The 115,343-nt window shown below is 64.8% G+C and carries 101 protein-coding genes, 1 tRNA gene and 2 pseudogenes (1 of these 104 only partly in view); 55 read left to right on the forward strand and 49 right to left on the reverse strand.

What is annotated here, in order from left to right; genetic code table 11:
• From AAFG13_RS25085 to AAFG13_RS25105, 5 genes are all read left to right on the forward strand, one after another.
• Nucleotides 1-836: the final stretch of an adenylate/guanylate cyclase domain-containing protein gene (locus AAFG13_RS25085; protein ID WP_342708546.1), read on the forward strand. The gene continues 1,663 nt to the left of window position 1, outside the view; only the last 836 of its 2,499 coding nucleotides appear in the window; the start codon falls outside the window, past its left edge; its stop codon occupies nt 834-836.
• Between the two features lie 214 nt (nt 837-1,050).
• Nucleotides 1,051-1,260 carry a cold-shock protein gene (locus AAFG13_RS25090; RefSeq protein WP_029084280.1) on the forward strand — a complete coding sequence of 70 codons (210 nt, stop codon included), beginning with the start codon at nt 1,051-1,053 and terminating at the stop codon, nt 1,258-1,260.
• Nucleotides 1,261-1,492: 232 nt separating this feature from the next.
• Nucleotides 1,493-1,738: a hypothetical protein gene (locus AAFG13_RS25095; protein WP_212316551.1), complete on the forward strand. Its 246-nt coding sequence runs from the start codon at nt 1,493-1,495 to the stop codon at nt 1,736-1,738.
• Nucleotides 1,739-2,435: 697 nt separating this feature from the next.
• Nucleotides 2,436-3,344 (forward strand): alpha/beta fold hydrolase, encoded by a 909-nt coding sequence (locus AAFG13_RS25100; protein ID WP_342708547.1) that lies wholly within the window; start codon nt 2,436-2,438, stop codon nt 3,342-3,344.
• Between the two features lie 7 nt (nt 3,345-3,351).
• Entirely contained in the window at nt 3,352-4,293 is a 942-nt protein-coding gene (locus AAFG13_RS25105; protein WP_342708548.1) for an efflux RND transporter periplasmic adaptor subunit, read from the forward strand.
• Nucleotides 4,294-4,461: 168 nt separating this feature from the next.
• Here the strand turns inward: AAFG13_RS25105 and AAFG13_RS25110 are convergent, their stop codons facing one another.
• Complete coding sequence (locus AAFG13_RS25110) at nt 4,462-5,316, reverse strand: caspase family protein (protein ID WP_342708549.1); 855 nt, start codon at nt 5,314-5,316, stop codon at nt 4,462-4,464.
• Nucleotides 5,317-5,676: 360 nt separating this feature from the next.
• On the opposite strand from AAFG13_RS25110, the gene AAFG13_RS25115 reads away from it, so the two are divergent.
• The 9 genes and pseudogenes from AAFG13_RS25115 (at nt 5,677) to AAFG13_RS25155 (ending at nt 17,946) form a co-directional block, all read left to right on the forward strand.
• On the forward strand, nt 5,677-7,404 hold the full coding sequence (locus AAFG13_RS25115; RefSeq protein WP_342708550.1) for a hypothetical protein: 1,728 nt from the start codon (nt 5,677-5,679) through the stop codon (nt 7,402-7,404).
• Between the two features lie 335 nt (nt 7,405-7,739).
• Nucleotides 7,740-8,465: a thermonuclease family protein gene (locus AAFG13_RS25120; protein WP_212316539.1), complete on the forward strand. Its 726-nt coding sequence runs from the start codon at nt 7,740-7,742 to the stop codon at nt 8,463-8,465.
• 133 nt (nt 8,466-8,598) lie between these two features.
• A complete protein-coding gene (locus tag AAFG13_RS25125) occupies nt 8,599-9,429 on the forward strand; it encodes an LssY C-terminal domain-containing protein (RefSeq protein WP_342708551.1) in 831 nt (276 codons plus the stop codon).
• A 132-nt stretch (nt 9,430-9,561) separates the two neighbouring features.
• Nucleotides 9,562-10,746: an aminotransferase class V-fold PLP-dependent enzyme gene (locus AAFG13_RS25130; RefSeq protein WP_342708552.1), complete on the forward strand. Its 1,185-nt coding sequence runs from the start codon at nt 9,562-9,564 to the stop codon at nt 10,744-10,746.
• 258 nt (nt 10,747-11,004) lie between these two features.
• A pseudogene (locus AAFG13_RS25135) lies at nt 11,005-11,339 on the forward strand (GIY-YIG nuclease family protein).
• Nucleotides 11,340-11,617: 278 nt separating this feature from the next.
• Nucleotides 11,618-12,670, forward strand: a complete 1,053-nt coding sequence (locus AAFG13_RS25140) for an ABC transporter ATP-binding protein (protein ID WP_342713392.1) — start codon at nt 11,618-11,620, stop codon at nt 12,668-12,670.
• 23 nt (nt 12,671-12,693) lie between these two features.
• Nucleotides 12,694-13,758, forward strand: a complete 1,065-nt coding sequence (locus AAFG13_RS25145) for an extracellular solute-binding protein (protein WP_342708553.1) — start codon at nt 12,694-12,696, stop codon at nt 13,756-13,758.
• A 168-nt stretch (nt 13,759-13,926) separates the two neighbouring features.
• Nucleotides 13,927-15,645, forward strand: a complete 1,719-nt coding sequence (locus AAFG13_RS25150; protein ID WP_342708554.1) for an iron ABC transporter permease — start codon at nt 13,927-13,929, stop codon at nt 15,643-15,645.
• Between the two features lie 192 nt (nt 15,646-15,837).
• Nucleotides 15,838-17,946 carry a S9 family peptidase gene (locus AAFG13_RS25155; RefSeq protein WP_342708555.1) on the forward strand — a complete coding sequence of 703 codons (2,109 nt, stop codon included), beginning with the start codon at nt 15,838-15,840 and terminating at the stop codon, nt 17,944-17,946.
• Nucleotides 17,947-18,250: 304 nt separating this feature from the next.
• On the opposite strand, the gene AAFG13_RS25160 is transcribed toward AAFG13_RS25155, so the two are convergent.
• From AAFG13_RS25160 to AAFG13_RS25170, 3 genes are all read right to left on the reverse strand, one after another.
• Complete coding sequence (locus tag AAFG13_RS25160) at nt 18,251-18,970, reverse strand: ribonuclease activity regulator RraA (RefSeq protein ID WP_342708556.1); 720 nt, start codon at nt 18,968-18,970, stop codon at nt 18,251-18,253.
• 116 nt (nt 18,971-19,086) lie between these two features.
• A complete protein-coding gene (gene araD, locus AAFG13_RS25165; RefSeq protein ID WP_342713393.1) occupies nt 19,087-20,826 on the reverse strand; it encodes an L-arabinonate dehydratase in 1,740 nt (579 codons plus the stop codon).
• 233 nt (nt 20,827-21,059) lie between these two features.
• A complete protein-coding gene (locus AAFG13_RS25170; protein ID WP_092121810.1) occupies nt 21,060-21,692 on the reverse strand; it encodes a response regulator in 633 nt (210 codons plus the stop codon).
• Between the two features lie 153 nt (nt 21,693-21,845).
• Here AAFG13_RS25170 and AAFG13_RS25175 point away from each other — a divergent pair, with 153 nt between their 5' ends.
• Nucleotides 21,846-22,154 (forward strand): hypothetical protein, encoded by a 309-nt coding sequence (locus AAFG13_RS25175; protein WP_342708557.1) that lies wholly within the window; start codon nt 21,846-21,848, stop codon nt 22,152-22,154.
• 157 nt (nt 22,155-22,311) lie between these two features.
• Here AAFG13_RS25175 and AAFG13_RS25180 read toward each other — a convergent pair whose 3' ends face one another.
• The 6 genes from AAFG13_RS25180 to AAFG13_RS25205 form a co-directional block, all read right to left on the reverse strand.
• The gene (locus AAFG13_RS25180) at nt 22,312-22,629 is read right to left on the reverse strand and encodes a hypothetical protein (protein WP_050404430.1); all 318 of its coding nucleotides are present in this window, start codon (nt 22,627-22,629) and stop codon (nt 22,312-22,314) included.
• Between the two features lie 3 nt (nt 22,630-22,632).
• Nucleotides 22,633-23,490 (reverse strand): protein-glutamate O-methyltransferase CheR, encoded by an 858-nt coding sequence (locus AAFG13_RS25185; RefSeq protein WP_342708558.1) that lies wholly within the window; start codon nt 23,488-23,490, stop codon nt 22,633-22,635.
• A gap of 39 nt (nt 23,491-23,529) precedes the next feature.
• Nucleotides 23,530-23,919 carry a response regulator gene (locus AAFG13_RS25190; RefSeq protein WP_212316523.1) on the reverse strand — a complete coding sequence of 130 codons (390 nt, stop codon included), beginning with the start codon at nt 23,917-23,919 and terminating at the stop codon, nt 23,530-23,532.
• Nucleotides 23,920-23,962: 43 nt separating this feature from the next.
• A complete protein-coding gene (locus tag AAFG13_RS25195; RefSeq protein ID WP_176534295.1) occupies nt 23,963-24,436 on the reverse strand; it encodes a chemotaxis protein CheW in 474 nt (157 codons plus the stop codon).
• Nucleotides 24,437-24,509: 73 nt separating this feature from the next.
• The gene (locus AAFG13_RS25200; protein ID WP_342708559.1) at nt 24,510-27,242 is read right to left on the reverse strand and encodes a hybrid sensor histidine kinase/response regulator; all 2,733 of its coding nucleotides are present in this window, start codon (nt 27,240-27,242) and stop codon (nt 24,510-24,512) included.
• Between the two features lie 399 nt (nt 27,243-27,641).
• Nucleotides 27,642-29,240, reverse strand: coding sequence for a flagellin (locus AAFG13_RS25205; protein WP_212319029.1), 1,599 nt, complete (start codon nt 29,238-29,240; stop codon nt 27,642-27,644).
• Nucleotides 29,241-29,795: 555 nt separating this feature from the next.
• Between AAFG13_RS25205 and AAFG13_RS25210 the strand changes: the two genes are divergently transcribed.
• The 3 genes from AAFG13_RS25210 (at nt 29,796) to AAFG13_RS25220 (ending at nt 31,811) form a co-directional block, all read left to right on the forward strand.
• Nucleotides 29,796-30,506 carry a Crp/Fnr family transcriptional regulator gene (locus AAFG13_RS25210; RefSeq protein ID WP_249132617.1) on the forward strand — a complete coding sequence of 237 codons (711 nt, stop codon included), beginning with the start codon at nt 29,796-29,798 and terminating at the stop codon, nt 30,504-30,506.
• Between the two features lie 181 nt (nt 30,507-30,687).
• The gene (locus AAFG13_RS25215) at nt 30,688-31,407 is read left to right on the forward strand and encodes a Crp/Fnr family transcriptional regulator (RefSeq protein WP_342708560.1); all 720 of its coding nucleotides are present in this window, start codon (nt 30,688-30,690) and stop codon (nt 31,405-31,407) included.
• 155 nt (nt 31,408-31,562) lie between these two features.
• Nucleotides 31,563-31,811, forward strand: a complete 249-nt coding sequence (locus tag AAFG13_RS25220; protein ID WP_092121780.1) for a hypothetical protein — start codon at nt 31,563-31,565, stop codon at nt 31,809-31,811.
• A gap of 152 nt (nt 31,812-31,963) precedes the next feature.
• Here AAFG13_RS25220 and AAFG13_RS25225 read toward each other — a convergent pair whose 3' ends face one another.
• The gene (locus tag AAFG13_RS25225; protein ID WP_342708562.1) at nt 31,964-32,572 is read right to left on the reverse strand and encodes a helix-turn-helix transcriptional regulator; all 609 of its coding nucleotides are present in this window, start codon (nt 32,570-32,572) and stop codon (nt 31,964-31,966) included.
• Nucleotides 32,573-33,304: 732 nt separating this feature from the next.
• On the opposite strand from AAFG13_RS25225, the gene AAFG13_RS25230 reads away from it, so the two are divergent.
• Nucleotides 33,305-33,700 (forward strand): hypothetical protein, encoded by a 396-nt coding sequence (locus tag AAFG13_RS25230; protein WP_342708563.1) that lies wholly within the window; start codon nt 33,305-33,307, stop codon nt 33,698-33,700.
• A gap of 369 nt (nt 33,701-34,069) precedes the next feature.
• Here AAFG13_RS25230 and AAFG13_RS25235 read toward each other — a convergent pair whose 3' ends face one another.
• Complete coding sequence (locus AAFG13_RS25235; protein WP_342708564.1) at nt 34,070-35,071, reverse strand: glycoside hydrolase family 3 N-terminal domain-containing protein; 1,002 nt, start codon at nt 35,069-35,071, stop codon at nt 34,070-34,072.
• Nucleotides 35,072-35,258: 187 nt separating this feature from the next.
• On the opposite strand from AAFG13_RS25235, the gene AAFG13_RS25240 reads away from it, so the two are divergent.
• Nucleotides 35,259-37,304 carry an acetoacetate--CoA ligase gene (locus tag AAFG13_RS25240; protein WP_342708565.1) on the forward strand — a complete coding sequence of 682 codons (2,046 nt, stop codon included), beginning with the start codon at nt 35,259-35,261 and terminating at the stop codon, nt 37,302-37,304.
• Nucleotides 37,305-37,320: 16 nt separating this feature from the next.
• On the opposite strand, the gene AAFG13_RS25245 is transcribed toward AAFG13_RS25240, so the two are convergent.
• A complete protein-coding gene (locus AAFG13_RS25245) occupies nt 37,321-38,244 on the reverse strand; it encodes a LysR substrate-binding domain-containing protein (RefSeq protein WP_342708566.1) in 924 nt (307 codons plus the stop codon).
• A gap of 89 nt (nt 38,245-38,333) precedes the next feature.
• On the opposite strand from AAFG13_RS25245, the gene AAFG13_RS25250 reads away from it, so the two are divergent.
• Genes AAFG13_RS25250 through AAFG13_RS25260 form a run of 3 tightly spaced genes read left to right on the forward strand, consistent with a single transcriptional unit; the run spans nt 38,334 to nt 41,294 of the window.
• On the forward strand, nt 38,334-39,476 hold the full coding sequence (locus AAFG13_RS25250; RefSeq protein WP_342708567.1) for a DSD1 family PLP-dependent enzyme: 1,143 nt from the start codon (nt 38,334-38,336) through the stop codon (nt 39,474-39,476).
• A gap of 17 nt (nt 39,477-39,493) precedes the next feature.
• Entirely contained in the window at nt 39,494-40,150 is a 657-nt protein-coding gene (locus tag AAFG13_RS25255) for an HAD-IA family hydrolase (protein WP_342708568.1), read from the forward strand.
• A 13-nt stretch (nt 40,151-40,163) separates the two neighbouring features.
• Nucleotides 40,164-41,294 carry a pyridoxal-phosphate dependent enzyme gene (locus AAFG13_RS25260; RefSeq protein WP_342708569.1) on the forward strand — a complete coding sequence of 377 codons (1,131 nt, stop codon included), beginning with the start codon at nt 40,164-40,166 and terminating at the stop codon, nt 41,292-41,294.
• A gap of 22 nt (nt 41,295-41,316) precedes the next feature.
• Here the strand turns inward: AAFG13_RS25260 and AAFG13_RS25265 are convergent, their stop codons facing one another.
• From AAFG13_RS25265 to AAFG13_RS25280, 4 genes are all read right to left on the reverse strand, one after another.
• Nucleotides 41,317-42,348: a glycosyltransferase family 1 protein gene (locus tag AAFG13_RS25265; protein WP_342708570.1), complete on the reverse strand. Its 1,032-nt coding sequence runs from the start codon at nt 42,346-42,348 to the stop codon at nt 41,317-41,319.
• Nucleotides 42,348-43,148, reverse strand: coding sequence for a UDP-2,3-diacylglucosamine diphosphatase (locus AAFG13_RS25270; protein WP_342713394.1), 801 nt, complete (start codon nt 43,146-43,148; stop codon nt 42,348-42,350). Before AAFG13_RS25270 ends, AAFG13_RS25265 begins: the two co-directional genes overlap by 1 nt.
• Before the next feature lie 299 nt (nt 43,149-43,447).
• A complete protein-coding gene (locus AAFG13_RS25275; protein WP_342708571.1) occupies nt 43,448-44,107 on the reverse strand; it encodes a DedA family protein in 660 nt (219 codons plus the stop codon).
• A gap of 10 nt (nt 44,108-44,117) precedes the next feature.
• The gene (locus tag AAFG13_RS25280; protein ID WP_212319005.1) at nt 44,118-44,696 is read right to left on the reverse strand and encodes a methyltransferase domain-containing protein; all 579 of its coding nucleotides are present in this window, start codon (nt 44,694-44,696) and stop codon (nt 44,118-44,120) included.
• Between the two features lie 323 nt (nt 44,697-45,019).
• Between AAFG13_RS25280 and AAFG13_RS25285 the strand changes: the two genes are divergently transcribed.
• Together AAFG13_RS25285 and AAFG13_RS25290 are read left to right on the forward strand one after the other, a co-directional pair.
• On the forward strand, nt 45,020-45,694 hold the full coding sequence (locus AAFG13_RS25285; RefSeq protein ID WP_212319003.1) for a response regulator transcription factor: 675 nt from the start codon (nt 45,020-45,022) through the stop codon (nt 45,692-45,694).
• Nucleotides 45,695-45,699: 5 nt separating this feature from the next.
• Nucleotides 45,700-47,067: a HAMP domain-containing sensor histidine kinase gene (locus tag AAFG13_RS25290; protein ID WP_342713395.1), complete on the forward strand. Its 1,368-nt coding sequence runs from the start codon at nt 45,700-45,702 to the stop codon at nt 47,065-47,067.
• Nucleotides 47,068-47,194: 127 nt separating this feature from the next.
• Here the strand turns inward: AAFG13_RS25290 and AAFG13_RS25295 are convergent, their stop codons facing one another.
• A complete protein-coding gene (locus AAFG13_RS25295) occupies nt 47,195-48,388 on the reverse strand; it encodes a serine hydrolase domain-containing protein (RefSeq protein WP_212319001.1) in 1,194 nt (397 codons plus the stop codon).
• Nucleotides 48,389-48,479: 91 nt separating this feature from the next.
• Nucleotides 48,480-50,120, reverse strand: a complete 1,641-nt coding sequence (locus AAFG13_RS25300) for an NAD(P)/FAD-dependent oxidoreductase (RefSeq protein WP_212318999.1) — start codon at nt 50,118-50,120, stop codon at nt 48,480-48,482.
• A 299-nt stretch (nt 50,121-50,419) separates the two neighbouring features.
• Between AAFG13_RS25300 and AAFG13_RS25305 the strand changes: the two genes are divergently transcribed.
• Nucleotides 50,420-51,322, forward strand: coding sequence for a helix-turn-helix transcriptional regulator (locus AAFG13_RS25305; protein WP_342708572.1), 903 nt, complete (start codon nt 50,420-50,422; stop codon nt 51,320-51,322).
• A 30-nt stretch (nt 51,323-51,352) separates the two neighbouring features.
• Here the strand turns inward: AAFG13_RS25305 and AAFG13_RS25310 are convergent, their stop codons facing one another.
• Entirely contained in the window at nt 51,353-52,387 is a 1,035-nt protein-coding gene (locus AAFG13_RS25310) for an aldo/keto reductase (RefSeq protein ID WP_342708573.1), read from the reverse strand.
• Nucleotides 52,388-52,409: 22 nt separating this feature from the next.
• Nucleotides 52,410-53,591 carry an MFS transporter gene (locus AAFG13_RS25315; RefSeq protein WP_342708574.1) on the reverse strand — a complete coding sequence of 394 codons (1,182 nt, stop codon included), beginning with the start codon at nt 53,589-53,591 and terminating at the stop codon, nt 52,410-52,412.
• A gap of 100 nt (nt 53,592-53,691) precedes the next feature.
• Here AAFG13_RS25315 and AAFG13_RS25320 point away from each other — a divergent pair, with 100 nt between their 5' ends.
• Together AAFG13_RS25320 and AAFG13_RS25325 are read left to right on the forward strand one after the other, a co-directional pair.
• Nucleotides 53,692-54,648 (forward strand): LysR family transcriptional regulator, encoded by a 957-nt coding sequence (locus AAFG13_RS25320; protein WP_212318993.1) that lies wholly within the window; start codon nt 53,692-53,694, stop codon nt 54,646-54,648.
• Between the two features lie 7 nt (nt 54,649-54,655).
• Entirely contained in the window at nt 54,656-55,144 is a 489-nt protein-coding gene (locus AAFG13_RS25325; RefSeq protein WP_342708575.1) for an SRPBCC domain-containing protein, read from the forward strand.
• A gap of 6 nt (nt 55,145-55,150) precedes the next feature.
• On the opposite strand, the gene AAFG13_RS25330 is transcribed toward AAFG13_RS25325, so the two are convergent.
• Entirely contained in the window at nt 55,151-55,900 is a 750-nt protein-coding gene (locus AAFG13_RS25330; RefSeq protein WP_342708576.1) for a class I SAM-dependent methyltransferase, read from the reverse strand.
• A 348-nt stretch (nt 55,901-56,248) separates the two neighbouring features.
• Between AAFG13_RS25330 and AAFG13_RS25335 the strand changes: the two genes are divergently transcribed.
• From AAFG13_RS25335 to AAFG13_RS25360, 6 genes are all read left to right on the forward strand, one after another.
• Nucleotides 56,249-58,624, forward strand: a complete 2,376-nt coding sequence (locus AAFG13_RS25335) for a glucose/quinate/shikimate family membrane-bound PQQ-dependent dehydrogenase (protein ID WP_342708577.1) — start codon at nt 56,249-56,251, stop codon at nt 58,622-58,624.
• Nucleotides 58,625-58,657: 33 nt separating this feature from the next.
• The gene (locus tag AAFG13_RS25340; protein ID WP_342708578.1) at nt 58,658-60,034 is read left to right on the forward strand and encodes a carbohydrate porin; all 1,377 of its coding nucleotides are present in this window, start codon (nt 58,658-58,660) and stop codon (nt 60,032-60,034) included.
• Nucleotides 60,035-60,155: 121 nt separating this feature from the next.
• Entirely contained in the window at nt 60,156-61,475 is a 1,320-nt protein-coding gene (locus AAFG13_RS25345) for an Hsp70 family protein (RefSeq protein ID WP_092121710.1), read from the forward strand.
• 136 nt (nt 61,476-61,611) lie between these two features.
• Nucleotides 61,612-63,201, forward strand: coding sequence for an ABC-F family ATP-binding cassette domain-containing protein (locus AAFG13_RS25350; RefSeq protein WP_342708579.1), 1,590 nt, complete (start codon nt 61,612-61,614; stop codon nt 63,199-63,201).
• A 753-nt stretch (nt 63,202-63,954) separates the two neighbouring features.
• Nucleotides 63,955-64,593 carry a flavodoxin family protein gene (locus tag AAFG13_RS25355; RefSeq protein ID WP_212318981.1) on the forward strand — a complete coding sequence of 213 codons (639 nt, stop codon included), beginning with the start codon at nt 63,955-63,957 and terminating at the stop codon, nt 64,591-64,593.
• The gene (locus AAFG13_RS25360; RefSeq protein ID WP_212318979.1) at nt 64,590-65,474 is read left to right on the forward strand and encodes a sigma-70 family RNA polymerase sigma factor; all 885 of its coding nucleotides are present in this window, start codon (nt 64,590-64,592) and stop codon (nt 65,472-65,474) included. Before AAFG13_RS25355 ends, AAFG13_RS25360 begins: the two co-directional genes overlap by 4 nt.
• A 21-nt stretch (nt 65,475-65,495) precedes the next feature.
• Here the strand turns inward: AAFG13_RS25360 and AAFG13_RS25365 are convergent, their stop codons facing one another.
• The 6 genes and pseudogenes from AAFG13_RS25365 to AAFG13_RS25390 all read right to left on the reverse strand — a co-directional run bounded on the left by AAFG13_RS25365 (nt 65,496) and on the right by AAFG13_RS25390 (nt 69,984).
• Entirely contained in the window at nt 65,496-66,002 is a 507-nt protein-coding gene (locus AAFG13_RS25365) for a GNAT family N-acetyltransferase (RefSeq protein WP_212318977.1), read from the reverse strand.
• Nucleotides 66,003-66,350: 348 nt separating this feature from the next.
• Nucleotides 66,351-67,097, reverse strand: coding sequence for a glucose 1-dehydrogenase (locus AAFG13_RS25370; RefSeq protein ID WP_212318975.1), 747 nt, complete (start codon nt 67,095-67,097; stop codon nt 66,351-66,353).
• Between the two features lie 23 nt (nt 67,098-67,120).
• Nucleotides 67,121-67,500 (reverse strand): annotated as a pseudogene (locus AAFG13_RS25375) (DUF427 domain-containing protein).
• A 29-nt stretch (nt 67,501-67,529) separates the two neighbouring features.
• Nucleotides 67,530-68,276, reverse strand: coding sequence for an SDR family oxidoreductase (locus tag AAFG13_RS25380; RefSeq protein ID WP_342708580.1), 747 nt, complete (start codon nt 68,274-68,276; stop codon nt 67,530-67,532).
• Between the two features lie 82 nt (nt 68,277-68,358).
• Nucleotides 68,359-69,195 carry an alpha/beta hydrolase gene (locus AAFG13_RS25385; RefSeq protein ID WP_212318969.1) on the reverse strand — a complete coding sequence of 279 codons (837 nt, stop codon included), beginning with the start codon at nt 69,193-69,195 and terminating at the stop codon, nt 68,359-68,361.
• A gap of 42 nt (nt 69,196-69,237) precedes the next feature.
• A complete protein-coding gene (locus tag AAFG13_RS25390; RefSeq protein ID WP_212318967.1) occupies nt 69,238-69,984 on the reverse strand; it encodes a glucose 1-dehydrogenase in 747 nt (248 codons plus the stop codon).
• Nucleotides 69,985-70,140: 156 nt separating this feature from the next.
• Here AAFG13_RS25390 and AAFG13_RS25395 point away from each other — a divergent pair, with 156 nt between their 5' ends.
• Nucleotides 70,141-71,022, forward strand: coding sequence for a LysR family transcriptional regulator (locus tag AAFG13_RS25395; protein ID WP_212318965.1), 882 nt, complete (start codon nt 70,141-70,143; stop codon nt 71,020-71,022).
• Between the two features lie 208 nt (nt 71,023-71,230).
• Here the strand turns inward: AAFG13_RS25395 and AAFG13_RS25400 are convergent.
• A tRNA-Ser gene (locus tag AAFG13_RS25400) sits at nt 71,231-71,320 on the reverse strand.
• Between the two features lie 212 nt (nt 71,321-71,532).
• Here AAFG13_RS25400 and AAFG13_RS25405 point away from each other — a divergent pair.
• Nucleotides 71,533-72,396 (forward strand): alpha/beta hydrolase, encoded by an 864-nt coding sequence (locus tag AAFG13_RS25405; RefSeq protein ID WP_212318963.1) that lies wholly within the window; start codon nt 71,533-71,535, stop codon nt 72,394-72,396.
• 198 nt (nt 72,397-72,594) lie between these two features.
• On the opposite strand, the gene AAFG13_RS25410 is transcribed toward AAFG13_RS25405, so the two are convergent.
• On the reverse strand, nt 72,595-73,752 hold the full coding sequence (locus AAFG13_RS25410) for an ROK family protein (protein ID WP_212318961.1): 1,158 nt from the start codon (nt 73,750-73,752) through the stop codon (nt 72,595-72,597).
• Nucleotides 73,753-73,858: 106 nt separating this feature from the next.
• Complete coding sequence (locus AAFG13_RS25415) at nt 73,859-74,662, reverse strand: SDR family oxidoreductase (RefSeq protein ID WP_212318958.1); 804 nt, start codon at nt 74,660-74,662, stop codon at nt 73,859-73,861.
• Between the two features lie 124 nt (nt 74,663-74,786).
• Here AAFG13_RS25415 and AAFG13_RS25420 point away from each other — a divergent pair, with 124 nt between their 5' ends.
• The 4 genes from AAFG13_RS25420 to AAFG13_RS25435 all read left to right on the forward strand — a co-directional run bounded on the left by AAFG13_RS25420 (nt 74,787) and on the right by AAFG13_RS25435 (nt 77,589).
• Nucleotides 74,787-75,737, forward strand: a complete 951-nt coding sequence (locus AAFG13_RS25420; RefSeq protein ID WP_342708581.1) for a GlxA family transcriptional regulator — start codon at nt 74,787-74,789, stop codon at nt 75,735-75,737.
• Nucleotides 75,738-75,992: 255 nt separating this feature from the next.
• Complete coding sequence (rplU, locus tag AAFG13_RS25425) at nt 75,993-76,451, forward strand: 50S ribosomal protein L21 (protein WP_212318955.1); 459 nt, start codon at nt 75,993-75,995, stop codon at nt 76,449-76,451.
• A 102-nt stretch (nt 76,452-76,553) separates the two neighbouring features.
• A complete protein-coding gene (gene rpmA / locus AAFG13_RS25430) occupies nt 76,554-76,823 on the forward strand; it encodes a 50S ribosomal protein L27 (protein ID WP_024583287.1) in 270 nt (89 codons plus the stop codon).
• Between the two features lie 169 nt (nt 76,824-76,992).
• On the forward strand, nt 76,993-77,589 hold the full coding sequence (locus AAFG13_RS25435; RefSeq protein ID WP_342708582.1) for a GNAT family N-acetyltransferase: 597 nt from the start codon (nt 76,993-76,995) through the stop codon (nt 77,587-77,589).
• A gap of 198 nt (nt 77,590-77,787) precedes the next feature.
• Here the strand turns inward: AAFG13_RS25435 and AAFG13_RS25440 are convergent, their stop codons facing one another.
• Nucleotides 77,788-78,702, reverse strand: coding sequence for a DMT family transporter (locus AAFG13_RS25440; protein WP_342708583.1), 915 nt, complete (start codon nt 78,700-78,702; stop codon nt 77,788-77,790).
• A 268-nt stretch (nt 78,703-78,970) separates the two neighbouring features.
• Here AAFG13_RS25440 and AAFG13_RS25445 point away from each other — a divergent pair, with 268 nt between their 5' ends.
• The 12 genes from AAFG13_RS25445 to AAFG13_RS25500 all read left to right on the forward strand — a co-directional run bounded on the left by AAFG13_RS25445 (nt 78,971) and on the right by AAFG13_RS25500 (nt 90,385).
• A complete protein-coding gene (locus AAFG13_RS25445; RefSeq protein ID WP_212318949.1) occupies nt 78,971-79,453 on the forward strand; it encodes a MaoC family dehydratase in 483 nt (160 codons plus the stop codon).
• A gap of 177 nt (nt 79,454-79,630) precedes the next feature.
• On the forward strand, nt 79,631-80,680 hold the full coding sequence (obgE, locus tag AAFG13_RS25450; RefSeq protein ID WP_212318947.1) for a GTPase ObgE: 1,050 nt from the start codon (nt 79,631-79,633) through the stop codon (nt 80,678-80,680).
• Between the two features lie 68 nt (nt 80,681-80,748).
• Nucleotides 80,749-81,891, forward strand: a complete 1,143-nt coding sequence (gene proB / locus AAFG13_RS25455; RefSeq protein ID WP_212318945.1) for a glutamate 5-kinase — start codon at nt 80,749-80,751, stop codon at nt 81,889-81,891.
• A gap of 122 nt (nt 81,892-82,013) precedes the next feature.
• On the forward strand, nt 82,014-83,306 hold the full coding sequence (locus AAFG13_RS25460) for a glutamate-5-semialdehyde dehydrogenase (RefSeq protein WP_342708584.1): 1,293 nt from the start codon (nt 82,014-82,016) through the stop codon (nt 83,304-83,306).
• 45 nt (nt 83,307-83,351) lie between these two features.
• A complete protein-coding gene (locus AAFG13_RS25465) occupies nt 83,352-83,975 on the forward strand; it encodes a nicotinate-nucleotide adenylyltransferase (protein WP_342713396.1) in 624 nt (207 codons plus the stop codon).
• A 200-nt stretch (nt 83,976-84,175) separates the two neighbouring features.
• A complete protein-coding gene (gene rsfS, locus AAFG13_RS25470) occupies nt 84,176-84,544 on the forward strand; it encodes a ribosome silencing factor (RefSeq protein ID WP_173640701.1) in 369 nt (122 codons plus the stop codon).
• Nucleotides 84,545-84,594: 50 nt separating this feature from the next.
• Complete coding sequence (rlmH, locus tag AAFG13_RS25475) at nt 84,595-85,077, forward strand: 23S rRNA (pseudouridine(1915)-N(3))-methyltransferase RlmH (protein WP_342708585.1); 483 nt, start codon at nt 84,595-84,597, stop codon at nt 85,075-85,077.
• A 40-nt stretch (nt 85,078-85,117) separates the two neighbouring features.
• Nucleotides 85,118-86,518: a peptidoglycan DD-metalloendopeptidase family protein gene (locus tag AAFG13_RS25480; RefSeq protein WP_342708586.1), complete on the forward strand. Its 1,401-nt coding sequence runs from the start codon at nt 85,118-85,120 to the stop codon at nt 86,516-86,518.
• Nucleotides 86,515-87,882 carry a S41 family peptidase gene (locus tag AAFG13_RS25485; RefSeq protein ID WP_207833969.1) on the forward strand — a complete coding sequence of 456 codons (1,368 nt, stop codon included), beginning with the start codon at nt 86,515-86,517 and terminating at the stop codon, nt 87,880-87,882. Before AAFG13_RS25480 ends, AAFG13_RS25485 begins: the two co-directional genes overlap by 4 nt.
• Before the next feature lie 151 nt (nt 87,883-88,033).
• Nucleotides 88,034-89,248 carry a divergent polysaccharide deacetylase family protein gene (locus AAFG13_RS25490; RefSeq protein WP_212318937.1) on the forward strand — a complete coding sequence of 405 codons (1,215 nt, stop codon included), beginning with the start codon at nt 88,034-88,036 and terminating at the stop codon, nt 89,246-89,248.
• Between the two features lie 81 nt (nt 89,249-89,329).
• Nucleotides 89,330-89,833, forward strand: a complete 504-nt coding sequence (locus AAFG13_RS25495) for an RNA pyrophosphohydrolase (RefSeq protein ID WP_092121642.1) — start codon at nt 89,330-89,332, stop codon at nt 89,831-89,833.
• 45 nt (nt 89,834-89,878) lie between these two features.
• Entirely contained in the window at nt 89,879-90,385 is a 507-nt protein-coding gene (locus tag AAFG13_RS25500) for an RNA pyrophosphohydrolase (RefSeq protein ID WP_342708587.1), read from the forward strand.
• Between the two features lie 25 nt (nt 90,386-90,410).
• Here AAFG13_RS25500 and AAFG13_RS25505 read toward each other — a convergent pair whose 3' ends face one another.
• From AAFG13_RS25505 to AAFG13_RS25535, 7 genes are all read right to left on the reverse strand, one after another.
• On the reverse strand, nt 90,411-91,433 hold the full coding sequence (locus tag AAFG13_RS25505) for an AraC family transcriptional regulator (RefSeq protein ID WP_342708588.1): 1,023 nt from the start codon (nt 91,431-91,433) through the stop codon (nt 90,411-90,413).
• Between the two features lie 125 nt (nt 91,434-91,558).
• Complete coding sequence (locus AAFG13_RS25510) at nt 91,559-93,226, reverse strand: adenylate/guanylate cyclase domain-containing protein (RefSeq protein ID WP_342708589.1); 1,668 nt, start codon at nt 93,224-93,226, stop codon at nt 91,559-91,561.
• A 204-nt stretch (nt 93,227-93,430) separates the two neighbouring features.
• Nucleotides 93,431-93,838, reverse strand: coding sequence for a F0F1 ATP synthase subunit epsilon (locus tag AAFG13_RS25515; RefSeq protein ID WP_092126454.1), 408 nt, complete (start codon nt 93,836-93,838; stop codon nt 93,431-93,433).
• A gap of 116 nt (nt 93,839-93,954) precedes the next feature.
• Entirely contained in the window at nt 93,955-95,397 is a 1,443-nt protein-coding gene (gene atpD, locus AAFG13_RS25520; RefSeq protein ID WP_092121637.1) for a F0F1 ATP synthase subunit beta, read from the reverse strand.
• 25 nt (nt 95,398-95,422) lie between these two features.
• Nucleotides 95,423-96,301 (reverse strand): F0F1 ATP synthase subunit gamma, encoded by an 879-nt coding sequence (locus AAFG13_RS25525; RefSeq protein ID WP_212318930.1) that lies wholly within the window; start codon nt 96,299-96,301, stop codon nt 95,423-95,425.
• A 119-nt stretch (nt 96,302-96,420) separates the two neighbouring features.
• On the reverse strand, nt 96,421-97,950 hold the full coding sequence (gene atpA, locus AAFG13_RS25530) for a F0F1 ATP synthase subunit alpha (protein ID WP_092121635.1): 1,530 nt from the start codon (nt 97,948-97,950) through the stop codon (nt 96,421-96,423).
• Nucleotides 97,950-98,510 carry a F0F1 ATP synthase subunit delta gene (locus AAFG13_RS25535; protein ID WP_092121634.1) on the reverse strand — a complete coding sequence of 187 codons (561 nt, stop codon included), beginning with the start codon at nt 98,508-98,510 and terminating at the stop codon, nt 97,950-97,952. Before AAFG13_RS25535 ends, atpA begins: the two co-directional genes overlap by 1 nt.
• A 630-nt stretch (nt 98,511-99,140) precedes the next feature.
• Between AAFG13_RS25535 and AAFG13_RS25540 the strand changes: the two genes are divergently transcribed.
• Entirely contained in the window at nt 99,141-99,632 is a 492-nt protein-coding gene (locus AAFG13_RS25540; RefSeq protein ID WP_212318928.1) for a septal ring lytic transglycosylase RlpA family protein, read from the forward strand.
• Nucleotides 99,633-99,734: 102 nt separating this feature from the next.
• Here the strand turns inward: AAFG13_RS25540 and AAFG13_RS25545 are convergent, their stop codons facing one another.
• On the reverse strand, nt 99,735-101,945 hold the full coding sequence (locus AAFG13_RS25545; RefSeq protein WP_342708590.1) for a primosomal protein N': 2,211 nt from the start codon (nt 101,943-101,945) through the stop codon (nt 99,735-99,737).
• A 140-nt stretch (nt 101,946-102,085) separates the two neighbouring features.
• On the opposite strand from AAFG13_RS25545, the gene AAFG13_RS25550 reads away from it, so the two are divergent.
• Nucleotides 102,086-103,057, forward strand: a complete 972-nt coding sequence (locus AAFG13_RS25550; RefSeq protein WP_212319039.1) for a tyrosine recombinase XerC — start codon at nt 102,086-102,088, stop codon at nt 103,055-103,057.
• A gap of 151 nt (nt 103,058-103,208) precedes the next feature.
• Complete coding sequence (locus AAFG13_RS25555; RefSeq protein WP_212318924.1) at nt 103,209-103,799, forward strand: DUF4337 domain-containing protein; 591 nt, start codon at nt 103,209-103,211, stop codon at nt 103,797-103,799.
• 177 nt (nt 103,800-103,976) lie between these two features.
• Here the strand turns inward: AAFG13_RS25555 and AAFG13_RS25560 are convergent, their stop codons facing one another.
• The 9 genes from AAFG13_RS25560 to mdh all read right to left on the reverse strand — a co-directional run bounded on the left by AAFG13_RS25560 (nt 103,977) and on the right by mdh (nt 115,236).
• Nucleotides 103,977-104,516 carry a hypothetical protein gene (locus AAFG13_RS25560; protein ID WP_176534347.1) on the reverse strand — a complete coding sequence of 180 codons (540 nt, stop codon included), beginning with the start codon at nt 104,514-104,516 and terminating at the stop codon, nt 103,977-103,979.
• Nucleotides 104,517-104,555: 39 nt separating this feature from the next.
• Nucleotides 104,556-105,956 carry a dihydrolipoyl dehydrogenase gene (lpdA, locus tag AAFG13_RS25565; protein WP_212318922.1) on the reverse strand — a complete coding sequence of 467 codons (1,401 nt, stop codon included), beginning with the start codon at nt 105,954-105,956 and terminating at the stop codon, nt 104,556-104,558.
• Nucleotides 105,957-106,037: 81 nt separating this feature from the next.
• Nucleotides 106,038-106,787, reverse strand: coding sequence for an SDR family oxidoreductase (locus AAFG13_RS25570; RefSeq protein WP_212318921.1), 750 nt, complete (start codon nt 106,785-106,787; stop codon nt 106,038-106,040).
• 72 nt (nt 106,788-106,859) lie between these two features.
• The gene (gene odhB / locus AAFG13_RS25575) at nt 106,860-108,107 is read right to left on the reverse strand and encodes a 2-oxoglutarate dehydrogenase complex dihydrolipoyllysine-residue succinyltransferase (protein WP_212318919.1); all 1,248 of its coding nucleotides are present in this window, start codon (nt 108,105-108,107) and stop codon (nt 106,860-106,862) included.
• 187 nt (nt 108,108-108,294) lie between these two features.
• Nucleotides 108,295-111,255: a 2-oxoglutarate dehydrogenase E1 component gene (locus tag AAFG13_RS25580; protein WP_212318917.1), complete on the reverse strand. Its 2,961-nt coding sequence runs from the start codon at nt 111,253-111,255 to the stop codon at nt 108,295-108,297.
• 257 nt (nt 111,256-111,512) lie between these two features.
• The gene (sucD, locus tag AAFG13_RS25585) at nt 111,513-112,394 is read right to left on the reverse strand and encodes a succinate--CoA ligase subunit alpha (RefSeq protein ID WP_212318915.1); all 882 of its coding nucleotides are present in this window, start codon (nt 112,392-112,394) and stop codon (nt 111,513-111,515) included.
• 37 nt (nt 112,395-112,431) lie between these two features.
• A complete protein-coding gene (locus AAFG13_RS25590; protein WP_212318913.1) occupies nt 112,432-112,908 on the reverse strand; it encodes a DUF1579 family protein in 477 nt (158 codons plus the stop codon).
• A gap of 2 nt (nt 112,909-112,910) precedes the next feature.
• Nucleotides 112,911-114,107: an ADP-forming succinate--CoA ligase subunit beta gene (gene sucC / locus AAFG13_RS25595; RefSeq protein WP_342708591.1), complete on the reverse strand. Its 1,197-nt coding sequence runs from the start codon at nt 114,105-114,107 to the stop codon at nt 112,911-112,913.
• Nucleotides 114,108-114,267: 160 nt separating this feature from the next.
• Nucleotides 114,268-115,236, reverse strand: coding sequence for a malate dehydrogenase (mdh, locus tag AAFG13_RS25600; RefSeq protein WP_092121604.1), 969 nt, complete (start codon nt 115,234-115,236; stop codon nt 114,268-114,270).
• Nucleotides 115,237-115,343: the final 107 nt, after the last annotated feature.

Consider the following 115,343-nt stretch of genomic DNA (forward strand, 5'->3'; position numbering starts at 1 on the left):
CGCGGCTGTTCACCGAGGTCGACCAGAAGAGCCACGCGCTGGAGCTGGCCAACACCACCGTGCGCGAGCAGGCGGACAAGCTCAGGCAGCAGACCGAAGAGCTCACCGACTGGAACAAGTCGTTGGAGCAGCGGGTCGAGACCCAGCTCGGCGAGATCGAGCGCATCCGCAGGCTCGAGCGCTTCCTGGCGCCGCAGGTGGCGCAGCTGATCGCCTCCTCCGACAATCCCGAGGGCCTGCTCGACAGCCATCGGCGCGAAGTCACCGTCGTGTTCTGCGACCTGCGCGGCTTCACCGCCTTCACCGAGGCGACCGAGCCGGAAGAAGCGATGAACGTGCTGCGCGAATATCACGCGGCGCTCGGCAAGCTGATCTTCAAGTACGAGGGCACGCTCGACAAATATGCCGGCGACGGCGTGATGATCCTGTTCAACGCGCCGATCCAGCTCGCCGACCACACTGCGCGCGCGGTGCGGATGGCGGTGGAGATGCGCGACACGGTCGGCCCCTTGACCGAGAAGTGGCGCAACCGCGGGCATACCCTGGGCTTCGGCATCGGCATCGCGCTCGGCTATGCCACGCTCGGCCAGGTCGGCTTCGAGCAGCGGCTGGAATATGCCGCGATCGGCAGCGTCACCAACCTCGCCTCCCGCCTGTGCGGCGAGGCCAAGGCCGGCCAGATCGTGGTGAGCCGCCGCGTCTTCGGCATGGTCGAGCCCCATGTCGAAGGCCGCGCCATCGACGACCTCGTGCTGAAGGGCTTTAATCACCCGATCCTCGCCGCGGAGATCCTGAGCTGGAAGGGCGAGCCGTCAGCGGAAGCGGCGGCGGAGTGATCCGCGCTCCCTCCATTCCGTCAATCCGAGCGGGAACCCGCTACCGCCCGAACCTTGCATTCGCGCGGAAAGTGTGTATATTGGGGCCATTCGATTAGCCGTTGCGCCTTGTTGAATGGTCAGAACGGCCCTCCTCCAAAGACATCGTCAGTTGAATGGATGGCGCGCGATTCTGCGCAACACATGCGCAGACGCGCATTTTGGAGAAGAGAAGATGGCGACAGGTACTGTGAAGTGGTTCAACGGCCAGAAGGGCTTTGGTTTCATCGAGCCGAGCGACGGCAGCAAGGATGTGTTCGTTCACATCAGCGCAGTCGAGCGTGCCGGTCTGACCGGCCTCGCTGAAGGCCAGAAGGTCTCGTTCGAGCTGAAGACCGACAAGATGCGCGGCAAGACCAGCGCCGAGAATCTTCAGATCGTCTGAGTTTCTTACTTGGGCATGATATCAGCGCAAACGCGTTCCGCGTTTGTCGCGATCATGCCAGTTCGTCATTCCACGGATGTACTGGGATGACGTTGCGGCCCGCTCGATCCACCCGGATTGGGCGGGTTTTAGCATGTCTTGCTGCGCGTGATCCCAAAGCACGCCGCATCGCGCCGTTCCGTGCAACAGCCGCGAAGCGTTCGCAGGGGATCATGCCTTGGAGAGATTGCCGATGACCGCCAGAAAGCCCACGCCATCGCCCGCAAGCCTCGCCAGGGCCGACCGCCAGCGGCTGGCGGCCGAGGAAGGCGCGCGCGCCATCGCCGAAGTCGAACGCGACGGAGCCGCGATCCGCAAGAACATGGAGCGCCTGCGCGCGCTGCGCGAAGCGCGCGAGGCCAAAGCTGCCGCAGAGGCCGAGCTGGCGCCAGCACCCATCGCCAAGAAGAAAGCGCGCGTGAAGCGCATCGTGCGCTGACGTCGCGCTGTGGCGGCGCTGTTTTGATTGCGGCGACAGCCGACGAGCCGCCTTCCATCCCCCGTCGTTGCGAGCGAAGCGACGCAATCCATACTTCAGCTTGCGCGGAGCCATAGATCGCCGCGTCGCTATCGCTCCTCGCAATGACAGCCTCAATCCCGTCATCCTGAGGTGCGCGCTTCTTGCGCGCCTCGAAGGATGCACGGCCACCAGCCGGGCCGTTGCCCCTTCGAGACGCGCGCAAATGCGCGCTCCTCCAGCGACAACGGCAAAGCCGTTGCGCGGGGGTGACGGGGCTGCACCCAATCTAGTCCCGATCAACATTGTCAAACAGCAGATGGGATACGCGCTCGCGATCTCGCGGCGCGTTGCGCCCGAGGGATGCGATCAACTCACCTTCAATAATCGTGAGAGGGCGCAGGGAAGACCGGGCGCCGAGTTGGGGACGTCAAGGCAACTTCTGATATCCAGAACAATGTAAGCGGCTAGAAAGCAGCAACTGTGCGATGTTGCTTTCATTTCCGCGAACTCCCACGAGCCTCAAATCACCATCCAGTGAATCTGTTTGCCTCCGCAATCACGTTCACGACCCCACCCGCCCTTCCCAGGAATAACCCATCCCCCTCCTCGCTCGCGTCATGACGGGCACGCGGGAACCGCGTGCTCTGAGAACAAGAACACGCGAGGAATGGGTTTGATGACAGGATTGGACGGGACGCACGCTGCGGCGTCGGTGGTGGCGCTGCACTGCTCGCTGGGGTCGGGACGGCAATGGACGAAGCTTGCGGGCGCGCTCAGTGGCACGCCGTTCATGGCGCCGGATATTTCCGGCTATGGCGTCGCCGCCTGCGGGCGCGACTGGCCGCGGACGCTGGATGGCGAGATCGCGCGGCTCGAGCCCTGGCTCGCCAAGGCCAAGGGGCCGATCCATCTGGTCGGGCATTCCTATGGCGGGGCGATCGCGTTTCGGCTGGCGACCACGTCGCCTTATGCGCCGCGCATCCGCAGCCTGACGCTGATCGAGCCGGTGTTGCCGACGTTGCTGCGCGACGGGTCCGCCGACGTGCGGCTGTACGATCGCTTCGCGCGGATCGCGCAGGTGGTGTCGCAGGATATTTTCGACGGCGCGGCGCTGGAGGCGGTCGAGGCGTTCACCGCGTTCTGGGCCGGCTCCGGCCCGCGCGAGCAGTTCTCGCCGAGCGGGCGGCTGCGGATGATCGAGCAGGCCGACAAGCTGCCTTACGATTTCAACGCCGCGCTCGATCTCGACGGCGTGGCGGCCGCCGCGCGCGCCCTGCGGGTGCCGACGCTGCTGGTGTCGGGCGGGCTGTCGCCCTATGTGACGCAGCGCATTGTCGCAAAACTCGCCGCGATCATTGATGGCGCCGAGATGCGGCATCTGCCGGCGGCCGGCCACATGCTGCCGGTGACGCATGCCGAGCGGGTCAATCCGGAGATCCTGCGGCACATCTGGCGCGCCGAGGAGCTGGCGAAGCTGGAGCTCGCCGCGTGTGCCGGGCCAGCCGAGGCGGCTGCCGCCCCGGCGCAGCCGGCTGGCTCGGCCCGGCCGCATCTGGTATTCAGGAGGCCCTCATTTTGGGAATAGTTTGCCGATGAGATTTCGTCTCAAGCAACCGACGGGTTTCGCTTCCGCCTTCGCTCTTCGAGCTACGGCGGACAAGCCGCTCTACCCATCCTACGGACCGTCGATTGTCGTCGCGCTGCTTCTGCTCGCGGCCTCTCCCGCGCGTGCCGCGGGCGAGGCCGACGCAGTGCCGAAGGGCGCGGCGGTGACGGTGCTGAAGGCCTCGAAATTCTGCTTCGGCAACATCGTCGAGGTCTCCGGCATCGTGCTGCCACGCGACGAGCAGCAGATCCGGCCCGATCGGTTCGGGCTGAAGGTGGCGGAGGTGAAGGCCGATCCCGGCGACACCGTCACCGCGGGCCAGGTGCTGGCGCGGCTGACCGACGGCACCAACGCGATCAACCTCACCGCGCCGGTGGCGGGCACGATCTCGGCGTCCTCGGCGATCGTCGGTGCGCCGGCCTCGGGCAAGGATGCGCTGTTCTCGATCATCGCCAGAAACGAATACGATCTGGTCGGCATGGTGCCGACCCGCGACATCGCCAAGCTGAAGACCGAGCAGACCGCGCGGCTGAAGATCATCGGCGCCGGCGAGATGGACGGCAAAGTGCGGACGATCGCGCCGACCATCGAGCCGAACAGCCAGCTCGGCCAGGTGTTCGTCGGCATCACCTCCAACAAGCGGTTGCTGGTGAATTCGTCCGGCCGCGCCCAGATCAAGACCGGGCAGAGCTGCGGCGTCGCGGTGCCGCTGACCGCGATCCTCTATTCCACCGCCGGCACCGTGGTGCAGGTGGTGCGCGGCGGCCGCGTCGAGACGCGGCGGGTCGAGATCGGATTGATGTCGGCCGGTCAGGTCGAGATCCGCGACGGCATCCAGGAAGGCGACATCGTCGTCGCCCGCGCCGGCGCGCTGCTGCGCGAGGGCGATCCGGTGCGGCCGGTGGGCGCGAGCGCGGACGCGAAGTAGGCGGCGCTGTATCCACACCGTCGTCCCGGGCAAGCGAAGCGCGACCCGGGACGCATAACCACGAGTGCGCGAATAGGATTGCGCTGGGGCCACAGCGCGGAGCCACAATAACCGGTCGTGGTTATGGGTCCCTGCTTTCGCAGGGACGACGTGGGGAAAGAGTCGGGCTCAGCCGCCGAGTTTGATGTCTTCCAGCAGCGAGGACGACACGCTCGGCACCTGCTCGCCTTCGCTGGCGCGGGAGATCGCGACGCGGGTCTTGTTGAAGGCGGTCTCTGCCCCGGCCTGGGCGTTGAGGTTGTTGATGAGCTCGGAGACCAGGACGCTGTTGGGCGCTGAAGAATCGTCGGCGACCTTGCCCGGCGTCGTCGAGGTCAGCACGATCGTGTTCTCCGGCGGGCTGATCGGGGCGAGGCCGTGCGAGAAGGCACGGAAGCGGCGCTCATAGGGATTGCGGCGCGAGGCATCGAGCACCACGAGCTTTGCTTTCGCACCACGCTCCTTCATCGCATCGAGCACGGACTCGACGCTGACGCCGGTGCGCTTGACGTCGGCTTCCTTCCAGATCGTGGCATCGACCGGGATCATGTAGCTCTCACGGCCGACCTGCACGCCGTAGCCGCCGAAGAACAGCATCACGACGGTGTCGGGGCGGATCTTGGCCTTCATGCGCTCGACCGCGCGGAACATGTCGTCCTTGGTCGCGTCCTCGACCACGTCGACGTCAAAGCCCTCGCGGCGCAGCGCCGACGACAAAGTGCGGGCATCGTTGATCGGCTGGGCCAAAGGCGCCGCAGCGTCCGGATAATGGCCGTTGCCGATGATCAGCGCGAGGCGGGAGGAGCCGCCCGCAATGCTGCCGGTCTGCCCGGTGGTGACGGCGCCGGCGATCGTCTCCTTGGCAACATCCGGTGTCCGCTTGTTGAGCGCGGCGTGGGCGCCGATCGCCAGCGACACCGTGCCGGCCACCGCCACGCAGACGGCGATGGTGCGACGGGAAATATGAAGCTGCCTAAGGTTCATAACGTTCTAGTCCCAATCTCTATCCCGATGGCGTTCGAACGAAATCGCGCCAGTTAGTCGCGTCAGTGACGATCAGGTTTAATGGGGTTGAGGTGTGTGTGCCGTTGAATTCAGCTCAATTTGCGGCGCCGCAACAAACACTCCCTTAACCCGGCTGGACCGCCGGAGCAACCCGGTTTGCAGCATGCTGCCGCCCGGCACAGGCCATTGACGCCGTTAAGATCCCGTTACGTGACTTCGGTCACATTTGTATTTTGTAAGGATTCATGTAGCTTTCCAAAGGCTTGCGAGTTTGGGGGAGGACCGGAGGAAACACCGCCGGGGGCGGCGGCGTTAACCGGTTCCTTGAGAAAGGGATTCATGAGCCTTCACGAGATCGCGGGCGCGGTGTGCCGGGCGCTGACCGCCAAGAAAGACGGCCCGTCGCTTTACGACGTCTGCGACCCCGTGCTGCAGACCTATCGTGGCGGCGATGCCCATCTCGGGAAGTTCTATCGGACCGCGCTCGGCAATCCGCCGCTGCGCGCGCTGCTCCGCCGCACCGGCCTGCCGGCGCTGAACGACCCCGACCGCCTCGCGGGCCTGCGCGCCGCGCTGGTCCAGGCGCGCGACGCCGCGACGCCGGACTGGGCCGCGATCGGCGCCCCGGTCGCCGACCTGATGGACGGCATCGGCGTGCGCCACCCCGCCCCGCCGGCCGCGACCGCACCTCACCACCCGCCCGCGATGGCCGAGATCGACCACGTGATCCGCTTGACCGGCGCGCATCTGCTGCGCTCGTTCGGCAGATGCGGCTTCATCCCGACCTATGCCGCCTTCAACCTGATCGGCGACCCCGATATCGGCGGACGCGAGATGCTGATGGCGCTGACCGGGCTGAACGCCCGCGGCTATAAGAACTCGACCTTGCTGTTCAGCCTGGCGCGGGTCTTCATCGCGCATTCGCCGGCGCGCGCGCTGATCAACCCGCCATGGCGCGGCATTGCCGAGCCGATGTGGGAGCCAGTGCAGATCCGCCACCGCTCGGCCTATTACGACGCGTTCTTCACTGAGGCGCTGCTCGGCTATGTCGAGACCGGGCTCGCATCACCGGATGAGGCGGGCGCGGCGCGGCGCGCGGTGGCCGAGATGGTGGACTTCTGCCTGAAGACCAGCGCCGAGGAGGTGCCCTCGCATGACGGCTCGGTCGTGAAGGTGATCACCGCGCTGGCGCCGGGGCGGCATCCGCGTTTCTCGCGCTTCTTCGCCCAGATCAAGCAGGACCTCGGCTTCGGCGTCTATGTGCCCGACTGCGACACCACCGCGTGCGCGTTCTCGGCCGCGACGCAAGCCGGCTCCGACGATCCGATCCTGCAGCAGCCGCTGCTGGATTTCTATCGCGGCTACCAGGTGCGCGCGGGCGCCAACGAGCCGCGCGTCACCGTGCCGCTCAACGACAACATCGACTATGAGGGCGGCGTCGTCACCTGGATCGACAATCTCGCCGGCGAGCGGCCCTATGGCAACGACCTCGATCCGACGCTGAACCTCGACATCCTCGAGGTCTCGTTCCGCAACCTCGCCCGCTGGCGCATCATCGAGACGCCGCAGCGGCTCGAGACGGTGCATCGCATCATCGCCTTCCAGAAGAATCTGGTCGAAAGCGGCGCGTTCAGGAATCCGCGCTCGCATATCTATTATCTTCCGGAGCTCTATTCGGCCTATTTCGGCCGCTGCTACGCCGCCTTCATCGCGCTGCCGCTGGCGGCGCAGCGCGTGATCGATCCCGGCAATGTGTTCGCGCTGATCCGCGCCCGCGTGCTCGGCTATGTTCAGGGCGAGCTGATTACGCATGAGATGAACCCGTTCGACGCCGCGCTCGCGCTGATGGCGCTGGCGCATCTTGGCGCCGAGGCCTCGACGTTCACGCCGGCGTTGCACTGCATCGTGCAGGGCCTTGGCGAGGGCGGCCGCAAGGGACCCTACAGGGCCTATGAATGGAATAAGATGAAGACGCCGACGCGGATCCTGGTCGGCGGCCCCGAGGTGACGTCGGCCTTCGTGCTGATGGCCCTGGCGCTAGCCAGGAAGCGAATGGTTGCGGTTTAGGATGGATAGAGCGAAGTCGCCCGGTTCACCCTCCCCTGGAGGGGGAGGGTCGCATCGCATCGCGCGAAGCAAGATGCGATACGGGGTGGGGTGATCCCTCCACACGGGCACCGCTTCTGCGGAGAGGCTGTCACCCCACCTCGGTTCGCATTGCGCTACGCTTCATGCGAACCGATCCTCCCCCTCCAGGGGAGGATGACATCGCGGAGCGGGATGACGCGAAGTTGAAACTGGCGGAAACACAACACCACTGGCAGGGTTGCCCAATTGCCCGCACAATCCTCGCCGATCCTTTGGGCCCTGAACGCTGAACGAAAGACTGGCCGGAAACGCCGATGCTCAAGACGCTGCTCACTGCTGGCCTGCTGCTGTCGCTGCCGACGCTGGCTGTCGCCGCCGACATCACCGGCGTGCCGAAGATCCGCGACGGTGACCAGCTCATGATCGGCAGCGTCAAGATCCGGCTCGGCGGGATCGACGCGCCGTCGACCGACCAGCTCTGCCTCAACACCAAGGGTGAGCGCTGGACCTGCGGCGTCGCCGCGCGCGACGAGCTGATCAAGCATGCCGGCAACAAGAGCTGGACCTGCCACGCCCGTTCGGTCGATCGCCGCGGCCGCACCATTGCGCGCTGCGAGGTCGACGGCGAGGACATCCAGAAGTGGATGGTCAGCAATGGCTGGGCGCTGGCCTACACCCGCATCTCGCATGACTACGAACCCGACGAGAAAGCGGCGCGCGAGGCCAAGGCCGGGATGTGGCAGGGCGCATTCATCGCGCCGTGGGACTGGCGCGTGCGCAACAAGAAGACCACCGTGCTCGGCACCGTGAAGCCGCCGGAAGGCGCCCACGCGATCCTGCTCGCCTCCGCCTCCGGCCCGGTGGCGCCCTCGCCCGACTGCACCATCAAGGGCAACGTCAACCGCTCCGGCGAATGCATCTTTCACCAGCCGACCAGCCGCTGGTACGCCAAGATCGAGATGAAGATCAGCAAGGGCACGCGCTGGTTCTGCTCGGTCGAGGAAGCCGAAGCCGCCGGCTGCCGCGAAACGCGGCGCTAGAGCATGATCCGGAAAAGTGCGAAGCGGTTTTCCGATAAGATCATGCTCAAACAAAGAGCTAAGGCGCGATGACGATTCAACCCAATCTCATCGCGCTTTAGGGCGCCACGCACTGATCCGGAAAGCGTGTGCCGTGACTGACGTCGAAATCAACCCGCCTGCGGCGCGCCGTCGCAAACGCGTGCGCTATCTGCAGCTGCTGCTGTTCGTCCTGGTCACCTATCTGATCGCGGCCTATCTGGTGCTGCCGGCGCTGTGGACGCATTACGAGCACCAGAAGGGCCTCGCCAATCTGCCGATGGTGACCCGCACCGCGCAGGGCATTCCCGGCGACCCGATGAATGTCGGGCTGATCGGCGACACCAAGGACGTGGTCTGCGCGATGCACGAGGCCGGCTGGTTCCCGGCCGATCCGGTCACGCTGAAATCCTCGATCGAAATCGTAGGCAGCGTGCTGCTCGACCGTCCCTACAAGGATGCGCCGGTGAGCAACCTGTTCTATCTCGGCCGCCGCGAGGACCTCGCCTTCGAACGGCCGGTCGGATCGAGCGCGGATCGCCGCAACCATGTCCGTTTCTGGCGGGTGCTCGATCAGGGTCAGGAGAAGCGCCCGGTGTGGCTCGGCGCTGCGACGCTCGACCGCAGTGTCGGCATCAGTAGCTACACCGGCGCAGTGACGCATCACATCGCGGCCGACCTCGACGCCGAACGCGCGCTGCTCGCGACCGACCTCGAATCCGCCGGCATGGTCACCGCGAAATACCAGGTCACCGGTATCGGCCCGACCTTCGACGGGCATAATGGCGGCGGCGACCTCTATTACACCGACGGCGAAATCTGGGTGATGCGGCTGGTCGAGGCCTGCCGCAAGAACGACGGCACCGTCGAGCAGATTCCAAGCCCCGCCGCGACCCAGTTCAAGGACCAGATCTGGCGTGCGGTGGTCGAGACCATCGACAAATAAGGCTGTGTCCCGCGCTTTTGGAAACGCTGGATTGCTCGGACCTGCTCGCAATCGCGGCCGCGATGGCATATCCTCCATCCTTGACCCCTCAGACGCATGATTTGCGTAGCTTTACCCAAAAGGAACAGGACGATGACCGTTCGCGCGGGCCGGGAATTTCTGGCCATCCCCGGGCCCACCACGATGCCTGATCAGGTGCTGCAGGCGATGCATCGCCCGGCGCTCGATATCTACTCCGCCGAGATGTTCGAACTGACCGACAGCCTGCTGCGCGATCTCTCGAAGCTGTTCGCCACCATGGGCAAATCCTACATCTACATCGCCAACGGCCACGGCGCCTGGGAGGCGACGCTGTCCAACGTGCTGTCGCGCGGCGACAAGGTGCTGGTGCTGGAGAGCGGGCGCTTTGCGATCGGCTGGGGCCAGGCCGCGGCCGCGATGGGCGCCGATGTCGAGGTGCTGAAGGGCGACTGGCGCCGCGCGATCCGCCCGGCGGAGGTCGAGGAGCGGCTGCGCCGCGACAAGGAACACAAGATCAAGGCGATCCTCGCGGTGCAGGTCGACACCGCGTCGGGCGCCTATAACGACATCGAGGCGATCGGCAAGGCGATCAAGGCCGCAGGCCATCCCGCATTGTTCATGGTCGACACCGTCGCCTCGCTCGGCTGCATGCCGTTCGAGATGGACAAATGGTATGTCGACGTTGCGATGTCCGGCTCGCAGAAGGGCCTGATGACGCCGCCCGGCCTCGGCTTCGTTGCCGCCAATGACCGCGCCTGGGACGCGCACAAGAAGGCCGACCTGCGCACGCCGTATTGGGACTGGACCGAGCGCGAAGGCTCTGAGCACTACCGCAAATATGCCGGCACCGCGCCGGTGCATCTGCTGTTCGCGCTGCGCGAGGCGATCAACATGCTGCACGCCGAGGGTCTGGAGAATGCGTTCGAACGGCATCGGCTGCTGGGTGAAGCCGTGCGCCGCGCCGTCGCCGTCTGGGGCGAGGGCCAGGTGCTCGGCTTCAACATCGCCGAACCCGCCGAGCGCTCCAACACGGTGACGACCGTGACCGTGAAGGGCGCCGATCCCGCTGCGATCCAGCGCTATGCCAAGGAGAAATGCGGCGTCGTGCTCGGCACCGGCATCGGCGACCTGCAGGGCCAGGCCTTCCGCATCGCGCATATGGGCCACGTCAACGCGCCAATGATCCTCGGCACGCTCGGCGTCGTCGAGGTCGCGCTGACCGCGCTGAACATCCCGCACGGCAAGGCCGGCGCCGACGCCGCCATCCAGTGGCTCGGCGAGAACGTGAAGGCGTAGGAGCAGAAGGCCGCGGCTTGAGACCCGTCATCCTGAGGCGCTCGCGCAGCGAGCCTCGAAGGATGCACGGCCCTGCTGCGGCCGAAGGCTCTCGCCGCGGAAATAGCCGGGCCGTCGATCCTTCGAGGCTCACTTCGCTCGCACCTCAGGATGACGGAACGCGCGGTTCTCAGGTTGACGAAGCATCTGCGAGTATTCGCGCATTGACCGCGGCACAATTTGCCCCATCCTTGGTCCGCCGCTTCACGGACCATCGCCATGGGCATCTACGTCTACATGCTTCGCTGCGCCGACAACTCGTTCTACGTCGGCAGCGCCACAGGTGACGATCTCGCGCCGCGCATTGAACAACCAATGCGGGTGCTTTTCCCGGATACACCTATAATCGGCGGCCGGTCGTTCTCGTCTGGTCGGAATACTTCGAGCGCATCACCGACGGCGTCGCGGCAGAACGGCAGATCAAGGGCTGGGGCCGGGCGAAGAAGGAAGCGCTCATCAAATCCGATTGGGAGACCGTCAGCCGCTTCGCGCGTCGTCGCGGCGGCGCGCCACGAGCCAAATCCGGAGCCGCCGATCCCTCCCCGTCATCCTGAGGTGCGAGCTCTTGCGAGCCTCGAAGGATCGACGGCCTCACTGTGGCCACAACGACTCTAGACGCGGAAATAGCCGGGCCGTCGATCCTTCGAGGCTCGCTCCGCTCGCGCCTCAGGATGACGGGACAGCGGCCATGCGATAACAGAAGGAAGGAGGTGCCACGACTTATTGAGAAGGCCCGCGCACTTTTCGTCGTCATCGTTTTCCGCTTTACTGCCGGCAACAGCCGGGCACGGATCCCTGCAACATAACAAGATGGAGGGATCGCTTGGCATCGGTGGAACTGCGTGGCCTGGTCAAGCGGTTTGGATCGTTTGTCGCGGTTGATGACGTCTCGCTCACGATCGATCACGGCCAGCTGGTCTGTCTGCTCGGGCCGTCCGGCTGCGGCAAGACCACGACGCTGCGGCTGATCGCCGGGTTCCTCGAACCGTCCGGCGGCGAGATCCGCGTCGGCGACCGCGTGGTGTCATCGAAAGCGCGCACGCTGCCGCCCGAGCAGCGCAACATGTCGATGATCTTCCAGAGCTACGCGCTGTGGCCGCATATGACGGTGGCCGAGAACATCGTCTATGGGCTGCGCTTGCGCAAAATGGATCGCGACACCATCGCGAAAAAACTCGCCGCGATCCTGGCGACGACCAAGCTGGAGCCGCTGGCGCAGCGCTATCCGGGCGAGCTCTCCGGCGGCCAGCAGCAGCGCGTCGCGCTGGCACGCGCGCTGATCGTCGGTCCCGAGACGCTGCTGCTCGACGAGCCGCTGTCCAACCTCGACGCCAATCTGCGCGAGGAGATGCGGTTCGAAATCCGTCGCCTGCACGACGAATATCGCTACACCACGGTCTACGTCACCCACGATCAATCCGAGGCAATGACCACGGCCGACCTGATCGCGGTGATGAATGCCGGCAAGATCGATCAGCTCGGCAGCCCTGAGGACATCTATGCCCGGCCGGAATCCGAATTCGTCGCGCGCTTCATCGGCGCGGCCAACGTGATCAAGGGCACCGCACGCGATGCGACCCATATCGAGTTCGCCGGCGCTGTTCTCGCGGTGGTCGGCGCCAGACTCACGGCCGGCCAGAGCGCGCCGGTCGCGATCCGCCAGCATGAGATCCAGCTCTCGACGCAAGCCCCCGCAGGCGCGCAGAACACGCTGAAGGCCATCGTGACGCGGCAGGTCTATCTCGGCATGAACCGCGACTACATGGTGGAAACGCCTGACGGCACCTCGCTGCGGGTGACCACGCCGACCGAGACCGCGGTCGAGAAGGGCAGCGAGGTCTGGCTGACACTGCCGCCCGAACGCTGCCGCGCCCTCAACCGATAACAAACAGAAAGCCGAGGGACGCGATGCGGAAACAAATCTCCAGACGCCACGTCCTGAAAGGCTCTGCGGCGCTCGCGCTCGGCAAGATATTCGCGTCGCCGGCGCGCGCCGCGGCTCCCGAGCCGGCCGCGATCACGCCCGACCTCGTCGCGGCCGCGACCAAAGAAGGCAAGCTCGTGTTCTATTCGTCGATGGACCTGCCGGTCGGCGAAAAGCTCGGCAAGGCGTTCGAGGCCGCCTATCCCGGCATCGCCGTGCAGATCGAGCGCTCCGGCTCGGAGCGGCTGTTCCAGCGCGTGGCGCAGGAATTCGATTCCAACATCCACGCCGCCGACGTCGTCAACAGCGCCGATGCCTCGCACTTTATCCCATGGAAGAAGAGCGGCTGGCTGATGCCGTTCGTGCCCGAGGACGTCGCCAGGCATTTTCCCGATGGATATCGCGATCCGGACGGCATGGCCGTGACCACGCGGCTGTGGCTGTCGTCGATCGCTTACAACACCAATCTGGTGAAGGCGGAGGATGCGCCGAAAAGCTTTGCCGACCTGCTCGATCCAAAGTGGATCGGCAAGATGGTGAAGGGCCATCCGGCCTATAGCGGCACCATCATGACCACCACGTTCCAGATCGTGCGCGAGCTCGGCTGGCCGTACCTGGAGAAGCTTTCGAAGCAGCGCGTGATGCAGGTGCAATCCTCGACCGATCCGCCGAAGAAGCTCTCGCTCGGCGAGCGCGCTGTCATGGCCGACGGCAATGAATACGGCATCGTGCTCCTGAAGGAAGCCGGACAGCCGGTCGAGCCGGTCTATCCGACCGAGGGCACGCCGACGATCTCGGGACCGACCGGCATCTTCGCCGGCGCGCCGCATCCGAACGCGGCAAAGCTGTTCCAGGCCTGGCTGCACACCCGGCAGACCCAGCAATTCTTCGTCGACTTCACCGGCCAGTACTCGGTGCACGCGCAGGTGCAGCCGAAGGCCGGCCGGCGCAAGCTCGCCGACATCAAGCTGATGAAGGAGGACCCGGCGGGAGTGGAGGCGATGACCGAAGAGATCAAGACGCGCTATGCGCGGCTGTTTCGGGTTTGAGCGATGCCGAGCCGCAAACGTTTTCGTCATTCCGGGGGCGCCGCAAAGCGGCGAGCCCGGAATCCATCAGGCCGCATGTGCTGGCGGTGCAATGGATTCCGGGCTCGCGCTGCGCGCGCCCTCAGGTGCGCAATTGCGCACCGCGAATGACGAGGGGAGATATCTCGCGTGACTCTCACAACAACCTCCTCTGCCGCAAAACCCCGCATCGACTGGACACGCCCCGTGCTGTGGCTGTTCGCCGCGGTGCTCATCCTGTTGATCCTGCTGCCGCTGTCGTGGCTCGCGGTCTACGCCTTCACCGACAAGAATCGCCATCCGACGCTGCAGAACTTCGTCACGCTGTTCAGCAATCCCGATTTCCTCGATCCGCTGCTGACGACCGCGATCATCGCGACAACGTCGGCGCTGATCTGCTGCATCGTCGCGGCGCCGCTCAGCTGGCTGGTGTCGCGCACCGACATGCCGGGCCGGCAGACCATCCGCGCGCTGGTGACGGCCTCGTTCGTGACGCCGCCGTTCCTCGGCGCGGTCGCCTGGGAGTTGCTGGCGGCGCCGAATTCGGGGCTGCTCAACCAGCTCTACCGGCTGTTCGCCGGCGAGGATGCGGACGCGCTGTTCAACATCTATTCGATGACCGGGATCATCTTCGTAATCTCCTGCTACACGTTCCCGTTCGTGTTCGTGATGGTGGCCAATGCGCTCGACACCATGCCGGGCGAGCTGGAGGACGCCTCCGCGATCCTCGGCGGCAATGCCTGGACCACGGCGCGGCGGGTCACCATCCCGCTCGCGCTGCCCGCTTTGGTCGCAGGCGCGCTGATTGCCTTCCTGCAGGCGATGACGCTGTTCGGCTCCCCGGCGATCCTGGCGCTGCCGGCCGGCTTCCACACCATGACGACCAAGATCTGGAGCCTGTTCCAGTATCCGCCAAAACTCGAGCTGGCCGCGGCCGCCGCGGTGCCGCTGCTGGTGCTGACCATCCTGCTGCTGCAGGGGCAGAAGGCGCTGCTCGGCCGCCGTAGCTATTCGGTGATCGGCGGCAAATATGGCGCGCCGCGCCGGGTCGAGTTGCGCGGCTGGCGCTGGGCCGCGCTCGGCTTTTGCCTTTTGGTGCTGCTGAATCCCGTGTTCCTGCCGTACCTCGCGCTGCTCAACGCCGCGTTCTCGCCCAACGCCACCACGCTGGTGACGCCGTCGACACTGACCTTGCACAACATCGTCTTCGTGTTCACCGAGCTGTCGTCGACCCAGCTCGCGCTGAAGAACACCGTGATCCTGGGCACCGCGACCGCGACGATCGGCACCATCCTCGCGCTCGTGATCGCTTATGTCACGACGCGGAAGGTGATCGCAGGCCACCGCATCCTCGGGTTCCTCGCCACGGCGCCGGTCGCCGTTCCCGGCATCGTGCTCGGCGTCGGTCTGTTCCTGAGCTACACGCGGCCGCCCTTCGTGCTCTACGGCACGCTGTGGATCCTGCTGCTGGCGTTCCTCACCATCAATTTGCCGTCGGCCTATCAGCAATTGCAGGCGGCATTCACAACCATTCATCCCGAGCTCGAGGAGGCGAGCCGCATCCTCGGCGCGACGAGGCTGCAGGCGCTGCGCCAGATCACCGCGCCGCTGCTGCGCACCGGCGTGATCGCGACCTGGTGCTTCATCTTCATCGGCGTGATGCGGGAACTGTCGGCCGCGATCGTGCTGTTCACCTCGCAGACCAAGGTGCTGTCGGTCCTGATCTACGATCTCAACGAAGGCGGCGACCTCGCTGCGATCGCCGTGCTCGGCATCGCGATGCTGGTGATCACATTCGCCGTGGTGCTGGCGGTGAACCAGATCCCGATGACGGGCGGCAACGCGGGCGCGAAGCTGAGGAACGGGTAACGCTTTATCCGGACCGTCATTGCGAGCGCAGCGAAGCAATCCATCGCTCCGCGCGGCGATAGAATGGATTGCTTCGTCGCTTCGCTCCTCGCAATGACGGGGATAGAGTAGAAGCCAATCGACGACCCATCCCATCTGGCAATCGCCACATTCATCCCGATATAAGGCGGAACCCCGCACCATGAGGATCGTGTGACCAAATCCGCCACCACAACACCGCCCCCTGTCGCGCCGCGCCGGCCGCATTCCTTCACCACCCACGGCATCACGGTGACGGACGACTATGCCTGGATCAAGGATCCGAAATGGCAGGAGGTGCTGCGCGATCCCTCGATCCTCGATCCTGACATCCGCAGCTATCTCGAAGCCGAGAACGGCTACACTGACAGCCTGCTCGGCCATACCGACGGCTTGCAGAAGCGGCTGGTCAAGGAGATGCGCGGGCGGATCAAGGAGGATGATTCCAGCGTGCCGTCGCCGGACGGCCCGTTCGCCTATTTCCGCAAGTTCCGCGAGGGCGGCCAGCATGAGCTTTACTGCCGCACGCCGCGCGACGGTGGTGACACGCATGTCGTGCTCGACGGCGACGCGCTGGCGAAGGACCACGAATATTTCAAGTTCGGTGGCAGCCGACATTCCAATGACCACCGCCTGCACGCCTGGAGCGCCGACACCAAGGGCTCCGAATATTTCTCGATCCGCGTGCGCGACTGGGCAACCGGCGGCGATCTCGACGACCTCGTCGAGGAGACCGACGGCGGCGTGGTCTGGGCCGCGGATTCCGAGAGCTTCTTCTACGTCAAGCTCGACGACAATCACCGCCCGATGCAGGTGTGGCGGCACAGGCTCGGCACCAGGCAGGCCGACGACACCCTGATCTATGAGGAGCAGGATTCCGGCTGGTTCACCCATCTGCACGAGAGCGCGAGCGGCCGCTTCTGCGTGATCGCCGGCGGCGACCACGAGACCTCGGAGCAGCGGCTGATCGATCTTTCCAATCCCGACGCCCCGCCGCGGCTGGTCGCGGCGCGCGAGGAAGGTGTGCAGTATTCGATCGCCGACCGCGGCGACGAGCTGTTCATCCTGACCAATGCCGACGACGCGATCGACTTCAAGGTCGTCACCGCGCCGCTCGCCACGCCCGAGCGCCCCAACTGGCGCGACCTGATCCCGTATCGCGAGGGCGTCTATGTGCTCGACGTCGAGCTCTATGCCGGCCACATGGTGCGGCTGGAGCGCGCCAACGCCCTGCCGGCGATCATCATCCGCGACCTCAGGAGCGGCGAGGAGCACGCCATCGCGTTCGACGAGGCGGCCTATTCGCTCGACACCATGGGCGGCTACGAATTCGACACCACCAATCTGCGCTTTGCCTATTCGTCGATGACGACGCCGTCGGAGGTCTATGACTACGACATGGCGACGCGGACGCGGGTGCTGCGCAAGCGGCAGGAGATTCCGTCCGGCCACAACCCGGCCGATTACGTCACCACGCGGATCATGGCGACCTCGCATGACGGCGCGCAGGTACCGGTCTCGATCCTGCACCGTAAGGATTTTGCCCGCGACGGCAACGCGCCGCTGCTGCTCTATGGCTACGGCTCCTATGGCATGGCGATGCCGGCGTCGTTTGCCGCGAACCGGCTGTCGCTGGTCGACCGCGGCTTCGTCTACGCGATCGCGCATGTCCGCGGCGGCGCCGACAAGGGCTGGGGCTGGTATCTCGACGGCAAGCGCGAGAAGAAGACCAACACGTTCGACGATTTCGCCGCCGCAGGCCGCGCGCTGGTCGAGGCTAAATACACGGGTGAAAAACGCATCGTCGGGCATGGCGGCTCGGCCGGCGGCATGCTGATGGGCGCGGTCGCGAACCGCGCCGGCGAGCTGTTTGCCGGCATCGTCGCCGAGGTGCCGTTCGTCGACGTGCTCAACACCATGCTCGACGACACCCTGCCGCTGACGCCGCCGGAATGGCCGGAATGGGGCAATCCGATCGAGAGCGAGAAGGATTTCCGCACCATCCTGTCCTATTCGCCGTACGACAATGTCGCGGCGAAGGACTATCCGGCGATCCTCGCGATGGGCGGGCTCACCGATCCTCGCGTGACTTACTGGGAGCCGGCGAAATGGATCGCACGGCTACGCGCCACCATGCGCGGCGGCGGCCCGGTGCTGCTGCGCACCAACATGGGCGCCGGCCACGGCGGCGCCTCCGGCCGCTTCAACCGCCTCGACGAGGTCGCGATCGTCTACGCGTTCGCGCTGTGGGCGGTCGGGATGGCGGACAAGGCGGAGGTGTAGGGAGTTCCCGTAGCCCGGATGAAGCGCAGCGAAATCCGGGGCGGTCACGCCGCATGCGAGAGTCCCGGATTGCGCTTCGCTCCATCCGGGCTACGGACGCCACCGAGGCGACTGGAACCGGTTAGCTTGCCCGGTCCCATCCCCATCGTCGTCCTGGCGAAAGCCAGGATCCATACCGCGTGATCTATCGATGAAGCGCGGTGGTCGTACCACGGCGATGGATCACTGCCGGTCTTCGCCAAACTCCTCCCTGTGGTTATGGGTCCTGGCTTTCGCTAGGACGACAGCGGAAGGCGTGGAGCCGCTACCGCCCCTTCGCCTTCCGCCAGGCCGCAAAATCCTTCAGCGTCTGCTCGTCGGTCGCGGGATAGAGGCCGAAGATGCCGCGGCCGTTCTGCACCTGCTCGGTGACGAAATCCTCGAACGCGGTCATCTCGAAAGTCTCGTTCGCGATCTCGTCGGCGAGATGCGCCGGGATCACGATGACGCCGTCGCTGTCGCCAAGGATCACGTCGCCGGGGAACACCGGCGCGTCGCCGCAGCCGATCGGGACATTGATCTCGATCGCCTGATGCAGCGTCAGATTGGTCGGCGCACTCGGGCGATGATGAAAAGCCGGGAAGTCCAGCCGCGCGATCTCGGCCGAATCCCTGAAGCCGCCGTCGGTGACGACGCCGGCGCAGCCGCGCTTCATCAGCCGCGTCACCAGGATCGCGCCGGCCGACGCCGCGCGCGCATCCTTGCGGCTGTCCATCACCAGCACGCTGCCCGGCGGGCAATCCTCGATCGCCTTGCGCTGCGGATGCGCGCGGTCGCGGAACACCTCGATCGTGTTGAGATCCTCGCGCGCCGGCATGTAGCGCAGCGTGAAGGCCTCGCCGACCATGATCGGCTGATCCGGGCTCAGGGGATGAACATCCTGGATCATCTGGATGCGCAATCCGCGCTTGAACAGCGCGGTCGCAACGGTGGCGGTGGAAACGGATTTCAGCTTGTTGCGGGTGGTGTCGCTGAGTTTTGACATCGGTGCTCCCTTCGTCATTCCGGGGCGCGCAGAGCGCGAACCCGGAATCCATCAGGCCGCATGCGCTTCGGAGAAATGGGTTCCGGGTTCACGCTGCGCGTGCCCCGGAACGACGGTCAGTAGATCGACGGCTCGCCCACCGGTTTACCAAAACCGGTTTCCAGGAAATCGAAGTCGCAGCCTTCATTGGCCTGCTTGATGTGTTTTGAGAACATCCAGCCATAGCCGCGCTCGAAGCGCTGCTCGGGCTGCTTCCATTCGGCGCGGCGTTTGGCCAGCTCCGCCTCCGGCACATCGAGATTGATGGTGCGCGCGGCGACGTCGAGCGTGATGCGGTCGCCGTTCCGCACCAGCGCCAGCGGGCCTCCGATGAAGGACTCCGGCGAGACGTGCAGGATGCAGGCGCCGTAGCTGGTGCCGCTCATCCGCGCATCCGACAGCCGCACCATGTCGCGCACGCCCTGCTTCACGAGCTTGGTCGGGATCGGCAGCATGCCCCACTCCGGCATCCCCGGGCCGCCCTGCGGGCCCGCGTTGCGCAGGATCAGCACGTGATCGGCCGTGACGTCGAGATCGGGGTCGTCGACTGCCTTCTTCATCGAGGGATAGTCGTCGAACACCAGCGCAGGTCCAGTGTGCTTGAGGAAGCGCGGATCGCAGGCGGACGGCTTGATGACGCAGCCGTCGGGCGCGAGATTGCCCTTCAACACCGCCAGCGCGCCCTCCTTGTAGATCGGGTTGTCGACGGTGCGGATGACATCATCATTATGAACCTCCGCGCCTTCGATGTTCTCGCCGAGCGTCTTGCCCGACACCGTCATGCAGTCGAGATGCAGATGCGGCTTGATGCGGTTCATCAGGCCGGGCAACCCGCCGGCATAGAAGAAATCCTCCATCAGATAGAGGTCGCCGCTCGGCCGCACATTGGCGATGACAGGCACCTTGCGGCTCGCGACTTCAAAATCGTCGAGCGAGATGTCCTGGCCGGCGCGGCGCGCCTGCGCAATCAGGTGAATGATGGCGTTGGTCGAACAGCCCATCGCCATCGCGACGGTGATCGCATTCTCGAACGCTTTTCGCGTCTGGATCTTCTGCGGCGTCAGATCCTCCCACACCATCTCGACGATGCGGCGGCCGGCTTCCGAGCTCATCCGGATATGGTTGGCGTCGGCCGCGGGGATCGACGAGGCGCCGGGCAGCGTCATGCCGATGGCTTCTGCGATCGCGGTCATGGTCGAGGCCGTGCCCATGGTCATGCAGGTGCCATAGCTGCGGGCGATGCCGGCCTCCATGTCGACCCAGTCCTTGTCGGAGATCTTGCCGGCGCGGCGCTCGTCCCAGTATTTCCAGGCATCCGAGCCGGAGCCGAGCGTCTTGCCCTTCCAGTTGCCGCGCAGCATCGGCCCGGCCGGCAGATAGATCGCCGGCAGGTTCATGCTGGTGGCCCCTAGCAGCAGGCCGGGCGTGGTCTTGTCGCAGCCGCCCATCAGCACCACGCCGTCGACCGGATGGCCGCGCAGCAGCTCCTCGGCGTCCATCGCGAGCATGTTGCGGTAGAGCATGGTGGTCGGCTTCAGCAGCGATTCCGACAGCGACAGCGCCGGCAGCTCGAGCGGAAAGCCGCCGGCCATCAGCACGCCGCGCTTGACGTCATCGACCCGGCTCTTGAAGTGCATGTGGCAGGGCTGCGCGTCCGACCAGGTGTTGATGATCGCGATCACCGGCCGGTCGCGCCATTCCTCCGGCGCGTAGCCCATCTGCATCGCGCGCGAGCGATGGCCGAAGGCGCGCAAATCGTCGGGCGCAAACCAGCGCGCGCTGCGCAATTGATCCGGGGTCTTGTTCTTGTTGGTCATCTTGGATGCGCCATATGCTTCGATATTGCGTGTTTCGATATCGCGTGTCTCGCCATTGCTCGCGCGCGCGGTCTCGGCACGCATGCCCTGCGCCACGCATATACAGGATTTCCGGACGTCTCGTCCCGCGCGCGGCGCAGACGTGCCGTTCGCCGCCCGTGTGCCGGGCGTGCGCCGCACAAACCCCGCGATGTACGAAATCGGAGCGTAGACCGCCTTGGCCCGACCTTGGCTTACTTTTGCTGCGCCGTCATCACGATGCGGACGAGGTCGGCGGCGTTGCGCGCGCCGAGCTTCTTCATGATGTTGGCGCGGTGATCCTCGATCGTGCGCGGGCTGATCCCGAGGTGACGCCCGGCCTCCTTGTTGGAGGCGCCCGCGGTGAACTGCTCGAGCACCTCGCGTTCGCGGCGGGTCAGCGGCTCGCGGCCGGGAAAGTGCAGCGCGGCGATGCGCGATGCCGAGGTCTCGGCCTGGCGCCTGGTATAGGCGTCAATCGCCTCATTGAGGCGGCTGACGATCTCGTTGCCGCGGAACGGCTTCTCGATGAAGTCGAGCGCGCCGTTCTTGATGGCGCTGACCGCCATCGTGATGTCGCCCTGGCCGGAGATCATGAAGATCGGCGCCGGATAATCCTCGCCGTGCAGCTCCTTCAGGATATCGAGGCCGGATTTGCCGGGGATATGCACGTCGAGCAGGATGCAGGCCGGCGTCCGGCTGCGCGCCACCGCGAGCAGCGCAGCGCCGTCTGCAAAGCAAATCACCTTGTAGCCGGCGGTCGACAGGACCACGGACAGCGTCTCGCGAACGGCGGGGTCGTCGTCGACTACAAAGATTTCCCCGCGAGGAGCGCCATTCTCAACCATATGTCTCGTCCATCAGTGGTGAAGCGTGCTGCCCAGACTGCACAAGAAGTAACTCGACCATCTCGATTAATGGACCCGTATTTGTACGGGACGTCCGCTTAACGCACAAGTAGCACCGCGGTCCCTAAAAGTGGGGGCAGTGGAGAAACATGCATGGAAAATGCAGCGGCGGACGGCGTTGCGGTGTGCCTGGACGAGGGCAGCGATCCCTACAGCCTGATCGTGACCGACCTGGTCGCGCTGATCGGCCATGTCCAGGCGAGCCTGCGGCTGATCGAGGCGGCGATTGCGCGCGAGGCATTTCTGGCCGAGCAGGACGCCGCCGCCGACATCTTCGTGCTTGACGACGTCACCCCGCGCTATGCCGTGGCGTCCACGGCCCTGAGGGCCTGCGACGCCGGCCTCGGCACGGCGCTCGATCGGCTGCGCGATTCAGAGGCGCCGGCGCGCCTCCTGAACTGACCAGCCGGACAGGCCGCCACCGAATTCGGCGCCATCACGCAGATTGTGCCGACGACGCCCCAACCCTCGAGGCGGCGATCCGTTCCACATTCGGATTGGCGGCAGGCATCGACCATCCAGCCGGGTCAGGCCTTCTTGAGGTCAGGCCCTCGTTACGTCAGGCTCTGGCCCGCTCTTCGTCGGAGCCCGACCGCCGCTTGCTCGGCTTGCCCTTGAGGAAGCTGATATCCATTTCGGTACCGTTGACGCGGACCAGCTCGCAGCGGCGATAGGCGAGCCCGGTCGACGACAGCAGGAGGAAGAACTCCTTCAGGTTGAGCCCCTGAATGGAACCCTCGACGGTCAACGCCGCGTCATTGTCGGAGATGGCATTGAGCTGGCAGTCGCGCCGCCAGGTGCCGTCGATGGCCATGATGCAGACATCGACGCCCCGGCTGAACGTGACACGCTCAATTGATTTGCCGTCCTCCGTCATCGCTCAATATCCGACCGCCATGGCAGTCCGCGGCATCGCAAGCGCAGGCCGCACCCCGCTCGGCCGGTACAGGCCACGCCGCTCGGGAATCGGCTTGAACGTATCGGTCAGGCCGACCACGGTTTCGGCGGCGCCGAGCACCAGGAAGCCGTCGGCCTCCATCAACCGGGCGAGCCGGTTGAAGATGTTGATCTTGGTGTCCTGATCGAAATAGATCAGCACATTGCGGCAGAAGATCACATCGAACGTGCCGAGCTGGGAGAAATCGTGCAGCAGATTGAGCTGACGGTGCTGCACCATCGCGCGCAACTCGGGATTGATCTGCCAGAGTTCTCCCGACTGCTTGAAATACTTCACCAGCATCTGGATAGGCAGCCCGCGCTGCACCTCGAACTGGCTGTAGATGCCGGCTTTCGACTTCTCCAGCACCTCCTGCGACAGGTCGGTCGCCGTGATCTCGACCCGCCATCCCGCCAGCGCTGCGCCCATCTCCTTGAGGCACATCGCCAGCGAATAGGGCTCCTGGCCGGTCGAGCCGGCGGCGCACCAGATCCGGACGCTGCGGCGCGCGGCGCGCGCCTTCAGGACCTCGGGTATGATGGTGTCGCGGAAATGATCGAACGGCACCTTGTCGCGGAAGAAGAACGTCTCGTTGGTGGTCATCGCCTCGACCACCTGGACGGTGTGCGTCGATGAGCCGGCCCTGATCTTGGCGATCAGGTCGGGGATGCCGGACAGGCCGCATTTGCGGGCCAGCGGCAGCAGGCGGCTCTCGATCAGATATTGCTTGTCCGCGGACAGATCGAGACCGGAATGGTCCTTCAGGAGCTTACGCAGATACTCGTAGTCGGGGGGCGTCACGGGAGCCTCGCAAAGGCAAAGGGTGAAACTGGGTGGGTATTAGGCTTCGGCCGACGCATCGAGCGCCAGCAAACCCACTTCCTGGAATTTCGCGATCACGATGTCCTTGTCGAACGGCTTCATGATGTACTCGTTGGCGCCGGCATGCAGCGCCCGCGAGATGTGGTCGATGCCGTTCTCGGTGGTGCAGAACACCACCTTCGGCACATCGCCGCCGGGCATGCGGCGCAGTTGCACGAGGAATTCGAAGCCGTCCATGACCGGCATGTTCCAGTCGAGCAGCACCGCGTCCGGCAGCGCCTGCTTGCAGGCTTCGAGCGCGACCGCGCCGTCCTCGGCTTCGATGACGGTGAATTCCATTCCTTCGAGGATGCGGCGTGCGATTTTTCGCACCACACCGGAATCGTCGACGACAAGACATGTCTTCATATGTTGGCCTCCTTGTAGAGTCCGCCGTCTCCGCGGCGGAGCGTTACGCTGCAGCAAGTGTCTTGGGCACCAGTTCGAGCACGCGATCGACATCGAGGACGACCATGAGCTGTCCGTCGAGGCGGTGAACGCCGCCGGCGAGCCTGGCCATGCGGGGATCGAGGTTGACCGGGTTGTCCTGGCGGCTGTCATCGGGCAGCCGCAACACCTCGCCGATCTGGTCGATCAGCAGGCCGTAGGATTCGCCGCGCTGGTCGACGCCGACCGCCATCGGTGGCTTGCCGTCGTCGGCCTTGGGCAGGCCGAGCCGGGCGCGCATGTCGACCACGGTGACGATGCGGCCGCGCAGATTGAGCACGCCGGCGATCTCGCTGGAGGCCAACGGCACCCGCGTCAGCCGCTCCGGCATGAACACGTCCTGCACCCGCGAGATCGGCAGGCCGAACAGCTGCCCGCCGATCACGGCGGTGACGTATTCGGCCATCGCGCCTTCACTGGTCTCGGTCTTGCTGGTCATCACTCAACCTTTTGTTTGAGCATGATCGGATCGGACAACCGGTTCCCACCTTTCCGGATCATGCTCGCTTCCCTTAAGCCGCGCGGCGCAGTTCGGCGGTCTGCTCTTTCAGCGCCGCGATCAGCCCGGGACGGTCGAACTTGGCGACATAGTCGTGGAATCCGGCCTGCCGGCCGCGCTCGATTGCCGCCGGCGACACCATTGCCGACAGCGCGATGATCGGCAGCCCGGTGAGGTTTTGGTCAGAGCGGATGTTCTCGGCGAACTCAAAACCGTTCATCTCGGGCATCTCGATGTCGGTCAGCACGACGTCGAAGGCCTGCCCCGAGCGCAGCGCGGCGAGCCCTTCCTGCGCATTCGGCGCGGTCCGCACCTTGTAGCCGGCGGCCTTCAAGACCGGCGCCAGCATGTTGCGGAAGAACGCGCTATCGTCGACCAGCAGCACCGACTGCGCCGAGGCCGACGGGCGCATCTCCTTGCGCGAGAACCAGTCGGCAAACGCCATCGGCAGGAAGTGGCCGACGTCGATCACCTCGGTGGCCTGGCCCTTGATCACGGCCGAGCCCAGAATGCCGTCCTGGCTGCCCGCGACCTCGATGTTGAGCCGCTCCTCGACGATGTCGATGATCTCGTCGACCACGAGCCCCATCGAGCGGCCGTCGTCGGCGAACACCAGGATCGGCTGCGCGCCCTGGGTCTGCACCTCGACCCCTGCCATCTGCACCAGCGGCATCAGCTGCTCGCGGTACTGCACCATGTAGCGGCCGTTCGAGAGCTCGATCTTGTCGGTTGCGATCTCCTCCAGCCGGGTGACGAGGCCGAGCGGCACCGCCTTCGGCTGGCTGGAACCGGCGCGGAACACCAACAGCGAGGTCAGCTGCTCGCCGCTCGAGGCATGCGCTGCCGCATTGTCGTCGGCCATGTCATGGGCCGAGGAGCCGGACGCGCCCAAGGCCTTGGCAATGCCGTTGGGGTCGATGATCATGATCACAGCACCATCGCCCAAAATGGTGTTGCCGGAGAACATGTCGATGTGCCGCAGTTTCGTGGACATCGGCTTGACCACGATCTCCTCGGTGTGGAACACGCCGTCGACCACGATGCCAAAGGTCTGGCTGCCGACTTGCGTCACCACGATGAAGCTGTTCTCGGCATCCGAGGTGGCGCCATCGTCGATCTTGAGGAGCTTCTTCAGATGGATCAGCGGCAGCAGCTTGTTGCGCAGCCGCAAGACCGCGGTGTCCTTGATCCGCTCGATGCGGTGCTCGGAGTTGGCGCGGGCCCGCACCAGCTCGACCACAGACAATTGGGGAATCGCAAAGCGGTCGCCGCCGGCTTCCACGATCAGCGCGGAGACGATCGCAAGCGTCAGCGGGATCTTGATGGTGACCGAGGCGCCCTCACCGGCCACGCTCTTGATGTCGATGGTGCCGCCGATCTGGTCGATATTGGTGCGCACCACGTCCATGCCGACGCCGCGGCCGGACACCGAGGTGACTTGCGCCGCGGTCGAGAAGCCCGGCGCGAAGATGAACTTGTGGATCTGGGCTTCGGTCATCTTCTCCAGCTCAGCCTCGGTGACGAGACCGTTCTGGAGCGCCTTGGCCTTGATCCGCTCGGTGTTGAGCCCGCGGCCATTGTCGGCGATGCAGATGATGATATGGCCGCCTTCGTGATAGGCGCTGAGGCGGATGGTGCCCTGCTCGGGCTTGCCGCTAGCGACCCGCTCGGCGGTGGTCTCCAGGCCGTGATCGGCGGAGTTGCGCACCATGTGCGTCAACGGGTCCTTGATCAGGTCGAGCACCTGGCGGTCGAGCTCGGTGTCGGCGCCGTGCATCTCCAGCTCGATCTGCTTGCCGAGCTCGCCGGAGAGATCGCGGACGATGCGCGGCAGCTTCTGCCAGGCATTGCCGATCGGCTGCATGCGCGTCTTCATGACGCCTTCCTGCAGCTCGGCGGTGACGTTGGAGAGCCGCTGCAGCGGCACCTTGAACTCGGTGTCCTCGTTGCGGCGTGAGATCTCCAGCAGCTGGTTGCGGGTCAGCACCAGCTCGGAGACCATGGTCATGAGGTGTTCGAGGGTGTCGACGTTGACCCGGATCGACTGGTTGGCGATCTTGTCGCCTTCCTGGACATCCTCGGTGGCGGCCTTGCGCACCGGCTTCTTTGCGGCTTCAGCCGGTTCGGCTGCGGGCTTCGCGACCGGCACAGGTGCGGGTGCTGCGACTTCAATCTCGGTCTCGCGGAAGGCGCGCTCGAGTTCGTCCAGCGAGACCTCGCCAGGGCGCAGCGGACGCTCCAGCGTCTGCACCACCAGCGTGCCTTCAGTCATCGCTGCCTGCACGGATGGAGATTCAACGACAGGCATGTCTTCAGGAGCAGCCTCACCGGCAGTCGGCATCGACTGCGTCGAGCCTGACATCGCCGCCATGCCGTGCTCGACCATCGCCTCCAGCTGATCGATCAGGTCGCGGTCGTTGCCCTCAGGCTCGGCCTCGGTCGCCTCGAGCCCGCCAAGGATCTCCTTGATGCGGTCGATCGAGGACAGGATCAGCGTCACGGCTTCCGCCTTCACCGGCATGCCGTCGCGGAATTTGCCCATCAGGGTCTCGCCGGCATGCGCCAGCGCTTCCAGCCGCGGCAGCCCGAGGAAGCCGCAGGTCCCCTTGATCGTGTGCACAAGCCGGAAAATGTTATCCAGGATCTTCGCGTTGTTCGGATCCTGCTCGAACTGCACCAGCTGGTTGTCGACCGTGTCCAGGCTCTCGCTGCTCTCCGTCAGGAACTCGCGCAACAGATCGTCCATGAATCGGTCCCCTCAAGGTGCTACGGAAACGCACGCCTCGCATCGATAACTTGGCCGGCTTGACGGCGACGTTAATTTCGTCGTCCGTGCAAATACGGACGATGAAGCCGTTCAAGGACGACGCATCACGACATCGCGGCCAGTTTCACAGCAACAAGCCCTTACCACCCGGACGGGAAAGAGCCCGTTCCACCTGTCGTCGCAATTTGAACGAAATGCGATCGAGGGACGGTTAAATCCCGCGAAATGCTGGCGGCCATGACATCCGCCTGCATCAGAGCGCGATCGCCCATGGGTTGAACAAGGGTTGAAACCGGCGGGATGGTTAAGCGAACCCAAAAGCAAAGGCGGCGGAGTTTCCTCCGCCGCCTCGATAGTCGTTGTCTGTCGCGGCTACGCTTAGCGGAGCAGCTGCAGAACGCTCTGCTGCGACTGGTTGGCCAGCGCCAGCGCGGACACCGCGATCGACTGGCGGGTCGACAGCGCCTGGCTGTTGGCCGCTTCCTCGTTGGTGTCGGCCAGCGTCAGGTTGGACGAGCCGGTCTGCAACACGTTGATCAGGTTCTTCGAGAAGTCCTGGCGGATCTGCACGATCGACAGGTTCGAACCGAGGGTCGAAGCCTGGGTGCGCAGCAGGCCGCTCGCGCTGTTGAGCGTCTTCAGCGTGGCGTTGGCCGAAGCGTTGTCGATGAAGTCCGTGCCGGCGGTCAGCTTGGTGAGGTTGAGGCCGGAGGCATCGAAGGTGACGCCCTGGATCTTCAGCGTCGAGGAGCCCGTCTCGTTGAAGGTCAGCTTGAGCTGATCGCCATTGAGCAGGTTGATGCCGTTGTACGACGCGTCCTGGGCGGTCGTGGTGATCTGGTCCAGGATGTTGTTGTACTGGTTGACCAGGTTGGCGCGGTTCGCCAGCCCATTCGGATCCTGCACCGGGGCGCTGCCCACAAGGGCGTTGAACAGCTTGCCGGCGCCGGCTGCCGTGCCACCGATCGTGCCGATGGTCGCGGACGCAGCATCGTTGGTGGTGCTGATGGTGAGCGCTCCGCCCGCGCTGAGCGACGCCTGCAGGTTGTTCGCGGACAGTGCGTTGTTCAGGTCGTTGAGGGACTTCACCTGGCCCGCGCCGCTACCAAACGTAATGTTGGTGGCCTTGCCGTTGCCGGTCGCGCCGATCGTCAGCGTCAAGCCATCCAGCGGCGAAGGCGTTGCCACGGTGCGTGCCTTGGTTCCGGCGGTAAGGCCGAAAGCGGCGAGGCCCGAGCCGGAGATGTTGAGATCCTGGTTGGTGCCGGTGCTGATCTGGAGCGCACCAGCCGCCACGGTGGAAGCGGTGGCCGTGCCGGTGATGCCGTCGATCGCGGTGAGCAGGTCGCCGACCGTCAGCGTGCTGCCCGCGCCCGTGCCGAGGGTCACGTTGCCGGACGAATCGGTCGTCGACGTGGTCTGCGTGTTCGAGAACGTGATCGACTTGCCGTTGACGCTGATCGTACCGGTCGGGGTCGCCGCCAGGCTGTCGGAGTTGGCCGCAGTGACGAGCTTGGTGGCGGCCGTGATCGGCGCCGGCACCGTGAGATTGTTGTTGACGACCGTACCAGCGAGGGTCGCGTTGCTGTAGGTGGCGGTACCGCGGATATCGTCGGTGGTCGCGCCGGTGACCACGGCGGTCGTCACCTGTGACTTCTGGGAGTAGCCGACCGCGGCCTGCAGGGCCTGGTTGGCGACCGACTTGGCGCTGTCGACGAGCTTCTGCAGCGAAGTGATGCCGGTGTTGGCGGCCTGCAGCACCTGCACGCCGTTGCCGATACCATCCAACAGATTGTTGATGTCGCTGGCGCGGTTGTCGAGCGACTGCGCCGTGAAGAAGTTGGTCGGATTGTCGAGCGCGGTGTTGACCTTCTTGCCGGTGGACAAGCGGTTCTGCGTGGTGGCGAGCAGGTCGGCCGTCGACTGCAGCGAAAGCAGGTTCTGACGGACCGATGACGAAAGGACGATGCCGGACATACTGGTACCCTTCTGGATGAACACGAATGACGCGACGCCGTAAATTTCGCACGGCGACCGGTGCCACACTGGTCCGTCCGCGCTACCCGTTCGTTAAAGGGCTGCTCCGTACAAATACCCAGGATGGCTTTGCCGGTAATTCCACGGCCGCCGTGCAGACGCTCAGCTAAGCGACGCATGTTCGCCGCCGGATCAATCTCGTGACAGCGAATTTGTCCTCGCATTTGCGGGACTTGCCGCATGCTCGCGCTGCCGACGGGGGCCTTCGACATCCGTAATGGCCATCGCGACGGCACACGCTTGGGTAAACATCAGAGTTAATGGAAATCAATAAATGCGAGACAACGTCGCAACCGTCTCGTCCGGGATACGCGGCATTCGAATCGCCTCGAACGCCGCGCAGGCCGATGCGATTGCCGACCGTCTGCCCCCTAGAGGGTATAGAGTTCGCACCACAACCCTTGTGCTATTGGACAGGCAAGCTATGTTCGCTTTCCACACGCCAAGAGTAGGTGATGCGAGACCGTAGTGCTCCCGCCCTCGGCAGGAGCTCCAATGTCCGCGGTATCGCGTCCGCCCAATCGTCTGTTGCAAGCACTTCCCTCCACGGAATACGCGCAACTTCATCCCGTTCTGGAAACCGTCGACCTGACCAAGGAAACGGTGCTCGCCGATGCCGGCGCGCCGGTGCAGCGGGTCTATTTCCCGCACGGCGGTGTGGTCTCGATGATGGTCAATCTGTCCGACGGGCAATCCGTCGAGATTGCAACCATCGGTCGTGACGGCATCGTCGGCGCATCCGCCGCCCTGCATGAGCGGCCGCTGCTCGCCGACGCGATCGTCGTGGTGCCGGGCACGGCATCGATGGTGCGGGCGGAAGATTTCCGCGAGACCGCCAATCGCAGCGCGGAGTTCCGGACCCTGGTTGCTCTCTATGAGCAGGCGCTGATGGCGCAGACCCAGCAATCCGTCGCCTGCAACGTGTCGCATCCGGTGGAGGCACGGCTGTCGCGCTGGCTGCTGCGCGCGCGCGACCTGTGCGGCAGCGAAGCCTTGCCGTTGACCCAGGAGATGCTGGCGCAGATGATCGGTGTGCGGCGCAATGCGGTTTCGATCGTCGCGCATGGGTTTCAGCAGGCCGGTATCCTGCGCTACAGCCGCGGCCATATCGAAATCACCGATATCGACGGTCTGCGGAAGGCAGCGTGTGAATGCTATGCGACCGTCAAGGCGCACGCCGAACAATTGATCGGGCCCGAAGATTGATCGCGGCGACCCGCTGCAGCCGCGGATAACGTGACGCTCCGGCGATCGGCGTATTCCTAATGGAACCAAGATATGTTTCCATTGGAACCAAGACGTGCCAGAATAAGTTGCATAACGACCCAACTGCACGCATCAGCTTTGATGACCAGAGACAAGCTTTGCCGGAAGGCAGGAGGTTGCTTTGGATACGGTTCCGCGATCGCCCAACGGATTTCTGTCTTCGCTCTCGGAGAGCGATTTTGGGCTGATCCGGCCCTATTTGCGGACGATCGACCTCGCCGCCGATTCGGTCCTGATCGAGACCGACGAGATGCTCGAGCGGACATACATGCCGCACAAGGGGGTGATCTCGCTGGTGGTCAGGCTGGCAAGAGGCGTGTGCGTGCAGATCGCGATGGTCGGCCGCGGCAGCATCTACGGTGCGTTCGCGGGGCTTGGTGAAGCTCCCACGCTGAACAGCGCCGTGGTGCTGGTCCCGGGCGTCGCTTCGACGATCGAGGTCGAAGCCTTGCGGACGGCCGCCGGCCAGAGCCCGACTCTGCGAGCGATGCTGATCCGGCACGGTCTCGCCGTCTATGCCCAGATCCAGCAGACGGCCGGCTGCAACGCCGCGCACACCGTGGAGTCGCGGCTGGCGCGATGCCTGCTGCACACGCGCGATCTCTCCGGCAGCAACAAGATCGCCCTGACGCAGGAGGCGATGGCCCAGATGATCGGCGCACGCCGCAACAGCGTGTCGCTGGTCGCGCATACCTTGCAACAGGCGAATTTCATCCACTACAGCCGCGGCCACATCGAGATCACCAATGCGGATGGACTGATCAGGACCGCGTGCGAATGCTACGCCACGGTCAAGGCGCAGTATGCGGGGTTGCTGAGTTGCCAGGAAACCGGCGGCTAGAACTGCTATTCCTGACGCGTCTTGTTCACGCGAATCGCTACCCGCTTCGCGCGAAAGCGCTCCCGCCGGCCCACAAGCCGTACTTCTACGGCGTACGATTTTCACCGTCGGATAACGCTGCATCCGCAAAGTCGCGTCGACGCACGGGGGAGCCGATGTTCACGTACGAGACGACCGACCGGAAGGAAGCCCGGCGCTTCCGCATGGCCCAGTTCAACGGCCGGCCCGCCACCATCAGATCCGCCGGCGCGACAGTGACGGGACGTGTGCGCGCGATCGTCGAAAGCAAGTCCGGCGCGACGGCGGCATGGGTGGTCACGATCGTTCCGGACGAGCCGAAGTCAGCCGCCTCCGCCGCGCGGCTCGCGCCGCGCCTGTGCTTCGCCGCGGAAGACGATTTCTGAGAACCGGGTTCTAGCGAACCGAATTCGCCGACTCAGAGCCCCGTTCCGTTGGAATCGGAACCGAACTCTGGACTTTGGTTTTGACGCGTTTCTTTGCGCGAACCGGTACCCACCCCGCATCAAGTGCGGGGCAGGCTTCGCTTGAAAACGCTCTAGGCGGAATGCAACAAGGCCTTGCGGACGAGATCTGCGGTGTTGCGCGCACCCAGTTTGCGCATGGCTTCGGCGCGATGGCTCTCGAACGTGCGCGGGCTGATGTTCATCCGCAACGCGCCCTGCTTGTTGGAATAGCCGTCGCTGATCAGGCTGAGCACCTCACGCTCGCGCTTGGTCAGCGGCTTGCGGCCTGCCTCCGGCGTGAACATGACATCGGGTGACCGGGCGCCTGCCGGCTTGTCGTCGAGCGGCGGCCTGAGATCGGTGGCCGGTATCGCATTCGGATAGAGATCGGAGATCTGCTTCAGCATCGCGGATACCCGCTCGGTCTGCTCGAGCGCGTTCTCGATCACCTGCCGCAGATAGACGCCGTTTCCGGGCGCATGCGCGAACTGCTGACTGTGCTGTTTGAGCTCGTTCATGTAGAGCAGCAGCGCTGTCACCGGCCCGTTGAACTGCCGGACGATCGCCGCCCCGGCGTCCGCGGCCACCTGCGTTCGCGGCACGGCGGCACCCTGAATCTCGGGCGGCTGCGCCTCGAGCGTCGCGGTTCCGCCCATCCATGGCGGAAGGCGCGCCTCGGCTCGATTGTCATGTTGCGTCATAAGTATGGTTTACCGAAGGTGAACTTGTGGCCGCGTTAACACGGGACTCCGTAAAACTACGGGTGACGCAACTGTGACCTCGGGCCCCGACCTGCCAAGCAGGCGCAGATTACCGCTGATTTGGCAACGAATCTCGCTTGTTTGAGCCGAAGGACAGTAGTCTTACGGGGCATCAAGGCCACTTCATCCCGATGATGCCCGCAGGTTGGATTTTACCTTCCCGATGCGCTCCGGGGCGCATCGGCGCCCACATCCGCCGCCTGGCTTCAGGTTGAAATGGGCGGGGTGCGCGCCGCCCTCAGACATCAAGGGCGCCGCCGCCGGAGGAATTTCTGCAGGAAGCGTCCCGAAAGGACGAACCTGAACCACCAATACGCCATTCGCCGGGTCGTCATCGATCAACCCTCCGGGCATCGGGATCGCATCGGCTTACCGCACGCCGGCCGACGCGCGTATGAGACGGATCACATCGGCCCAGAGCGTTTTCGAGCGAAGCCTGCCCCGCACTTGATGCGGGGTGGACACCGGTTCGCGTGAAGAAAACGCGGCAAAACAACAAACTGGAGCTTCAATTCTATCAGAACCGAAGCTCCAGGGCCGCGCGGGTGGTCGTCGGGTCAGGCGAATGTCAATTTACAGCCCCGGCATGCGCCGCGATGATCGCCGCCTCTCGATCAACAACAAAAGGGCGCGACAATGAAGCGAGGGCGGAACGGGCGGAATGGATCCTGGATGACGATTGCGGCGCTCGCCGCGGCACTGCTGTCTGGTACCGGCGCGCAGGCCCAGACCACGCCGACCAGCAATGCCGCGCCGACGTCAGACAACGCGATCATGGTCACCATCTTCTTCAAGCATGATCAGTCACGCCCGCTCAGCGAGTTGAATGCGCAACTCGAGCGGCAGGGCTTTTACAAGGCATTTCCGCCCGAAGGTGTCGAGGTCGTGAGCTGGTACGTGATGATGGGGGTCGGCCAGGTGGTGACCCTGCGGCTGCCGGCCTCGCGGCTGCGCGAGGTCAATCGCGTCATCGAGAACAGTGCCTGGGGCGCCTACCACACCGAGTTCTATCCGACCTACGACTACAAGGCAGTCGGGATCGGCAATCACGAGAAGGCGAAGCAATAGGTCGATCGCATGAGGACCGAACGGCATCGCGGCCGCGCGCCGCATTGCCGGCCCTGCGCGAACCGGCTCACGATTGGACGGCTCCGCTGCCTATGCGTGAGCCCGCGAACGCTGGCTCAGCCGCTTTGCCAGTATCCGCAAATCCTCGCGGCGCCCGCTGCAGAGCAGGCGGATGAATTCGTCGGGATCGATGCAGGCAGGCGGCAAATCGGCGGAGTTGCGTGGGACGCGGCGTAGCCAGGTCAATCGGAAGAGACGCTTGAGCATCTTCATGGTTCGTTGCCCCGATGAGCGTCTGTGTTAACTCGCGGCAATGAAGTTTGGTTCCGTTCCTTATGGTCGCCCGGCAGAAAATTTGGTTCAATGCCGTCAGGCGAGCAGTGCCTTGCGCCTTTGCACCCGCGCAATGGAGCGCCGCACCGCGGCCTGATCCAGCGATCCGTCCTGCAGCGCACCCGCGACCGCCGCGGCGATGCCGGCGATCGCCTGCTCCTGGTCGAGCAGATTGTTGCCGATGCAGATCATGTCCACGCCGGCGGCGATCGCCTGCAGGCTGGCCGCGCTGGTGCCGAGCGCCTTTTGCAGCCCCTGCATCTGCATGTCGTCGGTGATCAGCAGCGTCTCGGGCAGCCGGTGGCGAAGCCGGGCGATTCCAGCCGATGACAGGGTCATCGGATGCTGCGCGTCCCACTGGCGGACAATGGCGTGGCTGACCAGCACCGCATCGCCGAAGGTATCCGGGGCCAATGCGTAGAATAGCTCCTCCTGCTCCGGCCGCAGCGCATCGGAAATGTCCATGAACTCCAGATGTGAATCGACATGCGCGCCGCCGATGCCCGGATAATGCTTCAGGCAAAGGCCCACCCCGGCCTGCCGCGCAGTAGCGTCGACCAGGCGGGCGTTGGCCTCGACCTCGCCGATATCGGACGAATAGGACCGCTTGATCTTGCCGATATTGGGATTGTCGGCATTGTAGTCCACGTCGATGACGGGCGCGAAATTGTAGCGGATGCCGAGCCGCCGCAGCTCGCCATAGCTCGCAGCCAGGATCGCCTGCTTGTCCGCATGCGTGAGCCGATTGAAATCCTTCGCGCTCGGCAGCGGCTGAAAACCCAGGCTATCCTTGAGCCGGCGCACCAGACCGCCCTCCTGGTCGATGAAGACCAGCGGCTGCGACGGCAGGGTAGCGATCTCGGCGCAGAGCGACTGCAGCTGCGCGGGCGAGATGATGTTGTTGTCGTATTGTCTGGTCTGGCACGAGTAATCGAACAGGATCACCCCGCCGAGCCCGAACTGCGCAGCAAATTCCCTCAGCCAGGACGGGACGACCTTGCCGTAGAAGCCGAGGATGAAAAGTTCGCCGACGGACATGGCCGCTCGCTATCGGATGGGCATGGAATCAGCCCCGCACCCAACGCAATAGCACGCTACGGCGGCGGTAAGAATATGACGCAAGCCACGACCTCGACTGCGTTCCCCGTGCTCGCATCACTATGTTAAGACACGAAGGCTTGCCTCGATCGCGCATGCCACACCACAAGACATTTCGGAAACGCCCATGACAGCACCTTACGTCCCGCAAATGGCCCTTTACCGGCAATGGCTGAAGGACACGCGCGGCCTCGCATTTGCGGATTTCGAGGCGATGCGGCGCTGGTCGGTCACCGATATCGACGCCTTCTGGCAGAGCGTCTGGGATTATTTTGACCTGCGCTCGCCGACGCCGCATTCGGCGGTGCTGGCCGAACGCAAGATGCCGGGCGCGGTGTGGTTTCCCGGCGCTTCGGTGAACTATGCGCGCCAGGTTTTCCGGCACGTCGCGCCGGCGCACGCCGCCGGCCTGCCGGCGCTGATCTCGAGCGGCGAGGAGGGCAAGCTTTCGGAGACGAGCTGGCCGGAGCTGCAGCGCAAATCGGCGGCGCTTGCGCTGCACCTGAAGGCCAACGGCGTCCGTGCCGGCGACCGCGTCGCGGCGTACTTGCCGAACATCCCCGAGACGATCATCGCGTTTCTGGCGACCGCGAGCCTGGGTGCGATCTGGAGTGTCTGCGCGCCCGACATGGCCGCACCCGCGGTGATCGACCGCTTCAAGCAGATCGAGCCGAAAGTGCTGATCGCCTGCGACGCCGTGACCTATGCCGGCAAGCGCCATGACCGGAAGCCGGTGATCGAGGAATTGCGGCGCGCGCTGCCGACGGTGCAGCATGTCATCCTGCACAGCGATGCCGCGCCGTCCGAAACACTGCTGTCGTCCATCCTTGCCGGCCAGAGCGCGGAGATCGACGCCTTCGAGCCGGAATGGCTGCCGTTCGACCACCCGCTCTGGATCGTCTATTCCTCGGGCACCACCGGATTGCCGAAGCCGATCCTGCACAGCCATGGCGGCATCATCGTCGTGGCGCTGCCGCTCTCGACCCTGCACAACGACATCGGCTGCAGCTACCACCCGAATTCGCTCGGCGAGCGTTTCCACTGGTACTCGTCGACCGGCTGGATCATGTGGAATTGCCAGGCCAACGGCCTGCTCAACGGCACGACCTGCTGCATTTTCGACGGCAGCCCCGGCGGCACCAAGGACAAGCCGGACTGGACCACGCTGTGGCGCTTCGTCGCCGACGCCAAGGCGACCTTCTTCGGCGCGGGCGCGGCGTTCTTCGCCAATTGCACCAAGGCCGAGATCGATCTCGCAAAGGTCGGCGACCTCTCTAGCCTGCGCGCACTCGGCTCGACCGGCTCGCCGCTCAGCGCCGACACCCAAGCCTGGTTCAACGAACGCTTCGCAGCGCTTTCGAAGCGCAACGGCAATGCCGCCCAGGCCGACATGTGGTGGGCCAATATCTCCGGCGGCACCGATTTCGCCGGCGCCTTCATCGGCGGCAATCGCGAATTGCCGCAGACCCCGGGCATCATGCAGTGCCGCCTGCTCGGCTGCGCGGTGGAAGCTTTCGACGAGCAGGGCCGCGCCGTGATCGACGAGGTCGGTGAGCTCGTCTGCACTGAGCCGCTGCCCTCGATGCCGCTGCGCTTCTGGAACGATCCCGGCAATGCGCGCTATCTGTCGAGCTATTTCGAGACCTATCCCGACAATTTCGACGGAAGTGGCCGCGGCCCGGTGTGGCGGCACGGCGACTGGCTCAAGATCAACCCCGACGGTTCCTGCGTGATCTACGGCCGCAGCGACGCCACGATCAACCGCCACGGCTTGCGGATGGGCACCAGCGAGCTCTATTCGGCGATCGAGGCGCTGCCGGAGGTGCTGGATTCGATGGTCGTCGACCTCGAATATCTCGGCCGCGACAGCTACATGCCGCTGTTCGTGGTGCTGCGCGAGGGCATTGTCCTCGATGCCGCGATGAAGGCGAAGATCAACAAGGCCGTGGAAGCCGGGCTGTCGCGCCGCTTCCTGCCCAACGACATCTTCGTCGTGGCGGAAATTCCGCGCACGCTGTCCGGCAAGAAGCAGGAGCTGCCGGTCAAGAAGCTGTTGCTCGGCCATTCCGTCGAGAAGGTCATCAACCGCGATGCGATGGCCAATCCCGGCTGCCTCGACTGGTATCTCGACTTTGCCAGGAGCCATCTGAGCAAGCAGGCCGGCGCGGCGTAAGCGATCGCGCCGTTTGTCAGCGCGGCCTGCTGCGCCAAGGCGGCGGTGAGAGGGCATCGCGCAGATGCTCGACAAAAGCCTGCGTGCGCCTGGCTCGGCCACTGCGGCCCGGATTGAGCAGCGCGACGATGTCGGCCGGCGGCAGGCGGAAGCTCGGCAGCACCCGCACCAGCCGGCCACCGGCGAGATCCTCGGCGACATCCCACTCCGACCTGACGATCAGGCCATGATCCGCCAGCGCCCAGGCCTTCACCACCTCGCCGTCATTGCTCGACAGCATCGGCTCGATCCTGATGACATCAGGCTCCGCCGGCGCGCGCCTACGCGAGAAGCGCCAGAGCGTCACGTCCTCCTCGTTCTCGCGCAATGCGATGCAATCATGCCCGCGCAGCTCCTGCGGGCTCGCCGGCGTTCCACGGCGCTTCAGATAGGCCGGGGAGGCGCAGAGAAAGCGTTCATTGGGCGCAAGGCGCTGCAAACGAAGCGTGGAATCCTTCAACGCGCCGATGTGGATCATGACGTCCCACGCGCCGGCAGCGGCACGTCCCGGCCGATCGGACAGTTCGAGCTCGACTGACACGTCGGGATGGCGGGATCGGAAGGCGGCAACGATCGGGGCGATGTAGCGGCGTCCGAAGCCGAGCGGTGCAAGAATTTTCAGGTGACCGGCGATGGTTCCGCGACGCGCCTGCAGCGCTTCCGTCAACTCCGTCGCCTCGTCGAGCAGCGCGCTGCCGCGCAGCACCAGCAGCTCGCCCTCGTCGGTCAAGGTCAACCGCCGGGCCGAACGGCTGACCAGTTGAACGCCGAGACGCTGTTCGAGGCTCTGCAGCCGCTGCGAGACCGCCGATGGCGTGACGTCGAGCGCCCGCGCCGCGGCCGCGAGCGATCGGGCCGCGGCGATGGCCAGGAAGAAGCGGATGTCGTCGGTCGAGACCATTAAGCTCAGTCTTAATATAACAATGACATTCGGTAAATTGTACTTAGCATGGAAACGATTAGTCTCGCCGGATGTCATCAGCCCCTTTCTTGAACGCACCGCATCCGCTTGCCGATATCGAGACGCCCGGCCTCGTGCTCGACGAAGACCGGATGCTGCACAACATCGCCCGCCTGAAGACGCGGCTGTCGCGGCTTGGCGTGCCGCTGCGCCCGCATCTGAAGACCGCGAAATCCATTCCGGCGGCGCGCGCTGTGATGGACGGCCCGGGTGGCCCGGCGGCGGTCTCGACCCTGCAGGAGGCCGAAATGTTTGCCGCGGCAGGCGTGAAAGACATCCTCTATGCCGTCGGCATCGCGCCGCAAAAGCTCGATCGCGTCGCGGCGCTGCGGCGACAGGGTGTGGACCTGTCGGTGGTGCTCGACAGTATGGAGCAGGCGGCGGCCGTCTCCACGATGGCGCGCATGACGAACGACCGCATTCCCGTGCTGATCGAGATCGATTGCGACGGCCATCGCGCCGGTGTCGGTGCGCGTGATCCGCTGCTGGTCGAGATCGGCCGCGCGTTGCATCAAGGCGGCGCCGAGTTGCGCGGCGTCATGGCGCATGCCGGCGAATCCTATTCCTGCCGCAGCGTCGCGGCGCTCGAGCAGGCGGCCGAGCAGGAGCGCGCCGCCGCGGTCGCCTGCGCCGAGGCGCTGCGCGCGGCCGGACTGCCATGCCCCGTGGTCAGCGTCGGCTCGACGCCGACGGCGCATTTTGCGCTCCGGCTCGATGGTGTCACCGAGGTGCGCGCCGGCGTGTTCGTGATGTTCGACCTTGTCATGGCCGGGATCGGGGTCTGCGCGGTCGACGACATTGCGCTGTCGGTGCTCGCGACGGTGATCGGCCATCGCGCCGACCGCGGCTGGACCTTCATCGACGCCGGCTGGATGGCGCTGTCGCGCGATCGCGGCACCGCGAAGCAGCCGATCGACCAGGGCTATGGCATCGTGTGCGACATCGATGGACGGCCCTATCGCGACCTGATCGTGACCGAAACCAATCAGGAGCACGGCATCATCGCGCTCCGTCCCGGCAGCACCGCGCCGCAGGTGGCGCCGCCGGTCGGCGCGAAGGTGCGGATCCTGCCGAATCATGCCTGCGCGACCGGAGCCCAGCACGACCGCTATCATGCCGTCGCCGCCGGCTCCAACTCGGTCAGGCAATGGGAGCGGTTTCGCGGATGGTAGGAAATGGAGCGCAGCCCATGACCCGAGCCTATGACGCCGTTCTGTTCGATCTGCTGACCGCGCTGCTCGACAGCTGGACACACTGGAACAAGGTCGCGGGCTCCGATGAAGCCGGGCTACGCTGGCGGGCCGAGTATCTCAGGAACACCTACGCCACCGGACGTTATCGTCCCTATGAGGATCTGGTGGGCGAGGCGGCACGCAATGTCGGGCTGCCGTTCGAATTGGCCGAGGAGCTCGGCGCACGCTATGCGGAGCTCGATCCCTGGCCCGAGGTTTTCGATGTCCTGCAAGCGCTGCACGAGGCCGGCGTCGCGCTCGGCGTCGTGACCAACTGCTCGGAACGGCTCGGCCGCATCGCCGCCGATCGCATCGACGTTCCCTTCACCGTGTTCGTGACGGCCGAGCGCGCCGGCTATTACAAGCCGCAGCCGCAACCCTATCAGCTCGCGCTCGACGAACTGCCGGTCCCGGCCGATCGATGCCTGTTCGTCGCGGGATCGGGCTATGATCTGTTCGGTACGGCACGTGTGCGCTTGCCGACTTGGTGGCATAATCGGGCCGGAATGAACCCGCCGGAAGGGGCGCCCGCCCCGATCATGGTTCGTGACAACCTTGCGACCTTGCCGGCTTTCGTGCTGGGTCGCGAGATGTCCGGCCGGCACGCTCCTTGAGGACTGAACCGAGATGCCATCACCCAGCTACATCGACCCGCTCAACGGCAAGCTCTATCCGCTGGATGTCCCGCGCTGGTGCTCCGACGAAGGCAAGCCGTTGCTCGTCACGCCGCTGCCTGGCATCTCCCGCGACGAGGTCGATCACGGGACGCGCTCGCTGTGGCGCTACCGCGCGGCGCTGCCGGTCGAGATCAGGCAGCCGATCACGATGGGCGAAGGCTTCACACCCGCGGTCGAGAAGGCGTGGGGCGACCTGCGGCCGCATTTCAAGCTCGAATGGTTCAATCCGACCGCGAGCTTCAAGGATCGCGGCACCACGGTGATGCTGTCTTTCCTGCGCCAGCTCGGCGTCGATGCGGTGCTGGAGGACTCTTCCGGCAATGGCGGCGCATCCGTCTCGGCCTATGGCGCGGCGGGCGGCATGCGGGTCAGGATCCTTGCGCCGGCGACGACATCGCCGATGAAGGTGGCGCAGATGCACGCCTTCGGCGCCGAGGTGCAGCTGGTCGAAGGCCCGCGCGAGGAATCCGAGGCGGAAGCGATCCGCCAGTCGAAGCAGATCTTCTACTCCAGCCACAACTGGCAGCCCTTCTTCCTGCAAGGCACCAAGTCGCTGGCCTACGAGATCTGGGAAGATTTTGGCTTCACCGCGCCCGACAATGTCATCATGCCGGTCGGTGCCGGCAGCAGCCTGCTCGGCTGCTATATCGGCTTCACGGAGCTGCTCGCGGCCGGGCAGATCACGCGGCTGCCGCGCCTCTTTGCCGCGCAACCACTCAATTGCTCGCCGGTTGATGCCAGCTTCGCCGCCCGCGTCGACACGCCGGTCGACCGCGAGGTCCGCAAGACCATCGCCGAAGGCACCGCGATCAAGCATCCGCTGCGCTTGAAGCAGATGATCGCGGCGCTGAAGGAGAGCGGCGGCGGCACGGTCGCGATTCCCGAAGACGGCATCGTCGCCGCATTGAAGCGGCTGGCGCGTACCGGCCTGTTCGTCGAGCCGACCTCGGCTTCGGCCGCCGCCGCGCTCGACGTCCTGGCGGCGCGCGGCGCGATCCGGTCGGCAGAGCGCACCGTCGTCATCATCAGCGGCACCGGGATCAAGGCAGCCGGGTTGATCACGGAGCTGCTCGGCAATTGATCTGCCTGCGCGCGAAGCGGCGTCATGCTCCCACGGCTGCTGTGCGCGCCGGCGAGGCGTGCGCCCGTCCGATATTGTCGAGGAACTGCCGCACGCTTTCCTGCCAGGTAAAGGTCAAAGCGTGGGCACGGCATTTCTCGCGCGGCACCAGCAGCGCGCCGAGCGCCGCACGCCGCAGATCGTGATCGAGACAACCGCAGCCTGACTTGCCGATCACATCGAGCGGTCCCATCACCGGAAAGGCCGCAACCGGCAGGCCGCTGGCCAGCGCCTCGAGGATCACCATCCCGAACGTATCGGTCAGGCTTGGAAACACCATGACGTCGGCGGACGCATAGACGTCGGCGAGCGCCCGGCCCGTCCGCGTGCCGAGGAAATGCACGTGCGGAAACCGGGTCTGCAAGCTGCCACGCTGCGGCCCGTCCCCGACCACGACCTTCGAGCCCGGCAGGTCGAGGCCGAGAAAGGCGTCGAGATTCTTCTCGACCGCGACGCGGCCGACATAGAGGAACACCGGCGCCGGGAAGGCGATCGGCCGCTCTGTACGCGGACAAAACAGCTCGGCATCGACGCCGCGCGACCACGGCATCAATTTGCGGAAGCCATGCGCCTTCAGCGCCCGCTCCAGCGACGCCGAGCCGACCATGATGCCGTCCCCGCTATTATGGAAACGGCGCAACGCCGCGTAGCTCCACCGCAGCGGGACCGGCAGCCGCGCGGCGAGATATTCGGGAAAGCGGGTGTGATAGCTGGTCGTGAACGGATAGCCGCGGGTCTGGCAGACGTGCCGGCTGATCCAACCGATCGGGCCTTCGGTCGCGATGTGCACCGAGTCCGGGCGCGCAGCCGCGATGGCGCGCGCGATCCGCCCGATCGTCGGCAACGCGAGGCGGATCTCCGGATAGCCGGGCAACGGCACGGTGCGGAAATCGGCCGGCGTCAAGAAGGTGATTTCCGCGCCGAGCGACGGCGCTTCACTGGCAAGGTATTCGAGCGAGCGGACCACGCCATTGATCTGTGGCCGCCAGGCGTCGGTTGCCACCAGCACGCGCATCAGGCGGCCGCCTGCGCGAGCGGCGCGAGGTCTGGAGTACCCAACGCCCTCCGCGCTTCCGTCCATCGGACGATTTCAAACTGCCCGTTATAGCGCTCGACCACGCCCGTGCAGGACTCTACCCAATCCCCGGTGTTGATGTAGCGGACGCCGAAATCGTCGTGCAGTGCCGCGTGGTGGATGTGGCCGCAGATCACGCCTTGAACGTTGCTGCGCCCGGCCTCCGATGCCAACACCTCCTCGAACCGGCCGATGTGGTTGACCGCATTCTTGACCCGCAATTTCGCCCAGGACGAGAACGACCAATAGCCGAACCCACATCGGCGCCTGATCCAGTTGAGCCAGACGTTGCAGGCCAGCGCGGCCCGATAGCCGACATCGCCGATCAGCGCGAGCCAGCGCGCATGCCGCACCACGAGATCAAAATGATCGCCGTGAACGACGAGGTAGTCGCGGCCGTCGAGGCCACGATGGATCGCCCGTTCGACAATCTCGACGCCGCCGAACGCCGCACCGGCATAGTCACGCAGGAACTCGTCGTGATTTCCGGGAATGTAGACCAGGCGACAGCCCCGTTGCGCGAGCTCGATCAGCTCCCGCACAACCGCATTATGCGCCCTGGGCCAGTACCAGCTCGACCGCAGACACCAGCCGTCGACGATGTCGCCGACCAGGAATACGGTTTCGGCATCATGGTGACGAAGGAAGTCGATCAACCGCTCGGCCTGGCATCCCCGGGTCCCGAGATGGACGTCGGAGACGAACAGGGTCCTGACCTTGACGACATCCCGCGGCGCGATCCGCCTGCCGTCCGCGCGATCGCCAGATCCATGCAGGCCGCCGTCCGGCCGAAACGCCGCCGCCATGGCGTCGGCCAATCCCGCGAGAACCTTCGTGACATCGCGGCTGGCGCATCGCCTGAAGATCGAGCGATGCCAATAGATGCCTGCGATGAGGACCAGCAGCGCGAACTCGGCCGCGCGATATCGCCCGCCGGAAGCAGCGTGACCGAACTGATAGCTCGCGGCCAGGACCAGCAGGGTCGCGGCAGCACGCTCGAGCGTATCCGATCCGGGCCGCAGGCGGGACAACAGGGCTCTCATGCGCCTTCCTCCACCGGCAAGCGCGAGGGTAAAGCGAGCGGCTTCCCCAAAGGCTGCGGCACGAACGAGCGCTTGTAGAAGCGAAATCCGAGGAAGAGCGCGACCTCCACGGCGACCAGGATGACCACCACCCAGAAGCCGAGGCTGACCGGATCGTGGCTGCTGCCGCGCAGGGCATAGCCCAGGGTGAGGAACGGCATGTTCCAGATCACGGTGCCGATCGCCGTCGCCATCACGAAGGCGCGCGGCTCCAAGTGCAACACACCGGCCGGGAGAGCGAGGTAAATCCGCACGGTGGGCAGCGTCTGACCGATCAGCGTCACCCAGAAATGATTGCCGCGATAGGCGTCGGTGAGCTGTCGGTAGAGCGAGGGCCGCAGCAACACGAACTTGCCATAGCGCGCCACCAGCCCCTCGATGCGCCGCGAGCCGAGCGCGCGCCCGAGCCCGTACCAGCCGATGGCACCGACGACAGACCCGACGCTGGTCGCGAGGATGGTCATCGCGAGCATCGAGCCGTCGGAGACAGTCAAGCCGAGCAGCATCAGCAGCACGTAGGACGGCAGCAGCGGAATGAACTTCTCGGCGACGGCGAGGCAGCCGATACCCAGCAGGCCGAAGTGCAAAAACATCGCGATCGTGCTCGACGTGTCCATGGCGTCTCGATCAAGCGTGGGAGTGGCGGCGGCTGATCCGGTACACGGAAGCCGGCGGCAGGTTGAGAAACGTCTGCCCGATGCAGCTCGCCTGCAGATCGAGGCGATCCAGGATCGCGTCTGCGACAGGACAACGCGGACCATAGGTGATCTGGTAGAACGCCCCGCCGGCGCGGAGATAGCCGAAGGCGCCGTGGAGGATGGTTATGACTTTCTCCGGCGGCATCATGAGGAGCCCGAGGCCGCTCACGACTGCACCGACCGGCGCCCCGTCGAACAGCCTCTCCCTCCGCAGCCAGGCCGCATCCATCCACAGCACCCGCGCGCCCGGGAAGCGCCGCTGCAGCAGCGGGATGAATTCGGAGCCGTACTCCACCAGCGTCAGATCCTGCTGCCTGACGCCGCGCTTCAGCAACGCGCGGGTGAAGACGCCCGTGCCAGGGCCAAGCTCGAGCACGGGGCCGGTGTCCGCGGTGATCTCCCGCGCCATGAGCGACGAGACAGCGGGCCCGGACGGCGCGACCGCGGCGACACGCAACGGATTACGCACCCAGGCGCGGACGAACGGCAGGATGTCAGCGGCCGACATGCCGGAGCTCCCGCACGATGAGCGCGCAATCGGTCTGGCGCCACGGATTTATTAACAAGGCCATTCGCGTGTCTTTCGCATTGCGGGTGCTCCCCATCATGTGTGGTAGGCTCCCGCCGGTTGAGCAGTGCCGGTCGGTGTCGGGACGATTCGATCGCCCCGATGCACGCTTCTGTCTCATGCGAAGCTTGCGCGAGCCTGTCGCGAATCCACGCGCGTGCGAAATTTTGGCGTGCGACGCAATCACGCGGAGCAAACCGCAAGGTTGCCGCAATGAATGAGACATAAAGTCGGCAGATCGATGCGGAGGTAGAGACAACGAAATGCGGGTGCTGTTGGTGGAGGACCAGCCGGACATGGTCGCGGCGCTGCGTGCGGCACTCGCGCGCCACGACATGCTGGTCGATCACGCGCCGGATCTCTTGGAAGCCGAGGCGATTGCCGCTGCGGGAAGTTACGATGCGATCGTGCTGGATCGCCAGTTGCCTGACGGCGACGGGCTGTCGCTGATTCCGAAATTGCGCGCGAGCGGCAACACCGTCCCGGTGTTGGTGCTGACCGCGCGCGGTGAGCTGGCAGACCGGATCTCGGGTCTCGACAGCGGCGCGGACGACTATCTCGGCAAGCCGTTTGCGTTCGAGGAGCTGCTGGCGCGGTTGCGCGCGCTGCTGCGCCGGCCCGCCAACGTGCAGCAGCATGTCGCGCGGATCGGCCGCCTGGCGTTCGACTTTACCCATCGCGAGGCCAGCGTCGACGGACGCCCGCTGGAGATGCCGCGTCGCGAACGGCTGGTGCTCGAAACACTGATGCATCGGATGGGACGCATGGTGCAGCGCTCTGCGCTGATGGAGGCGGTCTACGGCCTCGACGACGACGTGCAGCCCAATGCGCTGGACAGTCATGTGTCGCGCTTGCGCCGCAGGCTCACCGAGGCCGACGCCGGCGTCACCATCAACGGCGTTCGTGGCCTCGGCTATATGCTGCGAGAGACACCGTGAGCGTGCTGCGCCCGCGATCCCTCACCTGGCGCCTGGTCGGACGCCTCGCGGGTCTGCAGGCCGTTGCGTTGACCCTCCTGATTCTGCTGATCGGGGCCGCCGCGATCGGGCTGCTGTGGGCAGGGCTCTTGATCGGCGAGTACCAAGGCAGCACCCTCGATACGCTGAGGGACGCCATCACACGCAATGAAGCGGGCGGACTGACGCTGCGCCAAACACCGGAATTGGCCGCCCTGCGCGCCGAGCACGCCGATCTCTGGTTCATCATCCGCGACGCTGGCGGTCACCAAATCTCCGAGGGCACCGTGCCCTCGCAATTCGCACCGATCGCATCGGCCCTCGAGCATGTCAGCGAGGCGGTGCTCAAGTGGAACGACGCCGTGGCCGCGCGTCCCGCTGGACTCGTCAAATCGGTCGACACGTCGGCAGGATCGATCCAGATCCTGACCGGAACGTACGGCGAGCTCTCGATGTGGCGAGCGCTGGAGATCACACCGCAGCTGTTCCTCAACATGATCCTGCCAATCGTCGTGCTGATGACGCTGGCGACGCTGGTCGCGACCCCATTTGTGGTGCGCCGGGCCATGAAGGGCCTCGCGCAGGTCGCGGCGCAGGCCGAGCGCATCGACATCGACCAGCGCGGCGCGCAATTGCCGCTCGACGAGGTGCCGGTCGAGATCACCCCGCTGGTCAAGGCCATCAACGCCGCGCTCGAACGCCTCGACAAGGGTTACGAGCGCCACCGGCGTTTCCTCGCCGATGCCGCACACGAGCTCCGGACTCCGATCGCGATTCTTTCGACACGAGTCGCCTCACTGCAGGCGGGCCCGGAGAAGACCTATCTGCTCGAGGACGCGACTCGCCTCAGCGTCATGGCCGGCCAGCTGCTGGACCTGCAACGGCTCGACCAGCAGACCGACGTGTTCACCGCCGTCGATCTCGTCGGCGTTGCCCGACAGGTCGTGCTCGACCTCGCGCCACTCGCCTTCGCGGCAGGATATGAAATGTCCTTTGAGCAGAAGGACGGGACGATTTTGGTGAGCGGCGACCAGACCTCACTCGAACGTGCCCTCACCAATCTCGTGCAGAACGCCATCGACCATGGACAGCGGCGTGGCACGATCCTGGTGCGGGTGACGACAGCCGGTTGCATCGAGGTCTGCGACAACGGCGACGGCATTCCGCTCGACGAGCGCGAGCAGATCTTCGAGCCGTTCCGCCGGCTGCATCCGGGCGGACGCGGCGCCGGCCTCGGCCTCGATCTGGTGCAGAGCATCATGCATCTGCACGGCGGCCGGATCGAGGTCGATCAGGCGCCGTCCGGCGGCGCCTGCATGCGCATGGTGTTTCCGAAGGCTCAGCCGGCGTGCTGATCGGGCGGAACTAGCCGCGGCGCCGCGAAACAAGAGCCCGCTCCGATGGAATCGGAACGGCGCTCTCGTTTCTTGCCTTGGCGCGTTTTCTTTACGCGAAGCTGCGTCCAGGCCGTTCAAAAATGTTCTAGCCCGCCTTGCGCAGTTTCAGGGCCTCGTAGAATGAGGTCTCGAAATTGATGTAGCCGACGAAGGATGTCGGATCACCAAACGGCAGGATCTGCGTCGCCCAGAATCCGCCGAAGCCGTTCTGGCGATCGATCCAGTAGAACAGGTTGGCGAGGCCGGCCCAGCCGAGCGCGCCGGCGGGACGGCCGGTCGGAGCCTGCTCATCATTGATCATGAAGCTGAGCGCCCATGATTTCGACTGGCCGGGGAAGAACTCGGCGTCGTTGGCGAGCGAGGTGATCACGCCGGTAATGGCGGTGACCTTGTTGTTGCCGAGATGGTTCTTCTCCGCCATCCGCACGGTTTCGGCTTTCAGGACCCGGCCATGCTCGCCGGCGCCGTCGTTCAGCCACATCCGGATGAAGCGCATATAGTCGCCGATGGTGCCGTAGAGTCCGTGGCCGCCCATATGGATCTCCGGGTTAGGCGGCAACTCAAAATCCATCGGCGTGAGCGAGCCGTCGGCGTTGCGGGCGTGAATGCCGGCGAGGCGGCGGCGCATCGCGTCGGTGAGCTCGAATGCCGTGTCCTGGATTCCGAGCGGCTCGAAGATCCGTGTCTTGAAGACCTCGCCGAGCCGGCGGCCGGCGATCGACTCGACGATCTGGCCGCACCAATCCAGGTTGGTGCCGTATTCCCATCGCTCGCCGGGATCGAACAGCAGCGGCGTCATCAACGACGCCTTGGACGCCGTGATCACGCTGGGCTGCCCCTTCTCCTGCGCGAGGCGATTGTAGGTGTGATTGATGAAGTCGTAGCCCAGGCCTGCGCTGTGGACCATCAGCATGCGTGTGGTGATGTCGCGCTTCGGTGCACGCAGCCGCGGCTCGCCGCTGTCGTCAAAACCCTCGATGACCATGAGCTTGCCGAGGTCGGGTGCGTAGGTCCTGGCCGGCGCATCGAGATCGAGCTTGCCCTCCTCGACGAGTTGCAGGACGGCCGTCCCGGTGATCGCCTTGGTGGTCGAGAAGATGGCGAACACGCTGTCGGTGGCCATGTCCGCTGCCTGATCGAGGCGGCGCTTGCCCGCGGCGCCTTCGTAGATGTTGCGATGGCGGTCGGTCACCATGGCAACGACGCCGGGAACGCGCGGGTTGGATGTCACGACGCCGTCGAGAATCGCATCTGCCGCCGCACCAAAATTCATGCTCATTGTCGTCCTCCCATATACTGCTTTGTGATGTGATCAATCCTGAGCGGCCGCGCGGTCAGCGAAGACCGCGGCGCCACGTCACGATCAGGTGCTACTGCATGGCAAAGCCCTGATAGCCGCTCGCGGCGACCTCGTCGCATTTCTGGCGATAGGTACCGACGCCGCCGCAATAGGACAGCACCCGGCGCGGCTTGCCCTCGACATTCGAGCCGAGGTACCAGGAGTTGGTCTTGGCGATCAGCGTTGCGTTGGCGGTCTCGTCGTGATGCGCCACCCACTGATCCTCGGCGTCCCTGGTCGGCTCGATGACATTGAGGTTCTTGCCGCGCAGATAGTTGATGCAATCGGCGATCCACTCGACCTGCTGCTGCAGGCAGGTGGTCATGTTGCAAAGCGCGGCCGAGGGCGCGAGCGGCACCGCTGTCGTGAACAGGTTCGGATAGCCGTGGACCTGCAAGCCCATCGTGGTGCGGATGTCCCTGCCCCAATCGTCCTTCAGCGATCGCCCCTCGCGACCGCGGATGTCGATGCGCGTCAACGCCCCCGTTCCGGCGTCGAAGCCGGTGGCCAGGATGATGACGTCGAACGCGTGCACCGTGCCGTCGGCGGTCTGGATACCCTCCGGCGTGATGCGGGCGATCGGATTGTCCTTGACGCTGACGATCTCGACATTGGGCCGGTGGAAGGCCTCGAGGAAATTGCTCTCCAGCGGCACCCGGTGCGTGCCGAAACCGTAATCGGACGGAATCAGCTGCTCGCACAGCTTGGGGTCCTTGATCCGCTCGCGCATCTTTTCGCGCACGAACTCGGTGATCTCGGCGTTGATGGCTTCGTCGAAGAACAGTTCGGCGAAGGACGAAACCCACAGTTTGAGCGATCCGTCATTCCAGCAGTCCCCGATCACCTGGCGGCGCTGCTGCGGCGTCAGGTCAGCCCAGACGTGCTCGAAGTCGAACTCGAATCCGGTGAACGTCTTCGGCAGCCGTTCGGTGAGGAACTTAAATTTCGACTTGTAGGCCTCGGCATCCGCCGCGTCCCATTTCGGGTTCTTCATCGGAATGATGTATTGCGGGGTGCGGATGAAGACCTTGAGGTGGCCGACCTCGCCGGCAATCGACTGTATCACCTGGATTCCGGTCGCGCCGTTGCCGACCACGCCGACGCGCTTTCCCGCAAGTTCGATCGGCCCCTTGGGCCAGCGCGCGGTGTGGAACAGCTCGCCCTTGAATGTCTCCTGTCCCGGAAAGGATACGTGCGGCGCCGAGAGCATGCCACAGCAGGTGACCAGGAATTGGGTATCGATCACGTCGCCCTGGTCGGTCGTCACGAGCCAGCGTTGCGTTGCCTCATTGAAATGCGCGCTCTTGACCGTGGTGCCGAACTGGATGTCCTTCCTGAGGTCGAGGCGGTCGGCGACGTAGTTCAGCCAGCGCTCGATCTCCGGCTGGCCCGGGAACCGCTCGCTCCAGCTCCAACCCTTGTAGAGTTCTTCGGAGAACAGGTACTGATAGGTGTGGCCTTCGGAATCGAAGCGTGCGCCGGGGTAGCGGTTCCAGTACCAGGTGCCGCCGACGCTTGAACCGGCATCGATCGCCTTCACGCTCAGCCCCTGCTCGCGCAGACGGAACAGTTGGTAAAGACCGGCGACGCCGGCGCCGACGACCACGGCGTCGAGCTTGGTCGTTGCACGCGCACCATTGCTTCCATTCGACCTTGTAACGGTCTCGGTCATCGTTTCCTCCTGTTGTCTTGCTTCGCACGCGCTCATACCCGCCGTGTCGCCGGGTGATGGTGCGTTGCGTCAATTGGATCTCGGCCGCTGGTGCTGTCGCCGAGACGCAGAGCAGGCTACGTGCCGCGCGACCGAGCGGCTTGGATGAAACCGACAATTTCTGGAACGCGGCCGTGCAATCGAGCCATCGGCCGTTGGTCGCCTTGGCAAACGGAGAAAGCGGCCTATCCTGCGCTCAGACGTTCGGCCAAGAAGAAGCGGTCAACCGCGCCACGGATTCCACGGAGGAGGCTCGCGCGATGGGCCAATTGATCACGGTCGAGGAGCTGCCGCGCTATGCGCCCGGTGAACTGAAGCTGGACAGCGCCTCAGTCGGGAGGAGCGACTTCCGGCTGCGGATTTTCCGCTATGAGCCATCGGATATCTGGGTTCCCCCGTCGGAAAACTTCCTGCTCGTGCTGTATCGCGACGGCGTGACGGCGATGAACCGCCGCGTCACCGGCGCGTGGAAGCAAGATCACGTCGGTCGTGGCGTCACGTCATTGCTGACCCGTGCCGAGCCATCGAGCTGGCACTGGAAGAACGACATCGAGGTCACCCATTTCTATATCGCTCCAGCGCTCATGATGAAGACCGCGAGCGATGCATTCGACCGCGACGCCGATGCGATTGAGCTTCACGACCTGCTCAAGGCCGAAGACCCGATGCTGACCTGGATCAACGACCAGATGGTCCAGGAGGTTGCCGCAGGCGGTCCGGGCGGACGCCTCTGCTATGACGCGCTGGCGCTGCAGGCGAGCGTGCACATCCTGCGGAAGTACGCGGCGATCGAATTCAAGATGCCGTGCGCGCAAGGACGCTTTCGCCCGGCGCACGCCCGGCTGATCGAGGACTATATCGAGCAGAACATCTTCCGGAACATCACGCTGGAAGAGCTCGCGAACATCTGCAATTGCACGCCGATCCAGTTCGCCCGCAAGTTCCGCGTGCATTACGGCACGCGGCCGCATGCCTATGTCCTGCGGCGCAAGGTGGAGCACGCGTGCCAGCATCTGCGCAAGGACCGCGTTGCGCTGAAGGAGATCGCGCTGCTGAGCGGCTTTGCCGATCAAAGCCACCTCAATCGCGTGTTCCGGCAGCACATGAACATCACGCCGGCGGAATACCGCCGGCAAGTCTGCGAACATTCCACACAAGCGTGAGACTGTGACGCCGGTAGGCCCACGGCCGGCTCACACCGGCGGCGGGTTCAGCCGCGCGAAGCCTTCTTGAATACGGTAAGGGTAGTACGGATAAGGCGGCATCACCACGCTCGCTCTGTCGAGACGCGCGATCTGGTCCGCCGAGAGCGACCATCCGACTGCGCCGAGATTGTCGCGGAGCTGCGTCTCGTCGCGCGCGCCGATGATCACGGACGAGACGCTCGGCCGTGCCAGCAGCCAGGCAATCGCCACCTGCGGCACGCTGCGGCCGGTCTCGGTGGCGACGACGTCCAGCGCGTCGACGATCGCGTAAAGCTTCTCGTCGTCGACCGGCGGCCCGAACTGCGCGGTCTTGTGCAGTCGGCTGTTCGCCGGCAATGGTTGCCCGCGCCTGATCCTGCCGGTGAGGCGGCCCCATCCGAGCGGACTCCAGACCAGCGCGCCGACGCCCTGGTCGAGCGCGAGCGGCATCAGCTCGGATTCATAGTCGCGGCCGACCAGCGAATAATAGACCTGGTGCGCCACGTAGCGCGGCCAGCCGTGCCGATCGGCAATGGCGAGCGATTTCATCAGGTGCCAGCCGGAGAAATTCGAGGCGCCGACATAGCGCAGCTTGCCGGCGCGCACGAGCGCATCGAGCGTCGACAGCACCTCGTCAATCGGCGTGAAGGCGTCGAAGGCATGAAGCTGCAGAAGGTCGATATAGTCGGTATTGAGCCGCTTCAGCGCCGCGTCGACCGAAGCGACGAGGCGGTATCGCGACGTGCCGGCATCGAGCGGACCGTCGCCCATCGGCAGGCCTGTCTTGGTCGAGATCAAGACCTTGTCGCGGCGGCCCTTGAGCGCGGCGCCGAGGATCTCCTCCGACGCGCCGTTCGAATAGACATCGGCGGTGTCGAACAAATTGACGCCGGCATCGAGACAGATGTCGATCAGCCGTCGCGCCTCGCTAGCGTCGCTGCGCCCCCAGGCCGAGAACAAAGGTCCCTGGCCGCCGAAGGTGCCGGTGCCGAAGCTGAGCACCGGGACCTTCAGGCCGGACGCCCCGAGATTGCGATATTCCATGGTCATACTCCCTTGATTCGGTTCATTCGGCAGGGCACTGCGTGGCGAGGACGACCGGCCGGTCGAGGCGCAGGCTCCACAGCGCGAGCAGCAGCCCGACCGCGGTGATGACGGCAGCCACCAGCGGCAGCGCGCCGAGACCGAGGCCCCGATCGATGGTGACGCCGCCGGCCCAGGCGCCGAGCGCGTTGCCGAGATTGAAGGCCGCGATGTTCAGGCTGGAAGCCAGCGTCCGCCCTTCCACACCGGCGGCTTCGAGCACGCGAAGCTGCAGCGGCGCGACGGTCGCGAACGCGGCGATGCCGAGCACGAACAACAGCACGACTGCCAACGCCTTGATCGAGATCACCGCCGCCAGCGCGACGAGCACGACAGCGAGACCGCCGAGCGACACCAGCAGCGCACGCCCTACTCCCTTGTCGGCGAGCCGTCCGCCAGCGACATTGCCGATCGCAAGCCCGGCGCCGAACACCAGCAGGATCGGCGACACCGCGGCGTCGGAAAATCCGGTGAGGCGCGTCAGGATCGGCTGCACATAGGTGAAGACCGCGAACAGCCCGCCGAAGCCGAACACCGTCATGGCAAGCCCGAGCAGGACCTGCGGGCGGCCGAGCACGGCGAGCTCCTCGCGCAACGGCGACGGCTTGTCGTTGGCTCCGACATGCCCGGGGACCAGCACCGCCAGCACGATGAAGGCGATCACGCCGATCACCGCCACCGCCCAGAACGCCGCGCGCCAGCCGAGCATCAGGCCGAACCAGGCGCCGAAGGGAACGCCGAGCAAGGTCGCGACCGTCAGTCCGATGAACATCGTGGCGATCGCCGACGCGCGCTTGTCCTCCGGCACGAGGCTTGTCGCGACCACCGAGCCGACGCCGAAGAAGGTGCCGTGCGCGAGCGACGTGAGAATACGCGCCGCCATCAGCAACTCGTAGTTCGGCGCCAGCGCGCAGGCCGCGTTGCCGAGCGTGAAGATCGCCATCAGCGCCAGCAGCACCGCCTTTCGCGGCATCCGCCGCGTGGCCAGCGTCAGGATCGGCGCACCGACGAACACGCCGAGCGCGTAGCCGGAAATCAACAGGCCCGCCGCGGAGACGGATACGTGCATGTCGGCGGCGACCTGCAGCAACAGCCCCATGATGAGGAATTCGGTGGTGCCGATGCCAAAGGCACCGGCGGTCAAGGCAAGGACTGCGAGAGGCATGTGTCGCTCCGGATGGAAGGATTCCGCAATGCGACATAGCGGTCCGGACCAATAAGGATTAGAATGACCGCAATCCAATCATTTGTGACGTGAATTCAAGATGTCCCGAACTGACACCAACCGCTCCGGCGAGATGGACGTGTTCGTCCGCGTCGTCGACCTCGGCGGCTTCACGGCTGCGGCAAACAGCCTGCGCCTGACGCCGTCGGGCGTCAGCAAGCTGGTCTCCCGGCTCGAGACGCGGCTCGGCACGCGGCTGGTCAACCGCACCACCCGCAAGCTGCAACTCACCGAGGAAGGACAGGCCTTCTATCAGCGCGCCCAGCGCATCCTCGCCGACATCGATGAGGCCGAACGCGAGGCCGCCTCATGCGTGCCGCGCGGCCATCTCACCGTGAACAGCAACATCCCGTTCGGCATGCTGCATGTGATGCCGCTGCTGCCGCGCTTCATGCGCGAGCATCCCGACATCACGCTCGACATCGTGCTGACCGACACGCTGGTCGATCTGATGCAGGCGCGCGCCGACGTCGCGATCCGGGTCGGCCCGCTCGGCGCCTCGCGGCTGATCGCACGCAAGCTCGGCACCAGCCGCATGGTGGTGGTCGCCGCGCCCTCCTATCTCGCGCGCTACGGCACGCCGAAGACCCCGGCCGACCTCGCCACCCATCGCGGCATCGGCTGGACCTTTCCGCGCAGCATCCGCGGCTGGCCGTTCCGCCGCGCTGAAAAAATCGAAGAGGCGCTGCCGCCGCCGGTCGCCCGCGTCAGCGACGGCGAAGCCGCGCGCCAGCTCACGCTCGGCGGCATCGGGCTCGGACGGCTGGCGCTATTCCATATCGGTCCCGACATCGAGGCCGGACGCCTGGTGCCGGTGCTGCAAAATCTCAATCCCGGCGATCGCGAGGACATCCACGCGGTCTATGTCGGCCATGCCGGCCCGCTGCCGGCGCGGGTCCGCGCCTTCATCGACTTTCTCGCGCAACACATCCGCATCGGCGATCCGGCGCTGCGGCGTGGTGGGGACGGGAAATGGAAAGTCGTAAGTGACAAGTGAGCATTTGATGACGAACGAAACCTCGGTTTTGCAGACTGTCACCGAATCGATCCGGATCGCGGCGCAGCCAATGCAGGTGTGGGACGCGATCATCGATCCCAAAGCGGGCGAGATATGGCGCAACGCGCATTTCAACACCGATTGGCAGATCGGCGCATCGATCGAGATCGAGGCCGAGATCGGCGCGAAGCGCTATCGCGACAAGGGCCGCGTCCTCCGTGTCGAGGCGCCGTCACGGCTCGAATATTCCTATTGGTCGCAGGTCTCCGGCCTGCCGGATGTTCCGCAATCCTATGCAACGATCACGATGACGCTCGCAGCTGACGGCAGCGAGACAACGCTGACCGTCACCCAGCAGGTGCCGCCGTCGCCGATTCGGCGCGGGGACGGTTGGGAAATCGGCGCCGACTCCGGCGCGAAGCATGTCGCGTTCTACTGGCGCATGACGCTGCCGCGCCTGAAGCAGACCGTCGAGCAAGGACGCGCCGCACAATAGCGAAGGCTAGGTCCGTTTCAGCAAAAGGAGCTGCGTAACATAAGGAAACACCACCTCGTCGGAATCACCGAGGCCGGCCTCACGCAGGATGGCGTCGGTCTTGTCGCGAAGGACCGCCTTTTCGGCGTCGGGAAGATTGGCGACATAGCTCGTCGACACGACGCGTTCATAGACGCCCTGACGCGGCATCCGATGCGGATGGTCCTGCACGATTTCCTTCTCGAGCGCGAAGCGGGGATCCTGCAAGATCCAGCGCCAGTGCCCGGAGCGTTGCCGCGGTGTGTCTCCCGCGTATTGCTCAATCATGACCGACAACGTGTCGACCCATGGTGCGCGGCCATCCCTGTTGTTCCAGACCAGCGCCAGCGTACCGCCGGGACGCAACAGTCGTGCGATCTCGGCGACGGACGGCTCGTTGTCGAACCAGTGGAAGGCCTGCGCGCAGGTCACGAGATCGACGCTGCCGGTTTCGAGGCCGATCGCATCGGCGCGGGTGTTGATGACCTCGATCCCGGCTTCGTTCGCGAGTTTCGCCGACATCTCGGCGACGGGCTCGATCGCGACCAGACGCGCCGTCTCGGACAAATGCGGGAGCAGCAGGCGAGTGAACTTGCCGGTTCCTGCTCCGAGATCGACGACACAGCGCGCGTCCCTTAGCGGCAGCGCCGCGACGATCTCCGCCGGATAGCTGGGCCGGCCCGCCTCGTAGGCTGCGACCGCGACACGATAATTCCTGGCCGTGGGGTTCAATGTCATTGTTGCTTCTCCTGCGAGCCGGGCATCTGCGATGAGATCTGCGGAACGGTATAAAGCAGCGCTGGCGCAGAACCGGAAGAGCGCGTCGATTCAAAATTCGCTGAGAACCCATCACCTCTGCGGCAGTGCCAGGCGCCTGGCGTTGCTCCTTGTCGAACAAAGTGCGCGCAGTTTGAATGATCTTGCTTCGGCAAGAATTGATATCGCAACTTTGCGCGCTTGTGTTGCACCAACGTCGCAGTTCCCGGTTGCAAGTTACGGTTGATTGAACCACAGTTCTTGAAAGCGGACGCGGTCTGTTGCGCTTGCGCAGGACAAGCCCGGTGCCTCTTCCGCACTGGTGCAGCCATGCAGCGATCCAGGGCCGTCTTTGTCACGGGTATCGTCTACGCCTTGATCGGTTTGATCCTTGCGGGCGGCGGCATCTGGCTCGCCGCGCTCGGTGGATCCATCTCCTACATTGTCATCGGCGTCGGCATTCTTGCTACGGCTGCGCTCTTGCTGGCGCAGCGCCATCAGGCACTCTGGCTGTTTGCGATCGTACTGGTCGGCACGCTGGCATGGGCCGTCTATGAGGTGAAATTCGACTGGTGGCCGCTTGCGGCGCGTGGCGACATCATCTTCCCGATGGCGCTCTGGCTGCTGACCCCGGTGATCGTTCGCGGACTGCAGCGAAGCGAGCCGGTGTCATACGCACGCGCCACGGCGCCGCTCTGGGTCGGCGTCGTGGCAGCAGCAGTCGTCCTCGTGACCGGGCTGCTGTCGAGCTATCACGACATCAATGGCACGATTGCGGAAGCCGGTCCTGCCGTGCAGCAAAGCGAAGCCGACCCCCAACCGGATGGCGATTGGCGCGCCTATGGACGCACGCAATTCGGACAGCGCTATTCGCCGCTGAAGCAGATCACGCCTGACAATGTCCGCAACCTCAAAGTCGCCTGGACCTTCCGCACCGGCGACGTGCCGACGCCGGAGGATTCCGGCGAGACCACCTTCGAGGTCACCCCGATCAAGGTGCGCGACACGCTGTATCTCTGCTCGCAGCACCAGGTGCTGTTTGCGCTCGACGCCAGGACCGGCACCGAGCGCTGGCGATACGACCCCAAGCTTGTGCACAACAAGACGTTCCAGCACATGACCTGCCGCGGCGTCTCCTATCACGAGACCGCGGCAGGTGCCGTCGACAGCAGCGGCAGTCCCGCGCCGGCCGAATGCCCGCGTCGGATCTTCCTGCCCGTCAACGACGGCCGCATGATCGCGCTCGATGCCGACAGTGGCAAACTCTGCGATGGCTTTGCCGATCGCGGCATCCTTGACCTGCAGCAGGGGATGGGGATCAAGACCGCCGGGTTCTTCGAGCCGACCTCGCCGCCGGTCGTCAGCGACAGGATCCTGGTCGTCGCTGCCGCGGTGATCGACAATTACGCGGTCGAAGTGCCTTCGGGCGTGATCCGCGGCTTCGATGTCTACACCGGCAAACTGGTCTGGGCTTGGGACTCCGCCGCGGCCGACGAGAACGCGCTGCCGTCGCCGACGCGCCATTACACCAACGGCTCGCCGAATTCCTGGATCACGGCCTCGTTCGATCCGAAACTGAATCTGGTCTACATCCCGACCGGCAACAACGGACCCGACATCTGGGGCGGCAATCGCGATGCGCTGGTCGAGCGCTATTCCAGCTCCATCGTCGCGCTGGACGTCGACACCGGCAAGCGCGTCTGGTCGTACCAGACCGTGCATCATGATCTCTGGGACATGGACGTTCCCTCGCAACCGAGCCTCGTCGATGTGGCGACGGCCAAGGGAGTCGTTCCCGCGATCATCCAGCCGACCAAGGTGGGCAACATCTTCGTGCTCGACCGCAGGACCGGCGAATTGATTGTGCCGGCGCCGGAACGTCCGGTGCCGCAGGGCCCGGCGCCCGGCGACCGCTCCGCACCGACCCAGCCGTTCTCCGAACTGACATTCCGGCCGGAGGCAAAGCTGACCGGCGCCGACATGTGGGGCGGCACGATCTTCGACCAGCTGCTGTGCCGGATCATGTTCCACCGCTTGCGCTACGAGGGCACGTTCACGCCGCCGTCGTTGCAGGGCACGCTGGTCTTCCCGGGCAATCTCGGCATGTTCGAATGGGGCGGCATCGCGGTCGATCCTGTGCGGCAGATCGCCATCGCTAATCCGATGTCGCTGCCGTTCGCCTCGAGGCTGATTCCGCGCGGCCCGCAAAATCCTCCCGCGCCGACGGCCGAGAAGCCGGTCGGCAGCGAGGTCGGGACCCAGCCGATGTACGGCACGCCGTTCGGGGTGGATATCTCGAGCTTCCTGTCGCCGCTGTCTGTGCCGTGCTACCGGCCGCCATGGGGCTCGATGGCCGCGATCGATCTCCGGACGATGAAGATCGTCTGGCAGCATCCGAACGGCACGATCAGGGACACCACGCCGCTGCCGCTTCCGTTCAAGATGGGCGTGCCGATGCTCGGCGGGCCGATCACCACCGCCGGCGGCGTCGCGTTCTACACGGGGACCTATGAGTACACGATCCGCGCCTATGACGTGCGCGACGGCAAGGTACTCTGGGAAGATCGCTTGCCTGCCGGCGCCCAATCGACGCCGATGAGCTACGAGGCCGGCGGCAAACAATACGTCGTCACCGCGGCCGGCGGCCACGGCTCGTTCGGCACCAAGCGCGGCGACTATGTCATCGCCTACGCGTTGAAGGATTGAAGTCGTTGAAGCATTGAATCCGGGAGCGTCGTCATGCCTGCGTCATCCGGCGACCGAACGAAGCATCCGACAGCGTTCTGTCTCTGGCTGGCTCTCGCGGCGATGTTGGTCTGCGCAGGCGGTGAGGTCGCACGTGCCGCCGATCTGACAACTCCCGTCGCTGCAAGCGGTCCGACAGCCGCACCGGTTCCTGCTCCGATTCCTTGGCTGCTCGGCGATTGGGACGGCGCACGAACCCGGCTGTTGAATGCCGGCATCGATTTTCAGTTCGGCTACACCAGCGAGCTCGCCGGCAATGCAACGGGCGGTCAGCGGCAGCAGGTCGCCTACACCGATCAATGGACCTTCGGCACCACGTTCGACCTTGCGAAGCTCGGTGTCGTGCCCGGCGGCACGATCCAGGTCACATGGACCGACCGCAACGGCAGCAATCTGAGCGATGACGCGCGCCTCGGCACGCTGCAGCAGGTGCAGGAGCTGTTCGGCCGCGGCCAGACGCTGCGGCTCACGCAATTCTGGTACGACCAGAAATTCATCGACGGCCTGGTCGACTGGAAGATCGGACGCATCACCTTCGGCGAGGACTTCGCATCGTTCGCGTGCGACTTCCAGAACCTGACCTTCTGCGGCGCGCAGCCCGGCAACCTCGTCGGCAACTACATCTACAACTGGCCGGTCAGTCAGTGGGCCACCCGGCTGAAGTTTAACTTGCAAGGCTTCGGCTATTTTCAGTTCGGCGTCTATGACGCCAATCCCAATTACCTGAAGGTCTCGCAGTCGGCGCTTCCGGTGTTCTACTCGGGATCCACCGGCCTTCTCATCCCGGCCGAGGTCGCCTGGCTGCCGAAATTCGGCAATCTGCAGGGCAGCTACAAGTTCGGCGGCTGGTACGACACCTCGACGGCCCCCGACGTGGTCACCGACGTCAACGGCAACCCGGCCGTGCTCACCGGACAGCCGCTGCTGCAAAGCCGCGGACGTTACGGTGCCTATGTCAGCTTCGTTCAGCAGGTGATCCGCCCATCGCAAGCCAGCTCCGCCGGCATGCTGAGCCTGTTCTTCAATGCGACTATGGCCGACCGCCGGACCGCCACCACCGATTATCAAATCGCGGGCGGCCTGACCTATACCGGACCCTTCCAGTTGCGACCCGAGGACGATATCGGATTTGCCGTCGGCACCACCCATGTCAACAGCCGCATCGCCTTGTCGGAAGAGCTGCAGAATCTGGCCGGCCTCGGTCCCGTCGCCGTCCAGGGCAATGAATACGTCATGGAACTCTACTACACTTATCGGCCGCTCGCCGGCCTGCAGGTGCGACCGAACATCCAGTACGTGATCGACCCCGGCGGCACCAGCAGGAACGCGAACGCACTCGTGTTCGGTCTGAAGACGGTGGCGAATTTCTGACACCGCGCATGACACCGTTGTCATTCGCTGGATCGTGAACTTTGCGGCGTCCGAAAGGGTTGGCAAGACCGGCCAAAGCCGCTAAAGGTCCGCCCCCTTTCACAGACAATCCGAGCATGACATGACGAGCGCCCCGCCCGCCGTCTCGATTGGCGTCGATTTTGGTACCAGCAACACCGTGGTCGCGCTGTCCGATGCCGACGGCCGCGTCGAGGCGATCCGCTTCGACCATGGCGGCCGCACGCATAGCGTCTATGTCTCCGCGCTGTGCTTCTGGGAGGACCGGCCGGGCGCCGGCCTGCATCCGCGCGCCGAGGGCGGCCCGTGGGCGATCGAGCAATTCCTCGAGGGCCGGACGATCCATCGCTTCATCCAGTCGTTCAAGACCTTCGCGGCGAGCTCGGCGTTCAACACCACCCAGATCTTCCGGCAGCGCTACAAGTTCGAGGATTTGCTCGCGGCGTTCCTGCGCACGCTGACCCGCCATGCCGGCGAAGGCTTCGACTTGGGCGCACCGACCATCATGGTCGGCCGCCCGGTGAAGTTTGCCGGCGGCAATCCCAATGACGAGCTCGCGATGCAGCGCTACCGCGCCGCGTTCGAGCGGCTCGGCGCCGGCCACGCGCGCTATGTCTACGAGCCGGTCGGCGCGGCGTTCTCCTTCGCGCGCAGCCTCGATCACGATGCGACGGTGCTGGTCGCCGATTTCGGCGGCGGCACCAGCGACTTCTCCGTGATGCGCTTCTCGCGCAAGGGCGGCGTGCTGCGCGCCGAGCCGCTGGGACATTCCGGCATCGGTATCGCCGGCGACACCTTCGACTACCGCATCGTCGACCACATCGTCTCGCCGCGGCTCGGCAAGGGCACCAACTACCGCTCGTTCGACAAGGTGCTGCCGATCCCCAATCACTATTATTCGAGCCTCGCGCGCTGGCATCAACTCGCGATGATGCGAGGCAATGGCGATTTGCGCGAATTGCAGCAGCTCGCGCGCACCGCGATCGATCCGGCGCCGCTGCACGATTTCATCACCATCGTCGACCACGATCTCGGCTTCGCGCTGTACCGCGCCGTATCCGACACCAAGGTCGCGCTGTCGAGCCGCGACCGGGTCGAGTTCCGCTTTGCCCGGCAAGGCATCGATATCGGCGCGACCGTGACGCGCGACGATTTCGAATCCTGGATCGCCGACGACATCGAACGGCTCGGTGCGACGGTGGACGAGGCGCTGGCGAAATCCGGCATCACCGCGCGCGACGTGGAGAAGGTGTTCCTGACGGGCGGCACCTCGTTCGTGCCGGCGGTGCAGCGCCTGTTTGCCGAGCGTTTCGGCGAAGCGCGGCTGACCTCGGCGGACCAGTTCGAATCGATCGCCTATGGTCTCGCCTTGATCGGCCATACGCCTGATCCGGACCGTTGGACCTTCGCCGAAGCTGCGTGACGTTCGCGTCGCGCCTTGATCCCGGCCAAATACGCGGCTAAATCAGTTCAACATCAATTCGAGAGGATGCCGACAGCCATGGATTTCATCCGGACCGCAACGCCCATCAGCCTTGCCCACCGGGATATCCATCGCCATGCCTGCATCGATCACGCTCTCAAATCTGACCCTGTCCGCGCCTGACGGCCGGGTTCTCCTTTCCAACATCGATCTGAACTTCGGACCCGAACGGACCGGCCTTGTCGGCCGTAACGGCGTCGGCAAGACGACGCTGCTCGGCCTGATCGCAGGCGCGCACGCGCCGCAATCCGGCACGGTCTCGGTTCACGGACGCGTCGCGACGCTGCATCAGACGGTTCAGCTGAAGCCGGACGAAGGCGTCGTCGACCTGTTCGGCGCCCGCCGTGCGCTGGCTGCGTTGCGCCGCGCCGAACAGGGCCTTGCGAGCACTGAAGAGCTTGCGGATATCGACTGGACGCTCGACACCCGCATCGCATCCGCGCTCGCGGGTGTCGGACTGAACGATGTGCTCGACGCCCCGCTGGCGACGCTATCCGGCGGACAGGCCACCAGGGCGCGCCTCGCCGCACTGACCTTCGCGCAACCTGACTTTCTGTTGCTGGATGAACCCACCAACAATCTCGACCGCGCGGGACGCCAGGCGGTGATCGACCTGCTCGCGGACTGGCGGCATGGCGCCATCATCGTCAGCCACGACCGCGAGCTGCTCGAGACCATGGATGCGATCGTCGAACTGACCTCGCTGGAGGCCCGACGCTACGGCGGCAATTGGAGCCAGTACCGTGCGCGCAAGGCCATCGAGCTGTCGGCAGCACGACACGATCTGGCCGATGCCGAAAGGCGCGTCGCCGAGATCGACCGCAAGGCAAGGGAGACGTTTGAACGGCAGGCGCGCAAGGACGGCGCCGGCGCGAGGAAGCGCGCCAAGGGCGATCTGCCGCGCATCGCCGCCGGGCTGCGCAAGGATCGCAGCGAGGACACCGGCGGCGAGAATGCCCGCCTCGCCGAGCGGCGGCGGACGCAAGCGCTCGACTTGGCCACCGCAGCGCGCCAGCGCATCGAGGTGCTGCAACCGTTCTCAGTGCAACTGCCGTCGACCAATCTGCCTGCGAGCCGGATGGTGCTGCGGATCGAAGGTGCCGATGCCGGCTACACTGCGGAGGCGCCGATCCTGCGCGATCTCACCTTCTCCATGTCGGGCCCGGAACGCGTCGCGATCACAGGCCCCAACGGCGCCGGCAAGACGACGCTGCTCAAGCTCGTCAGCGGCGATCTGATCGCGGCGCGCGGCACCGTCGAGGTAATGACCCGCTTTGCGATGTTCGATCAGGCGGTCAGCCTGCTCGATGCGAATGCTTCGATCCTGGATAATTTCCGGCGCATCAATCCGGATGCGAGCGAGAACGCCTGTCGTGCCGCGCTGGCGCGTTTCATGTTTCGCGCCGATGCCGCGCTACAGACCGTCTCCAGCCTCAGCGGCGGCCAGCTGCTCCGCGTCGGCCTCGCCAGCGTGCTGGGCGGCCCAACGCCGCCGCCGCTCCTGATCCTGGACGAACCGACCAATCACCTCGACATCGAATCGATGGAAGCGGTCGAGGCCGGACTGCGCGCCTATGACGGCGCGCTGCTGGTGGTCAGCCACGATGAAGCCTTCCTCGAGGCCATCGCGATCACCCGCAGATTGGATCTCGCTGAGTGGAGATGATGGTGCAGAAAGTGAACAGCCGAGCACGCGTCGCCTTGGGGTAGGTCGTAAGGCGCGGTGCTCGGCTGTCAGGCCGCGCGGCGGTGCGGCCATTCCGCCAGCTTCGCTCGTCCCCACGAGCGAGGCCGTCGGAGCTGAATCTCGCCGGTAGCTAAATCCGAGCCATCGAATGGAGTGCGTTTCTCCAAAGGGCAAATGCGACGAAGCCTGCCAGCAACAAAAAGCCGCCACCGGCCGCGATCAAAAAGTGCGCGAACGTCATCTTGGAAATCCCAAATTGAGAAGCATCCTGCGGCGCGACACGCACCGCAGCCTGGCAATCAATGCACTTCACAAATTGATTTGCCCCGCCGGCCGCCGCCGGACAGCCCGAAAGGTGGCTGGCACTGCGCTCTGCCCACCCTTCGATTCCAGAGAGGTCGTCAAGCCACTCGGCTGTTGCCTCTCATCGTGCGGTTCGTCACGCCGCTCAACTGTCACGAGGATAATCGATAAAACTTTATCGACAATCGAAACGAAGAATTAAGGTTACCGACGCGGGCCGGCGCGCCGGCGAGGGTCGATCGCGTCCGGCGGACCCGGCTCCCAGCAAAATATCGAAAACAACCCCATGCACAGTAGCCGGTGGCCACCGCTCCAGCCCGAGTGGCGGTCAATTGGCGCAATATCCTCCGGACGAAAGTCCGGAGAACATGTCACGTTTCGACGTGCTGCCTTGTCCTAGCTTCTGCAATGCCAGCAGCAGAGGACACCATGCATACTATCGGAACCGGAGGCGGTCGCACCCTGATCGCGATCGTCTATCATAGCGCTTACGGCCACACCCGGCGTCAGGCGGAGGCCGTGAGGTCCGGCGTTGGGGATATCGATGGCGCGGAGGCGCTTCTGGTGCCCGTCGAGAGCGTGGAGCAGAACTGGGATCGACTGATGGCGGCGGAAGCGTTGATCTTCGGCACACCGACCTACATGGGCGCCGCCTCCGCAGCCTTCAAAGCCTTTCAGGAAGCAACTTCAAGTGCAGTGATGTCCAAAGGCTATCGGTGGAGGGACAAGCTTGCGGCCGGCTTCACCAATTCGGGGGCCCATGCCGGCGACAAGCTCTCCACATTGATCCAGCTTGCATTGTTCGCCGCCCAGCACGGGATGCATTGGGTCAATCTCGACCTGCCGCCGGGTAACAACTCCGCATCGGGATCGGAGGCCGATCCGAACAGGCTGGGGTTCTGGCTGGGGGCCGGCGCGCAATCGAACACCGACGAGGGGCCGGATACCGCGCCGCCGGAATCCGATCTCGCAACCGCCCGTCACCTGGGACGGCGGGTGGCGAAGGCAGCACTGCAGTTTGCACGCGGCCGCGACGCAGCAGCGGTCGCCGTTCGGGCCGCGTCATGACAAATGCAGCCGAAACATCGGCGGCCGGCATCTTCGCCGAGCTGCGGCCGCGCCTGATCCGGCTGGCCTATCGGATGCTGGGCTCGGTCGCCGACGCGGAGGATGTCGTGCACGACGCCTGGCTGCGCTGGCTCGCTGCCGATCGCGATCAGGTGCGCGATCCCAAGGCGCTCCTGCACACCATCGTCACCCGATTATCCCTCAACGAATTGAAGTCCGCGCGGCGCCGGCGGGTGACCTATGTCGGACCGTGGCTCCCCGAACCGTTCTTCGACCCCGAGGACGAGGAGGCGGCCGACGACCTGACCCTGCCGTTGATGATCGCGCTGGAACGCCTGTCGCCATTGGAACGGGCGGCTTTTCTGCTGCATGACGTGTTCGGATTGGGGTTCGATGCCGTATCCGAGACGATCGGGCGCGAGGCTGCGACCTGCCGCAAGCTTGCCAGCCGCGCACGCGCGCATATCCACGATGCCAGGCCGCGATTCGCCGTTGGGAATGAAGAAGGCTTGCGGCTCGCGAATGCCTTCTTCACGGCGACGCGGACGGGCGATCTTGCCGCGCTCCGCGCCATGCTCGCCGAAGATGTCGTGGTGTATGCGGATGGCGGTGGCCGGGTCCCGGCACCGACAGAGCCTCTGGTCGGGTGTGATGCCGCGATGGAGCGCTTCGCGGGGCTCGCCCGCCTGTTCGCCGTACATCCCTCACGATTGATCCGCTACGCCATCATCAACGGATTGCCGGGCTTCATCACGATCGAGAACGGTATTGTTCAAACGACCGCGTTGCAAATCGAGAACGAACGGGTCGTTGCGATCTATGTGACCCGCAATCCCGACAAGCTGCAAAACGTGCCTGATGTGACGAGATGGCGGAATTGATGATGCTTCATCCGTCTCCGCTCAGCGCGCCCGATAGCGGTAGACGAGATCGTGCGGATCTTCTCGCGGCGCCGACGGATCGAGCACACCGCCCAACCGTCTTGCCACCGCAGCAGACATCGCATTGCCAGGTGCCATGTAGCTGACCAACGTGGGCAGCTTCAGCGCTGCAAAAGCCCAGTCGCGCAACGCGAGCGCGGCTTCGGTGGCGTAGCCGTGTCCCTCATGTCCGTCATAGAGCAGCCAGCCGAGTTCCTTCTCCGGAAACAGCGGCCCATGGTTGATGCCGACCTGGCCGACGCACTGCTTGGTCGCGGCGAGTTCGATCATCAGCGCGCCATGGCCGAACAAACGCCAGCACGCGAGGTCGTGGCAGAACATCCCCCACACAGCGCGCACATCGAACGGACCGCCCACGCCGGTGGACCGGGACGAAGCCAGGAACGCCAGATAGGCGGGGAAGTCGTCGAACGCTTGCGGACGGAGTGTCAGGCGATCGGTTCTGATTGTTGGAATGTCAGGGGTCATTGGCTGGTCTCTCGGAGGCGGCGCGGACCGGCTTTGCGGCCAGCCGCGCTCTCCTGGCCTGGCGTAGCCGGATGCGAACGTATGCCTCGTTGCTGCTTGATACGTGAATCAAAAGACTGGCTGCTGCGCCGCGGCGCCCGCTAGCCTGACTTTCCAAGAAAGCGCTTCTTTGCAAGCGCCTTTCCGGAGCCGGACTTGAAATAGCGCTCGAGCTCACGAGCCGTTCGCCCATCCGTTACCGCATGTCAACGCCGAGCGAGACCCAAAGACTCGCTCGGCGGCTCAAGACCAGTCTCGGCCCAGAATGTCGGCCATCCGATGACCGGAGGCCGACATGGACCCGTCCCATCAGCGCAAGCCGCCACCGGCCGAGATCCTTTCGCCGGTCACCCAGCGCGCGTCATCCGAGGCCACGAAGGCCACGACGTCGGCGATGTCCTGGGGCTGGCCAAGGCGCCCGAGCGGCGTCTGGGCGATGATGCCGGCTTCGAACTCGGACGCGAGCATTCCGGCACTGTGGGTGCCTTCGGTCTCGGTGAGGCTAGGGCTCACGGTGTTGACCCGGATTTTTCGAGGCCCGAGTTCGTTGGCCAACACGCCGGTGACGACGTCTACCGCCCCCTTGGTGGCGGTGTAGACCGCCGTCTGTGGAGGGGTGATGGCAGTAACGCCGGAGCCGATGTTGATGATGCTGGCGCCTTCGCCGAGATGGGGGGCCGCGGCCTGGGTCATCAGCAGCAAACCCAGCACGTTGACGTCGAACATCTTTCGGAACTGCGGCTCGGTGATCGATTCAAGGGGGCCGAATTCGTAGACGCCCGAGTTGTTGACCAGGATGTCGAGGCGACCGTAGGCAGAAATGGCTGCGTCCACCAGAGCCTTGGCTTCCGCAGCCTTGGAGACATCGCCCTTGACGGCGATTGCCTTGCCGTCCGAGCCGGTGATCGAATTGACCACCGCCTCGGCGCCGGCTTTGCTCGACGCATAATTGACAACGACCGCGGCGCCACGTGCGGCCAGGGTCTTGGCGACGGCGGCACCGATGCCTTTCGACGCGCCGGTGACGATGGCGACTTTGCCGGTGAGATCAGACATGACGTACTCCTTGAAGATGCCGCTCAGGCGGCCTGATCCTCGATCGCGTCGACGCGGTCGAGGTAGAAAGCGAGGTGATTCTTGATCTCGGCCACGGCCTCATAGGGCGCTTCATAGGTCCAGATCGCATCGGTCGAGCGCTCGCCGCCGGCCGGGACGCTGAAATAGGCGGCGTCCCCTTGTACGGGCAGAAGGTTTGCGTGGCCGATCGTGCGAGGGCGGCCATGTCCACGTCTTGGCGCGGAATGTACTGGACCGGTGGATACTTGGACTCGCGCAAGGTGAGCGCGTTGCGCGTATCCGCGATCACGCGTCCACCGACGGTGACGATGACCCGCTTTTCGTTCCGCTCGATGGTGATCGGGTGATCCGGGCCGGGTATCTTGATCGTGCGTTCCGTCATGACGTTGTCCTTTCATTGCTTCTTGTCGCTCAAAGCTTCGAGCCGCCGTCCACCCGCAGCGTGTCGCCGGACACCCAGCGCGCGGCGTCGGACGCCAGGAAGGCGATGGCGCCGGCGATGTCGTCGGGCTGCGCCACCCGCTTTAGCGCCTGCATGGAGAGGGTGAACTCGCGGCCGGACTCGGTCCTTGCGAAGCTGGACATGTCGGTCTCGACGACGCCGGGCGCCACGGCGTTAACCCGCACGCCCCTGGCTCCGAGGATCAGGGCGAAGTGCTTGACCAGGGTGTCGACGGCGCCCTTGGTGGCGGCGTAGGCGGAAAGATTCCCGACCGCCGCGTGCGCTGCGAGCGAGGACGTGAAGATGACGCTGGACCCAGCTTTCAGGATCGGCAGCAACTGCTGGACCAGAAAATATGGAGCGCGGACATTGACGGCGAACAGCGCGTCGAAGTCCTCGACCGTGGTCTCCTCGATCGTTGCGGCCTTCGACACGCCGGCATTGGCGACCAGAATGTCGAGCCGCTCGCCGACGATTTCGCGTACCTTGGAGGCGAGCCTATGCGCGCCTTGAGCATCGGAGAGATCGAAGCCGATCGCCTCGGCCTTGCCTCCAGCAGTCTTGATTTCGTCGACCACCGAACGCGCGTCCGCGGCGCCGCGTCCGTAGTGGACCAGGACCTGGGCTCCAGCCTTGGAGAGCGCCAGGGCGGCGGCGCGCCCGATGCCGCGCGAGGCGCCGGTGACGAGCGCGGTCTTTCCACAGCACGGTTTCATGATGATCTTCCTTCGAGGGAATCAAGGGCACCGATTGGACGTGCTGGAAGCGCGACCGACCGGCTCGACGACTCGCGCTTGGTCATGCATCCAGGAACAGGGCGGCGTGGGCCACGAAGAGTTCCGGGTACTGGTTCTGAGGCCCGTGGCTGGAGTCGGGATAGATGATGAGATGCGCGTTCGGCAGATGCTGCTGCAGCGTGAATCCGTTGACCGTGGGGATGATCAGGTCGTTGCTGCCGTCGACCACCAGAGCCGGATGATGGATGTCGGCCAGGTAATCCCACACGCCATCGGTCTTCTCATTCGACTTGACGATCGCCGCATACTGCGCCGCGGCGGACGCCTCGCTCACTTCCGGGCTGCGATCCTTGCGGCGGAACTTGCGTTCGAGGTACTTCAGGCCGGCCGCGCGGCCGGCAGCATTGGGCAGGAAATGCGCGGCGATCCAGAGATGTTCGGGCGGATCGTAGGTAGCAGAGAAGATCTCTGCTGATTTGCTGGCGGCGGTGTCGGCGCCACGCGGTCCGGTGCCCACCAGGACCAGCTTGCGCACCAGGTCGGGCGCCTGCACGGCGATCTCCTGAGCGACCTTGCCGCCGAGCGAATAGCCGAGGATGTCGGCCTTGCCGATCCCGAGCGCCCTGATGAAGGCGATGGCATCTGTCGCCATGCCGGGGATGGTCGCCGGCGTCTGGCCCGAGCTGGCGCCGATGCCCGCATTGTCGAACAGGATGACTTCGCGTTGCTGTGCCAGCCCATCGGTCACGGCCGGATCCCAATGGTCCATGGTGCCGCGGAAATGGATGTTCATGACGATCGGCACGCCGCCTGTCTTGCCGAAGCGCCGATAGGCGAAGCGGGTGCCGTTGGCTTCGACGAATTGGGTGGGCGCAGTTTGGTGTGTGTGCGTGGTCATGGCAGAACTCCTTTATGTCTGAGATGATGTGACCGAATGGATTCAGCTTGCGGTCTTGCCGCCGTTGACCCGTACGATCTGGCCTGTGATGAAAGAGGCCTTCTCCGAAGCCACGAAAGCGACGGCCTCTGCGATTTCCTCTGGTCTCGCGCCGCGCTTGAGCGGTACGGCGGCGTAGAAGGCAGCCTTCTTATCCGGCGAGCCGGTCAGACGATCGAGCATCGCGGTCTCTGTCGGCCCCGGCGCCACTGCGTTGACGCGGACGCCGAAAGCGGCCGCTTCGAGTGCTGCGGATTTGGTGAGGCCTTCCACGGCGTGCTTACTCGCGACGTAGAGCGACAGGTTGGCAGCGCCGCGCTCGCCCATGGTTGACGAGATGTTGACGATGCTGCCCGCGCCCTGCCGCTGCATGACCCTGAGTTCGTGCTTCAGGCTGAGCAAGGTGCCGAGCACGTTGGTGTCGAACATCGCGGCATAGCTTTCCAGCGTCGTCGAGGTCACTGGCCCCGGCGTGCCCTCGGTGCCGGCATTGTTGACGGCAACATCCAGCCGGCCGAAGCGCGCGACCGTCTGGTCGACCAGGCGACGGATGTCGTCTTCATGACGCACGTCGGCCGGAAGGAACGCGGCCTCCGCGCCGAGGCTCCGGAGCTCGGCCTCGAGCGACCGGCCTTCGGCCTCTCGGCGGCCGGAGACGACCACGGTCGAGCCCTGTTTGGCGAAGGCGATGGCGGTGGCGCGGCCGATGCCGGTCAGCGCGCCGGTGATGAGGACTACGGGAGTGGACATACGAAGCTCCTCGATTTCGGCAAAAACTTGCCATTCCCTGCCACGTAGGCATGGTCCCAAGGCACTTTGCCGTTCAGCGTTGGAAGCTATTTGGGGCGTCCTAGCGCTTTTGAAAAAGACTTTGTAAGTTCCCTCTCCATACCTGGAGAGCATGGAATGGAGCTTCGTCATCTCCGCTATTTCGTCGCCGTCGCCGAAGAAGGCAGTCTCACCGTGGCGGCCGAGAAGCGACTGCACACCGCGCAGCCTTCACTGAGCCGGCAAATCCGGGACCTGGAATACGAAGTCGGCGTGCCGCTCCTGACCCGCAGCGTGCACGGCGTGCAGCTGACGGAGGCTGGCCGGGTCTTCCTCGATCACGCGCGATTGGCACTGATGCAAGCCGAAGCGGCCACCGAAGGCGCTCGGCGCGCGGCGCAGCCGAGCAAGCAGGTGTTTGCGATCGGCTTCACCACCGGGCAGGAGGTCGATTGGCTACCACGTGCCACCAGATTGCTACGCAACGAACTGGCCGACATCGAAATTCGGGTATCCAGCGATCATTCGGCGACGCTGGCGGAAGAGCTCACACATGGCAGGCTGGACGTCGCATTCCTGCGCGGCGAAAAGATACCGGATATTGAATTCAAGGTCGTGGCGCAGGAGCCGCTGGTCGCGGTTCTGCCCAGCGATCACAGGCTCGCGCAGCGAGAGACTTTCGATCCGAAGGATTTGGTCGGCGAAACCTATATCGGCATCTCGAAAGTGCCGCGTGTGCTGCGCGCGCTCATCGCCGGTTATCTCGATCGCTGCGGCATCGAGATCACACCAGCGTTCGAGATCGACAACTACGCTATGGCGATCTCGCTCGTCGCATCCAACCGCGGCGTTGCGATTTTGCCAGCATCGGCGAAGAATTTTCTGCCTTGGTCGGTCGTAAGTCGCCCCCTCGAAGGTGATGCGCCGACGATTGCTGTGACGGTCGGCTTCCGTCGAGACAACGCCTCGCCCATCTTGAAGACTTTTCTATCAAGAATCGATGGCCTGAATGTTGCCTAACCTTCCGGCCGCGCCGACAACGGAGGGCCTGAAAGCGAAATATCCAGTGGCGTTTTCCGGTCGAGTTGGCGTGATCCGGCTCGCAAAGGCCGCTTGTCGCGACTGCCGCCGGACGTGTTAGCCTGGGGCTACCTCGGGGGCTACACCAGAAGTTCCTGGCGTGCAGTAAGACCCGATTTTGCGGGGCTTTCTCGAAGCCGTTTTATTATGGCGGAGAGGGAGGGATTCGAACCCCCGATAGGCTTGCACCTATGCCGCATTTCGAGTGCGGTGCATTCAACCACTCTGCCACCTCTCCGATGGCCCGGGTGATTTGCGCCACCCGCGGTCGGGGCGTGTTCTAGGCGAGGATGGCGGGCCAGACAAGGCGCTGCAATAATATTTCCGTCACCGGCGCCTCGTCCCATCGAACCACCGGGATGACGCAAGAAAGTGCGCGGAAACAAAGCGCTAGCGGGACGGTTCGGGTTCGATCGGCGCGCGGGCGAAGCAAAGGCAGCAGGAGGGCCCATGGAGCATGTGACGATTCGAGCCAATGGCGCGGCATTCCACGTCGCGCGGACCGGGAGCGGCCCGCCGCTGCTGCTGTTGCATGGCTGGCCGGAATTCTGGCTGACCTGGAAGCCGGTGATGGCGCGCCTCGCCGACCGCTACACCCTGATCGCGCCCGACCTGCGCGGCTTCGGCGACAGCGACAAGCCGCAGGGCCCGTTTGGCCCCGATCAGCATACCGACGACATGCTGGCGCTGCTGGACGCACTCGGGATCGACAAGGCCGGCGTGGTCGGCCACGACGTCGGCGGCGCGGTGATGCAGCCGCTTGCCCGCAAGGCGTCCGAGCGCATCGCCGGGCTGTTTTTCTTCGACTTCGTCTATCCCGGCATCGGGGCGCGAATGGCCGCGCCGGACCGGCTGAACCACATCTGGTACCAGTCGTTCCACCAGATGGAGATGGCGCCCGCGCTGGTCGGCACGAACAGAGAGACCTGCCGCACTTACATCGGCCATTTCCTGCACAGCTGGACCCACCGCAAGGCCGCGTTCGACGACGTGATCGAGGACTTCGCCGACAACTTCTACAAGCCGGGCAACCTCGCCGGCGGCTTTGCGCATTATCGCGCGTCGCATGCGGGCCGCGTGAAGATGATGCAGGGCGAAGCGCCTGCGCTGCCGCCGATTGCGGTGCCGACCTGCATCCGCTGGGCCGAGCACGACCCGCTGTTTCCCTATGCCTGGACCGACCGGCTGGGCGAGACCTTCTCGAACCTGGACCTGAAGATGTTTCCCGATGTCGGGCACTTCCCGCATCGCGAGGATCCCGACTGCGCCGCGGCCGAGATCGCCAGCTTCTTCGCGCGGATCAATTGGAAGTAGAAGGTGGTGGGACCGCCAGGACGCGACAAAAACTGGCGGTCCCGTGCCGCTTCTCAATATTGCTGGCCGGGAAGTGCGGCTTCGCCGGTCGGCGGGAGCGACACGGTCCACGGTAGCGGCCGGCGCCCAAACAGCAACGCGAACCCCATCTTAACCTAACCGATCAACCTTACCGGGCGATCGGCCGGCCCGAGCGGCTCAGGCGTCGGCCTTCTTGGCTTTCTTGGCCTTTTTCTCGCTCTTTTCGTCCTCGTCGTCCTTGTCCCTTTTCTCGGCCTTCTTCTCGTCCTTGCCGTTGTCTTTCTTGCGATTGGTGTAGCGGGCATTGCCGAGCCCGGTTCCGATCGTCAGCACGCCCCAGCGCGCGACATCCTGCATGAACGGCACCTCGGCCAGCCCCTGCGCCACGCCGTCATTGTGCATCACGATCGCGGTGTCATGATCGCCGATCTGCGGGATCGCCTCGACCAGGCTCGCCGGCAGGTTGAATTTGCTGCTCTCCCAATTGCCCGGCAAATTCTGGGCGCCCTTCTCGATCGAGCCGTCCTCGTTGATGACGCCGGGACAGGCGATGCCGATGAACGGCGCGAGTCTGAGGTTCTCCTTCTCGGCGGCAGCAATCAGATCCTTCAGCATCTTCACCAACCGCTTCACCGCGCCTTCGCGCGTCGGCTCGTCATCGGCGTGGCGCCACAGCTCGGATTTCCAGACCGTTGCCTTGGAAAGATCGGGCGCCTTCTTCCAGCGCGTCTCGACGATGCCGCAGCGGATGTTGGTGCCGCCGATATCGACCGCGAGCACGCCGTCATGCGCCTCGAAAATCCACGACGGCGCCAGATGCAGCGTGCCGATCAGCCCGGCATCATCGGGATGAAAGCGGATCGGCACCAGGTCGACCTTGAAATCCTCCGACTTCAGGATGATGTCGGTGCGCGCGATGGCGAGCTCGCCGAGCCTGGAGTCGCGAAAGCCGCCGCCGACCACGATACGCTCGGTCTTGGCCCAGGCCTTGGTGCCGAGGAAGCGCCGCGTCACATAAGCAAGCTCCTGCGCAAACTCCTCGATCGCGCTGTGCACGACCGCGGAGGCCTCGGTGTCGTCGCCGACCAGCAATTCGTCGAGCTTCTTCTTGCTGATCTGGTCCGAGGGCTCCTCGCCGAACGGATCCTCGTCGGATTTGCGCAGCGGCTTGCGCCAGCGGTCGAGGATCTTGCGGAAAGCGCCCTTGGAAGCGCGATCGCCGAGAAAACCCTCGTCGTCCTTCAGCTCGATGTTGAAGCTGTCGATGTCGACGGATGGCAGCCGCGAGGCACCGTGGTGCGCGATTCCTGTGGTCAGTCCGGTGTCTTCGGCCATTCGCCCTGCCCGCTTGAGATTCCCTGCATTAACGACGGGGAACTCAAATGGTTGCGTCCCGCGCTCGGGCGCTCGGCCTGCGCGGGACGCAATCTTCGCAGCGGCGTCAGGCCGCGTTCACCCCGTAACGCGCCGCGGGCGTGCTGCGCGACAGGTTCGGCATCAGCTTCTGGCGGGCCGCCTCATAGGCCTGCCAATCGGCAGCATCCGGCAGCGACGGTACGGTGAAGACCTCGCCCTGGTCGAACCCGGCCAGCGCAGCGTTCACCATGTCCTCGGCCTTCATCACGATCTCGCCGGGCAGATGCGCGACAGGCGTGCCGGCGATGTCCCAGAACTCGGTGGCGGTGGCCCCCGGCAGCACGGCCTGGACGCGAATGTTCTTGTCCTTCAGCTCGTGCTGCAGCGAGTGGGTCAGCGCCAGCACGAAGGCCTTGCTGCCGCCGTAGACGCCGTTGAGCAGCTCCGGCTGGACGCCGACGACCGAGGCGATGTTGATGATGGTGCCGCCGCCGCGCGCGACGAATCCCGGCACCGCCGCATAGGTCAGGCGCATCAACGCGTCGACATTGAGCGCGATCATGTCGCTCATCTTGTCGACATCGGATGCGAGCAGCGGTGCGGTGGCGCCGACGCCGGCGTTGTTCACCAGCACGCTGATGCCTTCGTTGCTGCGCAGAATGGATTCGATCCGTGCAACATCGCCGCGCTTGGCGAGGTCGGCGGCGACGATCTCGATCGATCGGCCTGTCTCCGTCGCGAGACGCTTGGCGAGCCCGTCGAGGCGCTCACGGTTGCGGGCAACGAGGATCAGATCGTAGCCACGCCGTGCGAGCCGGTCCGCGTAGATGGCACCGATTCCGGACGACGCACCGGTAACGAGCGCCGTGCCTTTGGCTGACTTGGTCATGTTGGTCTCCTGTTTGACCTGAACGGCCGGACTTGGCCGTTACTCAGGTTCTACAGGCCCCCTTGCATGTCTCAAATGTCATATATACACCTTTTTAGGACACAGATTGTGGTTGGAGAGTTCCATGCAGGAGATCGGCTTCGTCGTCTTCCCGGAGTTCCAGGTGATGGGCTTCACCGCCATCACCGCCTTCGAGGTCGCCAATTTGATCGCGGGCGTGCCGTTCTATGAGGTCACGCTGCTGTCGGAGAATGGCGGCCCGGTGCGGTCATCCGCCGGCTTCAATGTCGAAACCGAAGCCTTCGGCGATCGCAACTTCGACACGGTCTTCATCGGCGCCGGCCACGAGCTTCATCCGGCATCGGCGAAGTTGATCGACTACATGCGACGCGCCATGGCGACATCGCAGCGCATCGCCGCGCCCTGCATCGGCGCCTTCTCGCTGGCTGAAGCCGGCCTGCTCGACGGCCGGCGCGTCTCGACGCACTGGCAATTCGCCCCGGAATTGCAGGCCCGATTTCCCGGGCTGAAGGTCGAGCAGGACCGCATCTACATCGTCGACGGGCCGATCTGGACCTCGGCCGGCATGACCGCGACGATCGATCTGGCGCTGGCGATGATCGAGCATGATTTGGGCGTCGAGGTCGCCCGTTCGGTGGCCCGCAAGCTCGTTGTCTATCACCGCCGCACCGGCGGACAGTCGCAGTTTTCAGCGCTGCTCGAGCTCGACCCGAAATCCGATCGCATCCAGAACGCCCTCAACTACGCCAAGGCGCATCTGCGCAACGAGCTCTCGGTCGAGGAATTGGCCGAGGTGGCACGGCTCAGTCCGCGCCAGTTCAGCCGCGCCTTCCGCGCCGAAACCGGCCAGTCACCGGCCAAGGCGATCGAGCAGCTCCGGGTCGAGGCTGCCAGAGAATTGATCGGCGATGGCCGCCATTCGATGGACGAAATTGCCGGTGAGACCGGCTTTGCCGATCGGGAACGGATGCGGCGGGCGTTCCTGCGGGTGCTGGGCCAGCCGCCCCAGACCATCCGCCGGCACGCGCGGGCCGCGGCAAAGACCGCCGCCTGAGGGGCAATCCAGGCCAAAATCACGCCAAACCCTTCATTTTTGGCCGGTTTTTGCCCTGCTTTACCTTGACTCTACGTCGTCAGCAGCTATAAGTCCGCCCATCCGGCGCGGAGTTTTCTCGCGCCGATTGTTTTTGTGCGATCCAATTTGGGAATTCATTCCCTTCGCGCGAAACACATAACCCATAGCGACTGAACAAAAAGCCGACCCGGGCTAACCGTCCGAGGCCGGAACCGAACACGAAGGAATCAAACGATGTTCGCAGTCATCAAAACCGGCGGCCGGCAGTACCGTGTCGTTCCGAATGATGTACTCGAGATTGGCAAGATCGCCGGCGATGTCGGCACGATCGTGCAGCTAGGCGAAGTTCTGGTGCTCGGCGGTGACACGCCGGTGCTGGGAACGCCCACCGTGGCAGGCGCCACCGTTGCGGCCGAAGTGCTGCAGCACAAGCGCGGCGCCAAGGTGATCGCGTTCAAGAAGCGTCGCCGCAAGAATTCACGCCGCAAGCGCGGCTATCGCGACGAGCTCACGGTGCTTCGCATCACCGAGATCCTCGCCGATAACGCCAAGCCGACCGTCGGCCCGCGGCCGAAGAAGGAAAAGGTCGCAGCGCCCGCCGATGATGGCGAGGACGCAGCACCGAAGGCGGCCAAGAAGAAGGCGCCGGCCGCGAAAAAGGCTCCGGCCAAGAAGGCCGCGGCCAAGAGCTAAGAAGAAGTGATCGTCGCGCTTTCAGATTTGAAGCGTGACAAAACGTGAAATGATTCCGTCAAGGAATTGATCTAGAGATCAAAGCGAAGTCGGAGACGAGCTATGGCTCATAAAAAAGCAGGCGGTTCATCGCGCAACGGACGTGATTCCAAGGGCAAGCGCCTTGGCATCAAGGCGTTCGGTGGCGAGCGCGTGATCCCCGGAAACATCATCGCGCGTCAGCGCGGCACCACCTGGCATCCTGGCCTTAATGTCGGCATGGGCACCGATCATACTCTCTTCGCCAAGGTCGAGGGTCATGTCGAGTTCCGTGCCAAAGCCAATGGCCGCACATTCATATCGGTTATTCCGATGGCAGAGGCGGCCGAGTAGACGGTGGACACACATGAGTCCGCCGGGTCCTGTTGAACCGGCGGAGTCGCAAAGGGCTCCAAGGGGAGGCGGGATGACCGGCCTCCCCTTTTTGTTGCGCGCGATCCGGTTCGACCGCGCGCAACGTTCCAAGCGTTGCGTACCGATTGTCGCATCACAGGAGCTCGACATGTTGCAGGACATCCCGACGCCGACCTTGCGCGAGGCAAGAGCTTGCGTCCTCGAGACCGAACGGCTGACATTGCGCAAGCCGACGCTCGCGGACGTAAAAGCAATTGCACGCCTCGCCAATGACCGCCGCATCGCGGAGAACACCCGCCGCCTTCCGCATCCCTATACCCAGGACGACGCCATCGACTTCGTGCGCGCGCTCGGCGCCGGCGGACGCGAAACCGTCTTCCTGATCGAGAACAATCACACGCCGATCGGCATGGTCGGCATCGACTGGCGCGACGAGACCGCGGCCGAACTCGGCTACTGGCTCGGTGTCGACCATTGGGGCCAGGGTTTCGGCACCGAGGCCGCGCGCGCGGTGATCGACTACTTCTTCGAGGAATTCGATCTCGACCAGCTGATCGCGGGCGCCCGCGTCGTCAACCCGTTGTCGCGCAACATCCTCGAGAAGTGCGGCTTCCAGTGGAGCGGCGTCGAGCTGCACCGCTTCGAGGCGCTGGGCTCATCGAGCCCGGTCGATGCCTTCCGGCTGTCGCGCGGCGTCTGGGCTTCGCTGAAGAGCTGGAATAGTTCGAAGCGGCGGGAGAGCTGATTTCTCACCCTCCCCCGATTTTCACCCTCCCCTGGAGGGGGAGGGTCGTTGCGCATGCAGCGGAGCGGAATGCGCAGCGGGGTGGGGTGACGGTCTCTCCACTCGGACGCTGCCCGAGTTGAGAGATCACCCCACCCCGTCTCACATTTCGCTACGCTCAATGTGATCCGACCCTCCCCCTCCAGGGGAGGGTAAGAATCACGCCGGCGGATTGATCGCGGACTCGGTGCGCCCAAGCTGCTGCTCGCGCACGAAGATGTAGAGGCCGGCCGCGATGATGATGGCGGCGCCGACGATCGTGGCCCAGGACGGCACGTCGCCGAACACCACGAAGCCGAAGATCACCGCCCAGACGATCATCGAATACTGGTACGGCACCACCACGCTTGCCGGCGCGAGCTTCAGCGAGCGGTTCACGCACAGCAGCGCCGCGACCGAGATGATGCCGGCGGTGAAGAACAGCACGAGGCTGCCGGCCGATGGCGTCACCCAGCCGATCGGCGAGAGCACGAGGCCGAGGATGAAGGTGCCGCCGAATTGCGTGGTCGCCAGCACGATATCGGGCGTCGCGCGCAATGAGCGCGTAATCAGCATCAGCACCGCAAACGACAGGCTGCCGCCAAGCGCGATCATCGCCGGCCAGCTGATGGTCTGCGCCGATGGCCGCAGCGCAATCAACACGCCGCAAAAGCCGACCAGGATCGCGGTCCAGCGCCGCCAGCCGATATGCTCGCCGAGCACGAGGCCCGACATCGCGGTGACGAAGATCGGACCGGCCAAATAGTAGGTGATGACGTCGGCGAGCGGCAGATAGACGGTCGCGAGGAAGAACGCCGCGACCTCCAGCGTCGACAGCGTGACGCGCAGCAATTGCAGCCACGGCCGCTCCAGATGCAGGAAATCCGCGCGCCGCTTCCACACGATCGGCAGCAGCACCAGCAGTGCCGCGCAGGCGCGCAGCCACAGCAATTGCCCGACCGAATAGGTGGCGACGAGGAATTTGCCCATCGCGTCGCCGAACGAGAACATGAAGATCGACAGCAGCATCAGGCCAATGCCGGCAAGCCGCGCCGATCGATCGTCGTAGGAGGACAGTTTTGCGAACAGGCTCATTGTTCTCTTGTTGTCGCCGCCTCTGAGTCGGGCGGTCCTGTCACCGGTTTTACCGACGTCGTTGCGCAGGACAACCCCAGCGGCTGCAGATCGAACCAATTGTCGCAGTGCGGCGCCTGCGCTACCGGTAGAGCGTTTTCGAGCGAAGTGGATACCGGTTCGCGTGAAGAAAACGCGTCAAAACAAGAATCTAGAGCCCCGTTCCGATTCAATCGGAACGGGATAGGCTCTAGGGCAGCCATTCAAGAAACAGAGCAGGAAACGCCGCATGAGCGAATTCGACCCCACCCAGCATCGCATGGTCCCCGCGCAGCGGTGGTTCGAGGATTTCGTGCTCGGCGAGCGCTTCGTGATTCCGAGCCGAACCCAGACCTCGGCCGTGTTCGCGGCGTTCCAGACCGCCAGCGGCGACACCCATCCGATCCATTACGACGTCGAATATTGCCGCACGCGGGGCATGCCGGACCTGCTTGCGCATGGCTTCCAGACCCTGGTGCACACCGCGCCCGGCGCCGGGCTGTTTCCCTATGTCGTGGAGGAGTCGCTGATCGGCTTCCTGGAACAGTCGAGCAAGTTCCTGAAACCGGTCTATGCCGGCGATACCATCTACCCCGCGCTGGAGGTGATCGAGCTCGCGCCCGGCCGGACCACGGGCGTCGTGACGCTGCGCTCGACCGTGCACAACCAGCGCCGCGAGCTGGTGCTGGAGGGGATGCAGAAATTCCTTGTGCGGCGGCGGCCCGCAGCATGATCCGGAAAAGTGTGAAGCGGTTTTCCGAAAAGATCATGCTCAAAGGACAGGCCAAAGCGCAATAGCCGCGCTTTGGCGCTAAGGGCCGCAAAAAGGCCCGAAAATTAAGGCTTTTCGCCGAAGTCAGGGCCTTTCCGGGTTGCCGCCGCGGCCCCCCTGCCCTAACTAGTACGGATCATGAAATTCCTCGATGAAGCCAAGGTCTATATTCGCTCCGGCGACGGCGGCAACGGCTGCGTCGCGTTCCGGCGCGAGAAGTTCATCGAGTTCGGCGGCCCCTCCGGCGGCAATGGCGGCCGCGGCGGCGACGTCATCATCGAGTCCGTCGACGGACTGAACACGCTGATCGACTACCGCTACCAGCAGCACTTCAAGGCGCAAAAAGGCACCAATGGCATGGGCAAGGACCGCCATGGCGCCAACGGCAAGCCGATCGTGCTGAAAGTGCCGGTCGGCACCCAGGTGTTCGACGAGGACCGCGAGACGCTGCTGCACGATTTCACCGAACTCGGCGAGAAATTCGTGCTGGCTGAAGGCGGCAATGGCGGCTTCGGCAACGCGCATTTCAAGTCTTCCACCAACCGCACGCCGCGCAACGCAAATCCCGGTGCGCCGGGTGAAGAACGATGGATCTGGCTGCGGCTGAAGCTGATCGCCGACGCCGGCCTTGTCGGCCTGCCGAATGCCGGCAAGTCGACCTTCCTGTCGGTGGTCAGCGCGGCGCGACCGAAGATCGCCGACTATCCCTTCACCACGCTGCATCCGCAGCTCGGGGTGGTGAATTACGGCGGCCGCGAATTCGTGCTCGCCGACATCCCCGGCCTGATCGAAGGCGCGCATGAAGGTGCCGGCCTCGGCGATCGCTTCCTCGGCCATGTCGAGCGCTGCCGCGTGCTGCTGCATCTGGTCGATGCGACCTGTGAGCACGCCGGCAAGGCCTACAAGACCGTGCGCACCGAGCTCGAAGCCTATGAAGGCCATCTCGCCGACAAGATCGAGATCGTCGCGCTGAACAAGATCGACGCGGTGGAGCCGGACGAGTTGAAGAAGCAGAAGGACCGCCTCAAGCGGGCGGCGAAGAAGACGCCGCTGCTGGTCTCAGGCGTGACGGGCGACGGCGTGCAGGACGCGCTGCGCGCGCTGGTCGAGGTGATCGGCGAAGCGCCGGTGTCCAACAAGGCCAAGAGCCAGGCGGAGCCGTGGGCGACGCCGGTGCCGCAGGGTTGAGCGGCACTTCGACTTCTTAAGCCACATCGTGGCGCCTCTTGCTTCCACTTTCCTGCCAGACCAAACCCATGAAACGCCCCGCGCTCAAGAACTTTCGCCGCATCGTCGTCAAGGTCGGCTCGTCGCTATTGGTCGACTCGCAGGCCGGCGAAGTCCGCGCATCCTGGCTCGCCGCGCTGGTCGACGATATTGCGAAGCTGCACAAGCGAGGCTGCGAGGTCATGGTGGTGTCGTCGGGCTCGATCGCGCTCGGCCGCAGCCGCCTGAAGCTGCCGCGCGGCCCGCTGAAGCTCGAGGAGAGCCAGGCTGCCGCCGCAGTCGGCCAGATCGCGCTGGCGCGGATCTGGTCGGAGGTGCTCGGCCATCACGGCATCGGCGCCGGGCAGATCCTCGTGACGCTGCAGGACACCGAAGAGCGCCGCCGCTATCTCAATGCGCGCTCGACCATCGCCAAGCTGCTGGAATGGCGCGCGGTGCCCGTGATCAACGAGAACGATACGGTCGCCACCACCGAGATCCGCTACGGCGACAATGATCGCCTCGCCGCCCGCGTCGCCACCATGGCGAGCGCGGATCTGCTGATCCTGCTGTCCGATATCGACGGCCTCTACACCGCGCCGCCCGCGATCGATCCCGATGCCAAGCTGATCCCGGTGGTCGAAAGCATCACCTCGGAGATCGAAGGGATGGCCGGCTCGGCCGGCTCCGAACTGTCGCGCGGCGGCATGACCACCAAGATCGAGGCCGCGAAGATCGCGACCACCGCCGGCACCCACATGCTGATCGCCTCCGGCAAGATCGAGCATCCCTTGCAGGCGATCGCCGACGGCGGCCGCTGCACCTGGTTCCTGACCCCGGCCAATCCCGTCACCGCGCGCAAGCGCTGGATCGCGGGCTCGCTCGAGCCGAAGGGCACGCTGACCATCGATGCCGGTGCGGTGGCCGCTTTGCGCGCCGGCAAGAGCCTGCTGCCGGCCGGCGTGATCCGGGTCGACGGCCAGTTCGCCCGCGGCGATGCCGTGGTAGTGCGCGGCCCCGACACCCATGAGATCGGCCGGGGCCTGGTCGCCTACGACGCCGAGAATGCCGAGAAGATCAAGGGCCGCTCCTCGCCGGACGTGATGGCCATCCTGGGCATCAGCGGCCGCTCCGAGATGATCCACCGCGACGACCTCGTGATCGGCCCGGCCGGGGCGATCCCGGCCAAGTAGGCCCAGATAGCCTACCCGGCCGACAGGCTGGGCCTGCCGCCCACCTGCCATGCCGGTTCCGCGCCTCGCCACCCCTCAATTGCCATGCTAGAACATGGCCTTAATCGAAAGCCGGGACTTCCATGAGCGCCCCCCTGAAGGCGATCGACGGCAACGCCGATCTCGCCGCCCTGATGACCGACCTTGCCGCCAAGGCGCGCGCCGCCGCGCGCGTGCTGGCGCTGGCGCCGCCGGAGCAGAAGAACCGGGCGCTCGCCGCGATCGAGCGCGCGATCCGCGCCAACGCGCCGGCCATTCTTGCCGCCAATGCCGAGGACGTCGCCGAGGCGCGCGCGGGTGGCATGACCTCAGCCTTCGTCGACCGCCTGACACTGACGCAGGCGCGCGTCGACGGCATGGCCGATGGCGTTGCGACCGTGCGTGAGATTATCGATCCGGTCGGCGCCGTGACCGAGAGCTGGCAGCGTCCAAACGGCATGACCATCGAGCGCGTCCGCGTGCCACTCGGCGTAATCGGCGTGATCTTCGAGAGCCGCCCCAATGTCGCCGCCGACGCCGGCGTGCTGTGCCTGAAATCCGGCAACGCCGTGATCCTCCGCGGTGGCTCCGACAGCTTCCGATCGTGCCGCGCGATCCATGATTGCCTGGTGCAGGGCCTGCGTGAAGCCGGCCTGCCTGAGGCCGCGATCACCCTGGTGCCGACCCGTGACCGCGCGGCCGTCGGCCTGATGCTGACGGGATTGAACGGCGGCATCGACGTGATCGTGCCGCGCGGCGGCAAGAGCCTGGTCGCGCGCGTCGAGGCGGAGGCGCGCGTTCCGGTGTTCGCGCATCTGGAGGGCGTCAACCACATCTATGTCGATGCCAGCGCCAGACTCGATATGGCCAAGGAGGTCGTGCTGAACGCCAAGATGCGCCGTCCCGGTGTCTGTGGCGCCGTCGAGACCCTGCTGATCGATCGCAACGCTGCCGCGACGAAGCTGAAACCGCTGGTCGAGTTGTTGATCGATGCCGGTTGCGAGGTGCGCGGCGACGAAATCGTGCAAGGCGCCGACGCCAGGGTGAAGCCCGCATCCGACGAGGACTGGAACACCGAATATGAGGACGCGATCATCTCGGCGAAGATCGTCGGCAGTCTCGATGAAGCGATCGCGCATATTCAGAATCACGGCTCGCATCACACCGATGCGATCGTGACGGAGGATGCCGCTGCCGCGCAGCGATTTCTCAACGAGGTCGATTCGGCAATCGTGCTGCACAACGCCTCGACCCAGTTCGCCGACGGCGGCGAGTTCGGCTTCGGCGCCGAGATCGGAATTGCCACCGGCAAATTCCACGCCCGCGGGCCGGTCGGCGCCGAGCAGCTGACGAGCTTCAAGTATCGCGTCCACGGCACCGGGCAGACCCGGCCGTGATCATTGTCGCACGCGCACGGTAAACCATTGCAACAAGCTTCCACCGTGCCGTTATCCCCAACCCAGGCGCTTCCGTTCTATACCAACGGCATGCGCATCGGGCTGCTCGGCGGCTCGTTCAATCCACCGCACGCCGCGCATCGCGCCATCAGCCAGTTCGCGCTCAAGCGATTGCAACTCGACCGCGTGTGGTGGCTACTGACGCCGGGCAATCCGCTGAAGAACCATGATGGCCTGCATGCGCTCAACGAGCGTGCCGCGGCCGCGCGTCGCGTTGCCGACGATCCGCGCATCGACATCAGCTGTCTCGAAGCTGTCATCGGTGTCCGCTACACTGTCGACACGATCATCCACTTGCGCCGCCGTGTCTCCGGCGTGCACTTCGTCTGGATCATGGGCGCTGACAATCTCGCGCAATTTCATCGCTGGAAAGATTGGCGGCGCATCGCGTCCGATGTGCCGATTGCCGTGATCGACCGTCCGCCCCAGAGTTTCCGCGCCCTTGCCGCACCGGCGGCGCAGGCGCTCATGCGCTATCGCTTGCCTGAAAATCAGGCGACACGGCTGGCCGATCAGCAGGCGCCGGCCTGGGTGTTCCTGACAGGAATGAAATCCAATTTGTCTTCGACCGGACTGCGGAACCCGGACGGGAGCTGGAGGACGGCGTGAGGCGCAAAAGGGTTACTGGATATTGAAACCATTAACCCCACATGCGTAGAATGGTGCGTGGGGCCGAGGATTCGGCACCCGCGATACAGTGAAAGGAATGGTCCCTGGCCACATCTGTATTGTCAAAGTCTGTTTTACCGAAGGTTCCCAAGACTTCAGGTCCCAAGACTGCGCGTAAAACATCGACGAAAACCGCGGCCTTGCAGGCGCAACCGGATGCCGACAAACCGGATGCCAACAAGACGCTGAGCCTGATCCTCTCCCGCCTCGACGACATGAAAGCGGAAGAGACGGTCACCATCGACCTTCGCGGCAAATCCGCATATTCCGACTACATGATCGTCACCACCGGCCGGGTTAACCGGCACGTTGGCGCGATCGCGGAAAATGTGACGAAGAGCCTCAAGGAAAACGGGGTCAAGAACATCCATGTCGAGGGCTTGCCCAATTGCGACTGGGTGCTGATCGATTCCGGCGAGGTGATCGTGCACGTGTTCAGGCCTGAGGTGCGCGAGTTCTACAATCTCGAGCGGTTGTGGACTCAGAACCCGGCGGTCGCGGCGGTCTAAGGCGTATCGAAGCCGATGCGAATCGGTTGCAGCGCAGCTAGTCTGCGTTGATGCGTCTCGTCGTGATCTGCATCGGCCGTCTGAAACAGGGCCCTGAACGGGAGCTCGCCGAGCGCTACCGCGAGCGCTTCGAAGATATCGGCCGCAAGCTCGGCTTTCGCGGCCTCGAGATCCATGAGATTACGGAGAGCCGCGCGCGCGACACGTCCGCGCGCATCGCTGAGGAGGCCGCGGCGATCGCGGCGCTGCTGCCGGAAAAGCACATGTTGGTCGCGCTCGACGAACGCGGCAAGAGCATCGACAGTGCGAGCTTTGCGCAGCAGCTCGGCCGCTGGCGCGACGAGGGGGCAGCACATACTGTCTTCATGATCGGCGGCGCGGACGGACTTTCGCCTGAATTGCAGCGCAAGGCCTCGTTGCGTATTGCATTCGGCTCCGCGACCTGGCCGCACCAAATGGTCCGCGTCATGCTTCTGGAACAGATTTATCGGGCCGCGACCATTTTGGCCGGCCACCCCTACCATCGCGCCTGAGGCGCGGTGACGGACAGTCGAAAGCGCTGAACGCACGCGAATGCAGCACAAGCGGGACACAGCTTCGGATTCGCATCGCGGCACCGCGCGCCGCCGCTGGTTGCCGGCATCCCTGCCTCTGTCGATCGCTATGCTGGCCGCGTATCCGCTGACCGCGGCGCATGCGCAGGCGACACCACCCGCGCAACAGTCCGCCCCGCCGGCACAGCAGGCCACGACGGCAGAAACATCGCCCGACGCCATCAAGCAGCGCGAGCAGGAGCTCGAGGCCGCGCGCGAACAGCAGCGCAAGGCCACCGAGTTGCAGGAGAAGTTGAAGGCCGACATCGCCGCGATCGGCCAGGACCGCAGCAAGCTCAATCAGCAGCTGATCGACATTGCCGGCCAGGTGCGCGGCGTCGAGACGCGGATCGCCGACGCCGAGGCACGCTTGCAGCCGCTCGATGGCCGCGAGCGCGAAATCCGCGGCTCGCTCGATTCACGGCGCTCCGAAGTGATCGAGGTGCTTGCCGCGCTGCAGCGCGCCGGGCGGCGCACGCCGCCGGCGCTGCTGGTGCGGCCAGAGGACGCGCTGCAATCGCTGCGCACCGCGATGCTGCTCGGCGCGGTGGTGCCGGAATTGCGCGTCCGCGCCGAGAAGCTTGCGGCCGATCTCGGCGAGCTGGTGGCGCTGCGCAAGACCATCTCGACCGAGCGCGATGCGCTGGCGGGCGACCGCGACAAACTGAGGGAAGACCAGACCCGCCTCGCCGCATTGGTCGACGAACGGCAGCGCCAGCAAAGCGCGGCCGAAAAGGACATGGAGGCCGAAGGCGCCCGCGCCATCGCGCTGTCGAAGCAGTCCGCCGACCTGCAGAGCCTGATCGCCAAGATGGAGCAGGATCTCAAGAGCGCGGCCAAGGCCGCCGCCACGGCCAGCCTCCAGGGGGCCCCGGCGACCGTCAACGGCAAGCCCAATCTGGGGGCGCTCAAGGACCCGGCCCGCATGAGCCCGGCGGTCGCCTTCGCCTCGGCCAAAGGCCTGTTCTCCTATCCCGTGAATGGCACCAAGATTCGCGAATTTGGCGGTTCCGACGGCGCGGGAGGCGTACAAAAGGGCATTTCTTTGGCCGCCAAACCGGGCGCGCAGGTCACAACCCCGTGTGACGGCTGGGTTGTTTACGCTGGTCCTTTCCGCAGCTACGGACAACTCTTGATCCTCAATGCCGGGGGCGGGTATCATGTCCTGATCGCCGGGATGGAGCGTATTTCGGTAAACATCGGCCAGTTTGTGCTAACGGGGGAGCCGGTTGCGACCATGGGGTCGACGTCCCAGGTTGCATCCATTCTCGCGACCAATGCGAGCCAGCCAGTGCTCTATGTCGAGTTCCGGAAAGACGGCACTCCAATCGATCCAGGTCCATGGTGGGCCGCAAATGAAGGCGAAAAGGTTCGCGGATGATGCGCAAGACTTCGGTAATTCTCCTTAGCGCCGCCACCGGCGCGGCCCTGACGCTTTTCGTCACGCAGCCCCGCGCTGTGCTGATGGGATCGAGCGCGCGCGCCGCGACGTCGGACACCTACCGCCAGCTCAATCTGTTCGGCGACGTGTTCGAACGGGTGCGCAGCGACTATGTCGAGAAGCCGGATGACAGCAAGCTCGTCGAGTCCGCGATCTCGGGCATGCTGTCCGGCCTCGACCCGCACTCGAGCTACATGGACGCCAAGAGCTTCCGCGACATGCAGGTGCAGACCCGCGGCGAGTTCGGCGGCCTCGGCATCGAGGTCACGATGGAAGACGGCCTGATCAAGGTCGTCTCGCCGATCGACGACACCCCGGCCTCGAAGGCCGGCATCATGGCCAACGACATCATCACCAATCTCGACGATGAGGCCGTGCAGGGCCTGACGCTGAACCAGGCCGTCGAGAAGATGCGCGGTCCGGTCAACACCAAGATCAAGCTCAAGATCATCCGCAAGGGCCAGGACAATCCGATCGACGTCACGCTGGTGCGCGACAACATCCGCGTTCGGTCGGTGCGGGCGCGCGTCGAGGCCGACGACATCGCCTACATCCGCATCACCACCTTCAACGAGCAGACCACCGAAGGCCTGAAGAAGGAAGTCGCCAATCTGCAGAGCCAGATCGGCGACAAGCTGAAGGGCTACATCATCGATCTCCGAAACAACCCCGGCGGCCTGCTCGAAGAGGCCGTCACCGTGTCCGACTCCTTCCTGGAGCGCGGCGAGATCGTCTCGACCCGCGGACGCAATGCCGAGGAAACCCAGCGCCGCGCCGCGCACCCCGGCGACCTGACCAAGGGCAAGCCGGTCATCGTGCTGATCAACGGCGGCTCGGCATCGGCCTCCGAAATCGTCGCCGGCGCGCTGCAGGACCACAAGCGTGCGACGCTGGTCGGCACCCGCTCGTTCGGCAAGGGTTCGGTGCAGACCATCATCCCGCTCGGCTCGGGCAACGGCGCGCTGCGTCTGACCACCGCGCGCTACTACACGCCGTCGGGCAAGTCGATCCAGGCCAAGGGCATCGTGCCCGACATCGAGGTGCTGCAGGACGTGCCGGAAGAGCTGAAGGCGCGCACCGACACCAAGGGCGAGGCCTCGCTGCGTGGCCATCTGAAGAACGACGGCGACGAGAAGACCGGCTCGCAGTCCTACGTCCCGCCGGACGCCAAGGACGACAAGGCGCTGAAGATGGCCGACGACCTGCTGCACGGCATCAAGTCGACCTCGAGCGCGACGCCGGCACCGGCTGCGCCCGGCGACAAGGCCGCGGTCGACAAGCCCGGCAACAAGGCTGCGAACTGATCCAATCCAATCGTTGAGGCGAACAGGGCGGCCCTCGGGCCGCCCTTTCTGCTTTCGCCGTCCACCCCCAACCGTGCTTTGACGGGGGAGGCCGGCGCGCGGAAATGCACCGCATCGTGCTATCGTTCGCGCTGTTGATTCGGGGAGGGGCATGGCAGAAGCGGCCGACGAACTGAGCACGCCGCTTGGGCAGCAGACCGTGGGCAGGACGCGCCGTTTCCGCCTGCCATTCACGGCGATGCAGGCGCTCGCCGTGCTGTTGGGCCTCGTGCTGGTCGGCTTCGCCGGCGTCGCATTGTTCAACGACAATCCGCTCGGCGGCGAACCGATTGCCCGCATCGCGCTTCACAATCCCCCGCCCGCAGCCGCCGACGATAAACACGCCCCGGCCGAACCGGCGGTCAAATCCGCCGCCAAAGCCCCGGCCGCAGCCGTCGACGCCAAGAACGACGCCAAGACCGTCACCATCATCGACGGCTCCAGCGGCAAGCGCCAGGACGTGGTGATCGGCGCCGGCGATCCGGCCGAAAAGACCACGGATGGCGACGCGCCGCCGCTCGCGATGACCGGGATCGACCCGCGCCTGCTGGAAAAATCGCGCTACGGCATGATCCCTGTTGTCGCCGACGGCCTGAAGCCGTTCACGGTCTATGCGGCCGAAGCCGACCGCGCCAAGGCGGCCCGGATGCCCGTGGTCGCCATCGTGGTCGCCGGCCTCGGGGTCGGCGCCGCCAAGACCGCGGACGCCATCATGAAGCTGCCGCCGGCCGTGACGCTGGCCTTCACGCCCTACGGCGCCGATCCCGGCAAGCTCGCGGAACGAGCCCGGACCCAGCGCCACGAGATCCTGCTGCAGATCCCGATGGAGCCGTTCGACTATCCCGACAACGATCCGGGCCCGCAGACCCTGCTGACCACCTTGAGCAGCGAGCAGAACCTCGACCGTCTCTATTGGCACCTCAGCCGCCTGCAGGGATATGCCGGGATCGCCAATTTCATGGGAGCCCGGTTCGTCGCGACCGATCCGGTGATGCAGCCCATCGTGCGCGAGGCGGCCAAGCGCGGCCTGAGCTTTTTCGACGACGGTTCCACCCCGCGCAGCGTCGCGCAGAGCCTCGCGGCCGGCCAATCGTTGCCGTTCGCCAAGGCGGATTTCGCCATCGACGTGGTGCCGACATCGGCGGAAATCGACCGCGCGCTGGTCAAGCTGGAAACGATCGCCAAGGAACGCGGCACGGCCGTGGGCGTCGCCTCGGCGCTGCCGGTCTCGATCGAGCGGCTCGGCGCCTGGCTCAAGACACTGGACTCCAAGGGCATCATGCTTGTGCCATTGACAACGGCGATGCTGAAATCAAAATCAGGCTAAAGATCAATCCGTTGGTGCAGCTTGAGACCTTGCCGGGGGGCCGGGTCGGCGGCGCCAGGAACTGTACGAGGTAGCGGCGGCATGGCACGTTACGAAGACCTGCCCTATCGAACCTGCGTCGGCATCATGCTGCTCAACACGGCTGGGCTGGTCTTCATCGGACGCCGCGCCGGCGGCATTGAGCATGTCGACGACGCGCATGTCTGGCAGATGCCGCAAGGCGGCGTCGATCCCGGCGAGGATACGTTTCAGGCCGCACGGCGCGAGCTCTATGAAGAGACCAGCGTCAAGTCGGTGGAGAAGCTCGGCGAGGTCTCGGACTGGCTGATCTATGATATCCCGCGCACCGTCGCCGGCCGCGCCTGGAAGGGCCGCTACCGCGGCCAGCGGCAGAAGTGGTTCGCATTGCGCTTCACCGGCGACGAGAACGAGATCAACGTCGCCCACCCCGGCGGCGGCCACAAGGCCGAGTTCATCACCTGGCGCTGGGAGCCGATGAAGAATCTTCCGGAGCTGATTGTGCCGTTCAAGCGTCCGGTCTATGAGCGCGTCGTGAAGGAATTCGCCGGTCTGGCGGCCAAATAGACGGCCATATGATCGGCCAGACAAACGCGCGGCGCACCGGTCGAGATGTCATCAGATAAGCCCTATCGCCCCAATGTGGGCATCGCGCTGTTCAACGGCGACGGACGCGTGCTGATCGGCCACCGGATCAAGGACGACGGTCCGGAAATAGTACTGCCCGGCCTCGAATGGCAGATGCCACAAGGCGGCATCGACGCTGGCGAGGACCCGCGCCAGGCCGTGATGCGCGAATTGTGGGAAGAGACCGGGGCGGTCAACGCCGACTATCTCGGTGAGACCGACTGGATGACCTACGAATTCCCGGACTATGACGGGCCGGCATCGCATCGGCTGGCCAAATTCCGCGGCCAGCGGCAGAAATGGTTTGCGCTGCGCTTCACCGGGCGAGACGAGGAGATCGATCCATTGACGCCGCGCAACGGCCAGCCCGCCGAGTTCGATCAATGGCGCTGGGAGCGTCTCGATCGCGTCGCCGATCTCGTGGTGCCGTTCCGCCGCGACGTCTATCGCGCGGTCGCGACCCGGTTCGCGGAATTCGCTAAAGCGCGATGAGATTAGGTTGAATCGTCATCGCGCCTTAGATTCTTGTTCGAGCATGATCTTTTCGGAAAACCGCTTCACACTTTTCCGGATCATGCTCTAGCTGATCCTGCGGCGGAAGACGCCGCGCATCGCCCGGCGTCATGCCGTAGGTCGCGCGGAACACGCGATAGAAGGTCGCGATGCTGTCGAAGCCGCATGAGAACGCGATCTCGTCGATGCCGCGCTCCTGCATCGATGAAAGAAGCCGCCTCGCCTCCCTCAACCTCTTGGCCGTCAGCGTTCGCGCAAATGAGAGACCGGTCGGCTCGAACAGCGCATGCAATTGCCGAAGCGAAATACCGAGCTCGGTGGCGACCGCGGCCGGCGTGAGCGAGGCGCGATGCAGATCGCGCAGCAGGATTTCGCGCGCGGCATGAAGGTAGCCGGCATGCAGCGCGGCACGGATCTCATCCTGGCGCGGCCGCAAGCGCCCGCGCGCAAGCAGCGCCAGGCGCACCATATGCGTGACCTCGCCGGCGAACTGCCCGGCTTGCGCCGGATCGCGCGTCATGGCGCGGAACATGGCGCCGACAAGCCGGGTCAGGCTCGCATCACGCGCCAGCGCGACCAGCGGCACGTCCTCGATCCGCGCACCGAGCACGAGTTCGTCGGTGGCGGGAATCTTGAGGCTGAAGAAGCGAAAACCGTCGGTCCGTTCGGGCGTCGACGCAAACGGAAGATTGGAATGGCCGAACACCATATCTCCGTTGCCGACCCATTGGATGCGATCGCGGCCGATATTCATGTGGCCGGGGCCGCGCACCTGCCAGCCGAGATGCAGGCTGTTGCTCGGAACATGTCCGATGTCGGATGACGTCCGGCTGACGCGGTAGGACGACGCCGACATTTCCGCCAGCACGGCATCGCCGACCGGCGTCGCGGAAAACCGTCCATGGAATTCGGGCCGTCTGTCGCGCTCGAGCTCGATCGTGACCCCGAACAGGTTTTTGCCGCGAACATCGCACCAATGCTCAAAGCGGTCCTGCGGGCGGAGAGCGTCAGTCGAGAAAGTCAGCACCGTACCTTGTCCGTTATTCCGGGGATAAAATCGCGATGCAATCGCGTCAACTCGTCATCGCGCCGCAGCTTGTCATTGGTGCACGATCCCGGCTGTAAGCTGCTTCACATTTCCCGGATCATGCTCTAGTTCGGGCCGACCGTGAACGGACCGACCGCGATGACATGGCAATCGCTGTCGCGCCTGGCGCAGTCGCCGAGCGCGGCGTTGACCGCGCTCTGCTCGTTCTCCGCCTTCAATCCCAGTCCCGGCCGTCCCTGCGTCCCGACCGCAACCGCATTCCAGCCTGCCGTCGCCTCGGTAAGCTTCCGCGCCACGTCGCTCCGCTCGCCCGGCGTGATGACCGAGCTGTCCGCTGGCTTGAAGAAACCGGTCACGCGCAATGTGGCCGGTATCGGCACCACGAAAGCATCGTCGACCACGACGATCGTGCAGGGTACGCCCGCCACCGCACCGCAGGCCTGCAGATTGCGCCGCGCCGATTCCTCGAGCGAATCGATGCCCGAATTGAAGAAGTAGTGACCGCCCGGACCGAGCGCGATGGTTCGCGTCTTGCGCCCCGGCACAAACAGGCTGTCGAGCCGGGTCCTGGCCGCCTCGCGCAGCAGCGGAACGTCCTTGGTCGCGTACGTCTTCTCGACCAGCGCATCACGCTTGACCCACGGCAAGGGCGGCACTGGAGGCTGGCCATGGGCATACACGATGGCATTGCCGACCGCGTACAGCTCGCACTTGCGCGGCGAGCCTGCATTATCGGCGCGCTTCTGGCACAGATCGAGTGCTGCCGTCTTCGCCGCGTCCTCGCTCGGCTGCGCCACGCTCCAGCCGACAAAGCCGTTGATGTTGAGGGCAATCGCCTTGGAGTTGCCCGCCGGCAAATACTCGGTCGCGAGCGCGATGCGGGTGCGGTCGCTGACGAACGGAACAATGTCGGTGGCGAGCTTGTCGCCTGATGCGATCGGAGGCGGCAGCGAGGATGCCGGTGCAGCCGGCACAGGCGGTGCGGGCTTCGCAGACGGCACGCTCGATGCCGGCGGCGACGACGCGACCAACGGTGCCGGTGAAGCTGATACCAAGGGTGTGGGTGCCGGAGGAGAACTGGCCACGGCTGCAGGCTTCGTCGCCGACGTTTCCAGCTTGGTGTAGTAGAGGAAGCCGCCGACGCCGATCGCGGCCAGCAGCACCACGGTGATGGCAGTGGGCCACATCCAGGCCGGTGCGCCCGCAGCTGCGGCCTTGATCGGCTTCTTGAGCTGCGGCGTCGCGTAGGTGCCGTCCTCGCGCCGCATCGCCACCATGTAGGCGTGCACGGGGGTCGGAATGTTCTTTACTTCCTGCGCGCCGATATCGGCGAATTGCACCGACAGCTTGTTGGCGACCTGCTCATGCACGGCGCGCGACACGCAGATGCCGCCGACCTCGGCGAGGCCCTCGAGCCTTGCCGCGATATTGACGCCATCACCCAGCAGATCGCCGTCGCGCTCGACCACGTCGCCGATGGTGATGCCGATCCGGAACGACATCTGCCGGCTCGGCGGATAGGCCATGTTGCGCGTGCGCAGGCTTTCCTGGATGTCGATCGCGCAACGCACGGCTTCGACGGCGCTGGGAAATTCCGCGAGCACCGCATCGCCTGCGGTGTTGAAGATGCGGCCGCCGCATTTGGCAATGAAATCGTCGGTGACCTGACGATAGGAGGCGAGCCGCCGCAGCGTCTCTTCCTCATCCTCGGCAACCAATCGACTATAGCCTGCAATATCGGCCGCAAAGATCGCTGCGATCTTGCGCTTCATGAGTGCCAGCCCCGGAACCCAAATATGCCGGGCAGAATGCCGCCAGACGCTTCCGGGCGCAACAAGCATTCACCGCCCGCCGGGGTACGGCGAGCGTTGAATGCTTCAAGTCCTGGCAGACGATGACTGGAAGAGTGTGAGCGATTTCACAAAGGAGCCGGCTCACTCGACGCTATGGCGCGATCGCTGGTCAGCAATCGCGCCTTAGTGCATAGCCGTCGCGTTGAGCTCGTGCTGGATGCTCTTGAAGTGGTCGAGCCGCTCGATCGCGTGGTCGAGTTCGGAGCCCTCCTTCTCGGAGAGCTTCTCCTGCATCTCGTTGATCGTCTCGGCGAACTTCGCCCGATCGAGCTCCGCAATCGCGGTCGCAACATCGGCGAGCACGGTGAGGCCCTTGTCCGACACCTCGGCAAGGCCGCCGAGCACGATCACCTTCTCGCGCTTGCCGGCGGTCGTGATCGTCAGGATACCCGGACGAATAGTGGCGACGACCGGCGCGTGTCCGGCGAGCACACCGAAATCACCCTCCACACCGGGGACGTCAACCTGATCCACCTCGCCGGAGAAGGCGAGCTTTTCGGGAGAGACGAGATCGAAGTGGAAGGTGGCCATGGTCTTTCCGTTCTTTGCGCTGTCACCCGCGGGCTCGGCCCGCGGGTCCATCAGTCAAAATACTTCTCGTTCGATGGATCGCCGGAACATGTCCGGCGATGACGACATTCCAAAGCTTAGGCCGCTTCGGCGGCGAGCTTCTTGCCCTTCTCGACGGCTTCTTCGATCGTGCCGACCATGTAGAACGCCGCTTCCGGCAGATGATCGTACTTGCCCTGGCAGAGATCGCGGAAGCCCTTGATGGTGTCGGCGAGGTCGACGAACTTGCCCGGCGAGCCGGTGAAGACTTCGGCGACGTGGAACGGCTGCGACAGGAAGCGCTCGACCTTGCGGGCGCGGGCGACCGTCAGCTTGTCCTCTTCCGACAGTTCGTCCATGCCGAGAATGGCGATGATGTCCTGCAGCGACTTGTAGCGCTGCAGGATCTGCTGGACCATACGCGCGGTGTTGTAGTGCTCTTCACCGACGACCAGCGCCGACAGCATGCGCGAGGTCGAGTCGAGCGGGTCCACCGCCGGATAGATGCCCTTTTCCGAGATCGCGCGCGACAGCACCGTGGTGGCGTCCAAATGCGCGAACGAGGTCGCGGGCGCCGGGTCGGTCAAGTCGTCGGCCGGCACGTAGATCGCCTGCACCGAGGTGATCGAGCCCTTCTGGGTGGTGGTGATGCGCTCCTGCAGCGCGCCCATGTCGGTCGCGAGCGTCGGCTGATAACCCACCGCCGAAGGAATACGGCCGAGCAGCGCCGACACTTCCGAACCCGCCTGGGTGAAGCGGAAGATGTTGTCGACGAAGAACAGCACGTCCTGGCCCTGGTCGCGGAAGTGCTCGGCGACCGTCAGACCGGTCAGACCGACGCGGGCGCGGGCGCCCGGCGGTTCGTTCATCTGGCCGAACACCAGCGCGCACTTCGACTTGACGCTCGGATCCGGATTGTGCGGATCGGCGTTGACCTTCGATTCGATGAACTCGTGATAGAGGTCGTTGCCTTCACGGGTCCGCTCGCCGACGCCGGCGAACACGGAGTAACCACCGTGCGCCTTCGCGACGTTGTTGATCAGTTCCTGAATCAGCACCGTCTTGCCGACGCCGGCGCCGCCGAACAGGCCGATCTTGCCGCCCTTGGCGTACGGAGCGAGAAGGTCGACGACCTTGATGCCGGTGACGAGGATTTCCGCCTCGGTCGACTGGTCGGTGTAGCTCGGCGCTTCCTGGTGGATGGCGCGCAGGCCTTCGGACTTGATCGGACCGGCTTCGTCGATCGGCTCGCCGATGACGTTGATGATGCGGCCGAGCGTGCCTTCGCCGACCGGCACCCGGATCGGCTCGCCGGTGTCGGTGACTTCCTGGCCGCGCACCAGACCTTCAGTGATATCCATCGCGATGGTGCGAACGGTCGATTCGCCGAGATGCTGCGCGACTTCGAGCACCAGGCGGTTGCCGCCGTTCTTGGTCTCGAGCGCATTCAGAATCGCCGGAAGGTGGCCTTCGAACTGCACGTCGACCACGGCGCCCGTGACCTGGGTAACGCGACCGATCTGGTTGGCTGCTGTAGCCATGGACTGTTCTCCTTCGAAATCTGTCTTAGACCGCCTCAGCGCCGGAGATGATTTCAATCAGCTCCTTCGTGATCTGGGCCTGACGGGTCCGGTTGTAAATCAGGGTTTGCTTGCGGATCATCTCGCCGGCGTTGCGCGTCGCGCTGTCCATCGCGCTCATCTGCGCGCCGTAGAACGAGGCGTTGTTCTCCAGCAGCGCACGGAAGACCTGCACCGCGAGGTTGCGCGGCAGCAGGCTGCCGAGAATCTGGTCCTCTTCCGGCTCGTATTCGTACGAGGTCGCGGGAGCCACGCTGGCCGCGGGTGCAGCCACTTCCAGCGGGATGATCTGCTGCGCGGTCGGGATCTGCGCGATCACCGACTGGAAGCGCGAATAGAACAGCGTGCAGACATCGAACTCGCCGGCCTCGAACCGCGCCAGCACCTTGTTGGCGATGTCCTCGGCGTTGACGAAGCCGATCTGCCGCACCGAACGCAGGTCGAGGTGCTCGACAATCCGCTTCTCGAACGTCCGCCGCAGTTGCTCGTAGCCCTTGCGGCCGACGCAGAAGAATTTGACTTCCTTGCCTTGCGCGAGCAGCGCGTTCGCCCGCTCGCGCGCCAGACGCACGATGGCTGAGTTGAAAGCGCCGGACAGGCCGCGCTCGCCGGTGCAGACCAGAAGCAGGTGCACCTGGTCGTTGCCGGTGCCCGCCAGCAGCGCCGGCGCACCGGGTGAGCCGTTGGTCGCGGCGGCGATGTTGGAAATCACCGCGTCCATCTTGGTGGCATAGGGCCGCGCCGCCTCGGCGGCGTTCTGCGCGCGGCGCAGCTTCGAGGCTGCGACCATCTGCATGGCCTTGGTGATCTTCTGCGTCGCCTTGGTCGAGGCGATGCGGACCCGCATGTCTTTCAGTGACGCCATTCTTCGTCCACCCCGGCAATCCGACCGCAACGGTCAGATCGCAAGCCTCTCTGTTCCTATCGCCTGGCCAACGGCCAGGCGATGCTCTTATGCGAAGGTCTTCTTACGCAAACGTCTTGTTACGCAAAAGTCTTGGCGAAGCCCTCGACCACCGTCTTGAGCTTGGCTGCGGTGTCGTCGGACAGATCGCGGCTGGTGCGGATCGCGTCGAGAATCTCGACGTTCTTGCCGCGCAGCAGCGAGAGCAGGCCGTCCTCGAACGCCTTCACCTTGTTGAGCGGCAACGGATCGAGATAGCCGTTGGTGCCGGCCCAGATCACGCAAACCTGCTCTTCCATCTTCAGCGGCGAGAACTGCGGCTGCTTCAGGAGTTCGGTCAGGCGGGAGCCGCGGTTGAGCAGGCGCTGGGTCGAGGCGTCGAGGTCGGAGCCGAACTGCGCGAACGCCGCCATTTCGCGGTACTGCGCGAGCTCGCCCTTGATCTTGCCGGCGACCTTCTTGGTTGCCTTGGTCTGCGCCGACGAACCGACGCGCGACACCGACAGACCGACGTTCACCGCAGGACGGATGCCCTGGAAGAACAGGTCGGTTTCCAGGAAGATCTGGCCGTCGGTGATCGAAATCACGTTGGTCGGAATGTAGGCCGACACGTCGTTGGCCTGGGTTTCGATGACCGGCAGCGCGGTCAGCGAGCCCAGACCATGCTCCTTGTTGAGCTTGGCGGCGCGCTCGAGCAGGCGGGAATGCAGGTAGAACACGTCGCCCGGATAGGCCTCGCGGCCCGGCGGGCGGCGCAGCAGCAGCGACATCTGGCGATAGGCGACGGCCTGCTTGGACAGATCGTCATAGATGATCACGGCGTGCATGCCGTTGTCGCGGAAGTACTCGCCCATGGTGCAGGCGGTGAACGGCGCGATGTACTGCATCGGGGCCGGATCGGACGCGGTGGCCGCGACGATGATCGAGTATTCCAGCGCGCCCTGTTCTTCGAGCACCTTGACGAACTGCGCGACGGTGGAGCGCTTCTGGCCGATCGCGACGTAGACGCAATACAGCTTGAGGTTTTCGTCCGGCTGGGCGTTCAGCGGCTTCTGGTTCAGGATGGTGTCGAGCGCGATCGCGGTCTTGCCGGTCTGACGGTCACCGATGATCAGCTCGCGCTGGCCGCGACCGATCGGAATCAGCGCATCGATCGCCTTCAGGCCGGTGGCCATCGGCTCGTTCACCGACTTGCGCGGAATGATGCCGGGCGCCTTGACGTCGACGCGCTTGCGTTCGGTGGCCTGGATCGGACCCTTGCCGTCGATCGGATTGCCGAGCGCGTCGACGACGCGGCCGAGCAGGCCCTTGCCGATCGGGGCGTCCACGATCGCGCGGGTGCGCTTGACGGTCTGGCCTTCCTTGATCTCGCGGTCGGCGCCGAAAATCACGATACCGACGTTGTCGGTTTCGAGGTTGAGCGCCATGCCGCGCGTGCCGTTCTCGAACTCGACCATTTCACCGGCCTGGACGTTGTCGAGACCGTAGACGCGAGCGATACCGTCGCCGACCGACAGCACCTGGCCAACTTCGGTGACTTCGGCTTCCTGGCCGAAATTCTTGATCTGGTCCTTGAGGATCGCAGAAATTTCTGCGGCGCGGATGTCCATCAGCCTGCCTCTTTCATCGCGTTCTTGATCGAATTGAGTTTGGTGCGAAGCGAACTATCCACCATGCGGCTGCCGAGCTTGACCACCAGGCCACCAATAATGGAGGGATCGACCTTCACGTTGAGCGCGACGTCCTTGCCCGTCACTGATTTCAGTGCGGCCTTCAGCCCGTCGAGATTCTTGTCACTGAGCTGCTCGGCGACGGTGACTTCCGCAGTCGCCTCGCCCTTGAACTTGGCCACCAGGGCGCGATAGGCGCGGATCACATCGGCCACGGCAAACAGCCGGCGATTGGCGGTGAGCACCTTGAGGAATTTTGCCGACGTGCCGGCGATGCCGGCCTTGTCGAGCACCGCGGCCAGCGCCTTCAGCTGGGCGTCGGCGGCAAACACCGGGCTGCGGACGAGGCGCTTGAGATCGGCGCTCTCGTTGAGCATAGCCTCGAATTTGTCGAGGTCGGCCCGGACTTGATCGACGGACTGCTCGTCGCGCGCCAACTCGAACAGGGCCGTTGCGTAACGACCGGACACTCCCGAAACGGACGGATCTTCAGCAGCCACGAGCTCGCTCTTTTTTGCTGTCAAATTCGCAAGGGAAAAACCGTCGCCACCAAAGCAGCGCCTAGCGATCCAAGCCCTTGGAATTCAAGCGGGACTTCGATTTTCGACCGGCACAGGACATGCCGGGATCGTTAAAATCGCGGCTTTGCTAACATAGCAATCGCGCAGGTGCAACATGACGGCATCGTGCGAGCCGCCTTGTCGCATGCGGTTTTTGGCGACCGCATCCGGCGCTCGAATCAGAAAAATTCGGCGCGCGGAAATTCAGCGCGCAGCCCCCGATTCGCGCCACCGCGGATTTGTTCCATCGAAATTTGCATGGGCCTATGGCCGAGCGTGCAAGGAACCCGAAACGGGCCGCCGCTTCATTTGGCGATTACTTACTGAAAACTTACCGCTGGACCATTAATCAGTATTCGTAAGTATATTAATGGTTAAAAATTAGTTAAAGGCCAAGATTACGGAACCTCGATTGAGTACCCCAAAGCGGTAACAAGATATTTCAGCCCGAGACAATCGGGATTTACTGCCCAATTCGTGCCTCATTGCGAAACCAAACGGCTTTGGTCAACGAAGGGACGGGGGTTCCACTTGCCGCGTTAGTGGCAATACTGTCTGAGGGTCTTATCAATGCTGAATATCAAGAAGGTGGCGGGCAATGTAACCCGCTCGCGTACGGCGCTTGCATTTGTAGCCGCAACTATCCTGGTCGGGGGCAGCGTGACGGAGGCGTCCGCGAAGTCCAGGCACCATCATCATCGCCACCACCATCATCACCAGGCCCGCGCCGAAGGTTCGTCCTGGCGCGACGCCAATGCATCGATCCAGCCGTCCGGCGGCCACACGTTCTCGGGGATGGCCTCCTTCTACGGCAATGAGTCGGGCAGCCGCACCGCTTCCGGCCAGCGCTTCAACCAGAACGCCATGACCGCCGCCCACCGCTCGCTGCCGTTCGGCACCAAGCTCCGCGTCACCCATGGCGGCCGCAGCGTCGTCGTCACCATCAACGATCGTGGCCCGTTCATCCGCGGCCGCGTGCTCGACCTCTCCACCGGCGCAGCCCGCGCCATCGGCCTGACCGGTGCCGGCGTCGGCCGCGTCACCGCCGAGGTCGTCTCGTAAGCGCTTCAGTAAGCGTTGCGTTGCGTAACGGCCACGAGGCCTGCCTCGCGCCAAAAGGCCTGCCGTCGCGAATGACGGCAGGCTTTTTCTTTGCCAGCTCGCCTACAGGAAACTCTGCGGATCGACGTCGACCTCGAGCTTCAGATTGCCCTTGGTCTTCGGACCGGCTTCCAGCCATTCGCGCAGATATTGCGACAGGTCGACATTGCGCAGCGACTTCACCAGCAGGCGGAAGCGATAGCGGCCCTTGATGACGGCAAGCGGGGCCTCGGCGGGGCCGAGCACCTGGATCCGCTCGTCGAGCGGCGCGACCGCAGCGAGCTTGCGGGCAAACCCCTCCGCTGTCGGACGGTCGCCGGCGGAAATGATCAGGCTCGCCAGCCGGCCGAACGGCGGATAGCCGGTGCGCTCGCGGATATCGATCTCGCTGGCGTAGAACGCCTCGCGGTCGTTCGCGATCAAGGCCTTGATGACCGGATGTTCCGGCTGATGGGTCTGCAGATAGCCGACGCCACGGCCCTGCTCGCGGCCGGCACGGCCGACCACCTGGTTCAGCAGCTGGAACGTCCGCTCGGCGGCGCGCGGATCGCCGTTGCTCAAGCCGAGATCGGCATCGATGACGCCGACCAGATTGAGCCGCGGGAAATTGTGTCCCTTGGCCACCAGCTGGGTACCGATGATGATGTCGACGCGGCCCTCGGCGATCTCGTTGAGCTCGCTGCGCATGGTCTCGATCGAGGTGATGAGATCGCTCGACAGTACCATGGTGCGGGCCTCTGGGAAAATGTGAGCTGCCTCCTCCTGCAGGCGCTCGACGCCGGGACCGACGGCGACCAGCGATTCCTCGGCCGCGCAATGCGGGCAGATGTTCGGACGCGGCATCGAGAAGCCGCAGTGATGGCAGACCAGCCGCTGCCGGAACCGGTGATCGACCAGCCATGCATCACAAATCGTGCAGGCGAAGCGGTGGCCGCAGGCGCGGCACAGCGTCAGCGGCGCATAGCCGCGACGATTGAGGAACAACAGCGCCTGCTCGCGGCGCTCGATCGCATGGCGAATCTGCTCGGCCAGCACAGGCGAGATGAAGCGCCCGCGCGGCGGCGGCGCGCGGCGCATGTCGATCGCCTCGATATGCGGCATGTGCTGGCCGCCGAACCGCGACGGCAGCGCGACGCGCTGGTAGCGCCCCTTGCGCGCGTTGACCTCGCTCTCGACCGAGGGCGTCGCCGACGCCAGCACGATCGGGATCTTGGCGATATGGGCGCGGACCACCGCCATGTCGCGCGCGTGATAATGCGCGCCCTCGTCCTGCTTGTAGGCCTGGTCGTGCTCCTCATCGACGATGATGAGACCGAGATCGGCGTAAGGCAGGAACAGCGCCGAGCGGGCGCCGACCACGACCGGCGCCTTGCCCTCGGAGATCGCGGCCCAGTTTCGTGCCCGCGTGCGCGGCGTGAGCTCCGAATGCCATTCCAACGGCCGCACGCCGAAGCGCTGCGCGAAACGGTCGAGGAACTGGCCGGTCAGCGCGATTTCCGGCATCAGGATCAGGGTCTGCTTGCCGCGGCGGATATTCTCGGCGATCGCCTCGAAGTAGACCTCGGTCTTGCCAGAACCGGTGACGCCGTCGAGCAGCGCGACGTGAAAGCTGCCGCTTGCCGCCAGCGTCCGCATCATATCGACCGCACTGCGCTGCTCGCGCGAAAAATCCGGCTGCGCATAGGAGGGATCAGGAACGGGTGGCGGTGCGGGCGGCGGCATCGCCTCGACCGTCAGCGTGCCCTCGTCGACCAGACCGTCGACCACGCCGGAGCTGACGCCGGCCTCCCGCGCCGCCTCGGACTTGCCGTGCAGCAAGCCATCCGACAGCACCTCGATCAGCCGCCGGCGCGCCGGTGTCAGGCGTCGTGGCGGCTCGCCCACGAGGCGCACCCCGAGCCGCATCCGCTCCGGCCCAAGGTTCTCGCCCATCCGCAGCGTCATCCGCAGCACCATGCCGCGCGCCGATAAAGTGTAAGTGGAGACCCAGTCGACGAGCTGGCGCAGCTCCGCCCTGAGCGGCCGAACATCAAGCTTCTCGCTGACGTCCTTGAGCCGGTTGTGCAGCCGCGGATCCGGCCTGGCATTCTCGGCCCACACCACCGCGACGACCTCGCGCGGCCCGAGCGGAACACAGATCACGTCGCCGGGCGCAAGCTCCATGCCGCGCGGCACGCGGTAGGAATAGGTCTGGTTCAGCGCGACAGGCACCAGCACGTCGACGACGCGGGTCGTCGATGCGGAGGCTGGGCTGGGGCGTGTGGTGTGGTCCATTGAATCAGAGCTTTGAGCCGGGCTAGCACCGCTGCGCGGTCTTAGCGAACGGTAAACGAAGGCAGTGCGATATAATCAGGAGATCAGCAGCGCCAATAGCCCCTAAGGACATGCCCGCTCAAGACATGACCGCTCAAGACATGGCCCGGACCGATCAGCCCATGCAACCGCTCGAGCTCGACTGCGCCGACGTGTCGGTCACGCAGGAGATGACGCGCTGGCTGTCGCATCTGCGCGCCGAGCGGCGGCTGTCGCCGAAGACGCTCGAGGCCTACGCCCGCGATGTGCGTCAATGCCTGACTTTCCTGGCCGAGCACTGGGGCGCGCGCGTCACGCTTGCGGCATTTTCCGCGCTCGAGGCCAGCGATGTCCGCGCCTTCATGGCGATGCGCCGCGCTGAGGAGATCGGCGGGCGATCGCTGATGCGGGCGCTGGCCGGCCTGCGCTCGTTCGGACGTTTCCTGGAGCGCGAGGGCAAGGGCAAGGTCGGCGCGCTCTCGGCGATCCGCGCCCCCAAGGTGGCGAAGAGCCTGCCGAAGCCGATCCATATGGAAGCGGCGAAACGCTTTGCCGATGCCGACGAGCGCGCCGGCGAAACCCGCGAGACCTGGATCCTGGTGCGTGACGCCGCCGTGATGGCGCTGCTCTATGGCTCCGGTCTGCGCATCTCCGAGGCGCTGGGGCTGAAGCGGCGGGACGTGCCGAAGCCGGGCGAAGGCGACGTGCTTGTCGTCACCGGCAAGGGCAACAAAACCCGCATGGTGCCGGTGCTGCACAATGTGCTGCAATTGATCGCGGACTATGCAGCGATCTGTCCGCATCAGCTCAGCCCGACCGGGCCGATGTTCGTCGGTGCGCGCGGTGGACCCTTAAGCCCACGCATCATCCAGCTCACCATGGAGCGGCTGCGCGGCGCGCTCGGCCTGCCGGACAGCGCGACACCGCATGCGTTGCGGCACTCCTTCGCCACGCATCTGCTCAGCCGCGGCGGCGATTTGCGCGCGATCCAGGAATTGCTCGGCCACGCATCGCTGTCGACGACGCAGATCTACACCGGCATCGACAGCGAGCGCCTGCTGGAAGTCTATCGCTCCGCGCACCCGCGCGGCTGAGCACCCGGGTTCAAAATACGGCGCGCGGCCGGCATCAATGCGCCGTTCATCTTGCGCCGTTCATATTCATACGGCTGCCACAAACCGCTCGGCACTTGCCTTGTGCGCCGCATTCAGCAATCGTGGCGCGGTCTCATCCGGAGGGGGAATCATGAGCGCACAAGAAAGTATGGAGCACGCGGAGCATGCCGAGCATGCGTCGGGCGAAAACAAGAAGATCGCCCTCCTGATCGCCGTGATCGCGCTCTGCCTGGCGCTGTCGGAAACGCTCGGCAAGGGCGCCCAGACCGAATCGATCAGCAAGAACGTCGAAGCCTCCAACCTCTGGGCCTTCTTCCAGGCCAAAAGCATCCGCCGCACCGCGGTGCAGACCGCTGCCGAACAGGGCAAGCTGAACCTCGCGACCACCACCGACGAGGCAGCCAAGGCCGCGCTGCAGAAGCAGATCGACGACTGGCAGAAGACCGCGGCACGCTACCGCTCGGAGCCGGAGACCGGCGAAGGTTCAGAGCAACTCTCCGAACGCGCCAAGCATTCCGAGCACGAGCGCGACGAGGCCACCGCGAAATATCATCACTTCGAGCTTGCCTCTGCCGCCTTCCAGATCGCCATCGTGCTGGCGTCCGCGACCATCATCACCGGCATCGCCGCGCTGGCCTGGGTGTCCGGTCTGGTGACGCTCGCCGGCGTCGTGATGACCTTGCTCGGCCTGTTCCAGCCGCATCTGCTGCATTTGCATTAGCTGCATCTGCATGAGTTGGCATAGCTCCGCTTTTGACCGTCATCCTGAGGCGCGAGCCTTGCGGCGCAATTGCGCCGCTGGGCGAGCCTCGAAGGATGCACGGCCACCGGCCGGGCCGTTCATCCTGCGAGGCTCGCCGAAGAGGCTCGCACCTCAGGATGACGGAAAAAGGCTTAATCAGAGAACCTTGCTGGTCTGGTGGACGCTTTTGCGGAAGCGCGCGATCAGGCGCAGCGTGCGCGCGGTCCAGCCGTCGCCGTCGCCACTGATCATCTCGAGGATACGCCGCTTGACCGGCTCGACCAGCTCGGTGGCCTTGGCGCGCAGCGCCATCACGAAATTATAGAGCGCCTCGAACCAGGGCATCTCCAGCAGTTTCGATCGCGTCACGTCGAACAGGAAAGCGGTGACGCCGACGCCGACGATCTTGGCGAACAGGATCAGCGAGACCGCGCTGAACCAGTATTGGTTCGCCAGGAGCCAGAGTCCGACCAGCTTGAGCGGAAACAGCGGGATCAGCGGCACGACGAAGACGATCAGCGTCATCGCCGGCGACAGCGAATCGACCCGGTCGGCAAGCCATTGCTTGAGCGCACGCAGCGGAATCCACGCCACCACCCGGGCCACGATCGGCTCGACGTGATCCCATAGCCAGGCCTCGATCAGGAAGATGATCGCAAGCAGGACCCAGAACGGCTGAAGCAGACGGCGCAACATCACTATGATCTCTACCCGGCTCGCGCGCGGGATGTTCGATCACATATGGATGGCGCGCTTGCCCACCGCAAGCGCGGCTTCCTTGATCGCTTCGGAGCGGGTCGGATGCGCGTGGCAGGTGCGCGCCAGATCCTCCGCCGAACCGCCGAATTCCATCAGGACGCAGGCTTCGTGGATCATTTCGCCGGCTTCCCGGCCGACAATGTGCACACCGAGCACCCGATCGGTCTTCGCATCTGCGAGAACCTTCACGAAACCGTCGGTAGTCTGATTGACCTTGGAGCGGCCGTTCGCGGTGAACGGGAATTTGCCGACGGTATAAGCGACGCCGGCCTGCTTGAGATCTTCCTCGGTCTTGCCAACCGACGACACTTCCGGCGTGGTATACACAACGCCTGGAATGACGTCGTAGTTCACATGGCCGGCCTGGCCCGCGATGATCTCCGCGCAGGCAACACCCTCGTCTTCCGCCTTGTGCGCCAGCATCGGCCCAGCCACGACGTCGCCGATCGCGTAGATGCCCTTCACATTGGTCGAGAAGTGCGCGTCGATCTCGACGCGGCCGCGATTGTCGAGCGCAACGCCGGCTTCCTTCAGCCCGAGGCCCTCGGTGTAGGGCACGCGGCCGATGCACACGAGCACGACGTCGGCTTCGATGGTTTCGGCAGCGCCGCCCGCGGCCGGCTCGATCTTGGCCTGGAGCGTCTTGCCCGAGCTGTCGACCGCGGTGACCTTGGCACCGAGCCTGAAGGCAAAACCCTGCTTTTCCAGGATGCGCTGGAATTGCTTCGCCACTTCGCCGTCCATGCCGGGCAGGATGCGGTCGAGGAATTCCACCACGGTGACCTTGGCACCGAGACGGTGCCAGACCGAGCCGAGCTCGAGCCCGATGACGCCGGCGCCGACGATCAGCAGGCTCGACGGCACCTTCTCCAGCGACAGCGCGCCGGTCGACGACACGATGCGCTTCTCGTCGATGTCGATGCCCTTCAACCGCGCGATGTCGGAGCCGGTGGCGATCACGATGTTCTTGGTCTCGACGATCTCGGACTTGCCGTCGCCGGAGACCTCGACCTTGCCGGCACCGAGGATCTTGCCGGTGCCCTTGAGGACGTCGATCTTGTTCTTCTTCATCAGGAACTCGACGCCCTTGACGTTGCCGTCGATGCCCTGCTGCTTGAAGTCCATCATCGCGGGTAGATCGAGCTTCGGCGTGGGGACGCTGACGCCCATCTTGGCGAAGGAGTGCGCGGCTTCCTCGAACATCTCGGAGGCATGCAGCAGCGCCTTCGACGGCATACAGCCGACATTGAGGCAGGTGCCGCCCAGCGTCGCGTTCTTCTCGACGACGGCAACCTTCATGCCGAGTTGCGCCGCGCGGATCGCGCAGACATATCCGCCGGGCCCGGTGCCGATGACGACGAGATCGTAAGAAGCCATGATAGAGGTCCTGTAGCTAAACTCTGTGACAGTTGGGCGGGCGCGATCCGATCGGAAGGCCGCTTCCCGCTTGATCGTGTTCTAGCGACCGCCCGAGACGTCGAGGATCGCGCTGGTGACGTAGGAGGCTTCGTCGGAGATCAGCCAGACGATGGCGTTGGCGATCTCGTCCGCGGTGCCGACGCGCTTCATCGGCACCATATGGGCCAGCCGATGCGCACGATCGGGCTCGCCGCCCGCGGCGTGGATGTCGGTGTCGATCAGGCCGGGCCGGATGCCGGCGACGCGGATGCCTTCACCCGCGACTTCGTAACCGAGGCCGACCGTGAATGAATCGATCGCCCCCTTGGAGGCGGCATAGTCGACATAGGTGTTGGGCGCGCCGAGCCTTGCCGCGACCGACGAGAGGTTGACGATGACGCCGCCCTGGCCGCCGTGCTTGGTCGACATGCGCTTCACCGCCTCGCGCGCGCACAGGATGCTGCCGGTGACGTTGACCGCCATCATCTGCTGGATGCGCTCGGCCGACATCTCGTCGACACGCACACCACTTTTGCCGACGATGCCGGCATTGTTGACGAGCGCGCCGAGCGTGCCGAATCCATCGGCCGCCTTGAACAGCGCCAGGATATCCTGCTCGCTGCCGACGTCGCACTTCACCGCGATCGCTTTGCCATTCCTGGCCTCGATCGCGGCGACGACCTCGTTGGCCGCAGCCTGGTTGGAGGCATATCCGACCACAACGCGATGGCCGCGCGCGGCAGCCGCAAGTGCGGTAGCGCGGCCGATGCCGCGGCTGCCGCCGGTGATGACAACGACCTTGTCCGTCACATTGATCCCCAAACGTAAGCACCCAACGAATCGCGACGCCCGAACCGATCGGGCGCCGCGCGCGACATGACCTCAGAGATCCAGCACCAGGCGGGCCGGATCTTCCAGGCTCTCCTTGACGCGAACCAGGAAGGTGACCGCTTCCTTGCCGTCGATGACGCGGTGATCGTAGGACAGCGCCAGATACATCATCGGGCGAACCTCGATCTTGCCGCCGACCACCATCGGCCGCTCCTGGATCTTGTGCATGCCGAGAATACCGGACTGCGGCGCGTTGAGGATCGGCGTCGACATCAGCGAGCCGTAGATGCCGCCATTGGTGATGGTGAAGGTGCCGCCCTGCATCTCGTCGATCTTAAGCTGGCCGTCGCGGGCGCGGCGGCCGTAATCGGCGATCGACTTCTCGATCTCGGCGATCGACTTGTGGTCGCAGTCGCGCACCACCGGCACCACCAGGCCGCGGTCGGTGCCGACCGCAACGCCGATGTGGTAGTAGTTCTTGTAGATCAGGTCGGAGCCGTCGATCTCGGCGTTGACGGCCGGAATGTCCTTCAGTCCCTGCACGACCGCCTTGGTGAAGAAGCCCATGAAGCCAAGCTTCGAGCCGTGCTTCTTCTCGAACGTATCCTTGTAGAGGGCCCGCAGCTTCATCACCTCGGTCATGTCGACCTCGTTGAAGGTCGTCAGCATCGCGGCGGTGTTCTGCACGTCCTTGAGGCGGCGCGCGATGGTCTGGCGCAGCCGGGTCATCTTCACGCGCTCCTCGCGCGCGGCATCGTCCGCCGGCGACGGCGCGCGAACCTGCACGGCGGCGGCCGGCTGGTTGACCGGGGTCGGCGCCGAGGCGGCCTTCTCGATCGCAGCCAGCATGTCGCCCTTGGTGACGCGGCCATCCTTGCCCGAGCCCGGAACGGTGGAAGCGTCGACGCCGCTTTCGGCGGACAGCTTGCGCACCGAAGGCGCCAGCGGCGCATCCGCCGGCGGCACCTTCTGCGCAGCGGCAGGAGCCGGTGCGGGAGCAGCGGCCGGTGCAGGCGCGGCGGCCTTGGCGGGGGCTGCGGCAGCCGCGGACTTGGCCGGGGCAGCGCCGTCATTGATCTGACCGAGCAGCGCGCCGACGGCGACGGTCTCGCCATCCTTGGCGATGATCTCGCCGAGCGTGCCGGCGACCGGCGCGGGCACCTCGATGGTGACCTTGTCGGTCTCCAGCTCCACCAACGGCTCGTCCACCGCGACGGCCTCACCGGCCTTCTTGAACCAGCGGCCGATCGTGGCCTCAGTTACGGATTCACCGAGCGTTGGAACGCGAATTTCAGTCATGATCTTTTCCTCGATAACCTTGCGGTCGCAAATTTGGCAGTCGCAAACCTTGTCCGCCACCGTCCGCCAAAGCGAACGACCCGGTACTCCGTGACGACAGCGGTGAGGCTGGATGACCCGGGATACCGGATGCCCCGCTCCAGTGCGCAATTGCGCACAAGGCGGGGCATGGCTTCAGTGAAGGTCGTTAGTTCAGTGCGTCGTCGAGCAGCGCCTTGAGCTGCGCCAGATGTTTCGACATCAGACCGGTGGCAGTCGCCGCCGATGCCGGACGGCCGGCATAGCGCGGACGCTTGTTGGCTGCGTTGGTCTGGTTCAGCACCCATTCCAGATAGGGCTCGATGAAGTGCCAGGAGCCCATGTTGCGGGGCTCTTCCTGGCACCAGACCACCTCGGCACCCTTGAAGCGGCCGAGCTCCTGCACCAACGCCTTCAGCGGCACCGGATACAGCTGCTCGATGCGCATCAGATATATGTCGTCGACGCCGCGCTTCTCGCGCTCCTCATACAGGTCGTAGTAGACCTTGCCGGAGCACAGCACGACGCGACGGATCTTGTCGTCCGGTACCAGCTTGATCTTCTCGTCCGGCAGCATCTGCGCGTCATCGTACAGGATGCGGTGGAAGGTGGCGTTCTTGCCGAGCTCGTCGAGCCGCGACACCGCGCGCTTGTGACGCAGCAGCGACTTCGGCGTCATCAGGATCAGCGGCTTGCGGATTTCGCGATGCAGCTGGCGCCGCAGCACGTGGAAGTAGTTTGCCGGCGTGGTCGGATTGACCACCTGCATGTTGTCCTCCGCACACATCTGCAGATAACGCTCGAGGCGCGCGGAGGAATGCTCCGGTCCCTGCCCCTCGTAGCCATGCGGCAGCAGGCAGACGAGGCCCGACATGCGCAGCCATTTGCGTTCACCCGAGGAGATGAACTGGTCGAACACCACTTGCGCACCGTTGGCGAAGTCGCCGAACTGGGCTTCCCAGAGCGCCAGCGCATTCGGCTCGGCCAGCGAGTAGCCGTACTCGAAGCCGAGCACCGCCTCTTCCGACAGCAGCGAGTTGATGACCTCGTAATGGCCGGTGTCCTCGCCGCCGAGATGGTTGAACGGGGTGTAGCGGCTCTCGTCCTCCTGGTCGATCAGGACCGAATGGCGCTGCGAGAAGGTGCCGCGCTCGGAATCCTGGCCGGACAGGCGCACATGATGGCCCTCCTGCAGCAGCGTGCAGAACGCCAGCGCCTCGCCGGTCGCCCAGTCGATACCGACGCCGGTGTCGATCGCCTTGGCGCGATTGTCGAGGAAGCGCTGAATGGTGCGGTGAGCGCGGAAGCCGTCCGGCACCTTGGTGATCTTGCGGCCGATCTCCTTGAGCACGGCGACATCGACACCGGTGACGCCACGGCGGGCGTCTTCTTCCTGATCGGCCGACTTGAAGCCGGCCCATTTGCCGTCGAGCCAGTCGGCCTTGTTCGGCTTGTAGCCCGAGCCGGCTTCGAGCTCGGCATCGAGCCGTGCGCGCCAATCGGCCTTGGCCTTCTCGACCTCGCCCTCGGTCAATACGCCGTCGGCGACCAGCCGCTTGGCGTAGATCTCCAGCGTCGACGGGTGCGAGGCGATCTTCTTGTACATCACCGGCTGGGTGAACGCCGGCTCATCGCCCTCGTTGTGGCCGTGACGCCGGTAGCAGAACATGTCGATCACGACCGGCTTGTGGAATTTCTGCCGGAACTCGATCGCGACCTTGGCCGCGAACACCACGGCCTCCGGATCGTCGCCATTGACGTGGAAGATCGGCGCGTCGATCATCTTCGCGACGTCGGACGGATAGGGCGACGAGCGCGAGTAGCGCGGATAGGTGGTGAAACCGATCTGGTTGTTGACGATGAAGTGCAGCGAGCCGCCGGTGCGGTAGCCCTTCAGGTCGGACAGGCTGAAGCATTCCGCCACCACGCCCTGGCCCGCGAACGCCGCGTCGCCGTGCATCAGGAGCGGCAGCACCGAGATGCGCATGTCGGGCGGATCGCCGTGCTGATCCTGCTTGGCGCGCACCTTGCCCATCACGACCGGATCGACGATCTCGAGATGCGACGGATTTGCGGTCAGCGACAGATGGATGTTGTTGCCGTCGAACTCGCGGTCCGATGACGCGCCGAGGTGATACTTGACGTCGCCGGAGCCTTCGACCGAGTCCGGATTGGCCGAACCACCCTTGAATTCATGGAACAGCGCGCGGTGCGGCTTGCCCATCACCTGGGTCAGCACGTTGAGGCGGCCGCGATGCGGCATGCCGACCACGATCTCCTTCACGCCGAGATTGCCGCCGCGCTTGATGATCTGTTCGAGCGCCGGGATCAGCGATTCGCCGCCGTCGAGGCCGAAGCGCTTGGTGCCGGTGAACTTGGTGTCGCAGAACTTCTCGAAGCCGTCGGCCTCGATCAGCTTGTTGAGGATCGCGCGGCGTCCCTCGGGCGTGAAGCTGATCTCCTTGTCCGGACCTTCGATGCGCTCCTGGATCCACGCCTTCTGCGCGGCATTGGAGATGTGCATGAACTCGACGCCGAGCGTCTGGCAGTAGGTACGCTCGCAGATCTGGACGATCTCGCGCAGCGTGCCGTATTCGAGGCCGAGCACGTGGTCCAGGAAGATCTTGCGGTCGAAGTCGGCCTCGGTGAAGCCGTAGGAACGCGGATCGAGCTCCTCGCGGTCGCGCGGCGCCTCGATGCCGAGCGGATCGAGCTTGGCGTGGAAATGCCCGCGCATGCGATAGGCGCGGATCAGCATCAGTGCGCGAACCGAATCGCGGGTGGCCTGATGCACGTCGGCGTCGGACAGTTCGGCGCCCTTGGCCTGTGCCTTGGCGGCGAGCTTGGTGCCGACCGCCTTCTCGACCTGGGCCCAGTTGCCGTCGAGCGCCGAGGTCAGCTCGTCACGCGGCGTCACCGGCCAGTTGGCGCGGCCCCACGAGGCACCGTCGGCGTTCTTCTGGACGTCGGCCGGGGCGTCCTTCAGGCTCTTGAAGAAATCCTGCCATTCTGCGTCGACCGACGATGGGTCCTGCTCGTAGCGGGCATAGAGATCGTCGATGTAGGTGGCGTTGGTGCCTTGCAGGAATGATGAGAGAGCAAAAGCAGCATTCGCGTCTTGGCGAGACATGGGGCAGTCCTGGTGATTTTTTTCGGTTCGCGCGTAGGAGACGGCGCTGGTGCCGGTCTGGAAGTGCGCCGGCTGGATTGATACCCTTTACCCTATCTGGGCGCGATATTCCTGCCTAAAAGAACCAAGAAATGAACTTATTTTCATATTTTATTGATCAGCGTTCTGGTGGCAAAACGCAATAAAAAGGCGGGTTCCCTCATGAGAACCCGCCCAAAACCACGTCAAACCTCGAAGGGAACTTCGCCTGACGGAGGTTACTTGAGCATCTCCGCGAGCGTATGCCCGAGCCGCGCCGGCGACGGCGACACCCTGATGCCGGCGGCTTCCATCGCCGCGGTCTTGGAACCGGCATCGCCCTTGCCGCCGGAGATGATCGCGCCGGCATGACCCATGCGGCGGCCGGGAGGTGCCGTGACACCGGCAATGAAGCCGACCATCGGCTTCTTACGGCCGCGCTTGGCCTCGTCCTTCAGGAACTGGGCGGCGTCTTCCTCGGCGGAACCGCCGATCTCGCCGATCATGACGATCGACTTGGTCTTCTCGTCGGCCAGGAACATCTCCAGTACGTCGATGAACTCGGTGCCCTTGACCGGATCGCCGCCGATGCCGACCGCAGTGGTCTGGCCGAGGCCCTCCTGGGTGGTCTGGAACACCGCTTCATAGGTCAGGGTGCCGGAGCGGGAGACGATGCCGACCGAGCCGGGCTTGAAGATGTTGGCCGGCATGATGCCGATCTTGCATTCGCCCGCGGTCATCACGCCGGGGCAGTTCGGCCCGATCAGCCGCGACTTCGAACCCGACAGCGAGCGTTTGACGCGCACCATGTCGAGCACCGGAATGCCCTCGGTGATGCAGACGATCAGCGGGATCTCCGCATCGATCGCCTCGCAGATCGCGTCCGCGGCGCCCGGCGGCGGGACATAGACCACGCTGGCGTCGGCGCCGGTCTTCGCACGCGCGTCCGCGACGGTGTCGAACACCGGCAGGTTGAGATGGGTCGAGCCGCCTTTGCCCGGCGCCACGCCGCCGACCATCTTGGTGCCGTAAGCGATCGCCGCTTCCGAATGGAACGTACCGTTCTTGCCGGTGAAGCCCTGGCAGATGACCTTGGTGTTCTTGTCGATCAGAATGGACATGGTTCGAGATGCTTTCGCGAGACGAGCGGTGAAGGGTTCAGTGGATACGCCGGTACACGCCGGTGAGCACGTCGGCCCACCCTTCCGCGTCAGGCGAGAATTGGATCTTCATGTTGTAGGTATTGTCGTCGACGACCTCGTAGACGTGACGCGCATTGCCGCGCAGCGAGCCGCGCACCAGGATCAGCGACTTGCCCGCCCAGCCGCCGGACGCCGGCGACGGCGGGTAGTAGCCGAGTGAATCGTGCCAGAACAATCGGTAGGCGCGATCCTCGCGGTCGTAGGTGAAGACGCCGTGAGTGGCGAAGCTCTCCTTGCCGTCGCGGGTCTGCACGCAGTCCTGGATCAGGTAGAAACCGTTGAGCGCGATGCGCGCGACGACATGGGAAGTGGCCGGACCGCCTGCGGTCCAGCGCGACGGATAGACCATCTCGTCGCCCTTCCACTCGCCCGCGAAAACCGCGAGCTTGCGGTGTTCGTCCAGCGGGGTCGGAGCGTCGAGATGATCGGCCATCGTTAGCCTCCCTTGACGGCTTTCACGATCTTCTGTGCGGCATCATCGAGATTGTCGGCGGGCACCACGTTGAGACCGCTGTCGCGGATGATCTTCTTGCCCTGCTCGACATTGGTGCCTTCGAGGCGCACCACCAGCGGCACCTTGAGACCGACCTGCTTCACCGCGGCGACCACGCCCTCGGCGATCACGTCGCACTTCATGATGCCGCCGAAGATGTTGACCAGGATGCCCTTCACGTTCGGATCGGCGGTGATGATCTTGAAGGCGGCTGCAACCTTCTCCGCGCTGGCGCCGCCGCCGACGTCGAGGAAGTTCGCCGGCTCCATGCCGTAGAGCTTGATGATGTCCATCGTCGCCATGGCGAGGCCGGCGCCGTTGACCATGCAGCCGATCGTGCCATCGAGCGCGACATAGTTGAGGTCGTATTTCGACGCCTCGATCTCCTTGGCGTCCTCCTCGGACTCGTCGCGCAGCGCGACCACGTCCGGGTGACGGTAGAGCGCGTTGCTGTCGAACGACACCTTGGCATCGAGCACACGAAGCTGGCCCTGCTTGGTGACGACGAGCGGATTGATCTCGAGCATCGCCATGTCCTTGGCGGCGAAAGCTGCATAGAGCTGACTGGTCAGCTTCTCGGCCTGCTTGGCGAGATCGCCCTTCAGCTTCAGCGCCTCGGCAACCGTGCGGCCGTGGTGAGGCATGATACCGGTGGCGGGATCGACCGAGAACGAGACGATCTTTTCCGGGGTCGAATGCGCAACGTCCTCGATGTTGACGCCGCCTTCGGTCGACACCACGAACGAAATCTCGGAGGTCTCGCGATTGACCAGGATCGAGAGGTAGAACTCCTTGTCGATGTCGGAGCCTTCCTCGATGTAGAGGCGGTTGACCTGCTTGCCGTGCGGGCCGGTCTGCACCGTGACCAGCGTCGCGCCGAGCATCTGCTTGGCGAATTCGTCGACCTCGGCAACCGACTTGGCGATGCGGACACCGCCCTTGTCGCCGGCGGATGCCTCCTTGAACTTGCCCTTGCCGCGACCGCCGGCATGGATCTGGCTCTTCACCACCCAGATCGGGCCGGGGAGCTGCTTTGCCGCCGCATCGGCATCTTCCGGCTTCAGCACCGGCACGCCGCGCGAGATCGGCACGCCGAATTCGTGCAGCAGAGCCTTGGCCTGGTATTCGTGGATATTCATGGAAAGACGCTCCCAAACCCTCGTGCGGCGAACTTCAAGTCAGCCTTGATTCTGGTATACCATATACCAAAGCTCGCGCAACTACAAAATCCGCCGGAATTTCATCACCTTGTACCCGACCGGCGATTGAAATCGCCGATCGGGTCATTGTCGATTGAGATTACTTGCCGAGCAGATCGGGCGCGATCTTCTTGCAGGCGTCGACCAGGCCCTGCACCGCGCCCACCGACTTGTCGAAGGCTTCACGGTCCTTGCCGGCGAGTTCGATCTCGACGATGCGCTCGACACCCTTGGAGCCGATCACGGTGGGTACGCCGACATACATATCCTTCACGCCGTACTCGCCGTTGAGATAGGCGGCGCAGGGCAGCACGCGCTTCTTGTCCCTCAGATAGCTCTCGGCCATCTGGATCGCGGACGCCGCCGGCGCATAGAAGGCCGAGCCGGTCTTGAGCAGGTTGACGATCTCGGCGCCGCCATTGCGGGTGCGGTCGACGATCTCGTCGATGCGGGCCTGCGAGGTCCAGCCCATCTTGACGAGGTCGGGCAGCGGAATGCCGGCGACGGTCGAGTAACGGGTCAGCGGCACCATGGTGTCGCCGTGGCCGCCGAGTACGAAGGCGGTGACGTCTTCGACCGAGACGTTGAATTCGTCGGCCAGGAAATAGCGGAAGCGCGCGGAGTCGAGCACGCCGGCCATGCCGACCACCTTCTTGTGCGGCAGACCCGAGGCCTTCTGGAGCGCCCAGACCATCGCATCCAGCGGGTTGGTGATGCAGATGACGAAGGCGTCGGGCGCGTACTTCTTGATGCCGGCGCCGACCTGCTCCATGACCTTGAGGTTGATCGACAGCAGATCGTCGCGGCTCATGCCGGGCTTGCGCGGCACGCCCGCGGTGACGATGCAGACCTTGGCGCCGTCGAGCGCTTCATAGGAGTTGGCGCCAACCAGGTTGGAGTCGAAGCCGTCGACCGGCGACGACTGCGCGATGTCGAGCGCTTTGCCCTGCGGCACGCCCTCGGCGATATCGAACAGCACGACGTCTCCGAGTTCCTTGAGGCCAACGAGGTGCGCCAGCGTTCCGCCGATCTGTCCGGAGCCAATCAGTGCAATCTTGTCGCGTGCCATGGGAAATCAGTCCTTTGAACTGGTGCAGGAGGGAGGGAAGTCGGTTGCAAGGGTGGTTATCCCTTTCGAATGATCCATTCAAGTCGCGGCCTGCCCGATTGGAGGCC

This window comes from Bradyrhizobium sp. B124, from assembly GCF_038967635.1.
Lineage (GTDB): Bacteria > Pseudomonadota > Alphaproteobacteria > Rhizobiales > Xanthobacteraceae > Bradyrhizobium.

Coding starts and splice junctions, on each gene's coding strand:
- AAFG13_RS25115 (WP_342708550.1), top strand. CDS start 5,677: ATGAGCCTTCACGAGATCGCGGGCGCGGTGTGCCGGGCGCTGACCGCC.
- AAFG13_RS25545 (WP_342708590.1), bottom strand. CDS start 101,945: ATGGACCACACCACACGCCCCAGCCCAGCCTCCGCATCGACGACCCGC.
- AAFG13_RS25560 (WP_176534347.1), bottom strand. CDS start 104,516: ATGTTGCGCCGTCTGCTTCAGCCGTTCTGGGTCCTGCTTGCGATCATC.
- AAFG13_RS25415 (WP_212318958.1), bottom strand. CDS start 74,662: ATGACCAAGTCAGCCAAAGGCACGGCGCTCGTTACCGGTGCGTCGTCC.
- AAFG13_RS25145 (WP_342708553.1), top strand. CDS start 12,694: ATGCGGAAACAAATCTCCAGACGCCACGTCCTGAAAGGCTCTGCGGCG.
- obgE (WP_212318947.1), top strand. CDS start 79,631: ATGAAATTCCTCGATGAAGCCAAGGTCTATATTCGCTCCGGCGACGGC.
- AAFG13_RS25485 (WP_207833969.1), top strand. CDS start 86,515: ATGATGCGCAAGACTTCGGTAATTCTCCTTAGCGCCGCCACCGGCGCG.
- AAFG13_RS25335 (WP_342708577.1), top strand. CDS start 56,249: ATGCAGCGATCCAGGGCCGTCTTTGTCACGGGTATCGTCTACGCCTTG.
- AAFG13_RS25295 (WP_212319001.1), bottom strand. CDS start 48,388: ATGAGCATGAATTTTGGTGCGGCGGCAGATGCGATTCTCGACGGCGTC.
- AAFG13_RS25305 (WP_342708572.1), top strand. CDS start 50,420: ATGGGCCAATTGATCACGGTCGAGGAGCTGCCGCGCTATGCGCCCGGT.
- AAFG13_RS25380 (WP_342708580.1), bottom strand. CDS start 68,276: ATGAAACCGTGCTGTGGAAAGACCGCGCTCGTCACCGGCGCCTCGCGC.
- AAFG13_RS25510 (WP_342708589.1), bottom strand. CDS start 93,226: ATGAAGCGCAAGATCGCAGCGATCTTTGCGGCCGATATTGCAGGCTAT.
- AAFG13_RS25160 (WP_342708556.1), bottom strand. CDS start 18,970: ATGTCAAAACTCAGCGACACCACCCGCAACAAGCTGAAATCCGTTTCC.
- AAFG13_RS25350 (WP_342708579.1), top strand. CDS start 61,612: ATGCCTGCATCGATCACGCTCTCAAATCTGACCCTGTCCGCGCCTGAC.
- AAFG13_RS25325 (WP_342708575.1), top strand. CDS start 54,656: ATGACGAACGAAACCTCGGTTTTGCAGACTGTCACCGAATCGATCCGG.
- AAFG13_RS25360 (WP_212318979.1), top strand. CDS start 64,590: ATGACAAATGCAGCCGAAACATCGGCGGCCGGCATCTTCGCCGAGCTG.
- AAFG13_RS25370 (WP_212318975.1), bottom strand. CDS start 67,097: ATGTCTGATCTCACCGGCAAAGTCGCCATCGTCACCGGCGCGTCGAAA.
- AAFG13_RS25130 (WP_342708552.1), top strand. CDS start 9,562: ATGACCGTTCGCGCGGGCCGGGAATTTCTGGCCATCCCCGGGCCCACC.
- AAFG13_RS25210 (WP_249132617.1), top strand. CDS start 29,796: ATGTCCGCGGTATCGCGTCCGCCCAATCGTCTGTTGCAAGCACTTCCC.
- AAFG13_RS25440 (WP_342708583.1), bottom strand. CDS start 78,702: ATGAGCCTGTTCGCAAAACTGTCCTCCTACGACGATCGATCGGCGCGG.
- AAFG13_RS25220 (WP_092121780.1), top strand. CDS start 31,563: ATGTTCACGTACGAGACGACCGACCGGAAGGAAGCCCGGCGCTTCCGC.
- proB (WP_212318945.1), top strand. CDS start 80,749: ATGAAACGCCCCGCGCTCAAGAACTTTCGCCGCATCGTCGTCAAGGTC.
- AAFG13_RS25110 (WP_342708549.1), bottom strand. CDS start 5,316: ATGAACCTTAGGCAGCTTCATATTTCCCGTCGCACCATCGCCGTCTGC.
- AAFG13_RS25260 (WP_342708569.1), top strand. CDS start 40,164: ATGCCATCACCCAGCTACATCGACCCGCTCAACGGCAAGCTCTATCCG.
- AAFG13_RS25180 (WP_050404430.1), bottom strand. CDS start 22,629: ATGACGGAGGACGGCAAATCAATTGAGCGTGTCACGTTCAGCCGGGGC.
- AAFG13_RS25590 (WP_212318913.1), bottom strand. CDS start 112,908: ATGGCCGATCATCTCGACGCTCCGACCCCGCTGGACGAACACCGCAAG.
- AAFG13_RS25330 (WP_342708576.1), bottom strand. CDS start 55,900: ATGACATTGAACCCCACGGCCAGGAATTATCGTGTCGCGGTCGCAGCC.
- AAFG13_RS25445 (WP_212318949.1), top strand. CDS start 78,971: ATGAGCGAATTCGACCCCACCCAGCATCGCATGGTCCCCGCGCAGCGG.
- AAFG13_RS25495 (WP_092121642.1), top strand. CDS start 89,330: ATGGCACGTTACGAAGACCTGCCCTATCGAACCTGCGTCGGCATCATG.
- AAFG13_RS25095 (WP_212316551.1), top strand. CDS start 1,493: ATGACCGCCAGAAAGCCCACGCCATCGCCCGCAAGCCTCGCCAGGGCC.
- rpmA (WP_024583287.1), top strand. CDS start 76,554: ATGGCTCATAAAAAAGCAGGCGGTTCATCGCGCAACGGACGTGATTCC.
- rplU (WP_212318955.1), top strand. CDS start 75,993: ATGTTCGCAGTCATCAAAACCGGCGGCCGGCAGTACCGTGTCGTTCCG.
- AAFG13_RS25105 (WP_342708548.1), top strand. CDS start 3,352: ATGAGATTTCGTCTCAAGCAACCGACGGGTTTCGCTTCCGCCTTCGCT.
- AAFG13_RS25480 (WP_342708586.1), top strand. CDS start 85,118: ATGCAGCACAAGCGGGACACAGCTTCGGATTCGCATCGCGGCACCGCG.
- AAFG13_RS25265 (WP_342708570.1), bottom strand. CDS start 42,348: ATGCGCGTGCTGGTGGCAACCGACGCCTGGCGGCCACAGATCAATGGC.
- AAFG13_RS25090 (WP_029084280.1), top strand. CDS start 1,051: ATGGCGACAGGTACTGTGAAGTGGTTCAACGGCCAGAAGGGCTTTGGT.
- mdh (WP_092121604.1), bottom strand. CDS start 115,236: ATGGCACGCGACAAGATTGCACTGATTGGCTCCGGACAGATCGGCGGA.
- AAFG13_RS25245 (WP_342708566.1), bottom strand. CDS start 38,244: ATGGTCTCGACCGACGACATCCGCTTCTTCCTGGCCATCGCCGCGGCC.
- AAFG13_RS25385 (WP_212318969.1), bottom strand. CDS start 69,195: ATGACCACGCACACACACCAAACTGCGCCCACCCAATTCGTCGAAGCC.
- AAFG13_RS25435 (WP_342708582.1), top strand. CDS start 76,993: ATGTTGCAGGACATCCCGACGCCGACCTTGCGCGAGGCAAGAGCTTGC.
- odhB (WP_212318919.1), bottom strand. CDS start 108,107: ATGACTGAAATTCGCGTTCCAACGCTCGGTGAATCCGTAACTGAGGCC.
- AAFG13_RS25100 (WP_342708547.1), top strand. CDS start 2,436: ATGACAGGATTGGACGGGACGCACGCTGCGGCGTCGGTGGTGGCGCTG.
- AAFG13_RS25240 (WP_342708565.1), top strand. CDS start 35,259: ATGACAGCACCTTACGTCCCGCAAATGGCCCTTTACCGGCAATGGCTG.
- AAFG13_RS25190 (WP_212316523.1), bottom strand. CDS start 23,919: ATGAAGACATGTCTTGTCGTCGACGATTCCGGTGTGGTGCGAAAAATC.
- AAFG13_RS25345 (WP_092121710.1), top strand. CDS start 60,156: ATGACGAGCGCCCCGCCCGCCGTCTCGATTGGCGTCGATTTTGGTACC.
- AAFG13_RS25195 (WP_176534295.1), bottom strand. CDS start 24,436: ATGACCAGCAAGACCGAGACCAGTGAAGGCGCGATGGCCGAATACGTC.
- AAFG13_RS25390 (WP_212318967.1), bottom strand. CDS start 69,984: ATGTCCACTCCCGTAGTCCTCATCACCGGCGCGCTGACCGGCATCGGC.
- AAFG13_RS25315 (WP_342708574.1), bottom strand. CDS start 53,591: ATGCCTCTCGCAGTCCTTGCCTTGACCGCCGGTGCCTTTGGCATCGGC.
- AAFG13_RS25200 (WP_342708559.1), bottom strand. CDS start 27,242: ATGGACGATCTGTTGCGCGAGTTCCTGACGGAGAGCAGCGAGAGCCTG.
- AAFG13_RS25460 (WP_342708584.1), top strand. CDS start 82,014: ATGAGCGCCCCCCTGAAGGCGATCGACGGCAACGCCGATCTCGCCGCC.
- AAFG13_RS25120 (WP_212316539.1), top strand. CDS start 7,740: ATGCTCAAGACGCTGCTCACTGCTGGCCTGCTGCTGTCGCTGCCGACG.
- AAFG13_RS25580 (WP_212318917.1), bottom strand. CDS start 111,255: ATGTCTCGCCAAGACGCGAATGCTGCTTTTGCTCTCTCATCATTCCTG.
- AAFG13_RS25420 (WP_342708581.1), top strand. CDS start 74,787: ATGCAGGAGATCGGCTTCGTCGTCTTCCCGGAGTTCCAGGTGATGGGC.
- AAFG13_RS25280 (WP_212319005.1), bottom strand. CDS start 44,696: ATGTCGGCCGCTGACATCCTGCCGTTCGTCCGCGCCTGGGTGCGTAAT.
- AAFG13_RS25525 (WP_212318930.1), bottom strand. CDS start 96,301: ATGGCGTCACTGAAAGACATGCGGGTCCGCATCGCCTCGACCAAGGCG.
- rlmH (WP_342708585.1), top strand. CDS start 84,595: ATGCGTCTCGTCGTGATCTGCATCGGCCGTCTGAAACAGGGCCCTGAA.
- AAFG13_RS25395 (WP_212318965.1), top strand. CDS start 70,141: ATGGAGCTTCGTCATCTCCGCTATTTCGTCGCCGTCGCCGAAGAAGGC.
- AAFG13_RS25170 (WP_092121810.1), bottom strand. CDS start 21,692: ATGGTTGAGAATGGCGCTCCTCGCGGGGAAATCTTTGTAGTCGACGAC.
- AAFG13_RS25275 (WP_342708571.1), bottom strand. CDS start 44,107: ATGGACACGTCGAGCACGATCGCGATGTTTTTGCACTTCGGCCTGCTG.
- AAFG13_RS25515 (WP_092126454.1), bottom strand. CDS start 93,838: ATGGCCACCTTCCACTTCGATCTCGTCTCTCCCGAAAAGCTCGCCTTC.
- AAFG13_RS25310 (WP_342708573.1), bottom strand. CDS start 52,387: ATGGAATATCGCAATCTCGGGGCGTCCGGCCTGAAGGTCCCGGTGCTC.
- araD (WP_342713393.1), bottom strand. CDS start 20,826: ATGACCAACAAGAACAAGACCCCGGATCAATTGCGCAGCGCGCGCTGG.
- sucD (WP_212318915.1), bottom strand. CDS start 112,394: ATGTCCATTCTGATCGACAAGAACACCAAGGTCATCTGCCAGGGCTTC.
- sucC (WP_342708591.1), bottom strand. CDS start 114,107: ATGAATATCCACGAATACCAGGCCAAGGCTCTGCTGCACGAATTCGGC.
- AAFG13_RS25355 (WP_212318981.1), top strand. CDS start 63,955: ATGCATACTATCGGAACCGGAGGCGGTCGCACCCTGATCGCGATCGTC.
- AAFG13_RS25410 (WP_212318961.1), bottom strand. CDS start 73,752: ATGGCCGAAGACACCGGACTGACCACAGGAATCGCGCACCACGGTGCC.
- AAFG13_RS25550 (WP_212319039.1), top strand. CDS start 102,086: ATGGCCCGGACCGATCAGCCCATGCAACCGCTCGAGCTCGACTGCGCC.
- AAFG13_RS25255 (WP_342708568.1), top strand. CDS start 39,494: ATGACCCGAGCCTATGACGCCGTTCTGTTCGATCTGCTGACCGCGCTG.
- AAFG13_RS25300 (WP_212318999.1), bottom strand. CDS start 50,120: ATGACCGAGACCGTTACAAGGTCGAATGGAAGCAATGGTGCGCGTGCA.
- AAFG13_RS25555 (WP_212318924.1), top strand. CDS start 103,209: ATGAGCGCACAAGAAAGTATGGAGCACGCGGAGCATGCCGAGCATGCG.
- AAFG13_RS25490 (WP_212318937.1), top strand. CDS start 88,034: ATGGCAGAAGCGGCCGACGAACTGAGCACGCCGCTTGGGCAGCAGACC.
- AAFG13_RS25175 (WP_342708557.1), top strand. CDS start 21,846: ATGGAAAATGCAGCGGCGGACGGCGTTGCGGTGTGCCTGGACGAGGGC.
- atpA (WP_092121635.1), bottom strand. CDS start 97,950: ATGGACATCCGCGCCGCAGAAATTTCTGCGATCCTCAAGGACCAGATC.
- AAFG13_RS25225 (WP_342708562.1), bottom strand. CDS start 32,572: ATGACGCAACATGACAATCGAGCCGAGGCGCGCCTTCCGCCATGGATG.
- AAFG13_RS25235 (WP_342708564.1), bottom strand. CDS start 35,071: ATGTCCGTCGGCGAACTTTTCATCCTCGGCTTCTACGGCAAGGTCGTC.
- atpD (WP_092121637.1), bottom strand. CDS start 95,397: ATGGCTACAGCAGCCAACCAGATCGGTCGCGTTACCCAGGTCACGGGC.
- AAFG13_RS25230 (WP_342708563.1), top strand. CDS start 33,305: ATGACGATTGCGGCGCTCGCCGCGGCACTGCTGTCTGGTACCGGCGCG.
- AAFG13_RS25365 (WP_212318977.1), bottom strand. CDS start 66,002: ATGACCCCTGACATTCCAACAATCAGAACCGATCGCCTGACACTCCGT.
- AAFG13_RS25340 (WP_342708578.1), top strand. CDS start 58,658: ATGCCTGCGTCATCCGGCGACCGAACGAAGCATCCGACAGCGTTCTGT.
- AAFG13_RS25205 (WP_212319029.1), bottom strand. CDS start 29,240: ATGTCCGGCATCGTCCTTTCGTCATCGGTCCGTCAGAACCTGCTTTCG.
- AAFG13_RS25285 (WP_212319003.1), top strand. CDS start 45,020: ATGCGGGTGCTGTTGGTGGAGGACCAGCCGGACATGGTCGCGGCGCTG.
- lpdA (WP_212318922.1), bottom strand. CDS start 105,956: ATGGCTTCTTACGATCTCGTCGTCATCGGCACCGGGCCCGGCGGATAT.
- AAFG13_RS25540 (WP_212318928.1), top strand. CDS start 99,141: ATGCTGAATATCAAGAAGGTGGCGGGCAATGTAACCCGCTCGCGTACG.
- AAFG13_RS25500 (WP_342708587.1), top strand. CDS start 89,879: ATGTCATCAGATAAGCCCTATCGCCCCAATGTGGGCATCGCGCTGTTC.
- AAFG13_RS25320 (WP_212318993.1), top strand. CDS start 53,692: ATGTCCCGAACTGACACCAACCGCTCCGGCGAGATGGACGTGTTCGTC.
- AAFG13_RS25405 (WP_212318963.1), top strand. CDS start 71,533: ATGGAGCATGTGACGATTCGAGCCAATGGCGCGGCATTCCACGTCGCG.